Origin of the sequence: Catenulispora rubra, from assembly GCF_015356825.1 — a bacterium.
Lineage (GTDB): Bacteria > Actinomycetota > Actinomycetes > Streptomycetales > Catenulisporaceae > Catenulispora > Catenulispora rubra.
Genome location: NZ_JAACYW010000012.1, coordinates 1 through 83,681 on the forward strand (window position 1 = coordinate 1; position 83,681 = coordinate 83,681).

Here is an 83,681-nt window from a genome sequence, read left to right on the forward strand (position 1 = left end):
ACCCGGCAGGTACCGGTACGCCACCTGCACCCCCGGCAGGCTCGGTATCCGCTGCGGCAGCAGCGCGCGCTGGAGCATCAGCGCCGTGGTCCGCTCCCGGTAGTACAGCCGCCCGTTGTCGATCGACACCGCGGCCCGCGTCGTGATCTCCTCGGCGACCTCGATGTCCTCCGGCTCGAACGGCGGGCTGTCCGGATGCCGGTGGAAGTGCACCACCCCGAGCAGCGCCTCGCGTGCCCACAACGGCACCAGGATCGAGTCGCCGCCGGTGGGCTGCCACAGCAGCGTCCCGTCCACCGCCCGGATCGGCTCCTTCGCCACCGCGCTGATCCCCGCCGACGAGTGCCACGCCGCCCCGCCGAGCATCCGGTCGCTGATGTCCGCGTCGGTCGACCACGCGCTGAAGCCCTCGGCCCGCACCGGATCCGGCACCGCCCCGACCCCCTCGTGCACCAGCACCCGACGCCGCCGGACCGGCGCCAGCCACACCGGCCCGACCGGCCCGATCCGCTCGTCGAAGACCTCTTCCTTGATCTCGATCACGATCGCGTCCGCGAAGTCCGGCACCGCGACGTCGGCCAGCTCCCGGGCCGTCCGCTCGACGTCCAGCGCCGTCCCCATCCGCGACCCGGCCTTGTTCACCAACGCCAGCCGCCGCCGCGCGCCGGCCGCCGCGGCCGAGGCCCGATGCCGGTCGGTGACGTCCAGGATCATCCCGGACAGCCCGATGACCTCGCCGTCCGGACCGTGCAGCCGGTTGTAGCTGACGGACCAGACCCGCTCCTCGTCGGAGGCCGGCGTGAACCCGCCGTACTGCTCGTCGATCACCGGGATCCCGGTCCGCAGCACCTCGTCGGGGATCTCCTCCAGCCGCGGATCCAGCCCCGGCAGCACCTCGCGCACCCGCTTGCCGATGTGCTCGGCGACCGGCAGCCCGTTGATCTCCTCCAACGCCCGGTTCAGCCGGACGTACCGCCCCTGCTCGTCGTAGACCACGATCCCGACCGGGAACTGCTCGAAGAGTGAGTCCAGCACGGCCCGGTCCCGCGTGAACCGGATCAGATCCTCGGCAGAGTTGGCGTACCCGAACACCACCACGTGCCCGTCGTCGTCCCGCAGCCCCATGAGATGCGCGTCGACCGGGACGCTCGCGCCGGTCGGCGTGACCGCGTCCAGCGCACCGCGCGCGTCGTCGCCGGACCGCACCGCCGCGACCATCCGGTCGGCCGCCGCCCGGTCCGCGGGCCGGAACATCGCGTGGAACGGCTTGCCGATCATCTCCGTACGCTGCCATCCCAGCAGCTCCTCGGCGTTGAGCCGGAACTCGCGGATGGTCCCCTCGCCGTCGAGCATGAACGTCGCCGAGCGCACCCGCTCGATCACCCCGGCCATCCGCCCCAGCTGCCGCTGCGCGTCGCCCTCGGAGCCCTGCCCGAACACGGAGGTGGTCATGGCCCACCCCCGGCCACGCCACCCGGGATTGTCCTGCCGCTCCCGGTGGGGCTGCTGCTCCTGCGGCGTGTCGGGCATCGGGAGGGCTTCGATTCTGTTCGGTCGGGAACCCCGTGTTGCGGATCCGGGTCTTCCGTGATCCTTCCCGGAATGCCGCATCCTCAAGCAGTTGATCTGACTTTCACACTATGAGAGCAGTCACAGCCCTCTCTAGGTTTCACCAGGTCATATACCCCAATTGCGCGACGATCGGCACGTCCGGAGCCAGCCAGTCCAGGTCCAGCAGCTCGCCGCGCGAAACCCACGCCAGAAGGTCGTGGTCCTCCAACGGCAGCGGCTCCGGCTGGCCGGGCTCCATGCGGGCCAGGAACACGCGCAACGTGAACCGGTCGTCGATCCGCGCGTCCTCCCCGACCCGGGCCCCGACCGTCACCTCGACGCCCAGTTCCTCGCGGCACTCGCGCACGACCGCGTCGACGTCGCGCTCCCCCGCCTCGACCTTCCCGCCGGGGAATTCCCACTTCCCGGCCAGATGAGCCGGCGCCGACCGGCGGGCGCACAGCACGGCTTCGCCGTCACTCCGGACGATGGCCGCGCCGACGACGATGACAGGTGTCCCAGTGGTCATTCCAGCGAGTCTAGGACACCGGCGGGCACCGGTGATCACGCTCCGTCACCACTTGCCGACGCCCTCTTGGCAGCGGGACGACAATGGGGACATGCGTATTCTCTCGCAAGAGGAGATCTCACCCCTGTTGGCGGACCATCCCGAGTGGACCGGCGGCGCGGAACATCTCACGCGCGTGTTCACGGCCGGCGACTTCGCCGCGGCCATCGCCGTGGTGAACAAGGTGGCGGCCATCGCCGAGGACATGAACCACCACCCGGACATCGACCTGCGGTGGGCGACCCTGCGGTTCCGGGTCTCGACGCACTCCGCCGGCGGCGTCACCGACCTCGACCTGGAACTGGCTCGACGGATCGAAGCCGTGCTCGCTGCGGAGTCCGCCTGAGAGCGGCCCAGCCGGTCCGACCGCCCTGGCCGGACTATCCGAAGCCGGACCACCCGACGCCGAAGTAACCGACGCCGGACCACCCGAAGCCGGGCTACCCGAAGATCGCGTGCGTGGCCCACCAGACCACCGCCGCGCACAGCCCGGCGGCCGGCAGCGTGAACAGCCACGCGCCGAGGATGTTCCGCGCCACGCCCCAGCGGACCGCGCTGCGCCGCTTCGTCGCGCCGACGCCCATGATCGAGCCGGTGATGATCTGCGTGGTGGACACCGGCGCGTTCCACACGAACGCGGTGAAGTACAGCACGCCCGAGGCCACCGTCTCGGCGGCGAAACCGCGCGGCGGGTCCAGCTCGATGATCTTGCGGCCCAGGGTGCGCATGATGCGCCAGCCGCCGGCGTACGTGCCCAGCGAGATCGCGCAGGCGCTGGCCAGCAGCACCCAGTTCGGCACGCCGGACTTGCTGGTCGCGTGCCCGCCGGCGATCAGCGCCATCATGATCACGCCGATGGTCTTCTGCGCGTCCTGGATGCCGTGGCCCAGCGCCATCGCCGCGGCCGAGACGGTCTGCGAGATCCGGAAGCCGCGCGTCACCCGCCCCGGGTGCGCGTGCCGGAACGCCCACAGGATCCCCACCATCAGGAAGAAGGCCAGGACGAACCCGACGACCGGGGACGTCACCATCGGCACGATGACCTTGTTCCAGACGCCCCTCCACTCGACCGTGACGCCGGCCGCGAGGCCCGCCCCGATCATGCCGCCGATCAGCGCGTGCGAGGACGACGAGGGCAACCCGAAGTACCAGGTCGCCACGTTCCACACGATCGCGCCGACGAGCAGCGAGAACACGATCCACAGCCCGGCGTCGCCGCCCGGGGTCTTGATGATGCCCTTGGTGATCGTCGAGGCCACGCCGCCGCCGAGCCGCAGGCCGATGTACGAGCCCAGCAGGTTCATCACCGCGGCCATCGCCAGCGCGGCCCGCGGGGTCAGCGCCCGGGTGGACACCGAGGTGGCGATCGCGTTGGCCGAGTCGTGGAACCCGTTGGTGTAACTGAACCCCAGGGCGACGGCCACCACCGTGACCAGGCCGAGCCAGTGCACCGGTCAGGACTCCTTGACGACGATGGACTCGACCGTGTTCGCGACGTGCTCGAACGCGTCAGCCGCCGCCTCTAAGGAGTCGACGACCTCCTTGAGCTTCATCACCGTCAGCGCGTCGTACTCCCCGGAGAACAGGTGGGCCAGCAGCTTGCGGTAGGACTGGTCGCCGGCGTTCTCCAACCGGTTGACCTCGATCCAGTACTCGGACAGGCCCTTCATCCCGCGCAGCTTGCGCATCGCCTCCGCGGTCAGCTCCGCGGCCCGCACCAGCGTGTCCACCTGCTCGGCCACCCCGGACGGCAGCGTCTGGATGCCGTAGAGGTTGACCAGGTCGACGGCCTCTTCCATCTCGTCCATGACGTCGTCCAGAGTGGAGGCCAGGGCGTAGATGTCCTCCCGGTCGAACGGGGTGATGAACGAGGAGTTCAGGGTGTTGTAGATCTTGTGCGTGGTGTCGTCGCAGGCGTGCTCGGCGGCGCGCATCCGTTCGGCGATCTTGCTGCGCTCGGCGCCGGCCCCGGGTCCGGTCGCCCCGAGCAGTTCGGTGAGGATGCCGGCACCGATGACGAGGTGGTCAGCCTGCTCGGCGAACAGGTCGTAGAAGCTGGTCTCCCTGGGGGTCAGACGCAGTTTCACTGGAAGTCTCCGGGTTTTCGGTTGCCGTTAATCCGGGCAGGGGCTGATTGTTGTGGCTTGTTCGCCGTAAGGATGCTAGGTGCTCAACCTACCGAGCGCACAACCGAGCCTCTGATGTCGCGGCCGTGACCGAGGCCGTGTCCCTGGGCCGGGGCGATCTTCGGGCCCGCAGATGTGATTTTCGCCATCCCCGCCGACGGCGCGGGCGCGGTTCGGCATGTGGATGCCGCGCGGTCGCTGCTCAGGATGCTGGGATGCCACGGGATGCCGGCGGCGGAGCGACCGGGCCCTCGAAGAGATCTTGGACAGCCTCGCGCGGCCGCCGGTCATACGGCACGCGTCGCGATCCGGTTCCGGCATCGAGCGCCGGATTTCGTAACAGCAGCCGGCTCCGGCGCCGGTCCTGCCGCCTCGCGCCTTGCCGCCTCGGGTCCTGCCGCCGCGCGTCTTGCCGCTTAGAGTCCTGCCGCCTCGGGCTAGTTCCGGTCCCGCTTCTGATCCGTCGGCATCAGCCCGAGCGCCCGGTCGATGACCGCCCAGTCCAGCCGCTTGTCGCTGCTCGGATGCTCGGCGACGACCTGCAGCAGGTCGCCGTACAGCCGGATCTCGTCGAGCGCGGGGCCGTCGTAGACCGAGGGCAGAGCGCCGTAACGGCCGTACGCCGAACCAGAATCCTGCTGGTAGAGCGTCATGGCTGATCACCGCCCGTCATCGCGACCCCTTGGTCCCCGACGGTCGAGCCTATTGGGTGCCGAGGCCTGCGGATATGGCCCAACAGGACTATTTGTGTGAGCGAGTGGGGCTAGTCGGATGGGCCGACGGGGTGGTGGCGTGGTGTTCGGGGCTGCTCTCCGCCGAGGAGGGACTGGTCGCGGACGGGGCCGCGGACGTGGTCGCCGGCGTCGTCTTCGGGACGGTCGCAGGCATGGTCGCAGGCGTGGTCGCCGGGGTGGAGACGGTGACCGGCGTGCCGAAGCCGTACAGCTCCGTGGCCGAGGTCACCTGCGCGACCGGCTTGGTCGGGCCGCCCTCCAGGAACGAGAACGTGGCGACGAAGCGGCGCAGGCGCCCCTGCGCGTCGAGGTACGCGTCGAAGGGCACCTTGGTGGTCGTGAAAGCGTGCGCCGCGTTGGTCAGCGCCTGCTTGTCGGCGGCGGCGTCGGCGGCTTCGGCGTCCTTGGCCGAGGCCGGGCCGCTCAGCTTGGACGCGGCCTGCGCCAGGTCCAGCGTGCCCTGGTAGTGCACCACCGGAACACCCCGCACGACTTCCTGGCCGACCTCCTGCACCCCCGGCTGCACGCCGCCGAGCATCGCGAAGATCAGCGAGGGATCGGTCACGCCGCCGGAGATCACGTCGCCGTCGGGGACCTCGGCGGTCGCGGTCCGGCTCCAGGCCGAAGCGGGAGCCGCGGCGGCGGTCGCGGTCGCGGCGGTGGCGCTGCGGCGGACGTACACGGTGGCCGGCGTCAGCACCTCGTCCAGCGCACCGGTCGGCACGGTCAGGCCGACCGATCCGACCTGCTTGCCGAAGTCGAACAGGCCCGCGCCGTGCATGCTCAGCGTCTGCGGCGCGACGGCCGGGGTCTTGCCCTGCGCCGGGACCGCCGGATTGGCGACGGTGACCACGGTGTCGGTCTGTGCCGTCCCGGTCTGCGCGGTGACGCCGGCGGAGCCGGTGACCGCAGCGACCGGGGTCGCGTGCAGATCGACGGCGTTCGCGGAACCGCCGGAGCCGAACATGCTCATCGCGCCGGCGGCGACGACGGCCAGTCCGCTGACCGAGGAGACCCCGATGGCGATGCGGCGACGGTTCACGGCTACCCCTGGTGGGTTCGGAAGGCGGCGGGTCTGTCCGCTGCCCAACGAGCCACACAGAAGGTGGTTACGTGATGACGCGCCGATACCACCGGATCGGACGATCGTGTGCTAGACGCGGACCTGGGCTGAACGCAGGTCTGGCTAAACGCGGGCCGCGTACTCCCGCAGCGCCTCGCCGGTCACTTCGTCGGCCGGGAAGAACGTCTCCAGCTGCATGTCCGCGAGCGTCAGGTCGGCCGCCGAGCCGAACACGGCCGTGCAGCTGAAGAAGGTCAGCACCTTCCCGTCCCGACGGAAGCGGAACGGCAGCACCACCCCGGCGTACAGATCCGGCTCCGGCTCGGGTTCCGGATGCGGATACGCCACGCACTCCTTCAACAGCGCGGTCAGCTCCGGATCCCCCGACGCCGCCGCGCGCCGGCTCAGCGCACGCAGCAACCGGTCCCGCGCCTCGCCGTGGTTGACCAAGTGCGGTGCCAACCCCTCGGGGTGCAGCGTGAGCCGCACGGTGTTGCCGCCGTCCGCCAACAGATGCGGGGCGACCAGATCGGTGAAGATGCCGACCGTCTTGTTCGTCTCGATGATGTTGGAGCGCTGGTCGTGCATCAGCGCCGGATACGGCAGATGCCCGGTGAGCACGACGTCGATCGCCCGGCGCACCGCGGCCATCTCCGGACTGGCCAGCGGCCGGGCCTTGAACTCCGGGGCGTACCCGGCGGCGACCAGCAGCTTGTTCCGCTCCCGCAGCGGCACCTCCAGCTCGTCGGCCAGCCGCAGCACCATGTCCCGGCTGGGCTTGGCACGACCGGTCTCCATGAAGCTCAGGTGCCGCGTCGAGACCCCGCTGGCCGAGGACAGGTCGAGCTGGCTGACGTTGCGGGTCCGGCGCCAGGCCCGCAGCATGGCGCCGAAGTCGGCGGGAGCGGCCGGCGGCTGCTTCTTGAGCTGGGCCGCGGTCGGGTCGGTCGGGACGGCGGTCCGGGGCGCGGAGATCGTCGCGGTGCTCATGAACTCACGATACGGAGCCCGGCGCGACTGTTCGACCGGAAAGAACGGCGCCCGGGCCCGAAGCCCGAACGCCGCGTGAAAGAGAGCCCTTATATAAGGACACGACGGTTCCTACATCGCCGCCATCGACACCCCGATGAAGTGCAGCGAGAACGCCGCGATCGTCAGCGTGTGGAACACCTCGTGGAAGCCGAACCAGCGCGGCGAGAAGTCCGGCCGCTTCGTGCCGTAGACCAGTGCGCCTATCGAGTACAGGACCCCGCCGACGACCATCATGACCGTGATGGCCACGCCGCCGGAGTGCAGGAACTGCGGCATGAAGAACACCGCGGCCCAGCCCAGCGCCACGTAGCACGGCGTGTAGATCCAGCGCGGCGCCCCGAGCCAGAAGACTCGGAAGGCGATGCCGGCCAGGGCGCCGCCCCAGACCGTGAACAGCAGTGCGCGCTCGGCGCTCCCGTGCAGCAGCAGCACGGTGAACGGCGTGTAGGTCCCGGCGATGATCAGGAAGATGTTCGCGTGGTCCAGGCGGCGCAGGATCGCCTCGCCGCGCGGGCCCCAGTTGCGGCGGTGGTACAGCGCCGAGGTGCCGAAGAGCATGACGGCGGAGAAGGCGAAGACGGCGGAGGCCGCCCGCGCCCGGCCGTTCTCGGCGAGCGCGATCAGCACGATCCCGCCGGCCAGGGCCAGCGGTGCCGCGCACAGATGCAGCCAGCCGCGCAGTTTCGGCTTCACAGGAGTGCCGGCGTTCGATACGGCGTTCACAAGCGGCGGCGTCATGTCACCGACGGTAACCTACGGGACTGTAACTTCGATAGGCCCGGGCGCCGTACGCCGGTCGTACGCCGCGAGAACGCCTCGCAAACCGCCCGGAACCGGACACGACGGCGAACCGAGTGTGACGAACCAGCCATTGCCGACTATCCACCATGTGGACGGCTCTGGGTACACTCCGAAATACCCTCATACATCGACCGGGGCCGCCGACCAGTGCGGATGGGAAACGACCCCGGTGTCTTAGGAGCGCGCCATGACTGACGTGTCCACAAAAACCGTGCCCGCGAACAGCCCTGCGGCCATACCCGGGCTGGACCACGCGCCGACGGGCCACGCGGCCCTGAAGGCCTGGGTCGCCGAGATCGCGGAACTCACCCGGCCCGACGCCGTCGTGTGGTGTGACGGCTCGCAGGACGAATGGGACCGGCTGACCACCCTCCTGGTCGAGCAGGGCACCTTCACCCGGCTGAACGAGGCCAAGCGCCCGAACAGCTTCCACGCCAAGTCCGACCCGAGCGACGTCGCACGCGTCGAGGGCCGCACCTTCATCTGCTCCGAGGACGAAGCGGACGCCGGCCCCACCAACAACTGGATGGCCCCGGCCGAGATGAAGGGCATCCTGGGCGGCCTGTTCGCCGGCGCGATGCGCGGCCGCACGATGTACGTCGTGCCGTTCTCGATGGGCCCGATCGGCTCGCCGCTGTCGGCGATCGGCGTGGAGCTGACCGACTCCCCGTACGTCGTGGTGTCCATGCGCGTGATGACCCGGATGGGTCAGAAGGTGCTGGAGGAGCTCGGCACGGACGGCGAGTTCGTCAGGGCCGCGCACACCGTCGGCGCCCCGCTGGACGCCGACCAGGCCGACGTGCCGTGGCCGTGCAACCCCACGAAGTACATCACCCACTTCCCCGAGACCCGCGAGATCTGGTCGTACGGGTCGGGCTACGGCGGCAACGCCCTGCTCGGCAAGAAGTGCTACGCGCTGCGCATCGCCTCCGTCATGGCCCGCGACGAGGGCTGGCTGGCCGAGCACATGCTGATCCTGAAGCTGACGCCGCCGAACGGCCGGGCCAAGTACGTCGCCGCCGCGTTCCCGAGCGCCTGCGGCAAGACCAACCTGGCGATGCTCACCCCGACCATCCCGGGGTGGAAGGTCGAGACCGTCGGCGACGACATCGCGTGGATGCGCTTCGGCGAGGACGGCCGGCTGTACGCCATCAACCCGGAGGCCGGCTTCTTCGGCGTCGCCCCGGGCACCGGCCGCGAGACCAACGCCAACGCCATCGACACCCTCTACGCGAACTCGGTGTTCACCAACGTCGCGCTGACCGACGACGGCGACGTGTGGTGGGAGGGCATGACCGAGGACAAGCCGGCGCACCTGACCGACTGGAAGGGCCGCGACTGGACCCCGGACAGCGACGAGCCGGCCGCGCACCCGAACGCCCGGTTCTGCGTGCCGGCCGCGCAGTGCCCGACCATCGCCGACAACTGGGAGGACCCGGCGGGCGTCCCGATCTCGGCGATCCTGTTCGGCGGCCGCCGCGCCACCGCGGTCCCGCTGGTCACCGAGTCGTTCTCCTGGCAGCACGGCGTCTTCCTGGGCGCCAACGTGGCCAGCGAGAAGACCGCCGCCGCCGAGGGCACCGCCGGCGAGCTGCGCCACGACCCGTTCGCGATGCTGCCGTTCTGCGGCTACAACATGGGCGACTACTTCGGCCACTGGCTGCGGATCGGGCAGAAGGCCGAGGCCGACAAGCTGCCGAAGATCTACTACGTCAACTGGTTCCGCAAGGGCGAGGGCGGCAAGTTCCTGTGGCCCGGCTTCGGCGAGAACTCGCGCGTGCTGAAGTGGGTCGTGGACCGGCTGGACGGTACCGCCGCGGGCGTCGAGACCCCGATCGGCGTGCTGCCGACCAAGGACGCGCTGGACCTCAACGGCCTGGAGCTTTCCGAGGCCGACCTGGACGTGCTGCTGAGCGTCGACAAGGACGTCTGGAAGGCGGAGGCGGCCCAGATCCCGGCGCACTTCAACCGCTTCGGCGACCACCTGCCGGCCGAGCTGACCGCCGAGTACGAGGCGCTCGTGTCCCGGTTGGAGAGCCTGGAGAGCTGAGACACCGCTCACACCTGTATTGGCAGGCCCGTTCCCGCTCCTGGGAACGGGCCTGCCGGTCTTCACGAAACCCGCACCCGAAGGTTTGCTGAAGGCCGTGACGAGACGCGCCGGGACTCCGATAACCTCGACGGGTCCACTTCTGACGCCCCGACCCCGATCCGGTCAAGACCGGCGATCCGGTCAAGAAAGCCCGAGAAAGGCGCCGTGCTGTGAGCCTGCGAGACGTCGCCTACAGCGTGTACGAACGGCGCTTGGCGGCCCGGCTGCACTCGGACGTCCAGCGCGGCAAGAAGAAGGTGCCGCGGCACATCGGCGTCATCATGGACGGCAACCGGCGCTGGGCCAAGCAGATGGGCGAGCAGATCGCCACCGGCCACCAGCGCGGGGCGGACAAGATCCACGAGGTCCTGGACTGGGCCGAGGAGGCCGGCGTCGAGACGGTCACGCTGTGGCTGTTCTCCACCGACAACTTCAACCGGCCCCCCGAAGAGCTCACCGACCTGCTGCGGATCATCGAGGGTTCGGTGCGCTCGCTGGCCGACACCGGCCGCTGGCGGGTGCATCCGCTCGGCGCGCTGGATCTGCTGCCGGCCGATTTCGCCCGGCATTTGAAGGAGATCGAGGAGCAGACCCGGGACAATCCCGGGATCCAGGTGAACGTCGCCATCGGCTACGGCGGCCGCCAGGAGATCGCCGACGCGGTCCGCTCGCTGCTCACCGACGCCGCGGCGCGCGGGACGTCCATCGAAGACCTGGTGCAGATGCTCGACGTGGAGCACATCACGGACCACCTGTACACGCAGGGCCAGCAGGATCCGGACCTGATCATAAGGACGTCCGGGGAACAGCGGCTGAGCGGTTTCATGCTGTGGCAGAGCGCACATAGCGAGTTCTACTTCTGCGAGGCGTACTGGCCCGCTTTCCGGAAGGTCGACTTCCTGCGGGCCCTGCGCGACTACGCGAACCGGCATCGGCGCTACGGCTCATAAGCCAGCCGCACAAGCCGCGCGAGGCGCGCGGGCGCCGCGCGGTTCCCCGCTCTGCCACCGCCCTGCCACCATTCTGCTCCGGCTCTTCTCCCGCATTGTTGCGGCAATGTTGCCGCACAGAGCGGATGCACTCGCACCCGCACCCGGCCTGCGCGAATGCCGGATTCACGTGCGTGCATTCTGTTACGTAGCGTTATCACTACAGGTCAGAACCGTGACAACAGGAAGCACTGCGTTTAGCCCCATCAGGTGACGGGAACTTTCCAGACGTGCCGGTGGAGCAAGGTCGACTCACACAGATGGCTGTGACGGGTCTGCTCCCCGGCATTTGTCGCTTCTGGGGAGACAGACAACTGTGGCAGCTACCCCTCGCCGCCGCGCCTCCAGCAAGGCCCGGCGCCGCACCTACGTCCTCGACACCAGCGTCCTGCTCGCCGATCCCTCGGCGCTGACCAGGTTCGCCGAACACGAGGTCGTCGTCCCGATCGTGGTCGTGACCGAGCTGGAGGCCAAACGGCATCACCCCGAGCTCGGCTACTTCGCCCGCAACGCGTTGCGGATGTTGGACGAGATGCGGGTCGTCCACGGGCGCCTCGACGCCCCGATCCCCGTCGGCGAGACCGGCGGAACCCTCCGTGTGGAGCTCAACCACACCGACCCCGAAGGACTGCCGCCGGGCTTCCGGCTCGGCGACAACGACTCGCGCATCCTGGCGGTGGCCTGCAACCTCAAGGCCGAGGGCCTGGACGTCACGCTGGTCAGCAAGGACCTGCCGATGCGGGTCAAGGCCAGCGCCGTGGGGCTGCCCGCGGAGGAGTACCGCGCGGAGATCGCCCTGGAGGCGGCGTCCGGCTGGACCGGCATGGCCGAACTCGAGGTCACCGCCGAGTCCGTGAACGAGCTGTTCTCCTCAGGGCTCGTCGACGTCCCGGAAGCCGCGGGACTGCCCTGCCACACCGGACTGGTGTTGCTCTCCGAGCGTGGCAAGGCCCTGGGACGCGTGACGCCGGACAAGAAGGTGCGCCTGGTGCGCGGCGACCGCGACGTCTTCGGACTGCACGGCCGCTCGGCCGAACAGCGCGTGGCGCTGGATCTGCTGCTGGATCCGGACGTCGGCATCGTCTCCCTCGGCGGGCGCGCCGGCACCGGCAAGTCCGCGCTGGCGCTGTGCGCCGGCCTGGAGTCGGTGATGGAGCGGCGGCTGCATCGCAAGGTCGTGGTGTTCCGGCCCTTATACGCCGTGGGCGGCCAGGAGCTGGGATACCTGCCGGGCACCGAGAACGAGAAGATGTCGCCGTGGGGCCAGGCGGTGTTCGACACGCTGTCCGCGCTGACCTCACAGGCCGTCATCGACGAGGTGGTGGACCGGGGAATGCTCGAAGTGCTCCCGCTCACCCACATCCGCGGCCGGTCGCTGCACGATTCTTTTGTGATCGTGGACGAGGCGCAATCGCTTGAACGCAATGTGCTACTGACCGTTCTGTCGCGTATCGGCACCGGTTCCCGGGTCGTTCTCACCCACGATGTGGCGCAGCGTGACAATCTGCGTGTGGGGCGTTACGACGGCATCGTCTCCGTGGTGGAAAAGCTGAAGGGACACCCCCTCTTTGCTCACGTGACTCTCAGCAGAAGCGAAAGGTCCCCCATCGCCGCTCTGGTGACAGAGTTGCTGGAGGAACTGGCGGTTTGAGTGCGTACCCCCCTCGTGCTGGGGATATCACGGAGCGTGCAACGTGACGCAGGACACGCTCGATTGAGTTGAAAAGGGACCAAAGGCCCTGCATCGTCGAATGCGTAAGACCCCGCGTCTGGCAATCGCATTCGACGATCCAGGGCCGAACGGCCGCCGGCGCCGGAAGCGAGAACCGGGAGTTTTCCCGGCTCGACTTTCGCTCTCGACCGCAATGAGTCGCCATGAGTCATTGCATTGTCGCTGTCTGTGAACAGACGGTGAGTCGAGCCGCAGCGGGGTGAACCCACTTCGGAAGGCTCCCTTTGTTCTCCGTGCGAAATTCTGTGTCCGGCATGCGTATTTCCCGGACGAAGGCTCTCGCCGTCACTGGCGCCCTCGCCGTGACCGGCGCGCTCGTGGCGACCGGTGTCGTGGCCCACGCCTCGTCCAACAACCACGGCACGGTCGCCACAGCCGACGCCGCTGTCGTCTCCACTGCGAAGGCCGACCAGGCCAAGAGCGCCGCGGACATCGCCGCGCAGCGTGCGGCCGCCGCCGACGCCGCCAACCGCAGCGCGCAGCGCGCCGCCCTGCCGGCCGCCGCCCCCGCCGACACTGCCGCCGCTCAGGCCGCCGCCCAGAAGGCGGCCACCGACAAGGCCGCCGCCGCTGCCGCCGCTGCCGCCGCCAAGGCTGCCGCTGACAAGGCCGCGGCCGACGCCGCCGCCAAGGCTGCCGCCGAGAAGGCTGCTGCTGACAAGGCCGCTGCCGCTCAGGCCGCCGCCGCTGCCCAGGCGCAGGCCGCGGCCGCCGCGAAGGCCAAGGCCGCCGCTGCCGCCGCCACCCCGACCTACGCCAACAACCTGGACGGCTGGATCAAGCAGGCCGTCTCCATCCTGGACTCGACCGGCACCCCGACCTCCTACAACGCCGTCTACCAGGCCGCGATGCACGAGTCCGCGGGCAACCCGAGCGCGGTCAACGGCTGGGACTCCAACGCCGCCAAGGGCACCCCGTCCATCGGCCTGCTGCAGGTGATCCAGCCCACGTTCAACGCGTACATGCTTTCCGGCCACGGCAACATCTACAACCCGGTCGACAACATCATCGCCGGCGCACGCTACGCCGCGGCGACCTACGGTTCGCTGGACAACGTCGTCGCGCAGCGTTGCGGCGGCTCCTGCTGGGTCGGCTACTAAGCCGCTGAAACCAGCAAGAATCCGGCATTGACCGGCCGCTGTTCCAAGCAGTGACCGAACCATAACTCAATGTACTGTGATTTTTCCGACCCTCTCCCGACTTGAGTTCGATCTCAGTTCCGGGAGAGGGTCGATTTTTGGAAGACCCCGCGCTCGGGCTCGCGGGACCAAGGTCCTTCACGGACGTTGATCCACCAGGGGGTGGATGTGGCGGCACTGGGCTAATTCGGGGGACACCCCCGAACCCCCGCACCGCCTATCCGTTCGCCCATGCGCCGCTCCATGAGGGAGCCGGCCGTCTCTCCCACACGCCACGGATGACTCCGTGCTGTGCGGAGACGGCTGTCGAAAAGGGGTGAGGCACTGCGGAAGGCAACTCTTGTCCAGCCATACCGGCCCTGAGCACGAGCACGACCCCGAGCACAACCCCACCTCGCAGGACCCGAAGTCCGGGATCGCGGGCGCCGCGTCCACAGCGGCGAGCAAGACCGTCTCGTTCATGACCGCCAAGCTCCCGACCAAGACCTCGCGAATAGTCGCGGCAGCCGCCGCCGGCACCCTGGTCCTGGGCGGCGCGGGCACCGCGTACGCGGTCCACTCGAACGACGTCTCCACCCACAACAGGCAGGTCGCGGCGGCACAGTTCGCGGCGGAGCAGAAGGCTGCGTCCGACCAGGCCGCCGCCGACGCGGCAGCCAAGGCGGCCGCCGACAAGGCGGCGGCGGAGAAGGCCGCTGCCGACCAGGCCGCCGCAGCCGCGGCGCAGAAGGCGGCAGCCGACAAGGCCGCAGCCGACGCCGCCGCGAAGGCCGCGGCCCAGAAGGCGGCCGCGGACAAGGCTGCAGCCGACCAGCGTGCGGCCGCGGCGGCCGCCGCGAACCGCGACGAACAGCGCCAGCAGCTGCCGACGAGCACGTCGAGCACACCGTCCGCGCCGACCACCACGCCGACGCAGACGCCGACTCCCAAGCCGACGCCGACGACCCCGAAACCGACGGCGCCGACCGGCTCGTACGGCGACGCGTACGCCATCGCCCAGTCGATGGTGCCCTCGGGCCAGTTCGCGTGCTTCTCGAACATCATCGAGCGCGAGTCCGGCTGGAACGTGCACGCGAGCAACCCCTCGTCCGGCGCGTACGGACTGGGCCAGGCCCTGCCGGGCAGCAAGATGGCCTCGGCCGGCTCGGACTGGGCGGACAACCCGACCACCCAGATCAAGTGGGTGCTGTCGTACATGGACTCGCGGTACGGCTCGCCGTGCGGCGCGTGGTCCTTCTGGCAGTCGCACAGCTGGTACTAGGCCGACCAGCACTCTTTTGATCCGGCGCTGACACGGCACTGATCCGGCACGCCCAAAACACCGGTGCCCCGTCCATGTCGCAGGACAATTGCGACTGGACGGGGCTCCGGTGTTCTTTAATGCACCTATGCCGTCCACCCCCGTCGCCATCATCCGCCCGATCCGGCTCCGCGACCCGAACGAGGAGGGTCGCACTTCCACCACCCTGGAGCTGTTCTTCGACCTGGTCTTCGTGGTCACGATCAGCGCCATCGCGCAGCAGTGGCACCACGCCGTGACCACCGGGCACCTGCAGCACGGCGCCATCTCGCTCGCCGAGATGGTGTTCGGCGTCTGGTGGGCGTGGATGGGCTTCACCTGGTTCGCGAACTTCTTCGACCCCGACGACGTCCCGTACCGCCTGATGGTGCTGGTCCAGCTGCTGGCCTCGCTGGGGCTGGCGACCGGCATCCCGTACGTCTTCCAGAGCGACGACTTCCGTATCCTCGTGGGCTGCTACGTCGTGATCCGCCTGGTGATGTCGGCCCAGTGGTTCCGCGCCGGCCACGCCAACCCCCCGCTGCGCCAGTTCTGCAACCGCTGGGCCTACGGCATCCTCCTGGTCCAGATCGGCTGGGTGGCGTTCGGCTTCGGCCTGCACCACCTGACCCCCGCGCAGACGATCCCGTTCTTCGTCCTCGGGGGGACCGTCGAGCTTCTGATCCCCTGGTGGGCCCAGCGGGCCGAGGAGCCGGCGGTCCCGCACTCCGAGCACGTCGAGGAGCGCTACGGGCTGTTCACGATCATCATCCTCGGCGAGATGGTCCTGGTCGCCTCAGAGGCCTTCAACACGGCGCTGACGGACCACAAGCACCTGGCGACCCTGATGATCGGCGCGATCAGCGCCGGGATCCTGGCCTTCTGCCTCTGGTGGCTCTACTTCGGCTTCCTCGGCGAGTACAACCTGACCCGCATGCGCACAGCGTTCATCTGGGGCTACGGCCACTTCTTCATCTACGGCACCCTGACCGCCATCGGCGGCGCGATGGCCGCCCTCCTGGAGCAGGTCGCGCGCAACGACGGCAAACTGGGCCGCACCGCCATGGCCCTGATGCTGGCGGTCCCAGTGGCAGCCTTCCTGTCCACCATCGCCTTCCTCCGCACGGTGAGCGAATGGGCCAACTGCACCCGCTGGCTCCTGGCCGCCGCGGCGATCCTGGCCATCGGCACCGGCGCGGGCGCCGCATGGGGCGCGATGTGGACGTTGCTGTCCGTATGCGTCGCGACCGCCGCCTTCCTGGCTTCGGAGATCGTCACGAAGTGGAAAGCGGCGGTCAGACGCCGGCAAAACCAGGGTGCTGCTTAAGCCAGCGAGTCTTCCGCCTCCAGCATCACGGAGACACCGGTGACGACAGCAGCAATCTTAACGGCTTCCTGGACCGTCCCGCGGGAGGCACCGGCCTTCACAAGAACTTGCTCATGCGATTCCAGACACTGCTGGGACCCGCTGACGGCGGATTCTAGGAGTCGTTGCAACACGTTGTGGTCGTGTGGTTCGGCAGTAGCTTGGCGAGGGCCTCGTCTGGGGTGTCCCAGTTGAGTGTCTTGCGGGGGCGCCTGTTGAGTTTGGCGGCGATGGCGGCGACGTGCTCGGCGGTGAACTCGGACGGCAACATCTACAGCGCCGACGGGAACTACGGCGCGAACCCGGGCTCGTCCGGCTGGTCGAACGTCAGCCGGTCCGGCGGCGCGGGCACCATGACCGGCACGATGACCAACATCGCGGCGGCCAGCATCAACTAACTGATTCACTTCATCGCAACCGCTCGGCCGGGCGGAGAGGTTCAGCTGCCGCCCGGCTCGGGTCCACAAAAGAAGAACACCCGCGTCCTGCGCCTCCCCACACGGAGCCGCAGGACGCGGCGTTTCGCACGTTGTCCAGTCGCACGCCTAGCCCATCAAGCTCCAAGCCGTGTCCACCAAAGCCGCGGCCTGCTGCGGCGAGTGCATCAGGTCACCGCCGCCGCCGAAGCGCAGGCGGACGGTCAGGTGGGCGGAGGTGCGCTCGCAAGTGATGGCACTGCTGTCGCCCGGCTGTTCCTGCTGTCCGGCGGGGACGGGGATGTACGCGACGAGGCAGCTGACGTGGCCGAACGTGTCGACCTCCTGGTTCGGCTTGGCCATGCCGATCGACGCTGCGTCCACGTAGGGCAGGAACGGCGTGGGGCTCTGCGCCCGGACCGCCTCCAGCACGACGAAGTTCTCGAGACCCGCGTCAGAGTACTGCTGCACCACGGTCGCCGCGCCGCCGTACGCGGCCGAGAGGTTCTCGGCGCTGATCGGGTCCGAGGCCTGGATGCGCTTGGCGGTCGCCGGGTCGGTCTTGGGGTTCTGCACCGTGGGGACATACACGCCGATGGATGCCGGTGCCTTCAGAGAGCCGCTCTCCGCGCCGAAGGCCTTTCCGGAACCGGACATCGCCCACGGGATGCCTACCCCCAAGGCGCCGACCACCACACCGATGACGCCGCCGACGGCCAGGGAGCGAGACGAGAGCCCAGGCTTGGAGGACGGCCCAGACGGCCCAGACGGCTCCGGCGGATCCACCGGATTCGGGACAGTCGGGTCGGCCATGAAAGTCCTCCGTCGAGTCGTCTAACAGTGCACCGCTACGCGCACCTGAATCCATCAAACCCCTGAATCGCGATCCAACGCCGCGAACTCCGCCGACCAATCCGGCGATACATCGCCCGCATCATAGATCTCGAACGTCTTCCCCACCGCATCCGCTGACGCAAGCGCCGAGACGGCCGCCGCTGCCACCGAAGCCCGGCTGATCCGCCCGTCCCCCGCGTCCCCCTGCTCCAACCGCACCCCGCCGGCAGGCCCCGACGTCAGCCACGCCGGCCGCACGATCGTGTACGCCGCCCCGCTGGCCCGCAGCGCCTCCTCACCGCGCCCCCGAGCGATGATGATCCCTGACATATCCGGATGCTCGGCAGCCCGCGTGATGTAGATCTGCGACACCAGCACCACCCGCGCCCCACTCCGGGCGGCGGCCTCGCCGACCGCCGCCACACCGCGGTGCATCACCGCCTCCGCGCCCCGCTCGTCCGTCGGCGGCTCCACCGAGATCACCACTCCGTCGTACCCGTCGAGCAGCCCCGCGTCGAAGCCGGTCGCCAGGTCCACCACAGCGGTGTCGGCGCCGGCGACGTCGCGCGGACGCCGCCCCGCGACCGTCACCCGCGCACCGCGCTCCAGCAGCAGCGACGTCACGAGCGAACCGGTCCGGCCCGAACCGCCGAGCACCAAGTACCTGCCATCAACCACAGAATCACGAACTGTCATGCGGCCATTCTCCGATCAACGGCCCGACTACGGCTGTTCGGCCACCTCCGGATACGCCGCCGAGTCGCCGTCCGTCAACGACGACGGCTTCCCCTTCAGGATCTCGTCGAAGAACCCTGCGACGTAGTCACGAGTGATCTGAATGCTGCGGAAGCCATCCAGGGTCTGCCCCGGAACCGGCATCCCCGCCTCCTCGGCCAGCGCCGCGATGTCGGTGAACGACGCGTGCGCCTCCCCCGACACCGCGAACCACCGCTTGTACCCGGTCAGATCGGCCCAGGTGGCGCCCCAGGTGGGGTCGAGGTACGGCGCGTCCCCCTCGACATGGTCGCTCTGCTTGCCGAACACCATGAACGCCCGGTCGCCGAGCGCGCCGGCCGGCACCGCGGGCAGGAAGGTGCCGTCCAGGTTCACGCCGGCCTTGATCCGCGGATCGGCCTCCATCGCCGCAGCGGCAGCGGCCCCACCGGCCGAGTGCCCGGCCATGCCGATGCTGTGCTTGTCTATCAGGTGGCTGAGATCCCAGACGTGATCCCGGGTCAGCTGGTCGACGACGAACTTCACGTCCACGCCACGGCTGGCGACCAACTGCTCGTCGCTGGCCGGATCGGCCCCGTTCTGGTTGCACCACAAGCACGGCGCGATGCTGCCGTCCGCCAACTGCTCGCCGCTGTCCTCGTACGGATGCCCGACCAGCGCCACGACGTAGCCGCGGCTGGCCAGGTCAGTCGCCACCGAGGTCAGAGTCGCACGCGGATTCTCCAACCCGGGCGACAGCACGATCAGCGGGAACTTGCCGTGCGCAGCCGAGGCGCCGGCGAAAGCGTGGGTCTGCAACGCCTCAACAGCATCGGCAGTGATGCCGAAGCCCGGCGGCACCCGCAGAGCCACGAAGTTCTGCGCCTCGCCGGCGCTCATATAAGGCGCGGGCCGGCCGGTGCCCTGGCGAGCAGGGTAGAACATTGAGACAGTCAGCTGGCGATAGCCGGCCGAGGGGTTCCACGGGTCGAGGCGGCTGGTGTCGGTCAGGTGCAGAACGTCCTCACCGACCGCGTAGCGACCGGTCGGCGCGGGCAACGCGAATTGCGCGATGGATGCGGCAGACGCGTCAGATGCGACGGAGACAGACGCGGAAACCGAGGACGATCGCGGAGCCGAAGCCGAAGCCGAAGCGGCACCGGACCCGACGAAAGTGATAGCGGAGACAGACAGGGCAACGATCGCGGAGGCCGCCAGACGGCGCCGGTTGATTTCCATGGCTCGACGTTATGAGCCGCGCCCCTCATCGTGGATCAGTCCACGGATGGTACTTCGCCGCAGCTCATCCCGCAGATCCAGGGGGCCTCATCCCGCAGGATGAAGCCCCTGTCGTGAGCGACGCCGACCCGCACGTCAGCCGACGACGGCCAGCGCGTCGATCTCCACCAGCATCGACGCCTTCGGCAGCTCGACGAAGATGGTCGTCCGGCTCGGCTTCACACCGTCCGCACCGAGGTTCGCCTCGATGAACTCCGCGTACGCCTCGTTCATCAGCGCGAAGTGGTCGCGCGTCGTGAGGTAGACGCGGAACATCACGATGTCGTCGACCGTGCCGCCGCCGGCCTCGACGATCGCCTTCACGTTCTCCAGCGTCCGCGTGGTCTGCGCCTTCACGTCCCCGGGCGCCACGTACTCACCGGTCGCCGGGTCCTCCCCGCCCTGCCCGGACACCTGCAGGATGGGGCCCTTTCGCACGCCCTGGGAGAACACCGGCATCGGGGCCGGGGCACCGTCGGTACGGATCTCGGTCTTGGAGGAGGTCATCAGAGGGCTCACTTTCTTTGGGTGATTTCAAGGAGGCACGAACAAATCGGATCGGAACTCACGGCGCACCGGCGTCAGCCGATATGGCGCGCGTGGTATCCAGCAGCTGCGGCAACAGTTCCAGCACCTGCTCGTACGGAAGCACGACGTCCGGCACCGAGATCGACACCGCGGCCACGGCCCGCCCGGACGCGTCCCGCACCGGCGCCCCGACGCAGTTGATGAACGTCTCGTGCTCGGCGTGATCCTGCGCCCAGCCCTGCGCGGCCACCGTGTCGAGCTCGGCGAGCAGCTGCGGCGCGGAGGTGATGGTGTTCGGCGTGTGCGGTACGAACTCGATCCCGGCCACCACCCGCCGCCGCTCCGCCACCGGCAGATCCGCGAGCAGCACCTTCGCCACCGCCGTGTTGTGCAGCCCGGCCCGCAGCCCGACGCGCGAGTACATGCGCACCTTGTGCCGCGAGTCGTACTTGTCGATGTAGACGACCTCGCCGCCCTCGTACGCGGCCAGGTGCACGGTCTGCCCGGTCGCGGCGTTCAGCGCGGCCAGATGCGGAGCCGCGATCCGGCGGACGCCGCGCTGCTCCATGGCCAGGTTGGCCAGCGCGAACAGGCCGGCCCCGAGGTGGTAGCGGTAGTCGGCGTCGCGGTAGACGAACCGGTCCTCCTCCAGCGACTGGAGCAGCCGCAGCACGGTGGTCTTGTGCACGCCGACCACCTCGGCCAGCTGGTCGAGCGAGCGCTCGCCGTCGCCGAGCTCGGCGAGCAGGCGCAGGGCGCGGGTGACGGTCTGGCTCATGGCACCCTCACTTTCTCGCGGACGACGCCGACTGCGCGACCCGGCGCGACCGGGACTGCGGTGAACGGCTGATGGCGGATCACGGACGCACGGTCTCCGGTCCGCCGACCGCGATGCCGTCGACGACGATGCCGCCGGCCGAAACCCGCGTCGCACGCCACTCCTCGGCCGAAGCGTCCAGCAGCGCGGCGATCGTCGCCGCCGACCACTGACCGTCGTGCTCAGAAAGGTCGCCCCTGTCAGCACGATCGCCACGATCAGCACGGTCAGCACGGTCAGCACCAGCGAGCCGGCTCAGGTCGCCCAACTCCCCCACATCCCCGTGCGCCACCAACGCCGAAGCAGCGGCCAGATGCCCGAGCCGCAAGCGCCGCCGCTGATCGAAGCCGTGCAGCGTGCCGGCCAGGTAACCGGCGGCGAAAGCATCCCCGGCACCGGTCGGCTCGACCACGTCCACCGTCAGCGCCGGCTCGGACACCGCGCCGTCGACTGTAAGCGCGGTGACCACCCGCTCGGCATCCTTCACCACGATCGTCGACGGCCCCGGGAACAGAGCCCTGAGTTCCGCCGGAACGCCAGTCCCGAAAGCGATCTCGGCCTCGTCGGCGCCAAGCAAGGCTATGTCAGCCGCGTTCACGAACTCCCGCAGCACCTCCGCGTCGCGGTCCCGCCACAGCACCGGCCGCCAGTTGAGATCGAAGCTGATCAGCCGCTGGCCACGCGGCGCGTCCAACAACGCGCGCACCATCGCCAGGCACGTCTCCGACAACGCCGGCGTGATGCCGGTGAGGTGCACCAGCCTTGCGCCGTCGACCAAACCCGCGACCGCAGGCTCGCTCAACATCGCCGGCGACATCGCCGAGGCGGCGGAACCCGCGCGGTAGTAATGCAGCCTGCTGCGACCCGCGCCGAGGTCCCCGCCGCGGTCGGAACCGCCGGTCTCCTTCAGGTACAGCCCCGTCGGACGCAGGGGATCGACCACCACTCCCGACGTGTCCACCCCGCGCCGCGCCACTTCGCCCACCAGACGGCGTCCGAACCCGTCGTCCCCGACGCGGCTCACCCAGGCGCTCGGCACGCCCAGCGCACGCAGCGCGCACGCCACGTTCGACTCCGCCCCGCCGGCCGACACCGCGAACGACTGGACCCCGTCCAGCGGCCCGGGCACGTCCGGCAGCAGCACCGCCATCGACTCGCCGACACACACCGCCCACGGCGTCACCATGCGGCCTCCCCAGCCATCCGTCGGTCCCGTCCTCGCGTCTTCGTGGGCCCGCCACGAGTACCGCAGCGTTGACCGTTCTTCACCTCGAATGCTAGAACCGAAGCACAGCATATGCAACGAGCGTTGCAGATAGCGCAACGTACCAGGCAGCGGAGGTGTCACATGGTCCACCAGACGTTCGGCAGCCGCACCGCGTCCACCGGCATCGACCGGGCGGCGGTCGCCGCGCTCGCCGAGGAGCACCTGGACTGGCGCTTCAAAGCGCTGCCGCCCCAGGCCTGGGGCCGGACCGCGCACGCCTGGCTCGCCTCGGCCCCGCACCTGTCCGACCTCGGCACTCCGCTCCTCACTCTCGACGCCGACGCGCTGGACCACAACCTGCTCACCATGGCCGCCTGGTGCCGCGAAGCCGGCGTCACCCTCGCGCCGCACGGCAAGACCACGATGGCCCCGGAGCTGTGGCAGGCCCAGTTGGACGCCGGCGCGGTCGCCATCACGCTCGCCAACCTCCCGCAGCTGCACGTCGCCCGGGCTTTCGGCGTCCAGCGCGTCATGCTGGCCAACGCCCTGCTCGACCCGGCCGGCCTGGCGTGGATCGCGGCAGAGTTGGCCGCCGATCCGGACTTCGCGTTCGTCTCGTGGGTCGACTCCGTGGAGTCCGTGACCCAGATGGACGCCGCCCTGCGCGCCGCAGGCGTCGGCCGCGGCGCCGATCCCGAGACGGACCGGCCGGTCGAAGTCCTCGTCGAGCTCGGCGGCACCGGCGGCCGGACCGGAGCACGCACCCTCGCAGAGGCCGAAGACATCGCGAACGCGGTCCGGGCGGCACCGACGCTGAGGCTCGCGGGCATCGCAGGGTACGAAGGCAGCCTGGCTCATGACGCCTCATCCGAGAGCCTCAAGGTAGTCCGCAGCTACCTCCGCAACCTCGCCGAGCTGCACCTTCGCATCTCCGCGGCCTACGAGACGGAGCATCCCGTCATCACCGCGGGTGGCAGCGCCTACTTCGACGACGTCGCCGAGATCCTGAAGCCGGCGGCGATTGAATCAGGGGCCGAAGTCGTCCTGCGCTCAGGCGCGTACGTCATCCACGACGACGGGCACTACCGGACCATCTCGCCGTTCTCTCGCGATGCGGCGAAGACCCCCTTCCGAGCAGCGATGCACGGCTGGGCCCGCGTCGTCTCCCACCCCGAGCCGCAGCTCTCCCTGCTGGACGCGGGCAAACGCGACTTCCCCTTCGACGAGGGCCTGCCGGAACCACCCGTCGGCACCGTCACCGCCCTGAACGACCAGCACACATTCCTGCGCGACGCCGGCGACACGGCCCCGGTCGGCGCCGTCGTCCGCTTCGGTCTCTCGCATCCGTGCACGGCGTTCGACAAGTGGACGCTCATCCCCGTCCTCGACGACGCCGACAGCGCCGACCCGCTGATCGTCGATCTGGTGAGGACGTTCTTCTGATGGCCGACCTGGTCCTCCGTGGCGCCACTGTCATCGACGGCACCGGATCCGACCGCTACCGCGCCGATGTCACCGTCACGAACGGTGTGATCGCCGCCGTGGACGGCGCGCCGGGGCAGCCGACCGCCGCGCGCATCATCGACGCCGACGGCCTCGTCCTGGCCCCCGGCTTCATCGACATGCACGCGCACTCCGACCTGCGCACCCTCGTCGAACGCGACCACCCCTCACGCGTCACCCAGGGCGTCACCTGCGAAGTCCTCGGCCAGGACGGCCTGTCCTACGCCCCGGTCGACGACACCACGCTGCCGGCCCTGCGCCGCCAGATCGCCGGCTGGAACGGCGACCCCGACGGCTTCGACTGGAGCTGGCGCACCGTCGGCGAATACCTCGACCGACTGGATCAGGGTATTGCGGTCAACGCCTGCTACCTGGTCCCCCACGGCTCGGTCCGCATGCTCGCGATGGGCTGGGACAACCGCGAGCCGAATCGCGCCGAGCTGAACCGCATGCGCGAAGTGGTCGCGCAGGGCATGCGCGAAGGCGCCGTCGGCATGTCCAGCGGACTGTCCTACACGCCGGGCATGTACGCGGCCACCGACGAGCTGGTCGAACTCTGCGAAGTCGTCGCCTCGTACGGCGGCTACCACTCCCCGCACCAGCGGTCCTACGGCGCCGGCGCCCTCGACGGCTACGCCGAGATGATCGATATCTCGCGTCGCTCCGGCTGCCCGCTGCACCTCGCGCACGCCACCATGAACTTCGGCGTCAACGCCGGCCGGGCCGCCGAGCTCCTGGAGCTGGTCGACGCCGGCCTGTCAGAGGGCTGCGACATCAGCCTCGACACCTACCCCTACCTGCCGGGCTCCACGACCCTGGCCGCGCTGCTGCCGAGCTGGTCGGCCGAGGGCGGCCCGGACGCGACGCTGGCCCGGCTCGCGGATCCGGCGTCCCTGGAGCGGATCCGGCGCGACGTCGAGGAGAACGGCAGCGACGGCAACCACGGCATGGTCGTCGACTGGCAGACCATCCAGATCTCCGGCGTCCAGGATCCGAGCCTGTCCGACGCGGTCGGCCGGACCATCGCCGAGATCGCCGCCGCACGCGCCGTGACCGGCAGCGAAGCGTTCTTCGACCTGCTGCGCGGCGACCGCCTGGGGACCACGATCCTGCACCACGTCGGCAACGAGGAGAACGTCCGCGCCATCATGCGGCACCGCGCGCACACCGTCGGCAGCGACGGCCTGCTCGTCGGCGCACGTCCGCATCCTCGCGCCTGGGGCACGTTCCCGCGCTATCTCGGCCACTACAGCCGGGATCTCAAGGTCCTGACGCTGGAGGAGACGGTCGCCCGGATGACCGGCCGACCGGCCCGGCGGCTGCGCCTGGACCGGCGCGGCCTGGTCCGGGTCGGCCACCACGCCGATCTGGTGCTGTTCGACCCGCGGACCGTCACCGACGCCGCGACCTTCGAACAGCCCCGCCAGGTCGCCGAGGGCATCGTCGAAGTGCTGGTCAACGGCGTTTCGGTACTGACAGACGGCACGCCCACCGGGGCCCTCCCGGGCCGGGCGCTGCGACGGACAGAGCAGGGGGTATCAGCCTTATGACTTTCGATCTGCATCTATTTCCAGATCTTCCGCATCCCGACTTCCGCGCGGCACTGGCCGCCGAACCGGTGATAGCCGTGGTGCGTGCACCTTCGATCCCTGATTCGGCGGCGCTGTGCGCGGCGCTGGCCGCCGGCGGCATCACCTGCACCGAGCTCACGTTCAGCACCCCCGACGTGGTGCCGCACCTGCGGGCCGCCGTCGCCGCCGGGCACCGTATCGGCGCCGGGACCGTGATGAACGCGCAGCAGGCTAGGGACGCGATCGACGCCGGGGTCTCGTTCCTCGTCACGCCCGGGCTGCGGCCCGAGGTCGCCGAGGCAGCGCACGAGGCGGGCGTCCCGGTAGTGCTGGGAGCGCTGACGCCGACCGAAGTCGCGCAGGCGATGGACCTCGGCACCGCGGCCGTGAAGATCTTCCCCGCCAAGGCTTTCGGTCCCGGCTACTTCAAGGACCTCAACGGCCCCTACCCGGGACTGCCGCTGGTCGCCTCCGGCGGCGTCAACGCCGGCAACGCCGCGGACTTCCTGGCGCAGGGAGCACTCGCGGTGTGTGCGGGCACTGATGTGGTGCCGCCGGACGTCGTGGCGGCCGGAGACTGGCCCGAGATCACGCGGCGTGCCCGAGCCTTCATGGCGGCGCTCAAGCCGTCAGTCTGAGACTCACCAGCAAGCGCACGGGCTGGACGGGACGGCTCCGGTCGTCCCACTGGTCCCGCCGGTCCCGCTGATCCCGCTGATCCCGCTGATCCCGCTGATCCCGCTGGTCACAGTAGCCACAGTGGTGGCCGGGGACCGGAGCTGACTCTTCATCTGTCCCCGCCGCAGGTGAAGCGGCAGCTCCGGCCCACCAGCAAATCATGCTGAGAATTGAGTGAAACGCCAAGAGTTGTTGCCGATCGGTTATCAACTTTTGCGCGGCGATGACCGATTCGTGATGCTACCGCCACGTACCGCACAGTTGATCATTCGCTCCCGCAGTCCCGGCCGCCCTGCTTCAATAGCGCCATGACGCCCCGCGAGACTCCCGTGCCGCCCGCAGTTGCCGCCCTGCCGCACGACCCGCGCGGCTACCCCATCCCCGCGATCACTCCGCGTGACGCCGAGGGCAACCCGACCTTCGCGATCACCGGCGCGGCCCGCACGCTGATCTGCGCGATCGAGCGCCGCTGCTCGATCTGCGGGACGCCGATGGCCGCCGGGCCGGTCTACCGCGTCATCGCGGCGGCCGAGACCGAGGCGCTGACCGCGGCGCACGAGGCCGGCCGGACCGCGGCCAACAAGGCGCCGTCCCCGGAGCCGCCGGGGCACCGCGCCTGCATGCTCTTCGCCGCCTTCACCTGCCCCTTCCTGGCACGGCCCAACGCGCGCCGGGGCCAGGACGCGGACGTGATGGGCTCGGCGCTGACGCGCGGCACGGCGCGGGGCAGTTCGGCCGAGTCGGGGACCGAGATCGGCGGCGCGGTCGCGGGTTTCGCAGACTACGAATTCCGGTACACGCCGGGCGCCAATCAGGTGGCGTTCGTCTTCAGCAGTCTGACCGAGCTCCGAACGCATCAGCTGGGCGCGGACCAGATTCCCGAGCTCATCAGTGCACTGACTGACGCCGAACCCGCGGTGGGCACGTGCCCGCCGTATCTGCTCGACGACGAGGAGGCCGCGGCGGCGTATGCCAGCGCTCTGCTGGAGGAGGCGATGGCGCGGAGCCGGAGATCCGGCGTTACCGAAGCGTGATTTCCGGCGGCAAACCCCGGGGGCGATGGGACGTCTAAAGGGCGACATCGTTTCGGGGAAAGGACCTCGTCGTGAGCCGCTCTTCTTCGCGCCGCCTGCTCGTGAGTGCCGTTGCCGCGACTTCGGTCGCGCTGCTGGCTTCGGCCTGCGGCACCTCGACGCAACACCCGAAGGTCGCGCCGGTCGCCGCGGGGGCGACCCGCACGGCCTCGACGCCGTCGGTTTCGCAGCCTTCGACGTCCGCCGCGCCGTCGGCTTCGTCCTCGCAGAGTTCGGCCGGCTCGGCGCCCGGGTCGGCGCCCGGGTCGGCACCCGGGTCGGCACCGTCCGGGGCGGGTCCGCAGTACGCCGTGGGCACGCCGCTCATCTCCGACGGCTCCGCGACGGTGAACATCGGCGGGGCGCAGGTGCGGTTCCCGACGACGGTGTCCGAGGCGTCCTGGTCGCCGGACGGCAGCCGGATCGCGTTCGTCGACGGCTCGGGGAACGTGGCCACCGCGCGGCCGGACGGCAGCGACGTGGTCGTGCTGGTGCAGCCGGGTCAGGGCTCGAAGTTGTCCGCGCCGTCGTGGCAGGGCGGGACCGTGCTGTACACGGAGCTGAGCGCGGCGGGCACGCACGCCGTGCGGCAGGCGTCGGTCGCGGGGCAGCACGACCACAACAGCCACGAGCTGTACCTGCTGGGCCCCGGCAGCCCGCACGACGTGGTGGACACCTTGAACCCGGTCAGCGTCGAGAACCAGACGCTGTCCGGGACCTCGTCGGAGCTGGTCTTCCAGTCGCACGACGCCAACGGCCCGGACCTGTGGATCCACTGGCTGGACAGCAACGCGCGCGGCGGCGCCGACCCCGCCACGCCTATGGGCCCGGGCAGCTGGCCAGCGTTGAGCCCGAGCGAGGAGCTGGCGTTCGTGGGGAGCAACGGCGGGATCGAGGTCATCCCTGCGCACACGCCGTTCAAGGACGCCGCGACCACGCGGGAGGCGACGAAGGTCGCGGACGCCAGCGGCGCCACGCACCTGGCGTGGACGCCGGACGGCGCGTCGGTCGCCTACTCGACGCCGAGCGGCATCATGGAAGTGGCGGTCGACAAGCCCGGTGCGGCCCCGACTCAGTTGTCTGCGAAGCCGGGCGTCGTGTCCTTCCTGCCGAAGTCCGCGGACCGGCTCATCACGCTGGCCGGGAACGCGCCGAACGACCTGATCGGCGCGTCGATCGTGGTCTCGCGGCACCGCTGGGAGACGCAGACCGGCACCACACCGGCCCCGGCCGGCGGCGGCCCGCACGGCCCGTTCGCCATGTCGGTGACGATCGTCGCGGCCGACGACCCGACGACCGCGCAGAAGGAGCTCGGGTGGGCCGGGCTGTACGGCCCGACGCTGCTCACCACCGGCGACAGCCTCGACCCGCGCCTGGTCGCCGAGGTCAAGCGGGTGCTGGGCAGCCCGAACACGCGCGACCCCTTCGACGGCATGGACACCGTCAACCTGGTCGGCGCACCCGGCGCGATCCCGGCCGGCACCGACGCGGCCTTCACCAAGCTCGGTTACAAGGTGGCCCACGTCGCCGGGGCCCCGAAGACGAACCCCGCCGACGCCGCGGCAGCCGCGCACCCGACGATCGCCGTCGTCGACCCCTCCGACACCGCGGCGCTGGCCGAGGCACAGGCCGAGGGCGCGCACGTGCTGCGGCTGAGCGGCGGCAAGCTCTCGTCCGCCGACACGGCCTACCTGACCGGCCTGGACGCGAACTACGCGGTCGCCACCCCGCAGATCGTGGCCTTCGGCAACCAGGCCTTCGCCGCCGCGACGGCGCTGACGTACCACCGCCTCCCGGTCCCGACCGAGGCCCTGGGCACCACCCACGCGGACTGGCTCGCAGCCACCGCCATGGGCACCGCGACCAACACCCTGACCGTGGTCACCGCCACCAACCCGACCGACCTCCTGCTCGCCAACCTCAGCACCCCGCAACAGGGCTACTTCGAGTACACCTCGTCGACCGTGACAATCGACCCCGCCCAAGGCATCTCACCGCCCCTCAAGGCCCTCCTGGAGGCACGCTCCGCGGACATCGCCGAACTGGACGTCGTGGACACCACAGGCAAGCTCGCCACCGGAGTCCTGGACCAGCTCGGAACCCTGATCAGCGGCCCCCTCGGCTTCCAGACGCAGGCGAACCAGACCGCTGACGCGCTGGCGCAGAGCCAGCCGGTGCTGCGCGGGTGGTCGCGGTAGCGCTGGGGGCTGGGAAATGACGGAACTGACGGAATCGACGAAGCCCCGGCACACAAGACCGCGTGCCGGGGCCCTTGCTCCTAGTGCTGACCATCTGGTCGCGCGCCACTGCCAACGCCGGATCACGCTCCAGCATGGTCAGTGATCCGCATTCGGCCACGTGGTGAGGGTCGGTTCGCTCTGGAACCTGACCGGCTCGTCCTGCCCTCTCCACCAAACGAGGTAGAACGTTCCCCGCTCCGAGAGCTGCCAGCGATCAAGCACCTTCCAAGAGGTCCCGCGAAGGCATTCGGTACCGGGCTCGATCTGGCTCAGCAGTTTAGGAACGCTGCCCGGGAAGCCGGTCACGCCTCCACCATCCTCGGGTCGGCAAGCTCGATGTACTTGGCCGGCGCGCTCCACTCGAACCCCTGAGCATCCCGGATATAGCCCTGAGTAGAGCCGGCGGAGTACGCCTTGAGAACGCCTTTCCTGCCGGTACGGGAGTCCATGACCAAGGTGTTCGTGAGGATCACCGTGGACCCTCTCTCAGAGGCTTGCCGCTCGTCCATGTATAAGACGGTAGAGAGAGCGTGAGCTGCGGCTCAATGAACTTGCTCGAACTTGCTGTACCTCATCCGAGTGAGGTGATGGCAGAGGCGATCAGCGACCGGCAGTCGGCTCCGTACACGGCAAGAGAAGCCAGCTCAACGAAGGTACGCTCGTAAAGCTCTATCTCCCGGGGCTGCGTCACCGTGATCTCGGCAGTAAGGATCTCGACGATCACCCGCTCCGAGTCGAAGATCCAGAAGCCCTCAGTCGAGTACATCTCTCGACGAGCGTTCGTGGGGATCACCCCGAGGCTCAGTCGCGGGGAAGTCGAGACCTTCAAGAGATGGCCGTATTGGGCAGCCATCACATCATCGTCCGCGACCCTTGACCGCAATCCCGACTCTTCGAGAAGGAACGCAAAGGTGTGGCTGTCCCTGTAGAGCACGCCCTGGCGGCTCATCCGAGCCGCTACAGCTTCCTCGGTATCGTCGGGGATTCCCAGGTAGGAGATGCCCTTGCGGATCATGGCTCTCGCGTATTCGGCGGTCTGAAGCAGACCGGGAACGACGGACGCCTCGTAGACGCGGAAGTGCTTCGTCCGCTCGTACAGCGGAACTGCCGACTCCTGCGCAGCACGAAGCCCGTTCTTCGCCCGCTGGCGCCACTCGACGTACATCTCCTCGACGTTGTGCGCCGTGGCGATCAGATCAGGGATCTGTCCGGGCACGCCACAGATCGTGGCCCAGGTTCGCAGGTCCTCGTCGGTCGGGAAGTACACAGCGTTCTGGAGCTTGCTGACCTTGGTCTCACCCCAACCGGCACGGGAGGCGAGTTCCCGTGCCGAAAGGTTCGCGTCGGTTCTGATGGTCTTCAGCCGCCGGCCGAGTGCTCGCCTGGCCTCGTTGGCGCTGGAAGAAGGAGATACGGACATCAAGGTCTACGCAGCGGGTGTGTAGCCCTCGTGGGGGACGGCGCGGGACCACACCGCCTCGAAAGCGTCCGCACACAGCTTGACCGACGACGGATCGGGATCGATCTCCGTCCCGATCCAATCGCCGTCCCCAGAGAAGTGGTTCACCAGGAGCGTCTTCCCGTCGAACAACCAGAAGTCATTCCCGGGGAGGGCGAGGTTCGTCGTCAGGCGTCGTGGGAGCCACCGGACCTCTTCACCGGCAGCGATGTTGTGTCCGGCCGTCACAGCGTGCTCAAACCGGAGGTAGTCGCTCAGCGGTTCGGAGACGATACGCGCTCGTCGGACGCTCACGCCCCGGTCCACGGTCTCTCGCACGAGAGCCCGCCAATCCTGGCTCTCGGCATCGTCCACGACACGTCCGTCTTCAAGCCACGCGAGGAATGACGGATCATCCAGCATGTAGCCGTCACGCATCTCCAGATGGACGGCCGACTCACGCGTGGCTGCGAACAGCTCAGCGAACGTCGTCTCCGACGCCACCCTTCACCTCCGGGAAGAACTGCATCATCCGTGCCGGGAACTCGATCACGGTCTCGTGCTCGGGGATGGACATCTGAGCCAGCCTCGCGGCGTCCGACACCTTCCAGCCCTGAAGGACATAGTTCCCGGTCTCGTCGTCGTAGTAGACCGTCGGAGAGCCGCCGTTTTTGCTGTCAGGGTCCTTGCCGAGCATATGCAGTGCCATGGTGCCCTCCGTTGCGGTGGCTGACGGCTGATAGGTCTCAGCTTGCCGTGACGGCTGATCCAGAGGCCAGGAACTTGCTTGAACTTGCTCCAGCTACAACAAAGCCCCGGCGCACGAACCGTGTGCCGGGGCTTCACCAAAGCTCGTCAGAGCCACACCTCACGCCACAGGCGGCTTACTCCCAATCCGCATCACCGGACCAGTCGTGTCCTGAAAAAAGTCATTCCCCTTGTCATCCACCACGATGAAAGCCGGGAAGTCCTCCACCTCGATCCGCCACACGGCCTCCATCCCGAGCTCGGCGTACTCCAGCACCTCGACCTTCTTGATGCAGTCCTGCGCCAGGCGGGCCGCCGGGCCGCCGATCGAGCCGAGGTAGAAGCCGCCGTGCTCGGCGCAGGCGTCGGTGACCTGCTTCGAGCGGTTGCCCTTGGCCAGCATCACCATCGAGCCGCCGGCGGCCTGGAACTGCGCGACGTAGGAGTCCATGCGGCCTGCTGTCGTCGGGCCGAAGGAGCCGGAGGCGTAGCCCTCGGGGGTCTTCGCCGGGCCCGCGTAGTAGACCGGGTGGTCCTTCATGTACTGCGGCATCGGTTCGCCGGCGTCGAGGCGCTCCTTGATCTTCGCGTGCGCGATGTCGCGCGCCACGACCAGGGTGCCGGTCAGGGCCAGGCGGGTCTTCACCGGGTACTTCGACAGTTCCGAGCGGATCTCGGCCATCGGGCGCGACAGGTCCACGCGCACGACGTCGTCGTCCAGGTGCTCGTCGGTGGTCTCCGGGAGGAAGTGGCCGGGTTCGAACTCCAGCTGCTCCAGGAAGACGCCGTCGCGGGTGATCTTGCCCAGCGCCTGGCGGTCCGCCGAGCAGGACACGGCCATCGCCACCGGGAGGGAGGCGCCGTGGCGGGGCAGGCGGATCACGCGGACGTCGTGGCAGAAGTACTTGCCGCCGAACTGCGCGCCGATGCCGATGCGGCGGGTCAGTTCCAGGACCTCGGCCTCCAGTTCCAGGTCGCGGAAGCCGTGGGCGGTGATCGAGCCCTGCTTCGGCAGGGTGTCCAGGTAGCGCGCCGAGGCGTACTTGGCGGTCTTCAGCGCGAACTCCGCCGAGGTGCCGCCGATCACGATCGCCAGGTGGTACGGCGGGCACGCCGCGGTGCCCAGCGAGCGGATCTTCTCCTCCAGGAACTTCAGCATCGCCTTGGGGTTCAGGATCGCCTTCGTCTCCTGATACAGGTACGACTTGTTCGCCGACCCGCCGCCCTTGGCCATGAACAGGAACTTGTACGCGTCCCCGTCCGTGGCGTACAGCTCCACCTGCGCCGGCAGGTTCGAGCCGGTGTTCTTCTCGTCCCACATCGTCAGCGGCGCCATCTGCGAGTAGCGCAGGTTCAGCCGGGTGTAGGCGTCGTACACGCCGCGCGCGATGTGCGCCTCGTCGCCGCCGGCGGTCAGCACCTGCTGGCCGCGCTTGCCCATCACGATCGCCGTGCCGGTGTCCTGGCACATCGGCAGGATGCCGCCGGCCGAGATGTTGACGTTCTTCAGCAGGTCCAGCGCCACGAACCGGTCGTTCGGCGAGGCCTCCGGGTCGTCCAGGATGTTGCGCAGCTGCTGCAGGTGCCCGGGACGCAGGTAGTGCGCGATGTCGTGCATCGCGGTCTCGGTGAGCAGCCGCAGCGCCTCCGGCTCGACCTGCAGGAAGGTGCGCCCGCCGGCCTCGACGGTGCTGACGCCCCCGGTCGTGAGCAGGCGGTACGGGGTCTCGTCCGGCCCCGTCGGCAGGAGGTCGGCGTACTCGAAGTCAGGCATGCCGCCAGCGTACTCGCGAGCCGCGGAGCCCCTGGAAGCCCTGCTTGTGCGGTGTGCCACACCGGGTCGTGCGAACTTGAAACACAAACATCATACGTCTTACCATCGTACGCATGACGATATCGCTCGAGCGGCCCGACACCCGCGAACCGGACCTCCTGGAGCCGGGCCTCCTGGAAAGCCTGGAAAGCCTCGAGCGCCTCACCGAACCCACCGCACCGGCCGAGCCGGAAGAGCGCCGCCAGCAGCAGCTCGCCGGCAGTGCCCTGATCCTGGGCGGCATCATCCTGGTCGCGGCCAACCTGCGGCTCGGCGTCTCCTCCACCGGCCCCCTGCTCGACCAGCTCCGCGACCGCCTGCACCTCGGCGCCGGCGTGGTCACCCTGCTGCCCACGCTCTGGGTCGTGATCTTCGCCTTCGCCGGCCCGGCCGGTTCCTGGCTGGCCCGCCGCCACGGCGCCGGCTCGGTCCTGGCCGCGAGCCTGGCCGTGCTGGTCGCCGGCTCCGCGGTGCGCGGCATCCCGGACGTCCCGGGCCTGCTCGCCGGCTCGGTCCTGGCCGGCATCGGCATCGCGCTGGGCAACGTCCTGCTGCCGGTCGTGGTGCGCACCTACTTCCCGCACCGCATCGGCGCCGTCACCGGCATCTACTCCACGATGATCGCCCTGGGCTCCACGGTCGCCGCGGGCATCGCGGTCCCGCTGTCCAACACCCTCGGCGGCCCCTCCGCCGGCCTGGGGTTCTGGACCGTCCCGGCCCTGGCCGGCCTCGCGCTGTGGCTGGTCAGCCATCCGCACCGCCGCCGCCACGACCGCGGTGTCGCCGCCGCCGCGGCCACCTCCGGCGTCGCGCAGCGGCCGCACATCCCGCTGAAGTCGCTGGCCAAGAACAAGCTCGCCTGGGCCATGACCTTCGCCTTCGGCCTGCAGAGCATGTCCGGCTACGTGGTCATGGGCTGGATCCCGACCGTCCTGCACGACCACGGCATGTCCGCCGCGGCGGCCGGCACCGTGCTGAGCGTGACGTTCGCGGTCAACGCGCCGCTGTCCTTCATCGTGCCGCTGACGGCCGCGCGCCTGCGCAGCCAGCGCCTGCTGGCCATGAGCCTCGGCGTGGTCTTCGGGCTCGGCTTCGTCACCCTGATCGTCGCCCCGGCCTCGCTGGCCTACCTGGCCGCGGTCCTGATCGGCGTCGGCATGGCCGCCTTCCCGCTGGTCCTGACGATGATCGGGCTGCGCGGCGGTACCCCGGAGGGCACCGCGGCGCTGTCCGCGTTCTCCCAGTCCGCCGGCTACCTGATCGCCGCGACGGGCCCGATCATGTTCGGCGTCCTCGGCCACGCCCTGCACAGCTGGACCGTCCCGCTGGGCATCATGGTCGCCGTGGTCCTGGCCCAGGGAGTGGTCGCGTCCTACGTGGGTTCACCCAAGCGCGGCACGTTGACAGCGCCCGACGGGGACTCCGGCTCGGCCACCGCGGCCGCGAGCTGAAAGACTGCCGTCTGTGGCGAACGGACTCACCGGCATCCAGCGCGGCTCACTGGTCGACGAAGTCATCGACAAGCTCCGCGAACAGATCAGCAGCGGCGCGTGGGCGGTGGACGCCCGCATCCCCACCGAGCCGGAGCTCGTCGAGGCTCTGAACGTGGGCCGCGGCACGGTCCGCGAGGCGGTGCGGGCGCTGGCCCACGCCGGCCTGCTGGAGGTGCGGCGCGGCGACGGGACGTACGTCCGGGCCCGCAGCGAGCTCTCCGGCGCGCTGCGGCGCGAGATCCAGGCCACGACGCACGACCACGTCCAGGAGGTCCGCCGCGCGATCGAGGTCGAGGCGGCGCGCCTGGCCGCCCGCCGCGCCACCCCGGCCGACCTCGAAGCGTGCGACCGCGCGCTGGCCGCCCGGGACGTCGCGGCGCGCAAGGTCGAGAAGGCCGATCACAGCGACACGTCCTGGGTCGACGAGTGGGTCGAGGCCGACGCGAACTTCCACACCGCGATGGTCGCCGCCGCCGGCAACCCGCTCCTGCTCGACCTCTACCTGGAGATCGGCAGCGCACTGCGCACCGTGTTGACGGAGCGCGCGCTGCGCACAGACTTCGACCGCTTCCTCGTCGCCGGGCACAGCACCCTGCTGGACGCGGTGCGCGCCGGGGACCCCGAGGCCGCCGTGCGCGAGGCCTCGCTGAACGTGGAGACCAGCGCGGAGGAGTAAGTCCCTTCCAGGATCGCCGCGCGTATAGTGCACAAGGTGAGCGTGCCCGCAGCCTTTCCGGCCAACGACCCCCACAACACCATGCGCGCTTCCGATGCCGACCGGGACCACGTCGCGGAAGCCCTGAGGGAGGCCTACGCGGAGGGCCGCCTCGACGTCGAAGAGCACAACGAGCGCATCGATCTCGCCTACAAGGCCAAGACCCTCGGCGAGCTGTCGCCGTTGCTGTCGGACCTGCCGCAGCGGCACGCCGCGACCCTCGCCGGTCCCACCTCACCGATTCCGCCGATGCCCGCGGATTACGCGCCGGGTTCGAAAATCACGGCCGTCTTCGCCGAGCAGAAGCGCGGCGGGCGCTGGGTCGTGCCGTCGACGACCACCGCGGCGGCCGTCTTCGGCTCGGTCACCATCGACCTGCGCGAGGCCGTGCTGACCCAGCGCGAGGTGGTCATCATCGCCAACGCGGTGTTCGGCTCGATCGAGATCAAGGTGCCGCACGGCGTCGTCGTGCGCGACGAGGGCACCGCGGTGTTCGGCTCGCGCAGCGGCTCGGACCGGAACGCCGCCGGGGACGTGCCGATCACGCCGGACTCGCCGGTCGTGGTGCTGCGCGGGATGGCGCTGTTCGGCGAGGTGTCGGTGCGGTATCCCAAGCCGAAGAAGCTCGGCAAGTTCCTCGGGCGCTGAGTATTGGCGCTAGTTCCAGCCTCTGGTTCCAGCCTCTGGTCTCTAGCTCCAGTTCCGGTTCCAGCTCTGGCTGCTAGCCCTGCGGCGCGTTGAGCGGCGTCGCCACGCACGCCGTCCCGTAAGCGCAGATCTCCGTACCGAGCTCGCCGGGCGACGTCTCGAACCGCATCGCCAGCACCGCGTTCCCGCCCCGGCGCGCGGCCTCCTCGGTCAGCCGGGCCATCGCCTCCATCCGGCTGTCGACGAGCATCTTCGTCTGGCCCTTCAGCTCGCCGCCCTTCAGCGACTTCATCGCCGACCCGAACGAGCTGCCGATGTTGCGCGCGCGGACCGTCAGCCCGAAGCACTCGCCCAACACGCGTTCGATGCGGAACCCCGGCAGGTCGTTCATCGTGCTCACCATCACGGTGTTCGCAGGATCCTGGCCGCCGCTGTAGTCAGTGCTCATACCGACAGCTTGAGCAAGGCGGGCCCGCTCGGCGCGCTACGCGAGCGAATGGGTTAGCGCGAACTCCGCCATCCCGTCGGCGAACTCCACGCGCGGCCGCCAGCCGAGCTCGTCGCGGATCCGCGCGCTGGAGGCGGTGATGTGCCGCACGTCCCCGAGCCGGTAGCCGCCGGTCACCACCGGCGGCGGGCCGTCCATCGCGCGCGCCAGTTCGGCGGCCATCTCGCCGACGGTGCGCGGGGTTCCGCTGCCGACGTTGTAGGCGCGCAGTTCGCCGGGGCCGCATCCGGTAGCTCTGGCGGCACCGTCCGTGTCGGCAGCGTCGGCGGCACCAGCGGCACGAGCGGCACCGGCGGCCCACTCCAGCGCGGCGACGTTCGCGGTCGCGATGTCGCGCACGTGCACGAAGTCGCGCCGCTGACCGCCGTCCTCGAACACCGCCGGCGCCTCGCCGCGCATCAGCGCCGACCTGAACAGCGCCGCGACCCCCGCGTAGGGCGTGTCGCGCGGCAGCCGCGGGCCGTAGACGTTGTGGTAGCGCAGGGCCACGGCGCGGACGCCGTCGGACAGGCGCGCCCACGAGGCAGCCAGATGCTCGGTCATCAGCTTCGAGGCGGCGTAGATGTTGCGCGGATCGAGCGGCGCGTCCTCAGCGACCAGTCCCGGGGCCAACGGCTCCGCGCAGATCGGGCACGGGGGTTCGAAGAACCCTGAGATCAGATCCTCTTCGCGCCGCGGACCGGGACGGACGCAGCCGTGCTCGGCGCACTCGTACCGGCCCTCGCCGTAGACGACCATCGACGACGCGAACGCCAACGCCTGCACCCCCGCCTCGGCCATCTCGGCCAGCAGCACCGACGTGCCGAAGTCGTTGTGCGACACGTAGTCCGGCGCGTCGCCGACCGTGCGGTCCAGGCCGACCTTCGCCGCCTGGTGGCAGACGGCGTCCACACCCCGCAGGGCTCTGCGAACGTCCTCGGCGTCCCGGACATCGGCACCGTTCACCAGGTCCAATCCCACGACCTCGTGCCCGGCGGCTTCCAGCGCCTCGACGACATGCGACCCGATGAACCCGGCGGAACCGGTGACGAGAACCCTCATACCGCCGACGCTAGACGCCGACAGCGGCGCCGCACCCCATGCGACGCCGCCGTTCAGCGAACCGTAATGAGCTGTCCCGGAGGACCGGCTACGGAGAAGCGGGGCCTAGGCGTCCGCCTGCCCGCTCTCATCAGGCTCGCCGCTCTCGCTCGTGCTCTCACTCTCGCGGTCCGGTCCGGCCTCCCGGACCTCCTCCACCTTGCGCATCGCGTCCCGCAGGTCGCCGACCCAGTCGCCGGCGTGCTTCTCCACGAGCCGCACGCACCAGGCCAGCGCCTCGCTCCGGCTCCGGGCGACGCCGCCGTCCACCAGCGTGTCCAGCAGCGCGCGCTCGGGCTGCTTCAGCCGGGTCATCACCGGCACGGACAGGTGCGTGAACAAACGCCCCTGGTCACCGCACCGCACGCCCCAGGAGACCTTGCGCCCGAACTTGTGCTCCGCGTCCCGGGCCACGGCCATGCGCGCCTCGCGCGTGCGCTCCCGGAACTCCTTGATCCGGCCCTCGACGGTGGCGGCCTTCTCCGCCTCCGAGGCGCCCTCGGTGTAGGCCGGCTCCGGTATCCGCCCGACGACCGTGATCTCCTCGCGGTCGACCGTGACCTCCGGCGCGCCCTCGAACAGGTCCTCCGGCAGCCGTCCTGTGAACCATCCTCGTGTCTTCTCGATCAGCTCTTCACGTGTAGCCATGTATCTACGATTACACGATTACAACGTCTAGGACAGCCTGGCGAGCGCACGAATAAAGGCGGGGCGTTCGCCTTGAGCGAACGCCCCGCCTTGCCCCCTGGTCCCCCCAGGGAGGTCCGCGAGACCTGTAACCATCAACGCGCGCTCACCACGCGCGGTTCACCGCAATCTCCAGTCCTTTCAAGAGCCGACGCGGGTACCGGCGCACGTCCACACAACGTGGTGCCGTTGACCCTCACGACGACTCAGCCCAGTGACCGTCCCTGTGCCCGTCTCTCTTGTGAAGTCTCTTGTGAAGTTTTGCAGCGTGCCGGAACTGCAGCGTGCCGAACCGGGCCACACCCCGGGACCACACGGCGGAAGTGTTCTTGCGGTACATACCTGAACGCGTTCGGCGGCTCCAGCTGCCTGACTGGCGCCTGGCTTCAGCGTAGGCGCGAGGCGCCAGAAGCCTGATCCGTCAGGCGACGTAGAAATGCGCACCGAAATGACTAGGACGGCGCCCGCGGCCGCCGGAACGAAGACGTAGGCTCGGCGGCGGATCCACAGATCGCGGACGGCCACAGCGCCGCGCCTGTAACACCGGCACCGGACCCCGCGTCGGTACGGGTGGAATGTTCGACGAAGGAAGCGCGGTGGCCATGGCGAAGCACGATGAAGAGTTCTTGGAGTTCGCTTCAGCGCGGACCCAGCACCTGTTCCGTACCGCGTACCTGATGTGCGGGGACTGGCATCAGGCCGAGGACCTCGTTCAGGAGACGCTCGGCAAGGTCTACGCGGTCTGGGGCCGCAAGCGGCGTATCGAGAACCCCGACGCCTATGCGCAGACCGTGCTGACCCGGACGTTCATTTCGGCGCGGCGGAAGCGCAGCTCGCGGGAGCTGCCCTCCTCCAGCCTGCCCGAGGCCGAGTTCCACGAGGCGGACGCGTCCCTGCGCATGACCTTGCTGGAGGGCCTGGCGGCCCTGCCGGCCAAGGACCGCGCCGTGCTGGTTCTGCGGTTCTGGGAGGACCGCAGTGTCGAGGAGGTGGCGCACATCATGGGCGCCAGCTCGGGCGCGGTGCGCACACGCACGAACCGGGCCCTGACCCGGCTGCGCGGCACGCTCGGGGATCTGCTTCCGGAACTCGCCCTCACCTGAACACCACACTGTGGATCCGAGAAAGAAGGAAGCTGACATGCCCGACAACCTCAACGGTGTCATGCGGAGCGCGACGGAGAACCTGAACCCGAACATCGGCAAGCTCACCGCCGGCGGCATCGAGCGCGGCGTGCGCAAGCGCCGCAACCGGCGCGTCGCGCAGATCGCCGGCGCCGCGGCCAGCGTGACCGCGGTCTTCGGCGTGGTGGCGGCCGTCGGCGCCCCCGGCCACGGGAGCCCGGCGACCGTCTCGGCCGGCTCCGGCGCGACGCCGACGGCCCCGAAGTCCTCGGCGGTCGGCGGCCTCACCGGCCCGGCCGCGACGCCGACGCCGACCACCACCAGCACGACGAAGACGCCCGCCGTCCCGCCGGTGAGCGGCGACGACATGGCCGGCTGGCTGGAGCAGGTGCTGGCGCCGTACCACTTCACCGGCGAGAAGGTGCTGTACTCGGAGGGCTCGGACGGGCCGGCCGGGCCGTACGCCACGCTGCGCATCGGCTACGACGGGCAGGCCGGCAGCGTCTCGCTGAACGTCATCCGCTCCAGCTACCAGGACCAGAGCGGTGGCTCGCTGCCGCCGTACTTCACGGAGCGGACCCTGCCCGACGGCAGCCACCTGCAGGTGTTCGACGGTCCGGAATGGCCGGCCGGCAACGGCGACCCGTCCGCGAAGCGGATCGACGTCGAGTGGTACCGCACGGACGGCATCGCGATCGAGATCCAGGTGCTCAACGCGGTGCAGGAGAAGGGCACCACCACTGCCGGCAAGCTCGGGCTGACCACGGACCAGGCGACGGCGGTCGTGCAGTCGGCGGTGTGGGACAAGGCGATCGCGGCGGTCTGGGCCAAGCCGCGGCCGAGCGCTCCGAAGGTTCCGAGCAGCGAGATGTCGAAGCTGCTGCAGCAGAAGAACGCGGGCGGCAGCACCCCGGTGTCCAGCCCCGCGTCCAGCCCCGTGTCCAGCCCTGCCAGCTAGCCCAGCTGTGCTGTCAGCTCACTGAGATCGGTTGTAGGGGTCTGGCATACGAAGCCCCGGCAGACGTACGCGGCCGGTTCACCGGCGATGGTGGGCCGGTCGTGGAGCAGCTCGGGGACAGTGGCGGAGTCCGCTTCCGTCGGCGGGGTCACGGCGATGACGAGGCCGGGAGCGGTGCTGCGGAGGGCGGCTTGGTGGAGGGCCCGGAAGGCGTCCTCATCTCCTCCCTCTGCTGCCTCTCCGCTCCACTCGCCGACGATCGCCACCTCGCGCGGCCCGTCCGCCAGCGCCTCGGCCGCCGCCAGTCCCCAGCCCGCGAACCTCGGCGCCTTCTCGGCCAGCGCACCGGTGAAGCGCAGCGCCTGCTCGGCGGCCTCGCGGTGGCGTCCCGAGCCGGTGAGCGCGGCGTAGGTGAGCAGGGCTCCGGCGGCCGCGGAGGTACCGCCGGGGGTGGCGTTGTCGGTCGGGTCGGCCGGGCGGAAGATCAGGGTCTCGGCGTCGTCGGCGGTGTCGTAGAAGAGGCCTGATTCGTCGCGGAAGTTGTCGAGGACGACGTCCAGCAACCGGCCCGCGAAGGCGAACCAGCGCGGCTCGCCGGTGACGGCGTACAGGGCGAGAAGCCCTTCGGCGACGTCGGCGTAGTCCTCCAGAACGCCCGGATTCTGCGCGCCGGCAACGCCGTCGCGCGAGGTGCGCGTCAAGCGCTTCGCCTTGTCGTCCCAGTGCACGCGCTCGAGCATCTCAGCGGTCTGACCCGCCGCCGTCACGAGCTCGGGGCGCCCGGTCAGCGCCCCGGCCTCGGCCAGCGCCGCCACCGCCAGACCGTTCCACGCCGCCACGGCCTTGTCGTCGCGTCCCGGGGCGGTGCGCTCGGCGCGGCGGGCTTCGAACAGACGGCTGCGTACGTTTCCGAAGCGCTCGGCGTCATCAGGGTCCTGCAACAGCTGGAGGACGGACAGGCCGTGCTCGAAGGTGCCCTCGGCCGTGACGTTGAAGACCGTCGCGGCCCAGGCGGCGTCTTCCTCGCCCAGGACGGCTTCGAGCTGGTCGGCGTCCCAGGCGTAGAACTTGCCCTCGACACCGTCGGTGTCGGCGTCCAGCGACGAGGCGAGGCCGCCGGCGCCGTCGAGCCACAGCTCGCGCAGCATCCAGTCGGCGGTCTCGTTGACGACGCGCAGCGCGAGGGCGTCGCCGGTCGCGCGCCACAGGTGCAGGTAGGCGCGGAGAAGCAGGGCATTGTCGTAGAGCATCTTCTCGAAGTGCGGCACCACCCACGCGTCGTCGACGGAGTAGCGCGCGAAACCGCCGCCGAGCTGGTCGTACATGCCGCCGCGCGCCATCGCCTCGCACGTCTGCCGGACCATCACGAGCGCATCGGCGTCCCCGGTCCGGGCATGGTGACGGAGCAACTGCTCCAGCGTCATGGACGGCGGAAACTTCGGCGCACCACCGAACCCACCGCGCTCGCCGTCGAACTCCCGCCGCAACGCCCCGACAGCAACCCCCAACGCCGCCGGATCCGGCACCCCCTCCGCACCGGCGACAACCCGGGCGTGATGCGCCAGCTCAGCTACCAGGCCATCCCCGGCCCGCAGCACATCGTCCCGGATGTCACCCCACGCGCGATCGACGGCGACCAGCAACTGCTGAAACGCCGGCAGGCCATGCCGAGCAACCGGCGGGTAGTAGGTCCCGGCCTGGAAAGGCTTGCCGTCAGGCGTCGCGAAGACCGTCATCGGCCACCCGCCACCACCGGTCATGGCCTGCGTAGCCGCCATGTAGACGGCATCGACGTCCGGGCGCTCCTCACGATCGACCTTCACGCACACGTACTTCTCGTTCATGAGAGCGGCGGTCGCCTCATCCTCGAAGCTCTCATGCGCCATGACATGACACCAATGGCACGCGGCGTACCCGATCGAGATGAGCAGCGGCACGTCCCGGCGCCGCGCCTCAGCGAAGGCCTCCTCGCCCCACTGGTACCAGTCGACGGGGTTGTCGGCGTGCTGGAGGAGGTAGGGGGAGGTCGCGTCCGCGAGCCGGTTCATGGGGCCAGCCTCCCATACCCCACCTCGACCCGGGCCGTGCTCCCATGTTGTACGGCACCATGGCTGCACATCGGGTCGTGGGCCATGACGTGCGGGAAAACCCACACCAAGTTTGACGCAATGATTACGTCAATCTATCATTGAGACATGCTCTACCCGACACCCAAGCTCGGCGCCGACGACCAGCGCGTACTCGGCGAAATCGATCGCGCCCGGGAGAGTTTGAAACACCAGGTGAACGTCTCGCCGTCGAAGTGGACCGCAAGATTGCGGAAGTTCCTCACAGCCGATGCCGTCGCGGCATCGAACTCGATCGAGGGCTTCAAGGTTTCGACTGTCGATGTCGAAGACCTGCTTGATGGCGAACGCGACGTCGAAGTCTCCGATGTGAACCGTCAAGAGATACTTGCCTACCAGCAAATGATGACGTACATCCAGACGCTGCACGATTCGGCTGACTTCAGCTACAGCACAGGCTTCCTCAACGGGCTGCACTGGATGCTGCAAGGCCACCGGCACAACAAGCGGAAGCCAGCCGGGCAGTGGCGCCGCGGAGCCGTCTATGTCACCGATGCCCGCGACCCCAGCATCGCCGCGTACACCGCCCCGGAGGCGGCCACTGTCCCCAACCTCATGCATGAGCTCATCGACTGGCTGAACCACGACGACCTGAACCACCCCCTTGTCCGCGCGGCGATGGCACACCTGGATCTGGTGTCCATCCACCCGTGGGCCGACGGCAACGGGCGTATGTCGCGGTCGTTGCAGACGCTCATGATCGCGCGCGAAGGAGTTCTCGCTCCCGAGTTCTCTTCCATCGAGGCGTGGCTGGGACGGCCTGGCAACACTTGGGAGTACTACCGTGAGCTCGCCCGCCGCGGTGCTGAGTACCTTCCGGATCAGGACGTTTCCGGTTGGGTCCGCTTCAATCTCACGGCTTACCACCAACAAGCTCAGACGGTGCAAGGACGGCTCGACCGCTCAGGGCGGGTGTGGACAGAGTTGTCAGGCTTCGCGGCAAGCTCGGGCCGCGACGATCGGATCCTGTCCGCCCTTCATGACGTCGCGATGGCCGGCCGAGTCCGTCGATCCCGCTATGAGCACGCCGAAAATCTCAGCATGCAGCAGGCCCAGCGTGATCTGCGGGATCTCGTCACAGCTGAAGTACTCGAACCCGTCGGCCGCACACGGGCCCGCTATTACACGGCGGGTCCGCGATTCCCCGAACAAGCCCTCCACATCGCACGAACACCCATGACCCTGTCCGACCCGTATTCCCGGTGACCGCCGGCCAGGAGATCCCGGGTGATGTCCCATCGATCTCCTGTCCAAGACACCAACCGGCCTGCATGCTTGGTCCAGGAGGTCGACCATGCGTCACAACACCGCCGTTCGACGGCTGCGCACCATCGCCGAGGATTGCGACAAGCTCGGCTCGCTGGTCGACGGCGAGGACGGGATTGTCGCTTTGTACACTTTCGGCCCCCTGCTCGATCGTCCCGGTGAGGATCTCGATGCCGTGAACGTGGCCCTCGTGGTGGGGCTACCCGCCGACGAACTTCCGTGGGGCGTCGAGCCACCGGGCTGCACCGCGCTCGCTCACCTGCTCAGGCTGGACAAGACGCCGGTCTTGAAGCGGTGGCGCCCGGCGGAGTGGCCGGTGACGAACCATGAGATCCGCAGGCCGATGCCCGTCTGGTCGCGCGAGGACGGGGTCCAGACGGCTGCGCTCGATGCCCTGGCCGAGCGGCGCGCTGAGCCGTTCCGGCTCGCGGGTGCCGATGACGACATGCTGGCCGAGCAGATCTCCCGCGAACTCGAGACGTCGACCGCGCACCTTCGCGCAGTCCGGGATCGCTATTGGGATGACGTCGACTGGCGACGTTCGCAACGTCACGACGGCCGCTACCCCGAGGACCACCTCTGGCAGGCCGTCGACGGTTATCTCGACCTGCTCGACGCTTCGACATCGGTTCACTCCCAGATGTGACTGCTCCGACCGACATGGCGCGGTAGCGTCATCGGTGTGGACACGCTGAGCAAGCGAGAGCTCGACGCCTTGGTCGAAGAAGCGATCGCCGATGCTTACGACGAGTACGAGCAGACGAGCAGCTTCGCCGTCATGATCGGTGAGAATGTCGACTTCCCCTTCAAGACCGTCCTCCTCGGCACCGAAGTGACGGTCACCGGTGTTGACGAGGTTCCCGGACCTGGTATCGCCGCAGTTTGCCGTCAAGGCAAAGAGCGGCAGCGCGTCGGAATCCTGGACCTGCCTATGCCGTCCCCACCGCCGGCCGGGTCGGAGTGGATCGCGGCATACCGCCACCGGCTCACGGGGGCGTAGACGTGAGCGAGTATCAGTACTACGAATTCCTGGCACTGGACCGGCCGCTCACCGACGATGAGTACGAGTACGTGCGCGCGTTGTCGACGCGGGCGGAGATCACTCGGACTCGGTTCGTCAATGAGTACCAGTGGGGCGACTTCCGAGGAAGCCCATCTGCCCTGATGGACCTTTGCTACGACGCGCACTTGTACTTCGCAAACTGGGGTACGCGGACCCTGATGCTACGTCTGCCGCTGTCCTGGCTCGACCTGGATGCCGCAGCCGAATACGTCAACGACGAAACCTTCAGCGCTCGCCGCAGCGGGAAGAACATCGTGCTGGAGTTCCAAAGCCAGGACGAGAGCGGCGACGACTGGGGGGACGAAGTCCCCGGCTCACTCGGCTTGTTCGTCAACATACGGAACGAGCTGTCCGCAGGCGATCTACGTCCGCTCTACCTGGCCTGGCTGGCCGGCACCTCCTACCTCTTGGACGAGTACGAGGGCGACCAGTCAGACGGCAGCCAGGAAGAGGACTATGGCGACGAGCCACCTGTCCCCGCAGGCCTCGCGAAGCTGACGGCGCCCCAGCGTGCATTGGCAGACTTCCTGCGCGTCGATCCAAACCTGCTGAAAGCCGCAGCAGCGGCCTCGGCACCGATAGCCGATCAGCCCGCCGTCGATCAGGACGCGGCCGTCGGCTCCTGGATCTGCGGGCTCACCGACAAGCAGAAGGACGACACAATTCGTCGCTTGCTGTCCGACGACCACACTCGTGCCCGCAAGGAAGTCCTGCGGAGCCTTCAGCCCCGCGCCCCCAAGCCCTCGACCGTTCGACGCAGGCTGTCGTCACTCTTGGAAGCGGCAGCTTCCCAGGCCGACATCCGCGAAGCAGAACAACAGCGGGAACTGGAGCGACAGCGGGAACTGCGCGACCTGGAAGCTCAGCGCCACCGTGAAAGCCGGCTGGCCCTGCTCTCGGACCGCGGCGAGCGGCCGTGGGCCGACGTCGCGGACCTGATCGCCGCGAAGAAGCCGAACTCATACGACACCGCTGTCCGACTGCTCACCGATCTCGCAGAGATCAGCCGCCGCCGCGGACGAACCGCGCAGTTCGCCGAACGGCTCGCCGAACTGCGCGCCGCCCATCAGCGCAAACCGAGTCTCATCGCACGGCTGGACGCCGCCAATCTGCCGTGATTTCGCGATGGACTACGGTCTGGCCTGCCCGAACACCGCAGTTGGCGACCAATGTCCTTAACGCATCAGCTGGCACCAATGGCACGCGGCATACCCGATCGAGATGAGCAGCGGCACGTCCCGGCGCCGCGCCTCAGCGAAGGCCTCCTCGCCCCACTGGTACCAGTCGACGGGGTTGTCGGCGTGCTGGAGGAGGTACGGGGAGGTGGCGGCAGCCAGTCGGTTCACTGTTCCAGCCTCCTATGCGTGGGCTGGACGCAACGCGATTCGGGCGCGTCCCCTCGGGCGGCTGTCGGGGATATCGGAGGTCCGACAATTCTGGGAAACAATGTGGGCGATTCTGGGATTTTGAAGTCGCGGAAGTGCTAGCTTGGAGCCCGCGGATCCCGACCGGAGGAGCATCGTGATCGAACAGCGGCTGATCGCCCGCCACCTTCAGCCCGCCCTTGCGGAGTTGCTTGCCGACGAACCGGTAGTGGTTCTGACCGGGGCGCGCACCGTCGGCAAGAGCACTCTCCTGATGGCCTGCGCTGAAGCCGAAGGGGTGCAGGTCCTGGATCTCGATGATCTGCCGACCAGGCGCGCTGTGGCGGCGGACGTCGAACTGTTCGTGGGGGCCGACCGCCCGGCGCCCGTCTGCATCGACGAGTTCCAGCACGTACCGCAGCTCCTCGACGCCATCAAGGCCGAGCTGAACAAGGACCTGCGGGCCGGGCGGTTCATCCTGACCGGATCCACCCGGTACGGTTCCCTCCCGGCCGCCGGCCAGTCGTTGACCGGTCGAGCCCACGTCGTCACCATGTGGCCGCTGTCCCAAGGCGAGATCAACGGTGTCAGGGAGACCGCCCTCGACGCCCTGATCAGCGATCCGGCATCTCTCGTGGTCAGTGATCCCGCCGCGACCACGCGCAGTGACTACGAGCGCATCGTCCTGGCCGGCGGGTTCCCGCTGGCATTGGCGCGCGATTCTGGACGTTCTCGTGACCGTTGGTTCCGCGACTTCGTGACGCTGGTCGTCGAGCGCGATGTTCTAGAGATCCGCAAGGTCCGGCAACGTCAGGTGCTTCCGCAGGTCTTGCGCCGACTCGCCGATCAGACCGGTCAAGTGGTCAACGTGGCGAACATGGCCGATGCCGTCGGATTGGATGCCACGACCGTCAAGGACTACCTCGGGCTCCTGGAAGCTGTCTTTCTCATCCACCGCCTCGAGCCGTTCACCCGCTCGACCGCGAACCGCGCGATCCGCAGCGCGAAAGCTCATATCGTCGACACCGGGCTCGCCGCCCACCTCATCGGGCTCACCTCGCAGAAGCTGTCGGGGCGGATGCCCGCGGCACTGACGCAGTTCGGTCACCTCGTCGAGACGTTCGCCGTGAACGAACTGATGAAGCAGGCAGGCTGGGCGGACCAGGAGGTCGCGTTCTCCCACTTCCGTACGCGCGACCATCAAGAAGTCGACCTCGTCATCGAGACTGCTTCGGGCTCCGTCGCCGCAATCGAGGTCAAGGCGTCCGGCACCGTGACCGGGAACGACTTCGCCGGACTACGGCTGCTACGGGACAAGCTCGGCAGCGAGTTCATCGGCGGAGCGGTCGTGAACCTTGGTCAGCGGTCATATACGTACGAAGACCGTCTGCACGTTCTTCCGCTCGAACGCCTGTGGGCACCAGACATCGCCGTCTCGTTCCCTGGCAGACATCCGCGAGGCGGCGCGGCAGCGGGAACAGGAGCGACTGCGGGCACTGCGCGAGCAGGAGGCGCAGCGCCAACGTGAAAGTCGGCTCGCCGTGCTCACGGACCGGGGCGAACGTCCGTGGGCCGACGTCGCGGACCTCATCGCTGCGAAGAAGCCGGACTCATACGACACCGCTGTCCAACTGCTCATCGATCTCGCGGAGATCAGTCGCCGCCGCGGTCGATCCGCGCAGTTCGCCGAGAGGCTCGCGGAGCTGCGCTCGACTCATCAGCGCAAACCGAGTCTCATCGCACGGCTGGACGCCGCCAACCTGCCGTGACCTCGCGGCGAATTGTGGTCTGACCTGACCGAACGATGCAGTAGGCGACTAGTGTGCTTAGGGCATCAGGTGGCACCAATGGCACGCGGCATACCCGATGGAGATGAGCAGCGGGACGTATACGCGGGCTGGACGCAACGCGATTCGGGCGCGTCCCCTCGGGCGACTGTCGGGGAGATCTGAGGTCCGACAATTCTGGGATATTCAGCCCGCCCACAACCCGTGTTTGTCCGAACCGGGGTAGATGACAGCCCTCAAAGCTGCCTGGCGTCCCCACCGGCGGCCGGCCAACGATCACGACGATCGTTCAGAGGCACGGGGTCCGAACGAACGCCGTGGATCCGCACGAACGATTCGGCTCGATCGGTGAGCCCTTCAGGCACCTGGCGGATGTTGCGATCTATCAGCCCACTCCAATCTTGTCGCGCCCAGCCGGCGTGATCAGTAGTCGTCGGTCTTCACGAAAGCGAAAAGTCAGTGAACCACGGCTGCCGAAAACTCGCGCGAAGTGCTGCGTCGCCCCTCAGCCCGGCTGTCCGTGAGACCCCGCCTCAAGGCTCGCGCGCAGCCTGGCCAGGATCTCCGCGAGCCGCGTCAGGTCGTCGTCGGAGAGGGAGGCTGTCAGCGCCGCGAGTTCGTTCTCGACGACGGGGCGGGCTGCGGCCAGTGTCTTCTCGCCCTCGGGGGTGAGGCGGAGGACGGATGAGCGGCGGTCTTGGGGGTGGGGTTCGCGGGTGCACCAGCCGGCGGCTACCAGGCGGTCCACTGCCTTGCTGACGGCGCCTACGGTGATCGCCACCTCGTTGACGATGTCGAGGACGCGGCAGGCGGGGATGCGGTGGATGATCTCCAGGAACTCGAATTGGCCGAGGCCGGTGCCCTGCTCGGTGCGGAGGCGGGCGGTGGCGGCGTTGTAGAGGCGGGTCTCGACGCGGACTAGGTCGGTGAAGATGGGTGTGACGCGGCTCACGGTGGCTCCGATAGATTCCTTGGAATCATCTTCCTTGGAATGTGGTTAACTGGATGTAGATGGATTCCCGAGAATCCATCTTGGCAGACCGAGTGCGGCGGCCGCAGCGGCCGTCCGCCATCGTCCAAGGAGGCCCGATCATGTCCCGACAGCAGCGTGAAGCCATCGACGCCCTGCTCCGCTCCGCCCCGCGCCCCGAGACGCCGCCGAGCGTCGAGGAGCAGCGCAGCGGCTTCGCGGCGGCCATCGCCCGGCAGGCGCCGGAGGACGTCGCCACCCGCCGCACGGTGCTCGGCGGGCGCCCGGCGCTGGAGCTGACGCCGAAGGGCGCCGCCGACCACGGGCACCTGCTCTACCTGCACGGCGGCGGCTACGTCATCGGCTCGCCGGACACGCACGCCGGCCTGGTCGGCGAGCTGGCGCGCCGGGCCGGGCTCCGCGCCACGTCCCTCGACTACCGTCTGGCGCCGGAGAACCCCTTCCCCGCGGCCGTCGAGGACGGGCTCGCGGCCTACCGCGAGCTGCTGGCGACCGGTGTTGACGCGCGCGGGCTCGTCGTGGCCGGTGACTCCGCCGGCAGCGGCCTGGCCATCGCCACGCTCCTCGCGGCCCGCGACGCCGGGCTGCCGTTGCCCGCCGCCACAGCCGCGTTCTCGCCGTGGGTCGACCTGACGCTGAGCGGCGCCAGCATGCGCAGCAAGCACGGCGCCGACCCCATCTTCATCGAGGCCGACATCCGCGCCTACGCAGACCTCTACATCGGCGCGGGAGACCGCACGCAGCCCCTGGCCAGCCCGCTGTTCGCGGACCTGACCGGCCTCCCGCCGCTGCTCATCCAGGTCGGAACGAACGAGCTCCTGCTCGACGACGCGGTCCGCCTGGCCGGTCGCGCGGGCACCGCCAACGTGGAGGTCACGCTGGAGATCGGCAGCGACCTGCCGCACGTCTACCAGCTCCACTACGGCCGGCTCGACGAAGCAGACGCCGCCCTCGACAGCGCCGCCCGGTTCTTCACGACGCGGATCAGCGCCGCGTTCGCGGACGCCGACGCCGACACGGACGCCGACGCCGACGCCGACGCGAACGGCTTCGAACCGGCGGCTCGGTGACGTGACGACGACGACACGCGCCGTCGAGCAGAAGCAGCAGACTAGCTTTCTGGACACTCGTCCATCTATTCTGGACACCAGTCTAGAAAGGTGGACCCGTGCAGACGACAGCGAACATCCTCACCGGCCTGGTCGCAGCCCTCCACGCCTACATCCTGATCCTGGAGATGTTCCTGTGGCAGAAGAAGCCGGGCCGTGAACTCTCCGGCTTCGACCCCGACATGGCCCGCGCCACCGCCCCGCTGGCCGCAAATCAGGGCCTGTACAACGGATTCCTGGCCGCGGGCCTGGTGTGGGGCCTCATCGCAGGCGCCCCGACCGCCTTCTCCGTGAAGGTGTTCTTCCTGAGCTGCGTAGTGATCGCGGGCCTCTACGGAGCGGCCACGGCGAACCGCCGCATCCTCGTGGCCCAGGCACTGCCCGGAGCCCTGGCGCTGGCGGCAGTACTGTTGGCTCGGTGAGCGGTGTCCAAGATCCCCGCGCCGCACGGACCCGGGAGCGACTGCGTGCGGCGCTCTTCGAAGCCTGCGCCGAGCAGCCGCTGAGCGACGTCAGCGTCGCCGACGTCGTCCACCGCGCACACGTCGGCCGAGCCACGTTCTACCTGCACTACCAGGGGCTGGAAGACCTCGCCGTCGACGCGTGCGCGGACATCGTCCGAGAAGCGGTCGACGCACTGCACGCCTGGCGCGGAATCCCGGATCCTGAATCCCCGCCACCGGCCCTGGAGGAGTTCTTCACCGGACTGGACCAGCACCACACGGTCTACACCGCGCTCCTCACCCCGGGAGGCGGCGGCCCGCTCGGCATGGTCCTGCACCGGGATCTCAGGGAACGAAGTCGCGCGGAACGCGAACTGGCGGGAGCACCCGAAGCGGAACTGGTCGCGGCAGCGGTGGCCGGCACGTTCACGGGAGTGCTGGCCGACTGGCTGCACGGACTCGTACCCGGCACGGCGACCGAGGTGGCGGCTCGAGTCTGGCGTCTGCTCATCGCGCTGCACCGCACGCGGCTCAGCTGAAGCCGGGCGACGGCTCAGCTGTAACTTGAGCAACGGGGACGCCATCGGGCAGCGAAGCAGGCACACTTCAGCCCGCATGGCCAACAACGCAGAACCCACAACCCCGGTCAGCCGCCGCCGATCAACGCCAGCCGCAACAGCGTCCGCGACCGCCCGCTGTGCCGCCGCGAGCACCTTGGCGACTTCCGCAAGCCGATCGGCATGCGTCTCGCACCGACCACCGCCGGTCGGCACCTTGCACGGCCTCGCCGGGCACGCCGATGCCGGCTGTCCCAAGCGATCGCGGCACCCGCGCTGAGCAGCAGCACACTGATCATCGCCAGCTCCGGCAGTGCTGAGGACACGCCGACACGAGTAATGCGCGCTACGCCGATCATGGGATTGACCTCAGTGGATGCTCGACGTTTGGGGTAATTCCGTCTAGCCTCCCGGCACCAGAACCGCCCGTCCGCCGACGCGTCCATCAGCCACCGCAGCCATCGCCTCCGCCGCCGCCTCCAACGAGAACGTCTCCGTGCTCAGCGTGACGCGTCCGGCGGCGGCCAGGGCCATCAGCTCGCCGAGTTCCGCGTGCGTGCCGATCTGGTTGCCGAGGATGGTCAACTCCCTGTTGATCATGTCCAGGTGCTCGATGCGCGCGCCGCCGCCGTAGCCGACGATCGAGTAGACGGCGCCCTTGGCCAGCATGCGCAGTGCCTGCTGCGGGACGTCGCCCTCGCCGACCAGATCGAGCACCGCCTGGGCACCGCGGCCGGCGGTCAGGTCGAGGACCGCGTCGGCGGCGGCTTCGGCGGGGAGCGCGATGACGTCGTCGGCTCCCAGCTCGCGGGCAGTCTGAGCGCGCGCCTCGTCCGGCTCCACGACGACCACGCGGGCCGGCGTCAGGATCTTCAGCAGCTGCACCGCGATCTGCCCCACACCGCCGGAGCCGAGACAGACCACGGTCGCGCCGACACCCGCGAACGGCGTCAGCCGCTGCACCGCGTGCATCGCCGTCAGCCCCGCGTCGGCGAACGGCGCCAGGCGGGCCGGCGACGCCTCCGGCGCCAGCTTCACCAACGCCCGCGCCGAGGTGCGCATCAGCTCCGCGTAGCCGCCGGGCCAGCCGTCGACGCCGGGGAAGCGCCACGTCGCGCAGTGCATGTCGGCGCCGCGGCGGCAGGCGTCGCAGAACCCGCAGGTGACCGCCGGGTGCACGATCACCGGATCGCCGACCGCCAGGTGCGACACCCCGCCGCCGACGGCCTCGACCCAGCCCGCGTTCTCGTGCCCCAGCGTCAGCGGCAACCGCTGCGAGAACGCCGCTTCCAGGCCGCCCTCGACGATGTGCAGGTCGGTCCGGCAGATCCCCGCGCCCGCGATGCGGACCACCACGTCCTGCGGTCCCTCGACCACCGGCTCCGGCACGTCCACGACCTCGACCGGCCGCCCGAATCCGACCACTTGTGCCGCGCGCATCCCCTCATCCTTCCCGCACCAGGTGCACCATCGTGCTGACCGGGTCCCCGCCGCCGAGCGCCATCGGCAGTCCCCGGCTCAGCAACACCGCGCCGTGGTGCACGATGCCGCTCCCCACGTCGCGATACCGCCCGCCGGCGTCGACGCCGCGTAGCACCACCGGCCGCTCCATCTGCGCGAACCGCCGCTCCCGCCGATAGACGAACACCACCGCCTCCGAACGGTCTGCGGCCACGTATTCGGCCCCGCTCAGGTCTCCGGAAGCGTTGCCGTGCGTGTACCGCACGCCGTGCTGCACGACGGGACGGATCCGCTTGTAGGCGGCCACCATCTCGCGCGCCGTCACCAGTTCCTCCTCGCTCCACTCCGCGAGGTCGCCGCCGATCCCCAGCACGCCGGACATCGCCACGTGGAACCGGAACTCCAGCGGCATCCGCCGGCCGGTGTGCGGGTTCGGCGAGTCGGTCACCCACGCCGACATCACCCGCGCCGGGTACACCTGCGCGAAGCCCTCCTGGATCGCCAGCCGGTCCAGCGCGTCGGTGTTGTCCGACGTCCAGACCTGGTCGACGCGCGCCAGCATCCCGGCGTCGAGACGTCCTCCGCCGCCGCTGCACGACTCGATCCGGAGTGACGGATGACCGGCGCGCAGCTTGTCCAGCAAGGCGTACAGGTTCTCGACGTACCTGCGCCAGACGAGATCGCCGCCGCCGTTACCGGCCTCCGGCCACCCCACCTCCGTGAACGGCCGGTTCATGTCCCACTTCAGGAACCCGATGTCGTTCTCGGCGACCAGCCGGTCCAGCCATTCGTGGACCCACTCGGCCACGTCCGGCCGGGCCAGGTTCAGCACCAGCTGGTTCCGGTGCTCACTGCGTTGCCGAAAGGGCTGGTGCAGCACCCAGTCGGGATGCTCGCGATACAGATCAGAGTCCGGATTCACCATCTCCGGCTCGACCCACAGCCCGAAGTCCATCCCCAGCTCACGGACGCCCTTGACCAGCGGCGCGAGGCCGTCGGGGAAGCGGTCCGGGTTGGGCCACCAGTCCCCCAGGCCGGTCCGGTCGGAGGTGCGGGAGCCGAACCAGCCGTCGTCCATGACGAACAGCTCGACGCCGATCCCCGCCGCCTGCCGGGCGAGCGCCAGTTGTCCTTCTAGGGAGACGTCGAATCCCGTCGCCTCCCACGAGTTGTAGACGACCGGCCGCAGTTCCTCCGCGTGCGGCAGCACATGGTCCAGCACGTACGCGTGCCAGGCCTGCGAGGCCGCGTCGAAGCCGCCATCGGTCCAGATGCCCGCGCTGACCGGAGTCGTCAGCACCTCGCCAGGCGCCAGCGGCCACACCGCGCCGTCGGGCCCGAAGCCCGCCGCGACGACGGTCCGGTCGGCGGACGTGCGCTCGACCGTGATCTGCCAGCTCCCGCTCCACGCCAGCGCGCATCCGAAGACCTGGCCGTGCGTCGCGCCGGCGGTGCCGTCGTCGACCATGACCCACGGGTTCGCATGGTGGCCGGTGATGCCGCGACGGCTGGTCAGCAGCGTTTCGCCGAACGGTGGCGACGACCGATGCAGCCGGGTTTCGGCGGCCCACCGCCCGCGCACCTGGCTCAGCCGGTAGTCGGCCAGCGGCGGCAGCGTCCACGACGCGGAGTCCGCTCGCAGGATACTGATGATCTCCTCACCAGCCGATCCCGTGTGCCGCAGGACCAACCGCCGTTCGATCACCGGGCTACCGCTGCGAACCCGGTACCGGCTTTCCACAGCCAGTGGATAGTGGCGGTCGGCGAAGCTCAGGACGAGCTCGGCCGTGTCCTCGGTATCAGAGTTCTCAATGAGTGCTGAGACGAACTCCAACTCCAGTTCCCGTGTCCCGTCCGCAAAACGCACTGCCAGCTGCGCGTGACCGAACTGGAACGCCGCGCCGACCGCCAGTTCCAGCGGTCCCTCGACGTCCTCCTCGAAAGGCCAGGCGCCGCCGTGCCCGACGGCCCCGAACCCGGGCGCCGCAGCGCCGGCAGTCACCGGCACCGAGACCCCGACCAGCGCCGCGGCCTGCTCCAACCCCAGCTCGCGTCCCCAATGCGCCGACAGCAGCCGGTCGCGGGCGTCCAACCGCAGCACCGCGCACGACCGGCCGGCGGTCACCACCCAGGCCCTAGCCCCTGAAATCGACCTAGCTCCTGAAATCGACACAGCCCCGGGAATCGACCGAATGAGCGTCATGAATCCCTTTCAGCCCTTGACCGCGCCGCCGGTCAGGCCCTTGACGAAGTGCTTCTGCAACAGGAAGTAGAAGACGACCACCGGCAGGGCCGCCAGGAACATCAGGCCGAACAGCTGGCCGTAGTTGGACTGGTGCTCGCCGAGGGCCCGGTACACGCCGACGGTGACCGTGGTCCCGCCGACCGGCCCGAGGATGATCAGCGGATCCAGGAAGTCGTTCCAGATCCACACCCCGAGGAAGATCAGCACGCTCGCCGTCGCCGGCCGCAGCAGCGGGAAGACGACCGTCCAGAACGTGCGCCAGCGTCCGGCGCCGTCCAGCGCGGCGGCCTCCTCCAGCTCGATCGGGATCGAGCGGATGAAGCCGGCGAACACGAACACGCCGAACGGGATGTAGTACCCGACGTTGAACGCGACCATCCCGGTCAGTGTCGACATCAGGTGGGTCAGCCGCAGGATCCGCACCACCGGGACCAGGATCACCTGCGGCGGGACCATCAGACCGGCCAGCAGCACCAGCAGTGTCACGCGGGCGAACCGGCTGCGGGTGCGGGCCAGGTAGTGGCCGAGCGTCGCCGACAGCAGGGCCAGCACGACGATCGAGACCGTCGTGATCTCGGCGCTGTTGATCAGGCCGTCCCAGTAGAGGTTGTCCGGCCGGTCCAGCGCCGCCTTCAGGTTGTCCAGGGTCGGCGGCCACGGCACCGACGCCGGGGAGCCGGTGATGTGGCCGCCGGGCTTGAACACGTTCACCACGACCAGGTACAGCGGGACCGCGAAGACCGCCGTGACGACCAGCGCGACCAGCGGCCGCACCCACGGCGCGCGGGACTCGTCGCGGCGGGCGGCCCCGGCGGCTCGGGCCTGGACTACCCGGGCCAGATGGCCAAAGAGCTCCCCTCCGCCGTACTGGGCTCCTACGACCTGATCGGCTTCGACGAACGCGGCGTCGGCAACAGCACACCGGTGAGCTGCGACCTCCCCACCGCCGACCGCGCCGCCGAGCTCAACTACCCCTTCCCGGCCCCCGACGGCTCGATCACCGCCAACCTCGCCTTCGCCCACACCGTCGCCGACGACTGCGCGGCGGCCGGCGGCCCCTACCTGGCGGACATCAGCACCGCCGACTCCGCACGCGACCTGGACCGCATCCGCGCCGCCCTGGGCGAGCACAAGATCTCCTACCTCGGCAACTCCTACGGCACGTACCTCGGCCAGGTCTACGCGAGTCTGTTCCCCACGCACGCCGACCACGTGGTCCTGGACAGCACGGTGGCCCCCGGCGGCGTCCGCGAGGGCATCAGCCTGTTCAGCCAGGGCGCGGCCCAGACCTTCCCGGCACTGGCCGCCTACCTGGCCGCCCGCGACGCCACCCTGCACCTCGGCGCCACCCCCGCCGCCGTCCGCGCCACCTATTTCCGCCTGACGGCCGACCTCGACAAGTCCCCGCTGACGCTCCCCGACGGCCTGGTCTTCGACGGCAACAGCCTGCGCGCCCTGACGTACTCCTCGCTGACCAACCCGAGCTACTACCCGCTGGCGGCTCACGCCTGGCAGCTGGCCGCGACCCGGGCCACCGCCGTCCCGGGCGGCCAGTCCAGCCAACCCAGTCAGTCCAGCCCCGGCCTGCCTTTGGTGATCCCGGACAACTTCATCGCCGCCCAAGACGCCGTGATCTGCGGCGACTCAGCTTGGCCCAGCGACCCGTCCTACTACGCGTCCCGCACGGCCGCCGACCGCCAGCGCTACCCGCTCACCAACGGCATGTCGGGCAACGTCTGGCCCTGCGCGTTCTGGCACTACCGCCCGACCGAGCCGCCGGTCCGCCCCAACCCGGACGGCCCGCGCGACGTGCTGATGCTGCAGAACCTCCACGACCCCGACACCGCGTACGCGGGCGCCCGCCAGACCCTGCTCGCCTTCGGGCACCGGGCCGCCATGGTCACCCTCGACGCGTCCGGGCACGGCGTGGACTTCACGGATCCGCGCGTCACCGGACCGCTCACCGCGTTCCTGCTCACGGACCGCCTGCCCGACTGACGCATCGCGATCAGCTCACGCATCCCCGCCGCCTGTCGGCCGCGCGCGCCTCCCGTTGCGCGCGACCGACAGGTCTTCCACTTCCAAGCAAGGCCGAGCCCAAGCACGGCCGATCCCCAGCAAGGCCGACCCGCCGCCCCACCGATCCAGCGCAGCCTCAGCCCGCCATCATGGCCTGGAACTCGGCCAGGCTCAGTGTCCCGTCGTTGTCGGTGTCACCGGTGCTGATCCGCTCGGCGGCGTCCTCGACGGTGACGTCCTCGCCGAGCTCGGCGAGCGCGTCCTTGAGTTCCTCAGCCGTGATCAGGCCGTCGCCGTCCAGATCGAACAACTGGAACACCTTCTCCACGTCCTCCGGTGCTTTCCCATGCTGTCCCACAGGCCTGCCTCCCATGATCGTTCCCAGGTCGATGTCCGGACACGATATCGCGTGACCTCAACTACAACGCATCACGCAGCGCCCGGGCACGCGGATCTGCGAACTCCCCCAGCAACGTCACCGCCTCTTCACGCGCACTTTGCGCCTTATCCACCTGCCCCGTCTGTTCCAGCGCGCCGGCAAGATGGCGCAGGACCACGGCCTGCTCGAAACCATTGAGCAGATGCGGCGAGCCGGCCGTGATCGCCGTCCGATGAAAGTCGACGGCCTCCTCGGAACGCCCCAGGGCCAGCAGCGCCTGGCCCACAGCGTCGATGGCGATCACTTCGCGCAAACGGTCCCCGAGGTCCCGTGCCAGAGCCGCCGATCGTGAGTTCTCTTCCAGAGCCTGCTCAAAGCGACCCGCCGCGAGTTCCTGATCGGCATGTTCACGCAGGATGGCGTACGTCAGCGTCTGAAAGACGATCCCGGACTCCATGATCTCGCTCGCGGCAGCCAGATGTGCCCCGGCCTGGACGAGATCGCCCGCCTCGCGGCTGGTCCGCGCCAACGCGAGATACGGATCGATGAGCGTGTACGCGTCAGCATCCGCCGCGCGGTAGTGCTCCAAGGCCTTCTCGGCATGCTCGACGGCGAGCTGAGGCAGTCCCATCCCGTCATAGACGGTCGCGAGGTTGTCGTGGGCCACGCCGTACCAAGCGAGGTCGCCGTGTTGCTCGGCCAGGGCGAGTGTCTTCTCGAACATGGCGATGGCCGAATCCAGATGACGGCGGCGCAAGTGGCACAAGCCCAGGGCGTTCGCCGTGCGCAGGACCCCGCTCCAGTCCCCGACCGACGAATACAGCGCAAGCGCCTCGTCGTAGCTCGCTTCGGCCCGCTCCAGATCCCGCGCAGCCCGGTACGCGGCGCCGAGGCTGTGCAGGAGCGCGGCCTGCCCGGTCACGTCACCGTCGGCGCGGGCCGCCTCCAGACCCTGACGCGCCGTCTGCGACCAGTCGTTCAGCACGCCGTACGCGTCGTGCAGAGGAAACAGGATGGCCGGCAACTGCCAAGCGAGCGTCAAGAACCCCGCGTCGGCAGCGCTTTGTACGGCCGTGGCCAGGTTGGCCCGCTCAGAGGCATACCAACTCATGGCCTCCGCCGGGGACTCGAACGTAGGTATCTGGAGATACGGATCCGGCGGCTCCAAGACGACTGACGGAACCAGGGACTGGGTCGCGGCGACAGCGGCATACGCGGTGTGCAGGTACCACTCGATCGCACGCTTCAACGCCGCGGCCCGGTCCTCCGGGCTTTCGTCGCTGGCGACCTGACTCAAGGCATAGGCGCGCAACAAATCATGGAACTGATAGCGGTCGGGGCCGGTCTGCTCCAGCAGGTGTGCACCGACCAGCAAGTCGACGAGCCCCCTGGCCCGACGCTCGTCATCGCCGACCAGCGCCACGGCCACTCCGGACCCGAACTCCGGACCGGGATGCAGGCCCAGACGCCGAAACGCCTTGGCCGCCGGCGCCGGCAGCGCGCGGTACGACCAGGCGAACACCGATCGCACCGCGTCGGCGTCGACGTTGTCCTCCACCGACAGCGCGCTCCACAACGACGACTCGCTGCGCAGATCCGCGATCAGAGCGCGCAACGGCATCATGGGCCTGACAGCGGCACGTTCGGCCACGATGCGCAGCGCCAGCGGAAGCCGCGCGCACAGGTCGACCAGCTCGGCCACCTGCTCGGGCGGGTCGGGCTCGCGGTAGGTGGTCGTGGCGGCGACGAAGAGGGCGACCGCCTCGTCCCGGTCCAGGAGGCCGAGGGTGATGCGGTGCGCGCCTTCGCGTGCGGTCAGGCCGGAGAGCCTGCCCCGCGTGGTGACCAGGACCAGGCACTCCGCGCCGCCGGGCAGCAGCGGACGGACCTGGCCGGCCGTGACGGCGTTGTCCAGGACGATCAGGATCCTGCGGTCGGCCAGCAGCGTGCGGTAGAGCTCGGCGCGCTCCTCCAGGTCGGCTGGAATCGACGCGGGCGGAACGCCCAGCGCGTGCAGGAAGCGTTCGAGCGCTGCGGACGGAGCCAGCGGCGCTCCCGGGTCGTAGCCGCGCAGGTTCACGAACAGCTGCCCGTCGGGGAACTTCTCGCGGACGTCGTGCGCGAAGCCGACCGCCAGCGACGTCTTGCCGACCCCGGCGGTGCCGGCGATGAGGAGCATGCCCTTCGCCCCGGACCCGCCCAGCGCCCAGCCCCGCAGGAGTCCGAACTCCCGCTCGCGGCCTACGAACACTGACACCGCGGCGGGCAGTTGGCGCGGACGCGGCACGACGCCGCCGGCCTCGGCCGGGTGGATGTGGATGCCGCCGGTGATGTCGCGCGCCTGCACCACGTCCCGGGCCGTGCCCGAAAGCCAGGAGGACACCCCGTCGGCACCCGGATCGCTCGGTCCTCCGTGCGCCACGGATCCCCCCTCCTGCGCCCGCCGAGCTGCGACGGGCCCCCTCTTGCAGGATAATCAGAGTTCTACGATCCGCCAGTGGGGATTTCGGCCGCGTGCGACCCCGCCGGGGAAATCCCCGAGGCGGGGCCGCGTCGCCTACCGCAAGCCGGAGGCCTGCCTAGCAGGGCATCTCGAACTCGTGGTTGAACACCCCGAGCTCGAAGGCCTCCCACTCGGCCCGGTCGAACACCAGCTCCGGCCCGCCGGACACCCGGCTGTTCCGGACCCGCGCCTCCGCCGCGCCGTCCTGCCCGACGACGAACTGCACCTCGACGCAGTTGGCCGTGCTGTTACTGAAACTGGACTTGATCCAGCCCTGACACTGTGGACCCATGGCCCGCTTCCTCCCGTGAGAACCCCGCGCCCCCGGAGCCGATCCCCGGCCCGGCGCTGCTGCCGCAGACCTCCGTCTTTGGTGGCCCCGAACGTGGCCTGCACAGGAGGATTTCCACGCGAGGTTGCAGATCTGCTTGCCGAAGTCCTTGACGACTGACTTGCAGAACTCAGCAGTTCGCCGAGAGCGGCGCAAGCAGGGTGGCAGGGCCGGGATTATTGCCCATATGTGAGATGAAAACGTCCGGAATGACCATAGCTGCGGTGCTGGAGTGCCGCGCCAGAGTGGTGACCGCACGCACGGCCGTGTTCGGTGCACCCGTCGCGATGGCCGCGAGGGAGGCGGCCGCGAGGACGGTCCGTCGGAAGGATGCAAATTGCACTGTTGCTCCGATCTTCTTTGATCGCTTTGACCATGAACAAGATCTTGATCAGAACCTGAACAAGTCGGCGAAAGAAACCTTTCCCGACTCAGACAGGGCACAAGGTGCGGTCTTGGCACCGATCCACCCATGTCAGCGCCGATGCAGTGCGACGATCGGTCGATACATGGCCCTCAGTGTTCCGACACAGTGCACCGTACAGGGTGCAAAGCGGCACAGCACCGACAATCACCGAATTCGCGTCGGCCGCATCGCCACCTCCGACGCGCCTCGGCGCGCCACCGGCGGACGGCACCGAACGCGCTCCGACCCGTCTCACCGATCGAGTGAGAAACCGTTGTCCGACTTTGGGTGATCCTGTAGCTTTCTTCCGTGACAGAGCACTGAGATATGCGGGGTGTTCTCGATGGGGCTGCGGGTCAACACGGCGGCGCAACGCCGTTCACACGCGATCCAGTCACAACTCATGGCCGCCAGGCAGGCGGCGGGGCTGTCGCGCGACGCACTGGGCACCGTCCTGAGCGTTTCGAGCCGGACCCTGCAGGACTGGGAGAAGTGCTACGACTCGCCCAGCCTGGCCCATCTGTTGAAATGGGCCCGCGAGCTGGGATTCCGCATAGGGCTGGTGGACCGGCTGGCCGGCGCGGAGCCCGCCGCCCCGGCGCCGGATGACGACGCGCCCTGGGAATTGCGGGAAATGCGCCGAATAGCGCCGCCGCTGAAGTCACGCCGGATGGCGCGCAAGATCTCGCAGACGGACCTGGGGCTGATCGTCGGGGTCAGCCGGTCGTCGTTGCAGCGCTGGGAGGACGGCGAGCAGCTGCCGCGGATGATCGCGCTGATCGTGTGGGCCGATCGCCTGGACCTCGTGGTCGAGCTGCATCCGCTGGCCGACGGGGCCTGAGGCGGCACGCCGGCGCCTGCACGGGTTGACCGCCCGCGCCGACGGCCGTCCGAGGCATATCGCCGGCATACCGAAAACCGGATACATGCCGGCAACGCCACGTCTCCTTGACTGAATGCGTGGCTACCTCCGAACAAGCGCGAAAAGCGTTACGCTGTAACCGATCCACGATCGCCGCCTCCTTCGGAGTGCTCGGCGCGGTACTGATCGGGGTATCCGGTTGTGGCTCGCCGACAGCCGACGGCACGCAGGGCAGGCCGCGTTCCTCGCCGCCTTCCTTCTTCTCCGGCGCCCCAAGCGGTTCCGCGTCCGCGTCCGGTCGCCAAAGCGCGCCCGATCACGCCGACGCCCAAGCGCTCCCGAGCACGGTCTGGCCCGCGCACGGCCAGGCCGCGTTCATCGAGTCCGGCCAGTCGCAGATCCAGGTCGGCCCGAACCAGCGCGCCGCGCCGATCGCCAGCGTCACCAAGGTGATGACGGCCTACCTCGTCCTCCGTGACCACCCCCTGCAGGCCGGCCAGGACGGTCCGACGCTCACGCTCTCCGCGTCCGACGTCGCAGACACCGCGCACCGGCGCGCGCTGGGGCAGTCGATCGTGTCGATAGCCGCCGGCGAACAGCTGACCGAACGGCAAGCGCTACAAGCGCTGTTGCTCCCGTCGGCGAACAACATCGCCGCGGTGCTGGCCAAATGGGACGCCGGCTCAACAGACCAGTTCGTCTCCCAGATGAACGCCGCCGCGCAGTCGCTCGGCATGAACGACACCCGCTACACCGACCCCAGCGGCTTCGAGCAGAGCACGGTCTCGACCGCGGCCGACCAGGTACGCGTCGTCCAGCAGGCGATGACCCTGCCGGTGTTCGCGAGCATCGTCTCCATGCCGAGCACGACACTGCCGGTCGCCGGGACCGTGGCCAACACCGACACGCTGCTCGGCCACGACGGGTTCGTCGGCGTGAAGACCGGATCGGACAACGCCGCCGGCGGCTGCTTCGCGTTCCGGGCCGTCCGCACGATCGGCGGCAAGCAGACGACGATCACCGGAGTCGTGCTGGGCCAGCCCGGCGCCGACCAGGTCGCGGCCGGGCTCATGGGGGCGAAGGCCATGGTCGACCGCATCGCCGGTCAGTAGCAGTCGAGTGAGTGGTGGCCCGTAGCGCTCAGACGTGTGCACTGTCCAGCAGCAGCTGCTCAGTGGCCTGCCACAACCGCCGCTCCCGCTCCCGATCCTGAGCAATCGGCTTCACTTCGGTCACCTTGTCCCGCACCACGAACGCACCGTCACGCAGCTGCTCCCACTTCGCATCCAGCGCCACCGAAGCCAAAGCCACCCCAGAACGCTTAGGCGTAGCAACCCCGGGCAGACGCCCGAGCCCACGTCCCATCGCCTGCGCCGCCGCCGGCATCCCCCGGCTCAGGTCGGTGCCGGGCATCCAGCCGGGCTCGAACACGACCACGTTGACAGCTGGCGCCACCTGACGCTGGAGTTCGTGGGCGTAGTAAAGGATCGCGAGTTTGGTGTTGGAGTAGGCGACACCGCCGGCCTTGAAACTCGGCTTCGTCTCGGCAGTCGCGGGACGCGCGATCTCCACCGGATCGCGCCAGTCCGCCGCGGGCACTCCCATCAGGCGCCGATAGATGTTGGCGTGATACGTGTTCGAACCGAGCATCACGACGCGCGCCGGCGCGCTGAGAACATCGCGCAGGTCGGCGATGAGCTGCGCATGCGCGAGATACCCGACCGCGAAGGTGAGCTCGTAGCCGTCGGCGGAGGTCTGCCGGGTGTCGGCCGACATGGCGCCGGCGTTGGCGATCAGCGCACGCAGCGGCCGAACGGCTCCGCTCGCCAGCAACTGGCGCGCAGCAGCGGCTGCTTTCCGCACCTCAGCGAGCCGCGATAGGTCGCAGCCGATGGTGTGTACGGTCGCACCGCGATTGCGCGCCGCTTGTGCGACGTCCTCAAGGGCCTTTCCAGGCCGGCCCACCAGGAGCAGGTCCGGGCGGTCGCCGTCGGGGCGGGAGGCCAGGGACAGGGCTGTGGCGCGGCCCAGGCCCCGGGTCGGGCCGGTGATGAGGACGGTTCCGGGTTCCGTGGCGGTCATGTCGTTACCTCTTGCTGCTTCGGGTTGGCGCTTCGGGGATCTTGCTGCTTCGGGGGCTTGCTTCGTTCCGAGTCTCGGCCCGCGCCGCCAGGTCAACCAGCCGTCCGCTTTTCCTAGGACTGCCAGGACCAGGACAATCACGCCGCGCACGCCCAGACTGGAGGCATGGAGTCCTCGGAGTTCGGCCGGATGGTGCGCCGCTCGCGGGACCGGGTCGCGCCCGAGGCCGTCGGCATGCCGGCCGGGCGCCGCCGCCGGGCCGCCGGGCTGCGGCGCGAGGAGTTGGCCGCGCTCGCCGGGATCTCGGCCGACTACCTCACCCGGCTGGAGCAGGGACGGGCCACCGCGCCATCCGTCCACGTGGTCGAGGCGCTGGCGCAGGCGCTGCGGCTGCCCGACGCCGAGCGCGAGGTGCTGTACCGGCTGGCCGGGCACGCGATGCCGGGCCCCGACCTCGTCCCCTCGCGGCTCACGCCGAGCGTGCAGCGGCTGCTGGACCGGCTGTCGCACACGCCGGTGGTCGTCTACGACGCCACCTGGACACTCCTGACCGCCAATGCGCCCTACGACGCGCTCATGGGAGAGACCTCCCGGTTGCACGGCCTGGAGCGCAATGCGATCTGGCGCAACCTGCACGGCCTGAACCGCACCGTGCACACCGCCCGGGAACAGGCCGACCACGAAGCGCGCCTGGTCGCCGACCTGCGCCTGACCGCCTCCCGCTACCCGGCCGACCAGAGCCTGCGCCGACTCGTCCGCGACCTCGCCGAGGACAGTCCCCGCTTCGCCGGCCTGTGGGAGGCCGGCGACACGCCTCCGCCGCCGGCCGACCTGTCGAAGCAGAAGGTCGTCGAGCACCCCTCGGTCGGCCGCATCGCGCTGGACTGCGACACGCTCATCGTCGCCGGGGACGACCTGCGGATCATGGCGTACACCGCCGAGCCCGGCACCCCGGACGCCGAGCGGCTGGCGCTGGCGATCGTCGTGGGAACGCAGAGCCTTATGGAACAGAGCCTTGCGGAATAGGTGTGCGTGACGCAAAGCCTTGTGGAAATGGGGCACCCAACACAGAGCATTGACTGCCGGGCCCGTCTGTTCGACGATGAGTCCCGTCCCAACGGGGGTTCGGGCTGGGCTGGAGAGAATCGATGGTGCGGGTGGTGGGAGACCGGATTCTGGTGCCGTTCTCGGGTGACGGTTCGGGCGAGTCCGACGTGACCTGGGGCCAGCGCAACGTCCTGCGGATGATGCAGCTCGCCGGGGAGGCCGTGATGATCGGCGGCACGATGCCGCTGGCCGAGGGGACGACGGTGGAGAACATCGTCAACCTTCTGGGGTTCATCGTGGAGCGCAACCACTCGCTGCGGACCCGGTTCCGGTTCCGGGACGACGGCGAGCCGGTGCAGGTGCTGTATTCCTCCGGCGAGGTCGCGCTGGACATCGTCGACGTCGGGCCGGACGAGGACCCGGCCGAGGTGGCCGAGGCCGTGCGGATCGGGTACGAGAAGGCGCCGTTCGACATCACCGCGGACTGGCCGGTGTGCATGGCCGTCATCCGGCAGGAGGGCGTCCCGGTGTGGTTCACCGCGATGTACCCGCACGTCGCCATCGACGGCCTCGGCTTCGAAGCGCTCGTCGCCGACCTGGAGAACCTGAACCAGGACACCGGCGAGCGACTGGCGCCGCGCGAGGGGATGCAGCCGTTCGAGCTGGCCAAGCAGCAGCAGACCCCCGCCGCCCTGCGACAGAGCGCCGCCTCGATGGAGTACTGGGAGAAGTTGGTGCGCTCGGCGCCCGGCCACCGCTTCGACTCCAAGTACGAGCCCCGCAGTCCGCAGTGGTGGGATCTCGTCTTCGACTCCCAGGCCATGTACCTCGCCACGACCTCGATCGCCGCGCGCACCGGCGCCAACACCGGTTCGGTCCTGCTCGCCGCGTACGCGGTGGCCTTGGCGAAGGTGTCCGGGAAGAGCCCCAGCGCGATCCGGACATTCGTCAGCAACCGTTTCCGGCCGGGGCTGCGGGAATCGGTGACGCCGCTGGTGGCCTCGTGCCTGTGCGTGGTCGACGTGGCCGACACCGACTTCGACACCGTCGCGCTGCGGGCCTGGCGCTCGCAGCTGAGGGCCGGCAAGTTCAGCTACTTCGACCCGCGCGACCTGTTCGCGATGTTCGACCGCCTCCAGGCCGAGACCGGCGAGGCGGTGGACCTGCTGTGTTACTTCAACGACCTGCGGCGCGCGACCGCCGCGGCCCGGCCCGGCCCGCTCCCGACGCCGGAGGAGATCCAAGCCGCGCTGCCGCTGACCACGCTGACCTGGGGGCCGCACACGGATGTGCCGGACGCGCAGACGTTCATGGAGGTCAATCCCGTTCCGGACACGGTCAACATCATGCTGCGGGTCGACACCGAGGTGGTGACGCCCGCGCAGGAGGAGGAGATCGTGCGGGAGATGGAGCGGATTCTGGTGGCGGCGGCGTTTGATCCCGGTTATTCGACCGGGGTTACTGCGCACGCGGTGGTTTCTTCCTGAAAGGTTTCTGGCGGCCGGCCTGACCACAGGCAGCCGCACGCTCGCTACGGTCGGCAGCCCGCTGTGGCTGCCGACCTTTTTGCTGTCTTCGCCCTCGCCGACCTTGACCTACTCGGCGCTCTGGCCGTCCGGGTCGATGCCGCGCCTGATCCGTCGGCCGATGTCGCGCAGTTGCCGCAGCTGCGCCTTCGTGAGCTGGTCCAGGACCAGTCGGCGGACTTCCTCGACGTGCCCGGGTGCGGCCTGGACCACCTTCTCCCAGCCGTCGTCGGTGAGGGTCGCCAGCGTGTAGCGGCCGTCCGCGGGGTCGGGCGTGCGTCGTACCCAGCCGCGCTGTTCCATCCGTACGACCACCTGGGACAGCCGCGGAAGCGAGCCCTCGGCCTGGGCTGCCAGGGTGCTCATGCGCAGGGTGCGCTCCGGTGCCTCCGAGAGCAGTGCCAGCACCTGGTACTCGAAGTGCGTGATCCCGGCGTCGCGGCGCAGCTGCGCGTCGAGCGCGGCCGGGAGTCGGTTCATGGTTCCGGCCAGGGCGAGCCACGCCTGTTGCTCGTCGGCGTCCAGCCAGCGGGGTTCCGGCACGTCATCCACGCGCCGTAGCTTAACACGTGAAGTGATCAGTCTTCGAAATGACTTGCGCCGTGAAGTGATCCGAGGTTACGGTCACTTCAAGCTTTAAGTCATCAGGACGAGAGGGGATCACCGATGTCGCACGTCGACCAGCAGAACCCTGACAGGCGGACACTGCTCCGCATCGGCGCGGTCGCCGGGAGCGCGGCCGGTCTCGGCGCCGCCGGCGTCTTCGGCGCCCGAGCCGCGAACGCTACGGCGGCGATGCAGGCGGGTAGCGCGGCGCGGAGGCCGTCGCAGGCGTCGGATGCGAACGATGCGACGCATTCGCAGCATCCGTCGTACCCGCCGCACACCGTCGACACCTCGCACTGCACGCCGGAGGTCGCCGACATCTTCCGCCGCGTCTTCGCTGCGAAGAGCAACCACGACACCGCGGCGTTCATGGCGCACTTCTCGACCTCGAACCCCAGCTACAGCGACGGCACCCTGGGCCTCGTGCTGTCCGGGTGGCAGGCGATCAACACCGAGTTCACGTCGCTGCTCGCCGGCGCCCCGGCGGGAGCGCTGTCCTATCCGCTGACGATCGTCGGCGACGCTCGTAGCGCGAGCGTCGAGTTCGTCGACACTCCTGCGTTCTTCGGCGCGGAGGTTCGTGCGCTGTCGTCGGTCACGTTCGACGGGAACCGTAAGATCACCCGCTGGGTCGACTACTGGGACCGTCGCAGTTCGCTGTTTCCGTTCTCTGACGGCAGCGCCTATCCCACCGACTTCCACGACTCCGCACAGAACGCGGACCACGCCATAGTCCAGGCGGCACAACGGCTCCAGGCCGCATTCCTAGCACGGGACGCTGCTGCGGCTGTTGCGCTGATGTCCGCTGACGTCGTCTATGAGGACCTCGCTGCGCATACCCGCGTCCGTGGCCAGCTTCAGTTGCAGCGTTACTACACGCGTGCGCTCATGCAGCTCCCGTATGGCCCCGGCGCCGCGCTTGTGCACGTCGAAGGCAGTCGGCAGGGCGGCGGCTACGAGTGGACGGCGTCTCCGGCGCTCGCGAAGCAGCATCGCGGTCACACCGCCATCGCGCTGGATGGCGCGGGCAAGATCAGCCGTCTGACGACGGTCTACGACTCCAGCCTGCTGAGCTACCCCGCCTACCAGGCCCTGGTCGGGCTCGCGGCCGAAGCGCCGCAGTCCTGACGACCTCAACCATCACCGACAGACCGATGAATACGAAAAGGACAACGCAGATGGAAGCCATCGTTCTCAAAGCCGCCGGATCACCGGACCAGGCGCTGGTCCACGGTGACGAGCCGATCCCCGAGCCGGGCCCGGGCGAAGTGCTCGTCGAGGTGCACGCCGCCGCAGTCAACCCGCTCGACGTCGCCAACGCCGGGGGCTGGCTCGGCACGCCGCTGCCGATGATCCCCGGCGTCGACTTCGCCGGGGTGGTCGTCTCCGGCGGCGACCGCGAGGGTCAGGAGGTCTGGGGCAGCGGCCCGGCCCTGGGTATGAAGCGAGCGGGCACGCACGCACGCTTCGTCGCCCTGCCCGAGACCTGGCTGTCCCGCAAGCCCGCGAACCTGACGATGGCCGAAGCCGCCGCGATCGGCCGCTCCCACCTCACGGCCTTCGAGACGGTCATCAACCTCATGGAGGTGAAGGCTGGCGAGACGCTGCTCATCACCGGCGGCTCCGGCATGGTCGGCCGAGCCGCGACCGCGATCGCCCGCTGGCGCGGCGCCGAGCCGATCATCGCCGCCCGGCACCGCCCCGACGGCGTGGAGCACTTCATCGACACCGGCGCGGCCGACGGCAGTGTCGACTTGGCCGAGGCCGTGCTCGACCTGACCGGCGGACGCGGCGCGGACCTGGTCCTGGACACCGTCGGCGGGCCGCTGTTCGAGCCCGCGCTACGCAGCCTGGGCTTCGGCGGACGCATGGTCGGCATCTTCAGCGCCCGCGATCCGCGGATCTCGTTCTCGCCGGCGGAGATCTACAACCGGCAGCTGCGCGTCACGGGCCTGGCCAGCGTGTTCCTGGACGGAGCCCACGTCGCGGGCGTCTTCGACCAGTTCAGGCCGCTGTTCGAGCACGGCATCCTGGCGGCGCCGCCGGTGCGGACTTGGGCGTTGGAGCAGGCCGCCGAGGCTTATCAGGCGGTGATGAGCGGGTCGAGTGGGATCAAGCAGGTGTTGCTGCCCAGCGGCGACTAGCCACCGGAATTACCCGAACCAGGTCCCAGTTCACCGTCGTGAGCTGGGGCTTCGTGTGCGCCGGTGCCTTTTTCGGTATGCCGACGATATGCGGTGCCTCGTACCATCGGGTGCATGCGTGTGTTGGTGGTGGAGGATGAGCCCTTTATGGCCGAGGCCATTCGTGATGGGCTGCGGTTGGATGCGATTGCGGCGGACATCGCCGGGGATGGGCACACCGCGCTGGAGTTGCTGAGTGTCAACAGCTATGACATCGCTGTCTTGGATCGGGACATTCCTGGGCCCTCGGGTGATGAGATCGCTAAGCGCATCGTGGCCTCCGGCAGCGGGATGCCGATCCTCATGCTCACGGCTGCCGACCGGCTCGATGACAAGGCCTCCGGGTTCGAGTTGGGGGCCGATGACTACCTCACCAAGCCGTTCGCGCTGCGGGAGCTCGTGTTGCGGCTGCGGGCGTTGGATCGTCGGCGTGCGCACAGTCGGCCTCCGATACGGGAGATCGCCGGGTTGCGGCTGGATCCGTTTCGGCGCGAGGTCTACCGCGATGACCGGTACGTCGCTCTGACGCGCAAGCAGTTCGCCGTCTTGGAGGTGCTCATCGCTGCCGAGGGTGGTGTGGTCAGTGCCGAGCAGCTGCTGGAGCGTGCCTGGGATGAGAACGCCGATCCCTTCACCAACGCCGTGCGGATCACCGTCTCGGCGCTGCGCAAGCGGCTCGGGGAGCCGTGGATCATCGCCACGGTTCCGGGCGTCGGCTATCGCATCGACGCCGAGACCGGAGCGGAGGCCGGAGCAGTAGCCAGCGCCGAGACCGAGGGAGCACACCGTGGCTAGGCCGGCGGGCATGAGCGCACGCCTCAAGCTCACCTTCAGCTACGCCGGCATCGTCATGCTCGCCGGATCCCTGCTGATCGCCGTGGCCTGGGTCTTCGCGCTGCGGTGGCTCCCGGACCACGACCCGCCGAAGCCGTCGCCGGGCCAGATGGCGGCCGCGCCCGCGCCCGGAACCGGCGGCAATCCCGTCATCCTCATCCTGGGCCCCAGCCGCTCGGACCTGATGCGCGGCTTCGCGCCCGCCGCGGCCGTGGCGCTCGCGTTCCTGCTCCTGCTCGGCCTGGTCGGGGGCTGGTTCCTGGCCGGCCGGATGCTCGCGCCGCTGACCCGCATCACCGACGCCACGCGCCTGGCTGCGACGGGGTCGCTGGCGCACCGGATCGAGATGGAGGGGCGCACTGACGAGTTCCGCGAGCTGGCCGACACCTTCGACACCATGCTCGCGCGGCTGGAAGCGCACGTCGCCGAGCAGCAGCGCTTCGCCTCCAACGCCTCCCACGAGCTGCGCACGCCGCTGGCCATCACGCAGTCGCTCCTGGATGCGGCCCGCAACGACGCCGGCCGCGACACCGACCGGCTCATCGACCGGCTCCACGTCGTCAACACCCGGGCCATCGACCTCACCGAGGCGCTGCTGCTGCTCAGCCGCGCCAACCAGCGCTCCTTCGCGCGCGAGGAGGCCGACCTGTCGCTGATGGCCGAGGAGGCCACCGAAACGCTCCTGCCCCTGGCGGAGAAGCACGACCTGCTCATCGAGACCTCGTGCGCCCCGGCGCCGGCCATCGGCTCGCCGGCGCTGCTGCTCCAGCTGGCGACGAACCTGGTCCACAACGCGATCGTCCACAACCTGGCCGGCGAGGGAAGCCAAGGCATCATCTGGGTCAGCACCGGCATCCGTGGCGACGACGTCGAGCTCACCGTGGAGAACACCGGCGACCAGCTCGCCCCGGAGCTGGTCGCCACGCTCACTGAGCCGTTCCAGCGCGGCTCCGAACGCGTCCACACCGACCACGCGGGCGTCGGCCTCGGGCTGGCCATCGTCGACAGCATCACCCGGGCCCACGACGGCACCCTCACCCTGACCCCCCGCCCCGGCGGCGGCCTGCGCGTCACGGTCCGGCTGCCGCTCCCGGCCCCGTACCGCACGCCTACCGCCGACGCCTCCGACATCCGATACGTGCCGACCGCACTGCGGCTCGCACGTATCGGGCCCAGTCACTCCAGCTCACCTATGTGATCGGGAACTATGTGATCGGGAAGTCGAAGTACGTGTCGGGGTACGGCTCCTCCTCCAGCGTGTAGTGCCACCATTCGTAGTCGTAGGCACGGAACCCGCTGACCGCCATGACGGAGCGCAGGGCTTCGCGGTTCGCCGCCTCCGCCTGCGCTATCCCGCCGGCGCCGTGATGCGAGACCGGGTCCATCAGGTCGTGGCCGCCACCCATCGCGGCAAGCTCGCCGGTGGCCAGGTCGTACAGCGTCAGGTCGACCGTGCTGCCGCGGCTGTGACCCGACTTGGCGGCGACGTACCCCTGCTCGAACATCCCGGCGCGGTCGATGTTCGGGTAGTGCCGCGACTTCGTCCGACCGTCCTCAGGCTGCTGCGACCAGCGCAGGAAGCAGTCCACGGCGCGCTGCGGACGGTACCCGTCCCAGAGCACCAGCCCGAATCCGAGCGAGCCGGCCTCCTTCTGCGCCTGTTCCAGCGCCAGACACAGCGCCGTCGTCCCGACGACACGGTTGACCAGGTAACCGTCCACCGGCTTGCCGGTGAAGTTGTCCCAGGTGGCGTACTTGGCGTCCCAGCGGACACCGGGCACGAGCTGGTCCACGAAGACGAAGTCGTCGGTCACCGGAGCTCCCCGGTCAAGGCCAGCTCCACCAGCCGGTCGATCACCTCGGTCATCGACAAGCCCGCGGCCGCCATCATCCGCGGGTAGCGGCTGTAGGAGGTCAGGCCGGGCAGGGTGTTGACCTCGTTGAGGACGACGGTCCCGTCCACCTTCAGGAACAGGTCCACGCGGGACAGCCCCCGGCATCCCAGCGCGCGGTACACGGCCTTCGCAGTCTCCTGAACCAGTGCGCGCGACTCGGCCGGAATATCGGCGGGGACGATGACCGAGGCGTTCTCCGAGCCGGTCTCCGGCGAGCTCTCCTGGTGGATCTTGAAGAAGCCGTGCGTCAGTGCGACGCGGTCCACCTCACCGGTGATCAGGTCCGCGCCGGTCCCCAACACGGCGCAGCCGATCTCGCTGCCGACGACCGCCTGCTCGATGAGCACCTTCGAGTCGTAGAGCCGGGCCTCCTCCACCGCGCCGGCCAGCTCATCGCGGCTGGACACCTTGCTGACGCCGAAGGACGACCCCGACCGCGCCGGCTTGACGAAGACGGGATAGGTCAGCTCGCCGGGGTCGATGGCCTGGTCCGGCATGAGCGTCCGGAACTTCGGCGTCGCGATGCCGGCGCCCTGGGCGACGAGGTAAGTAAGTGTCTTGTCGATGCACAGGACGGAGGCCTGAACATCGCAGCCCACGTACGGAATGCCTGCCAACTCCAGCAGGCCCTGGATCGCGCCGTCCTCGCCGAGCTTGCCGTGCAGCACCGGCAGGACCAGGTCCAGGCCGATCGTCTCGTACTTGCCCTCGTCGAGGACCAGCAACCCGCGCACACGCCGGTCCGTCGAGAGCACGACCGGACGGCTGTCGCCGTTCTCCCAGTCCCCCTCCGGGCTGTCACAGAGCCGCCATGCGCCGCTCTGCGTGATCCCGATATAGACGGGCTCGTACTTCGTGGTGTCGAGAGCCCCCGCGACTTCCCGCACGGACTTGACGGAGACGGGGTGCTCCTCGGAACAGCCCCCGAACATGATGCCGATCTTCAGCTTATCCATGGTGATTCCTACTCTCGAACTTCAGACAGTTGATGATGGAGTTCTCGACGGTGTCGCTCAGTGCGTGATCGGTGTAATACGCGGTGTGCGGACTGACGAGCACATTCGGCAGCTCTTGCAACCGCAGTAGCGCTTTGCTGTCGATGGGACGCTCTCGGCAGTCCGCATAGAAGATCCCTTCTTCTCCTTCAAGGACGTCGAGCGCCGCACCTCCCAGTCGACCGCTTTCCAGCGCATGGAGAAGGGCCGCGGTGTCGAGGAGAGAACCGCGGCCGGTGTTGACGACGACCGCGCCGGGCCTGAGTCGCTCTATACGTTCGCGATTCAGGAGGTGATGGGTATCTGCGGTCAGGGGTGTGTGGAGCGTGACTATGTCGCTGTTCTGTAGAAGCTCGTCGAGCGGTACATAGTCGGCATCGCTTTTGCTTTCAGGGCCACGGTCATGGGCCAAAACACGGCAGCCGAAACCTCGCAGGCGATCCATGACCGCCGCGCCGATGCGGCCCGTTCCGACCACACCGACAGTCAGATCACGCAGCTCACGGCCGCGCACCTCATGGAGTCGGTAGTCGTGGACGTCGGTACGGCGCACGATGGATTTCGCGTGGCGTACAGCCATCAGCATCAACATCAGGGTGTAGTCGGCGACACTGTCGGGCGAATAGCTGACGTTCTCCACGGCGATGCCGATGCTGTTCGCGTATTCGACGTCGAGGTGGTTGTAGCCGATACTCCTGGTGGAGATGTACGCCACGCCAGCGCGGCTGAGCGCGAGAAGCGTGTCGTTGGTGATGCGCGTCTTATGACCGACGCTGATACACCGGTTTCCCGCGACAAGTTCGGTATTTACTTCGGATACCGCGGCGTCGGTGATGGTGGCGACGATGTCGAAGCGCGGCGCCAACTCCCGGAACAAGACAGCCTCGTCCTGGCCGCATCCATAGATGGTGATTCCCGTCGTGGGGCGCGTCGAGGATGAGGTCATGGCGTCCAGTCAAGACAATGCGGCGTTGCCGGTATGTATGGGGTTTTCGATACACCGGCGATATACGGCGCCGCATTCACTGGACCGCATGACTTCTTACGGGCCAGCCGCATGATTCCGCTCAGCCTCGACGAGATCGCTGCCGTCGTCGCAGGACACGTCGGCGGCGGCACCGTGACCGGCAGCGTGACGGTGACCGCGCCGGCCGTGCTCGATAGCCGGCAGGCCGAGCCCGGCGGCCTGTTCGTCGCGTTCGCCGGCGAGCACGCCGACGGCCACGACTACGTCGGCCAGGCCGCGGCGGCCGGAGCGGTGGCCGTGCTCGGGGCGCGGGCCACGGCGCTGCCGACGGTCGTCGTCCCGGACGTGCGCGCCGCGTTGCAGGCGCTCGCCGCGCACGTCGTGGCGCGGCTGCGGCCCGGGCTGACCGTGGTGGCGGTGACCGGCTCGCAGGGCAAGACCGGCACCAAGGACCTGATCACGGCGGTGCTGGCGAGCACCGCGGCGACGGTCGCCACGCTCGGTTCGCTGAACAACGAGCTCGGCGTGCCGCTGACCATGCTGCGCGCCGACGCCGACACCCGCTTCCTGGTGCTGGAGATGGGAGCCCGGCACGTCGGCGACATCGCGGCGCTGACCGGCCTGGTCGCGCCGGACGTCGCGGTCGTGCTGAACGTCGGGCTGGCGCACCTCGGCGAGTTCGGCTCGCGCGGCGCCATCACGCAGGCCAAGGGCGAGCTGGTGCGGGGCCTGGCGCCCGGCGGCACGGCCGTGCTCAACGCCGACGACCCGCGCGTGTCCGCGATGCGCGCGTACACCGACGGCCCGGTCCTGACCTTCGGCCGCGACGAGCGGGCCGACGTGCAGGTGCTGTACCTGGTGCTGGACCAGCTCGGGCGGCCGTCGTTCACGGTGCGGAACGGCGACGCCGCAGCAGTCGTCACGCTGCCGCTGGTGGGTGCGCACCAGGCGCTCAACGCGGCGGCCGCAGCGGCGGCGGCACTGGTGGCCGGTGTGCCGCTGGACGTGACGGCGAAGGCACTGGCGACCGCCTCGCTGTCGAAGTGGCGCATGGAACTGCGCGAGCTGGCAGGCGGCGCGCGCCTGCTCAACGACTCCTACAACGCCAACCCCGACTCGACCCGCGCCGCCCTGGACGCCCTCGCGGCGATCGAGGGCAGCCGCCGCATCGCCGTGCTCGGCGAGATGCTGGAGCTTGGCGACATCAGCCCCGCCGAGCACCGCGCGATCGGCAGGTACGCGTCCTCGCGCTCCGATGTGGTGGTCGCGGTCGGCACGGCGGCGCGCGCCATCGCCGACGGCGCCGGCGAGCGTGCGGTCCCGGTGCCCGACAACGCGGCGGCCGTCGCCTGGCTGCGCGAGCACGTCGGCGACGGGGACGTGGTACTCGTCAAAGCTTCGCGAGGCAGTCGCCTGGACGAGGTGGCGGCGGCGCTGATGTAGCGGGGTCTGGCGCAGTGGGCTTCGCACGTGCGGCACGGGGCGTGCGTGCGGGGCGTGCAGCGCGCGGTGCACCTGCCAGTCTCAACCAGCGCGAACCGTCAGGCGCGCTGCTTCATGTACAGCTGGAACGCCCGATACAGCGCCGGCCGCAGCGGCAGGTCCCACTCCCCCACGTGCCGCACAGCCCGGCCGCCGGTGCCGACCTTGAACTGGATCAGCCCGGCGTGCGGGTCGTCCGCGTCCAGCGTCGGGGTGATGCCGCGCAGGTCGTAGACGTCGCAGCCGGCGGCCAGCGCGTCGCGCGTCATCGTCCACTGACACGCGTTGGAGCCGCGCACCTCACGCTTGGCGGTCGAGGAGGCGCCGTAGGCGTAGCAGGCGTGCGTGCCGACGCGCACCAGCATCGTCGCGGCCACCAGGTCGTCCTCGTGGTGCGCGAAGTAGAGCCTGATCCGCTCCGGGTCCTCGGCGCGCATCGCCGCGATCATCGTCTCGAAGTAGCGCAGCGGCCGGGGCGTGAAGTGGTCGCGCTCGGCGGTGTGGACGTAGAGCGCGTGGAAGGCCTGGACGTCGTCGCCGACCGTGACCTTGACGCCCTCCTTCGCCGCCTTCCTGATGTTCCGCCGCCACAGCTGGTTCATGCCGCCGAGCACGTCATCATCGGTCCGGCCGCTCAGCGGGACCTCGAACTTGAACTGCGGATGCCCGGTGCCAAAGCCGTCCTCAGGGTTCTGAGGCAGCCAGCCGGCGTCCCTGAGCACGTTCGCCAACCGGACGCCGACCAGGTCGGGCTGGCCGGGCAGCTCGGTGAGCCGCCTGACCTCCGGATCGGCGAAGCCTTCCTTGACCTGCGCGGCGCTCCAGGTGTCGGTGCGCACCGGCGGGCCGAGCCGGACCGCGAACGCGCCGTGCGCCTTCAGATGAGCGGCCAGTGGGTCAAGCCAGCGCTCGACGTCGCCGGTCCAATCGATGACCGGCCCCTCGGGCAGATAGGCCAGCGTGCGGCTCCGCAGCCGCGGCACCGGACGATGCAGCACGAGTCCCGCCCCGACCAGCTGCTCACCGTCGAACCAGCCCAGCGACTCGCTCCGCCACTCGGTCTTCACCTGGGCCCAGGCCGGCGTCTGCAGAAAGCTGACCCACCGCTGCGCCCGCACGAACGCCAGATGTTCGGCAGCACTGATCGGCCCGACGGTCAAAGTCATTGGTCCAGTCAATGCGGCGCCGCGTATCCGGCATGTATGGGCTTTTCGATATGCCTGCGATACGCGCGCCGCAGCACGACCGGACCCTAGCGATCCAGCCAGGCGTTCAGGCTGGTCACGGCATCGCCGACGAGCGGCGCTCCGTGCGCGAACCCCACCGCCGTCACATCGCGAGGCATGAACGCATAGGAAGCATCACGCACCACCGGATCGGCGGCGAGCGCATCCTGACCGCTACTGAGCCCGCCGCGGTTGAAGACCGCGTCGCCGACCAGCAAAGCCCGGCTAGGCTCGTGAAGCAACACGATGTGCCCGGGGCTGTGGCCCGGCGTGTGAATCACCCGCAGCGATCCGATCCGCGCACCGTCCACGACGGTCCGCGTCGCCGCGACCGGCTCCCAGTGCAGCAACGGCAGCCGGTCGACGGCCCGTCCGAACGCTCCCGACCGGCCCGAGCGCGGCACGCGTCCGGCTGCCAGCCACGGCGCCTCCAGCTCGTGGATCAGCACCTCGGCATCGGTCCGAGCCGCCACCTCGGCGAGGCCCCGGACGTGGTCCGGGTGCGCGTGCGTGATGACGATCCGCTTGACGTCCGCCAGCGTGCGGCCGGTCGACTCGATCGCCTGCCGGATAGCCGTCGGCGCGCTCTTCCAGCCCACGTCGACGAGCGTCAGCCCGTCCTCGTCGGCGACGAGGAAGCAGTTCTCGTTGTCGCCGCGCGTCGGAATGCGCAGGATCCCGGGAGCCAGCTCGCTCATGCGCCGCTCCCCTGTCCGGCCGCCGCCACCGACGGCGAGCTGAGCAGTTCGGCAAGCTCGGCCGGCAGGTAGCCCTGTTGCGCGAGTCGCGGGAGGACTCCACCGTTCGCGATGATCTCCAGGACGAGAGATGGCAGCACCGGGACCGTCCCCGACGTGTGCGTGCTCTGATTCGCCCACGTGCCAGTGGCGAGATCGATCGCGGCGATGTCGCCGTCGCGGAACACCGACGTCGCGTCGGGCACCGTCATGGCCGGAAGGCCCGCGTTGACGGCGTTGCGGAAGAACAGCGAGTTGAACTCCTCGGCGATCAGCGCGGCCACGCCGAGTTGCCGGAACAACGCCGCGACCGGCCGGGAGGACCCGAGGCCGAAGTTGCGGCCCGCCACCACGATGTCGCCGTGCCGCACCTCGCTGGTCCAGCCGGGACGGACCGCGTAGAAGACCTGCTTCGCGGCCTCGGGGAGGTCGAGCTTCATCGCGTCCGGCGGGTACATGTCGTCGGTGGTCAGGCCGTGGCCGAAGACCCAGACCCGGCCGCTGACTTCGAGGTCCTGCTCGCTCATCGCGCGGCCTCCGCTCGGGCGTCGGTGATGTGGCCGGCGATCGCCGAAGCCGCGACCGTGGCCGGGGAGGCCATGTAGATCTCGGCTTCCGGCGACCCCATCCGGCCGGTGAAATTGCGCGTCGAGGACGTCAGGCACACCTCGCCGGGCCCGACGACCCCCATGTGGTAGCCGAAGCACGCGCCGCACGTAGCGTTCGTGACCACGCCGCCGGCGTCGGCGATGTCTTGGAGGTAGCCCAGCCGCATCGCGTCGCGGTAGACCTGCTGGCTGGCCGGCGTGACGATCAGCCGCACCCCTCGCGCCACCTGCTTGCCGCGCAGCACCTCGGCGGCGATCCGCAGGTCGTCGAGCTGGCCGTTGGCACACGAGCCGATGAACGCCTGGTCGATCCTGCGCGGCTCGATGTCGGTGACCGGCAAGCCGTTGCACGACACGGTCCCGGGGCGCGCGACGTACGGCACCAGGCCGGACAGGTCGATCTCGCGCACGTCGGCGTAGGCCGCGTCCGGGTCGGCCTCGGCGGCTTCGAACCCTGCGATACCGAGCGCTTCGAAGTGCGCCGCGAGCACGTCGTCGAAGGCGAAAGTCGAGAAGTCAGCGGAGATTTCGGCTCCCTGTGTAGCTATGGTGCGCCGATCGTGCAGCGGGATTGACGCCAGGCCGGGGCCGCCATATTCGAGGTTGAGGTTCGTGGCGTCGCCGTATTCGTTGGCGATGTGCAGGAAGACGTCCTTGCCGCTGACCCCCGGCGGCAACTCCCCCACGAACTCGTAGCGGATCGTCGGCGAGACCTGGAACCACGTGCGTCCGGTGCACAGGATCGAGTAGACCTCCGCCGGGCCCAGCCCGCGCGCCGCGGTGTTGTACGCCCCGCCGGCGCAGGTGTGGCTGTCGGTGCAGGCCAGCACCTCGCCGGGGCGGGCCAGGCCGTTCTCGGCGATGACCTGGTGGCAGATGCCGTGCCGGCCGACGTCGTAGAACCGTTCGATGCCGAAGTCGGCGGCGAATTTGCGGGCGTTCGGCCCGCCGGCCGCGTCCTTGATCGTCGGTGCCGGCACGGCGTGGTCCATGACGATCGCGACCTTGTCCGGGTCGGCGATCCGCAGCGGCGGCAGCCACATCGTGGCGAACTGGAGGTCGATCAGGACCGTCATGTCGACGTCCACGGTCACGGTGTCGCCGACGGCCACCGAGGCCAGGCCGGCTTTGCGAGCGAGGATGCGCTCGATCATCGTCATGCCCACAGTCGTCATGCCCATGTCAGGCATATCAGGCTCCTTGTTCAGTCGGCGCGGCCCGGTACTTCTCACCGAGCTCGAACCACTCGGCCATGCCGACGAGGTTGAAGAACTCCTCGGGCCTGGTCGGCACGAACTCGTCGGGCTTGATCCCGCGCAGCTGGCACAGCGCGGTCAGCGCACCGAGCGCGCTATGTGCCAGGACGGCGGAGGGGTGGATCGCGACGGCGAAGCCGAGCTGCTGAAGGCGCTCGGCCGACTGCTCCGGCGTGAGGCCGCCGATGACGAGGTTGAGCAGCAACGGCGCGCGCACCTCGGCGGCGATCCGCTCGATCTCCTCAGTGCTCTGCGGTGCCTCGACGAACAGGATGTCCGCACCTTCGGCGGCGTAGCGGTTGGCGCGCGCGATCGCCTCGTCGATCCCCAGCGGTCCGCGGACGTCGGTGCGGGCGATGACCAGCATCGCGTCGTCGCTGCGCGCCTCCAGGGCGGCGCCGAGCGTGCGAGCGAAGTCGTCGGCGCCGACCAGCTCCTTGTCGGGCAGGTGGCCGCACTTCTTCGGGAACGCCTGGTCCTCCAGCTGGATCGCGGCGACCCCGGCGTCCTCGTACTCGCGCACGGTCCGGATCACGTTGATCGGCGCGCCGTAGCCGGTGTCGGCGTCGGCCAGCAGCGGCACGTCCCCGAGCGCCCGCACCGCCATCCGGGCGCGTTCGACCATCTCGGTCTGGGTGACCAGGCCGATGTCGGGCAGCCCGAATCCGGAGGCTGCGACGCCGGCGCCAGTGAGGTAGGCCGCGACGTGGCCGGTACGCCGGGCCAATTGGGCGCTGATGCCGTCGTAGACGCCCGGGGCGACGATGAGCTGCCGGGCAGCGAGCAGTTCGCGCAGGCGGGCGCGTGCGGGTGTGGTCATGAGTCCTCCGGGGTGAGCGCTGCTGGGGGCTGCGGGGCAAGCGTCATCAGTCCAGCGCCCTTCCGACCGGCGGGGCCAGCAACGCCACGAGCGGCGCGATCGAGGGCGCCTCGGCGAGGCCTTGGACGGCCTCGACGATCGCGCCGGCCCGCTCGGGTGCCATGACCCGGTCGGTCAGCCTGCGGAACTTCGCGACCACCTCGTCGTTCGTGATCGGGTCGGCGGGGCTGCCGTGCGGGGAGATCACGCGCTCGGTGTCGGTGGATCCGTCGGCGAACGTCAGCGTGACGTGGGTCTGGAACCGCTCGGTCAGAGGCAGCTCGTCGATCGACCGGTCGAGCGTGACGTGCGTGCGCTCCAGCAGCCGCCAGACGTCGTCGGCGTCGAGCCGGGCCGCGGTGAACTGCTCGGGCAGCGCGGTGCCGTCGAGGAGGGTGACGGCGGTGGCGTAGCCGATGTTCATCTGGCCGCCGATCGCCTCCAGCGGGCGCTGCGGCGGCCACCAGCCGTGGTGGTAGATCACGTCGCCGACGCGGATGTCGATGCGCTCGATGCGCTCGGTGCGTTCCACGGCACCTCCGGCAAGCCTGCCCCGCAGCGCCTGCGCGGCCTGGACAGCGCCGTGCAGACCGCCCATGACGGCCCAGGACTTCACCATCGCCAGCGTGGTCTCCCAGCTCTCTCCCAGACCCCTGACGATCGCCTCGGGATCCGTCGGGTGGCCTTCGCCGTAGACCGCGACGTAGCCGCCGTATTCGCGTTCGTAGACCTGGTCGATGCCGGTGTAGCCGGCGGCCGCCAGGGCCGCGGAGTAGAAGCCGTTGCGGGCTGCGAAGCCGTGCTGCATCCGCTTGCCCATCGCCTCATACTGCGCCGACATCAAGCCCGCCGACTGCGTCGCGGCGAACCCGAGGGCGTCCTCGGTCTGCGCCGGGTCCAGGCCGCGCAGTTTCGCGCACGCCGCGGCGGCCGAGGAGGCGCCGAAGACCGGCCCGGAGTGCCAGCCGCGCGAGAGCATCGCGGTGCCTCCGATCGAGTAGCCGATCCGCGGACCCACTTCGAACCCGACCAGCGCGGCCAGCAGCAGCTCGCGGCCGCTGACGTCGCGGCCGGTGTGGCCGGCCGTCGCGAGCAGCGAGGGCAGCAGCAGAGAGGCGCTGTGCAGCGGCGCGAGCGGATGGAAGTCGTCCAGCTCGAAGCCCTGGATGTAGGTGCTGTTGAGCAGCGCGGCGCCGACCGGCGTGCTGGTGCGGCCGGTGCCGATGACGACCGCGTCGCCGCCGCCCTCGATGCCGAGCACCGCCTCGGTCGCCAGGCGCGACCAGGGCAGCTGCGCGCCGACCAGGGCGCAGCCGAGGCCGTCGAGGAGCAGGTGCGCAGCCCGGGTGCGGACCTCGGCGGGGACGTCGTCCCAGGTGACGTCGTGGATCCAGGTGACGAGGCGGCCGGTGACGCCTTCGGGGTTGGACGGTGCGCTCATGCCGTCATTGCCGCACGCTCGCCGCGACCGCCACTACTTAACTTGCACAATATGCAAGTATTGGCCGGGTGAGCACGGCGCTACGCGGGCTTCAGCTGCTGGAGGCGCTGGCCGGAATGCGCCAGCCGGCGTCGCTGCGCGCGGTCGCCGAGCGCGTCGGGCTGTCGGAGTCGCAGACCTTCCGCGTCCTGCGGGAGTTGGAGCGCGGCGGCTACCTCGATCACCTGGGACGCAGCGGCTACCGCCTGGCCGGGCGATCGGTCGCGCTGGCCACGCTGATCGGCCCGCGTCCGGCGATGCTGCGCGCGATCCAGCCGGTCATCACACGGCTGGCGCATCTCACCGGCGAGGCGGTCGTGCTGCACCTGCGCTCGGGGGCGACGCGCGTGTTGGTGCTCGGTGTGCCGGCGCCTTCGGGGCCGATCCTGGACCCGGCGGGGCTGCTCGGCGAGCGGTCGCCGTTGGCGGTCGGGGCCAGCGGACGGATCATCCTGGCGTATCTGCCCGAGGCGGAGTCGGCGGCGATGGACCTCGGCGGGCTGGATCGCAGGCAGCTGGCGGCGATTCGCGATCGTGGGTACGAGGCGTCGTTCGGTGAGAACCATCCCGGCGTCAACGGTGTGTCGGCGCCGTTGTTGGCCTATCGGGAGGACGCGGGCTCCGCGGATCCGGCGGGCTCTGTCGGAGTGGCTCTTGGTTCCATCACGATCGCCGGGCCCGCCGAACGGCTTTCAGAGGCCGACTTCCCCCGCCTGGTGCCGATGGTGCTGGCTGCGTGCCGCGACCTCGGGCCCCGGCTGGCGTCGATCCTCGGGCCGGACCCCGGCGAGACGGTCCGGGCGCTGGACTTGTAAGGGGCTATAGGGTCTTTCGCATGACACAGCGAAGCACTGACGGCAGCGCCGGCGACGCCGACTACGGCACGATCGGCACCGGCTATTCCGCTTACCGGCAGCCGGAACCGCGTATCGGTGCCCTGATAGAGCAGGCTCTGGCCGGGGCACGGACGGTGCTGAACGTCGGGGCCGGGGCGGGCTCGTACGAGTCGGCGGCGTTCGACGTGACCGCGGTCGAGCCCTCGGCGTCGATGCGTGCGCAGCGGCCCGCGCATCTGCCGGTCGCGATCGACGCCGTCGCGGAGAACCTGCCGTTCCCCGACGACGCCTTCGACGGCGCCATGACCACGTTCAGCGTGCACCAGTGGAGCGACCTGAAGGCGGGGCTGCGCGAGCTGCGCCGGGTCGCCCGCGGGCCGGTCGTGGTCCTGACGTGCGATCCGGATCTGGTGCGCGACTTCTGGCTGTACGAGTACGCGCCGCTGGTCCTGGACACCGAGGCGCGGCGCTACCCGGCCATCGGCGACATCACCGCGGCGCTGGGCGGACGCAGCGAGGTGACGCCGGTGCCGATCCCGGTGGACTGCACCGACGGGTTCAACGAGGCGTACTACGGCCGGCCGGAGCGCCTGCTGGACCCGGCGGCGCGGCAGTCGTGCTCGGCGTGGAGCTTCGTCGACGCGGCGACCGGCGAGCAGTACACCGAGCACCTGCGGCGGGACCTGGAATCAGGGGCCTGGGACGCGCGGTTCGGGGAGCTTCGGACGCAGCCGTTCTTGAACGGGTCGTTGGTTCTGGTGCGGGCGGACGTTCAGTAGGTTCTGGTTCTGGTTCTGGTTCTGGTTCGGGTTCGTCCCGCTCAGCGAACGGTGCGTTCGTAGTGGGCTCGCGCGTCCGCGGTCTTGAGCGTGCCGTAGACGCGCAGCACTTCGGCGAGCGCCGGGTAGTCGGCGTCCAGCGCCTTCGCCGCGCCGTCCAGTTCAGCCGCCGAGGCCACGGCGCGGAGCACGCCCTGCACGGCCGCGACGGGATCGCCGCCCGCGCTCTCGCCGCCCACCGGCGTCGACCCCGACCCCGCGTGGTTGATGGCCACGGTGCTGCTGTTGGTGGGCGCCTCGTGCACCAGGCGGGCCAGTTCTTCGGCGCGCGCCGCCGGCGGCAGGACGACGAACGCCGGATCGCCGGCCATCTGCTCGACGACGGCCAGCCGGGCCAGGACCGCCGGGTTGCTGATCTTGGCCCGGACGCCGCTCATCAGCTGGGAGATCATCGGCGCGGACAGGCCGAGGACGTCCGCCAGCTGGGCCTGGGACAGGGTCAGACGGTCCAGGAGCCGGCGGAAGCGGTCGCCGAGCGGTTCGCCGTACCACTCGGTCTGTAATGCGCGGTTGCGCATGACTACATCGTCGCTCACGGCGTCTCCTCCCGTTCGGCCGCGGTCCCTCTTGACGGCTGGCCCGCACTCGCGATAATTTGCAGGTGCAATCGCTGCTAATCACTTGCAACGCCAGCTGTGCCCCGAGTTTCGCAGGTTACTGCACTCCCTCGATTCTCGCATGCACATCCTGGATTGCAAACGCATCAGCGCTGGGACTGGGGAGAGGCCAGGCGCGGACGCGGGACAGTCGTGCCGCCCGGGGGGCGGTG

82 protein-coding genes and 1 pseudogene are annotated in these 83,681 nt (G+C 69.5%); 39 read left to right on the forward strand and 44 right to left on the reverse strand.

The genetic code is table 11. The annotated features are described in order from the left end of the window. Together GWK61_RS05725 and GWK61_RS05730 are read right to left on the reverse strand one after the other, a co-directional pair. Positions 1-1,452: PAS domain-containing protein (locus GWK61_RS05725; protein WP_194905717.1), on the reverse strand; the 1,452-nt coding region annotated here is incomplete at its 3' end. 217 nt (positions 1,453-1,669) lie between these two features. Further along, positions 1,670-2,080, reverse strand: a complete 411-nt coding sequence (locus GWK61_RS05730; protein ID WP_194905718.1) for a (deoxy)nucleoside triphosphate pyrophosphohydrolase — start codon at positions 2,078-2,080, stop codon at positions 1,670-1,672. Positions 2,081-2,171: 91 nt separating this feature from the next. On the opposite strand from GWK61_RS05730, the gene GWK61_RS05735 reads away from it, so the two are divergent. Further along, positions 2,172-2,465 carry a 4a-hydroxytetrahydrobiopterin dehydratase gene (locus GWK61_RS05735; RefSeq protein WP_194905720.1) on the forward strand — a complete coding sequence of 98 codons (294 nt, stop codon included), beginning with the start codon at positions 2,172-2,174 and terminating at the stop codon, positions 2,463-2,465. A 94-nt stretch (positions 2,466-2,559) separates the two neighbouring features. On the opposite strand, the gene GWK61_RS05740 is transcribed toward GWK61_RS05735, so the two are convergent. From GWK61_RS05740 to trhA, 6 genes are all read right to left on the reverse strand, one after another. Beyond that, positions 2,560-3,570 carry an inorganic phosphate transporter gene (locus tag GWK61_RS05740; protein WP_194905723.1) on the reverse strand — a complete coding sequence of 337 codons (1,011 nt, stop codon included), beginning with the start codon at positions 3,568-3,570 and terminating at the stop codon, positions 2,560-2,562. A gap of 3 nt (positions 3,571-3,573) precedes the next feature. Continuing rightward, on the reverse strand, positions 3,574-4,206 hold the full coding sequence (locus GWK61_RS05745) for a DUF47 domain-containing protein (RefSeq protein WP_194905725.1): 633 nt from the start codon (positions 4,204-4,206) through the stop codon (positions 3,574-3,576). Positions 4,207-4,682: 476 nt separating this feature from the next. Then, positions 4,683-4,898 (reverse strand): hypothetical protein, encoded by a 216-nt coding sequence (locus GWK61_RS05750; RefSeq protein ID WP_194905727.1) that lies wholly within the window; start codon positions 4,896-4,898, stop codon positions 4,683-4,685. 88 nt (positions 4,899-4,986) lie between these two features. Continuing rightward, entirely contained in the window at positions 4,987-6,021 is a 1,035-nt protein-coding gene (locus GWK61_RS05755; protein WP_194905729.1) for a hypothetical protein, read from the reverse strand. 144 nt (positions 6,022-6,165) lie between these two features. After that, the gene (locus tag GWK61_RS05760; protein WP_194905880.1) at positions 6,166-6,927 is read right to left on the reverse strand and encodes a helix-turn-helix domain-containing protein; all 762 of its coding nucleotides are present in this window, start codon (positions 6,925-6,927) and stop codon (positions 6,166-6,168) included. A 216-nt stretch (positions 6,928-7,143) separates the two neighbouring features. Next, entirely contained in the window at positions 7,144-7,812 is a 669-nt protein-coding gene (gene trhA, locus GWK61_RS05765; RefSeq protein ID WP_194905741.1) for a PAQR family membrane homeostasis protein TrhA, read from the reverse strand. Between the two features lie 250 nt (positions 7,813-8,062). Between trhA and GWK61_RS05770 the strand changes: the two genes are divergently transcribed. The 7 genes from GWK61_RS05770 to GWK61_RS05800 all read left to right on the forward strand — a co-directional run bounded on the left by GWK61_RS05770 (position 8,063) and on the right by GWK61_RS05800 (position 16,870). Then, positions 8,063-9,925: a phosphoenolpyruvate carboxykinase (GTP) gene (locus GWK61_RS05770; protein WP_228561809.1), complete on the forward strand. Its 1,863-nt coding sequence runs from the start codon at positions 8,063-8,065 to the stop codon at positions 9,923-9,925. A 212-nt stretch (positions 9,926-10,137) separates the two neighbouring features. Continuing rightward, positions 10,138-10,917: an isoprenyl transferase gene (locus GWK61_RS05775; protein WP_194905743.1), complete on the forward strand. Its 780-nt coding sequence runs from the start codon at positions 10,138-10,140 to the stop codon at positions 10,915-10,917. 355 nt (positions 10,918-11,272) lie between these two features. Further along, a complete protein-coding gene (gene phoH2 / locus GWK61_RS05780; RefSeq protein ID WP_194905745.1) occupies positions 11,273-12,607 on the forward strand; it encodes an RNA 5'-3' helicase PhoH2 in 1,335 nt (444 codons plus the stop codon). A gap of 335 nt (positions 12,608-12,942) precedes the next feature. Continuing rightward, the gene (locus GWK61_RS58385; RefSeq protein ID WP_194905753.1) at positions 12,943-13,788 is read left to right on the forward strand and encodes a lytic transglycosylase domain-containing protein; all 846 of its coding nucleotides are present in this window, start codon (positions 12,943-12,945) and stop codon (positions 13,786-13,788) included. A 379-nt stretch (positions 13,789-14,167) separates the two neighbouring features. After that, complete coding sequence (locus GWK61_RS05790; protein ID WP_228561811.1) at positions 14,168-15,088, forward strand: aggregation-promoting factor C-terminal-like domain-containing protein; 921 nt, start codon at positions 14,168-14,170, stop codon at positions 15,086-15,088. Positions 15,089-15,215: 127 nt separating this feature from the next. Beyond that, positions 15,216-16,433 (forward strand): low temperature requirement protein A, encoded by a 1,218-nt coding sequence (locus GWK61_RS05795; RefSeq protein WP_194905755.1) that lies wholly within the window; start codon positions 15,216-15,218, stop codon positions 16,431-16,433. Positions 16,434-16,663: 230 nt separating this feature from the next. Further along, positions 16,664-16,870 carry a hypothetical protein gene (locus GWK61_RS05800; protein WP_194905757.1) on the forward strand — a complete coding sequence of 69 codons (207 nt, stop codon included), beginning with the start codon at positions 16,664-16,666 and terminating at the stop codon, positions 16,868-16,870. Positions 16,871-17,017: 147 nt separating this feature from the next. Here the strand turns inward: GWK61_RS05800 and GWK61_RS05805 are convergent, their stop codons facing one another. From GWK61_RS05805 to GWK61_RS05830, 6 genes are all read right to left on the reverse strand, one after another. Further along, positions 17,018-17,701 carry a hypothetical protein gene (locus GWK61_RS05805; protein ID WP_194905759.1) on the reverse strand — a complete coding sequence of 228 codons (684 nt, stop codon included), beginning with the start codon at positions 17,699-17,701 and terminating at the stop codon, positions 17,018-17,020. 54 nt (positions 17,702-17,755) lie between these two features. Next, positions 17,756-18,418 carry an SDR family oxidoreductase gene (locus tag GWK61_RS05810; RefSeq protein WP_194905761.1) on the reverse strand — a complete coding sequence of 221 codons (663 nt, stop codon included), beginning with the start codon at positions 18,416-18,418 and terminating at the stop codon, positions 17,756-17,758. Positions 18,419-18,445: 27 nt separating this feature from the next. Beyond that, positions 18,446-19,495 (reverse strand): alpha/beta hydrolase, encoded by a 1,050-nt coding sequence (locus GWK61_RS05815; protein ID WP_228561812.1) that lies wholly within the window; start codon positions 19,493-19,495, stop codon positions 18,446-18,448. Positions 19,496-19,810: 315 nt separating this feature from the next. Continuing rightward, entirely contained in the window at positions 19,811-20,221 is a 411-nt protein-coding gene (locus GWK61_RS05820; protein ID WP_194905764.1) for a RidA family protein, read from the reverse strand. A 58-nt stretch (positions 20,222-20,279) separates the two neighbouring features. Further along, a complete protein-coding gene (locus GWK61_RS05825; protein ID WP_194905766.1) occupies positions 20,280-21,020 on the reverse strand; it encodes an IclR family transcriptional regulator in 741 nt (246 codons plus the stop codon). 79 nt (positions 21,021-21,099) lie between these two features. Further along, complete coding sequence (locus GWK61_RS05830; RefSeq protein WP_194905768.1) at positions 21,100-22,245, reverse strand: sugar kinase; 1,146 nt, start codon at positions 22,243-22,245, stop codon at positions 21,100-21,102. Positions 22,246-22,407: 162 nt separating this feature from the next. Here GWK61_RS05830 and GWK61_RS05835 point away from each other — a divergent pair, with 162 nt between their 5' ends. From GWK61_RS05835 to GWK61_RS05855, 5 genes are all read left to right on the forward strand, one after another. Beyond that, entirely contained in the window at positions 22,408-23,709 is a 1,302-nt protein-coding gene (locus tag GWK61_RS05835; protein WP_194905770.1) for an alanine racemase, read from the forward strand. After that, a complete protein-coding gene (locus tag GWK61_RS05840) occupies positions 23,709-25,319 on the forward strand; it encodes an N-acyl-D-amino-acid deacylase family protein (RefSeq protein ID WP_194905772.1) in 1,611 nt (536 codons plus the stop codon). Before GWK61_RS05835 ends, GWK61_RS05840 begins: the two co-directional genes overlap by 1 nt. Further along, positions 25,316-25,978, forward strand: coding sequence for a bifunctional 4-hydroxy-2-oxoglutarate aldolase/2-dehydro-3-deoxy-phosphogluconate aldolase (locus tag GWK61_RS05845; protein ID WP_194905775.1), 663 nt, complete (start codon positions 25,316-25,318; stop codon positions 25,976-25,978). The genes GWK61_RS05840 and GWK61_RS05845 overlap by 4 nt, the downstream gene beginning before the upstream one ends. A 348-nt stretch (positions 25,979-26,326) precedes the next feature. Next, on the forward strand, positions 26,327-27,052 hold the full coding sequence (locus GWK61_RS05850) for a hypothetical protein (RefSeq protein ID WP_194905777.1): 726 nt from the start codon (positions 26,327-26,329) through the stop codon (positions 27,050-27,052). 71 nt (positions 27,053-27,123) lie between these two features. After that, positions 27,124-29,289, forward strand: a complete 2,166-nt coding sequence (locus GWK61_RS05855; RefSeq protein WP_194905778.1) for a TolB-like translocation protein — start codon at positions 27,124-27,126, stop codon at positions 29,287-29,289. Positions 29,290-29,633: 344 nt separating this feature from the next. Here the strand turns inward: GWK61_RS05855 and GWK61_RS05860 are convergent, their stop codons facing one another. From GWK61_RS05860 to GWK61_RS05880, 5 genes are all read right to left on the reverse strand, one after another. Next, on the reverse strand, positions 29,634-29,840 hold the full coding sequence (locus tag GWK61_RS05860; RefSeq protein WP_194905780.1) for a hypothetical protein: 207 nt from the start codon (positions 29,838-29,840) through the stop codon (positions 29,634-29,636). 62 nt (positions 29,841-29,902) lie between these two features. Next, complete coding sequence (locus GWK61_RS05865; protein WP_194905782.1) at positions 29,903-30,751, reverse strand: helix-turn-helix domain-containing protein; 849 nt, start codon at positions 30,749-30,751, stop codon at positions 29,903-29,905. A 6-nt stretch (positions 30,752-30,757) separates the two neighbouring features. Next, positions 30,758-31,273 carry a DUF6879 family protein gene (locus GWK61_RS05870; RefSeq protein ID WP_194905785.1) on the reverse strand — a complete coding sequence of 172 codons (516 nt, stop codon included), beginning with the start codon at positions 31,271-31,273 and terminating at the stop codon, positions 30,758-30,760. After that, positions 31,248-31,478 (reverse strand): hypothetical protein, encoded by a 231-nt coding sequence (locus tag GWK61_RS05875; RefSeq protein WP_194905786.1) that lies wholly within the window; start codon positions 31,476-31,478, stop codon positions 31,248-31,250. Before GWK61_RS05875 ends, GWK61_RS05870 begins: the two co-directional genes overlap by 26 nt. Before the next feature lie 159 nt (positions 31,479-31,637). Further along, positions 31,638-33,290, reverse strand: a complete 1,653-nt coding sequence (locus tag GWK61_RS05880) for a fumarate hydratase (protein ID WP_194905788.1) — start codon at positions 33,288-33,290, stop codon at positions 31,638-31,640. 113 nt (positions 33,291-33,403) lie between these two features. Between GWK61_RS05880 and GWK61_RS05885 the strand changes: the two genes are divergently transcribed. Genes GWK61_RS05885 through GWK61_RS05895 form a run of 3 tightly spaced genes read left to right on the forward strand, consistent with a single transcriptional unit; the run spans position 33,404 to position 36,185 of the window. Next, positions 33,404-34,780, forward strand: coding sequence for a CynX/NimT family MFS transporter (locus GWK61_RS05885; protein ID WP_194905790.1), 1,377 nt, complete (start codon positions 33,404-33,406; stop codon positions 34,778-34,780). A gap of 13 nt (positions 34,781-34,793) precedes the next feature. Further along, positions 34,794-35,498 carry a FadR/GntR family transcriptional regulator gene (locus GWK61_RS05890; RefSeq protein ID WP_194905792.1) on the forward strand — a complete coding sequence of 235 codons (705 nt, stop codon included), beginning with the start codon at positions 34,794-34,796 and terminating at the stop codon, positions 35,496-35,498. 36 nt (positions 35,499-35,534) lie between these two features. Continuing rightward, complete coding sequence (locus tag GWK61_RS05895) at positions 35,535-36,185, forward strand: DUF1707 SHOCT-like domain-containing protein (protein ID WP_323747421.1); 651 nt, start codon at positions 35,535-35,537, stop codon at positions 36,183-36,185. A 73-nt stretch (positions 36,186-36,258) separates the two neighbouring features. On the opposite strand, the gene GWK61_RS05900 is transcribed toward GWK61_RS05895, so the two are convergent. The 3 genes from GWK61_RS05900 to abmR form a co-directional block, all read right to left on the reverse strand. After that, on the reverse strand, positions 36,259-36,633 hold the full coding sequence (locus tag GWK61_RS05900; protein ID WP_194905794.1) for a YbjQ family protein: 375 nt from the start codon (positions 36,631-36,633) through the stop codon (positions 36,259-36,261). Between the two features lie 36 nt (positions 36,634-36,669). Continuing rightward, positions 36,670-37,734 carry an NAD-dependent epimerase/dehydratase family protein gene (locus GWK61_RS05905; RefSeq protein ID WP_194905796.1) on the reverse strand — a complete coding sequence of 355 codons (1,065 nt, stop codon included), beginning with the start codon at positions 37,732-37,734 and terminating at the stop codon, positions 36,670-36,672. A gap of 105 nt (positions 37,735-37,839) precedes the next feature. Continuing rightward, positions 37,840-38,421 carry an ATP-binding transcription factor AbmR gene (gene abmR / locus GWK61_RS05910; protein WP_194905798.1) on the reverse strand — a complete coding sequence of 194 codons (582 nt, stop codon included), beginning with the start codon at positions 38,419-38,421 and terminating at the stop codon, positions 37,840-37,842. Between the two features lie 641 nt (positions 38,422-39,062). Between abmR and GWK61_RS05915 the strand changes: the two genes are divergently transcribed. Together GWK61_RS05915 and GWK61_RS05920 are read left to right on the forward strand one after the other, a co-directional pair. Beyond that, entirely contained in the window at positions 39,063-39,563 is a 501-nt protein-coding gene (locus GWK61_RS05915; protein WP_228561813.1) for a SigE family RNA polymerase sigma factor, read from the forward strand. 37 nt (positions 39,564-39,600) lie between these two features. Continuing rightward, the gene (locus tag GWK61_RS05920; RefSeq protein WP_194905802.1) at positions 39,601-40,542 is read left to right on the forward strand and encodes a hypothetical protein; all 942 of its coding nucleotides are present in this window, start codon (positions 39,601-39,603) and stop codon (positions 40,540-40,542) included. Here the strand turns inward: GWK61_RS05920 and GWK61_RS05925 are convergent. Further along, positions 40,539-42,590 (reverse strand): thioredoxin domain-containing protein, encoded by a 2,052-nt coding sequence (locus GWK61_RS05925; protein ID WP_194905803.1) that lies wholly within the window; start codon positions 42,588-42,590, stop codon positions 40,539-40,541. The genes GWK61_RS05920 and GWK61_RS05925 overlap by 4 nt on opposite strands. 147 nt (positions 42,591-42,737) lie before the next feature. Here GWK61_RS05925 and GWK61_RS05930 point away from each other — a divergent pair, with 147 nt between their 5' ends. The 4 genes from GWK61_RS05930 to GWK61_RS05945 all read left to right on the forward strand — a co-directional run bounded on the left by GWK61_RS05930 (position 42,738) and on the right by GWK61_RS05945 (position 46,115). Beyond that, a complete protein-coding gene (locus GWK61_RS05930) occupies positions 42,738-43,874 on the forward strand; it encodes a Fic family protein (RefSeq protein ID WP_194905805.1) in 1,137 nt (378 codons plus the stop codon). An 88-nt stretch (positions 43,875-43,962) separates the two neighbouring features. Next, positions 43,963-44,580, forward strand: coding sequence for a DUF7711 family protein (locus GWK61_RS05935; protein ID WP_194905807.1), 618 nt, complete (start codon positions 43,963-43,965; stop codon positions 44,578-44,580). A 36-nt stretch (positions 44,581-44,616) separates the two neighbouring features. Continuing rightward, positions 44,617-44,934, forward strand: coding sequence for a hypothetical protein (locus GWK61_RS05940; protein ID WP_194905809.1), 318 nt, complete (start codon positions 44,617-44,619; stop codon positions 44,932-44,934). 2 nt (positions 44,935-44,936) lie between these two features. Next, positions 44,937-46,115 carry a hypothetical protein gene (locus GWK61_RS05945; protein ID WP_194905810.1) on the forward strand — a complete coding sequence of 393 codons (1,179 nt, stop codon included), beginning with the start codon at positions 44,937-44,939 and terminating at the stop codon, positions 46,113-46,115. A gap of 63 nt (positions 46,116-46,178) precedes the next feature. On the opposite strand, the pseudogene GWK61_RS05950 reads toward GWK61_RS05945, so the two are convergent. Then, positions 46,179-46,343: pseudogene (locus tag GWK61_RS05950) on the reverse strand (DUF255 domain-containing protein); the annotation flags it as partial. Positions 46,344-46,518: 175 nt separating this feature from the next. Between GWK61_RS05950 and GWK61_RS05955 the strand changes: the two are divergent. Together GWK61_RS05955 and GWK61_RS05960 are read left to right on the forward strand one after the other, a co-directional pair. Continuing rightward, positions 46,519-47,889 carry an ATP-binding protein gene (locus GWK61_RS05955; RefSeq protein WP_323747422.1) on the forward strand — a complete coding sequence of 457 codons (1,371 nt, stop codon included), beginning with the start codon at positions 46,519-46,521 and terminating at the stop codon, positions 47,887-47,889. A gap of 13 nt (positions 47,890-47,902) precedes the next feature. After that, positions 47,903-48,130: a hypothetical protein gene (locus tag GWK61_RS05960; RefSeq protein WP_194905814.1), complete on the forward strand. Its 228-nt coding sequence runs from the start codon at positions 47,903-47,905 to the stop codon at positions 48,128-48,130. 57 nt (positions 48,131-48,187) lie between these two features. Here GWK61_RS05960 and GWK61_RS60600 read toward each other — a convergent pair whose 3' ends face one another. Together GWK61_RS60600 and GWK61_RS05970 are read right to left on the reverse strand one after the other, a co-directional pair. Beyond that, entirely contained in the window at positions 48,188-48,268 is an 81-nt protein-coding gene (locus tag GWK61_RS60600; RefSeq protein WP_369125554.1) for a DUF255 domain-containing protein, read from the reverse strand. A gap of 385 nt (positions 48,269-48,653) precedes the next feature. After that, positions 48,654-49,100, reverse strand: a complete 447-nt coding sequence (locus GWK61_RS05970) for a MarR family winged helix-turn-helix transcriptional regulator (RefSeq protein ID WP_194905816.1) — start codon at positions 49,098-49,100, stop codon at positions 48,654-48,656. A 140-nt stretch (positions 49,101-49,240) separates the two neighbouring features. Between GWK61_RS05970 and GWK61_RS05975 the strand changes: the two genes are divergently transcribed. The 3 genes from GWK61_RS05975 (at position 49,241) to GWK61_RS05985 (ending at position 51,230) form a co-directional block, all read left to right on the forward strand. Beyond that, positions 49,241-50,209 (forward strand): alpha/beta hydrolase, encoded by a 969-nt coding sequence (locus GWK61_RS05975; protein WP_194905818.1) that lies wholly within the window; start codon positions 49,241-49,243, stop codon positions 50,207-50,209. A 98-nt stretch (positions 50,210-50,307) separates the two neighbouring features. After that, positions 50,308-50,670 (forward strand): DUF1304 domain-containing protein, encoded by a 363-nt coding sequence (locus GWK61_RS05980; protein WP_194905819.1) that lies wholly within the window; start codon positions 50,308-50,310, stop codon positions 50,668-50,670. After that, positions 50,667-51,230 carry a TetR/AcrR family transcriptional regulator gene (locus GWK61_RS05985; RefSeq protein WP_194905821.1) on the forward strand — a complete coding sequence of 188 codons (564 nt, stop codon included), beginning with the start codon at positions 50,667-50,669 and terminating at the stop codon, positions 51,228-51,230. Before GWK61_RS05980 ends, GWK61_RS05985 begins: the two co-directional genes overlap by 4 nt. Before the next feature lie 420 nt (positions 51,231-51,650). Here GWK61_RS05985 and GWK61_RS05990 read toward each other — a convergent pair whose 3' ends face one another. From GWK61_RS05990 to GWK61_RS06000, 3 genes are all read right to left on the reverse strand, one after another. After that, positions 51,651-52,688: an alcohol dehydrogenase catalytic domain-containing protein gene (locus GWK61_RS05990; RefSeq protein WP_194905823.1), complete on the reverse strand. Its 1,038-nt coding sequence runs from the start codon at positions 52,686-52,688 to the stop codon at positions 51,651-51,653. Between the two features lie 4 nt (positions 52,689-52,692). Then, complete coding sequence (locus tag GWK61_RS05995; protein ID WP_323747423.1) at positions 52,693-54,834, reverse strand: alpha-galactosidase; 2,142 nt, start codon at positions 54,832-54,834, stop codon at positions 52,693-52,695. Between the two features lie 87 nt (positions 54,835-54,921). Continuing rightward, entirely contained in the window at positions 54,922-55,728 is an 807-nt protein-coding gene (locus GWK61_RS06000) for a carbohydrate ABC transporter permease (RefSeq protein ID WP_323747424.1), read from the reverse strand. A 66-nt stretch (positions 55,729-55,794) separates the two neighbouring features. Here GWK61_RS06000 and GWK61_RS59315 point away from each other — a divergent pair, with 66 nt between their 5' ends. Next, positions 55,795-56,952, forward strand: a complete 1,158-nt coding sequence (locus GWK61_RS59315; protein ID WP_438939753.1) for an alpha/beta fold hydrolase — start codon at positions 55,795-55,797, stop codon at positions 56,950-56,952. A 157-nt stretch (positions 56,953-57,109) separates the two neighbouring features. Here the strand turns inward: GWK61_RS59315 and GWK61_RS06010 are convergent, their stop codons facing one another. The 3 genes from GWK61_RS06010 to GWK61_RS06020 form a co-directional block, all read right to left on the reverse strand. Beyond that, entirely contained in the window at positions 57,110-57,331 is a 222-nt protein-coding gene (locus tag GWK61_RS06010; RefSeq protein WP_323747425.1) for an EF-hand domain-containing protein, read from the reverse strand. A gap of 61 nt (positions 57,332-57,392) precedes the next feature. Next, positions 57,393-59,774: an ATP-binding protein gene (locus GWK61_RS06015; RefSeq protein ID WP_194905832.1), complete on the reverse strand. Its 2,382-nt coding sequence runs from the start codon at positions 59,772-59,774 to the stop codon at positions 57,393-57,395. A 157-nt stretch (positions 59,775-59,931) separates the two neighbouring features. Continuing rightward, positions 59,932-60,147: a DUF397 domain-containing protein gene (locus tag GWK61_RS06020; protein WP_194905834.1), complete on the reverse strand. Its 216-nt coding sequence runs from the start codon at positions 60,145-60,147 to the stop codon at positions 59,932-59,934. Between the two features lie 788 nt (positions 60,148-60,935). Here GWK61_RS06020 and GWK61_RS06025 point away from each other — a divergent pair. Together GWK61_RS06025 and GWK61_RS06030 are read left to right on the forward strand one after the other, a co-directional pair. Next, positions 60,936-61,433: a helix-turn-helix transcriptional regulator gene (locus GWK61_RS06025; protein WP_194905836.1), complete on the forward strand. Its 498-nt coding sequence runs from the start codon at positions 60,936-60,938 to the stop codon at positions 61,431-61,433. Between the two features lie 188 nt (positions 61,434-61,621). Continuing rightward, positions 61,622-62,566, forward strand: coding sequence for a D-alanyl-D-alanine carboxypeptidase family protein (locus tag GWK61_RS06030; protein WP_194905838.1), 945 nt, complete (start codon positions 61,622-61,624; stop codon positions 62,564-62,566). Between the two features lie 28 nt (positions 62,567-62,594). Here GWK61_RS06030 and GWK61_RS06035 read toward each other — a convergent pair whose 3' ends face one another. Further along, complete coding sequence (locus GWK61_RS06035; protein WP_194905840.1) at positions 62,595-63,536, reverse strand: SDR family NAD(P)-dependent oxidoreductase; 942 nt, start codon at positions 63,534-63,536, stop codon at positions 62,595-62,597. A gap of 165 nt (positions 63,537-63,701) precedes the next feature. On the opposite strand from GWK61_RS06035, the gene GWK61_RS06040 reads away from it, so the two are divergent. Together GWK61_RS06040 and GWK61_RS06045 are read left to right on the forward strand one after the other, a co-directional pair. Then, positions 63,702-64,562, forward strand: a complete 861-nt coding sequence (locus GWK61_RS06040; RefSeq protein WP_194905842.1) for a helix-turn-helix transcriptional regulator — start codon at positions 63,702-63,704, stop codon at positions 64,560-64,562. 122 nt (positions 64,563-64,684) lie between these two features. Further along, positions 64,685-66,070 (forward strand): condensation domain-containing protein, encoded by a 1,386-nt coding sequence (locus GWK61_RS06045; protein WP_228561815.1) that lies wholly within the window; start codon positions 64,685-64,687, stop codon positions 66,068-66,070. Positions 66,071-66,178: 108 nt separating this feature from the next. On the opposite strand, the gene GWK61_RS06050 is transcribed toward GWK61_RS06045, so the two are convergent. Further along, complete coding sequence (locus GWK61_RS06050; protein ID WP_323747426.1) at positions 66,179-66,661, reverse strand: MarR family winged helix-turn-helix transcriptional regulator; 483 nt, start codon at positions 66,659-66,661, stop codon at positions 66,179-66,181. 114 nt (positions 66,662-66,775) lie between these two features. Here GWK61_RS06050 and GWK61_RS06055 point away from each other — a divergent pair, with 114 nt between their 5' ends. The 4 genes from GWK61_RS06055 to GWK61_RS06070 all read left to right on the forward strand — a co-directional run bounded on the left by GWK61_RS06055 (position 66,776) and on the right by GWK61_RS06070 (position 70,930). Next, entirely contained in the window at positions 66,776-67,843 is a 1,068-nt protein-coding gene (locus GWK61_RS06055; RefSeq protein WP_194905843.1) for a hypothetical protein, read from the forward strand. A 50-nt stretch (positions 67,844-67,893) separates the two neighbouring features. Beyond that, on the forward strand, positions 67,894-68,859 hold the full coding sequence (locus GWK61_RS06060) for a quinone oxidoreductase family protein (protein WP_194905845.1): 966 nt from the start codon (positions 67,894-67,896) through the stop codon (positions 68,857-68,859). Positions 68,860-68,973: 114 nt separating this feature from the next. Beyond that, positions 68,974-69,693 (forward strand): response regulator transcription factor, encoded by a 720-nt coding sequence (locus GWK61_RS06065; protein WP_194905847.1) that lies wholly within the window; start codon positions 68,974-68,976, stop codon positions 69,691-69,693. A gap of 10 nt (positions 69,694-69,703) precedes the next feature. Further along, on the forward strand, positions 69,704-70,930 hold the full coding sequence (locus GWK61_RS06070; protein ID WP_228561816.1) for a sensor histidine kinase: 1,227 nt from the start codon (positions 69,704-69,706) through the stop codon (positions 70,928-70,930). A gap of 7 nt (positions 70,931-70,937) precedes the next feature. Here GWK61_RS06070 and vanX read toward each other — a convergent pair whose 3' ends face one another. From vanX to vanH, 3 genes are read right to left on the reverse strand one after another with little or no spacing between them, the layout of a single operon-like run. After that, a complete protein-coding gene (gene vanX / locus GWK61_RS06075; protein WP_194905851.1) occupies positions 70,938-71,546 on the reverse strand; it encodes a D-Ala-D-Ala dipeptidase VanX in 609 nt (202 codons plus the stop codon). Next, positions 71,543-72,583 (reverse strand): D-alanine--(R)-lactate ligase, encoded by a 1,041-nt coding sequence (gene vanA / locus GWK61_RS06080; protein WP_194905853.1) that lies wholly within the window; start codon positions 72,581-72,583, stop codon positions 71,543-71,545. The genes vanX and vanA overlap by 4 nt, the downstream gene beginning before the upstream one ends. Continuing rightward, positions 72,576-73,568 (reverse strand): D-lactate dehydrogenase VanH, encoded by a 993-nt coding sequence (gene vanH / locus GWK61_RS06085; protein WP_194905857.1) that lies wholly within the window; start codon positions 73,566-73,568, stop codon positions 72,576-72,578. Before vanH ends, vanA begins: the two co-directional genes overlap by 8 nt. A 111-nt stretch (positions 73,569-73,679) precedes the next feature. Between vanH and GWK61_RS06090 the strand changes: the two genes are divergently transcribed. Continuing rightward, positions 73,680-75,032 (forward strand): UDP-N-acetylmuramoyl-tripeptide--D-alanyl-D-alanine ligase, encoded by a 1,353-nt coding sequence (locus tag GWK61_RS06090; protein ID WP_194905859.1) that lies wholly within the window; start codon positions 73,680-73,682, stop codon positions 75,030-75,032. 98 nt (positions 75,033-75,130) lie between these two features. Here GWK61_RS06090 and GWK61_RS06095 read toward each other — a convergent pair whose 3' ends face one another. The 6 genes from GWK61_RS06095 to GWK61_RS06120 all read right to left on the reverse strand — a co-directional run bounded on the left by GWK61_RS06095 (position 75,131) and on the right by GWK61_RS06120 (position 81,198). Further along, complete coding sequence (locus tag GWK61_RS06095) at positions 75,131-76,237, reverse strand: lipid II:glycine glycyltransferase FemX (protein WP_194905868.1); 1,107 nt, start codon at positions 76,235-76,237, stop codon at positions 75,131-75,133. A gap of 86 nt (positions 76,238-76,323) precedes the next feature. After that, on the reverse strand, positions 76,324-76,995 hold the full coding sequence (locus tag GWK61_RS06100; protein ID WP_194905870.1) for an MBL fold metallo-hydrolase: 672 nt from the start codon (positions 76,993-76,995) through the stop codon (positions 76,324-76,326). Next, the gene (locus GWK61_RS06105) at positions 76,992-77,561 is read right to left on the reverse strand and encodes a LeuD/DmdB family oxidoreductase small subunit (protein ID WP_194905872.1); all 570 of its coding nucleotides are present in this window, start codon (positions 77,559-77,561) and stop codon (positions 76,992-76,994) included. The genes GWK61_RS06100 and GWK61_RS06105 overlap by 4 nt, the downstream gene beginning before the upstream one ends. Next, positions 77,558-78,808 (reverse strand): 3-isopropylmalate dehydratase large subunit, encoded by a 1,251-nt coding sequence (locus tag GWK61_RS06110; RefSeq protein WP_194905896.1) that lies wholly within the window; start codon positions 78,806-78,808, stop codon positions 77,558-77,560. The genes GWK61_RS06105 and GWK61_RS06110 overlap by 4 nt, the downstream gene beginning before the upstream one ends. A gap of 25 nt (positions 78,809-78,833) precedes the next feature. After that, entirely contained in the window at positions 78,834-79,718 is an 885-nt protein-coding gene (locus tag GWK61_RS06115; RefSeq protein WP_194905874.1) for an isocitrate lyase/PEP mutase family protein, read from the reverse strand. A 46-nt stretch (positions 79,719-79,764) separates the two neighbouring features. Next, positions 79,765-81,198 (reverse strand): MmgE/PrpD family protein, encoded by a 1,434-nt coding sequence (locus GWK61_RS06120; protein WP_194905876.1) that lies wholly within the window; start codon positions 81,196-81,198, stop codon positions 79,765-79,767. 68 nt (positions 81,199-81,266) lie between these two features. Here GWK61_RS06120 and GWK61_RS06125 point away from each other — a divergent pair, with 68 nt between their 5' ends. After that, positions 81,267-82,052 (forward strand): IclR family transcriptional regulator, encoded by a 786-nt coding sequence (locus GWK61_RS06125; RefSeq protein WP_323747427.1) that lies wholly within the window; start codon positions 81,267-81,269, stop codon positions 82,050-82,052. A gap of 20 nt (positions 82,053-82,072) precedes the next feature. Then, the gene (locus GWK61_RS06130) at positions 82,073-82,852 is read left to right on the forward strand and encodes a class I SAM-dependent methyltransferase (protein ID WP_194905878.1); all 780 of its coding nucleotides are present in this window, start codon (positions 82,073-82,075) and stop codon (positions 82,850-82,852) included. A gap of 41 nt (positions 82,853-82,893) precedes the next feature. Here GWK61_RS06130 and GWK61_RS06135 read toward each other — a convergent pair whose 3' ends face one another. Beyond that, the gene (locus GWK61_RS06135; protein ID WP_323747428.1) at positions 82,894-83,448 is read right to left on the reverse strand and encodes a helix-turn-helix domain-containing protein; all 555 of its coding nucleotides are present in this window, start codon (positions 83,446-83,448) and stop codon (positions 82,894-82,896) included. Between the last annotated feature and the right edge of the window lie 233 nt (positions 83,449-83,681).

Bases quoted from the DNA above. Each gene is read 5' to 3' on its own strand.
- GWK61_RS05730 (WP_194905718.1), bottom strand. From the start codon at position 2,080: ATGACCACTGGGACACCTGTCATCGTCGTCGGCGCGGCCATCGTCCGG.
- GWK61_RS05735 (WP_194905720.1), top strand. From the start codon at position 2,172: ATGCGTATTCTCTCGCAAGAGGAGATCTCACCCCTGTTGGCGGACCAT.
- GWK61_RS05750 (WP_194905727.1), bottom strand. From the start codon at position 4,898: ATGACGCTCTACCAGCAGGATTCTGGTTCGGCGTACGGCCGTTACGGC.
- GWK61_RS05760 (WP_194905880.1), bottom strand. From the start codon at position 6,927: ATGCTGCGGGCCTGGCGCCGGACCCGCAACGTCAGCCAGCTCGACCTG.
- trhA (WP_194905741.1), bottom strand. From the start codon at position 7,812: ATGACGCCGCCGCTTGTGAACGCCGTATCGAACGCCGGCACTCCTGTG.
- GWK61_RS05770 (WP_228561809.1), top strand. From the start codon at position 8,063: ATGACTGACGTGTCCACAAAAACCGTGCCCGCGAACAGCCCTGCGGCC.
- GWK61_RS58385 (WP_194905753.1), top strand. From the start codon at position 12,943: ATGCGTATTTCCCGGACGAAGGCTCTCGCCGTCACTGGCGCCCTCGCC.
- GWK61_RS05795 (WP_194905755.1), top strand. From the start codon at position 15,216: ATGCCGTCCACCCCCGTCGCCATCATCCGCCCGATCCGGCTCCGCGAC.
- GWK61_RS05805 (WP_194905759.1), bottom strand. From the start codon at position 17,701: ATGGCCGACCCGACTGTCCCGAATCCGGTGGATCCGCCGGAGCCGTCT.
- GWK61_RS05810 (WP_194905761.1), bottom strand. From the start codon at position 18,418: ATGACAGTTCGTGATTCTGTGGTTGATGGCAGGTACTTGGTGCTCGGC.
- GWK61_RS05820 (WP_194905764.1), bottom strand. From the start codon at position 20,221: ATGACCTCCTCCAAGACCGAGATCCGTACCGACGGTGCCCCGGCCCCG.
- GWK61_RS05825 (WP_194905766.1), bottom strand. From the start codon at position 21,020: ATGAGCCAGACCGTCACCCGCGCCCTGCGCCTGCTCGCCGAGCTCGGC.
- GWK61_RS05830 (WP_194905768.1), bottom strand. From the start codon at position 22,245: ATGGTGACGCCGTGGGCGGTGTGTGTCGGCGAGTCGATGGCGGTGCTG.
- GWK61_RS05835 (WP_194905770.1), top strand. From the start codon at position 22,408: ATGGTCCACCAGACGTTCGGCAGCCGCACCGCGTCCACCGGCATCGAC.
- GWK61_RS05840 (WP_194905772.1), top strand. From the start codon at position 23,709: ATGGCCGACCTGGTCCTCCGTGGCGCCACTGTCATCGACGGCACCGGA.
- GWK61_RS05845 (WP_194905775.1), top strand. From the start codon at position 25,316: ATGACTTTCGATCTGCATCTATTTCCAGATCTTCCGCATCCCGACTTC.
- GWK61_RS05850 (WP_194905777.1), top strand. From the start codon at position 26,327: ATGACGCCCCGCGAGACTCCCGTGCCGCCCGCAGTTGCCGCCCTGCCG.
- GWK61_RS05860 (WP_194905780.1), bottom strand. From the start codon at position 29,840: ATGGACGAGCGGCAAGCCTCTGAGAGAGGGTCCACGGTGATCCTCACG.
- GWK61_RS05865 (WP_194905782.1), bottom strand. From the start codon at position 30,751: ATGTCCGTATCTCCTTCTTCCAGCGCCAACGAGGCCAGGCGAGCACTC.
- GWK61_RS05875 (WP_194905786.1), bottom strand. From the start codon at position 31,478: ATGGCACTGCATATGCTCGGCAAGGACCCTGACAGCAAAAACGGCGGC.
- GWK61_RS05880 (WP_194905788.1), bottom strand. From the start codon at position 33,290: ATGCCTGACTTCGAGTACGCCGACCTCCTGCCGACGGGGCCGGACGAG.
- GWK61_RS05885 (WP_194905790.1), top strand. From the start codon at position 33,404: ATGACGATATCGCTCGAGCGGCCCGACACCCGCGAACCGGACCTCCTG.
- GWK61_RS05900 (WP_194905794.1), bottom strand. From the start codon at position 36,633: ATGAGCACTGACTACAGCGGCGGCCAGGATCCTGCGAACACCGTGATG.
- GWK61_RS05905 (WP_194905796.1), bottom strand. From the start codon at position 37,734: ATGAGGGTTCTCGTCACCGGTTCCGCCGGGTTCATCGGGTCGCATGTC.
- abmR (WP_194905798.1), bottom strand. From the start codon at position 38,421: ATGGCTACACGTGAAGAGCTGATCGAGAAGACACGAGGATGGTTCACA.
- GWK61_RS05915 (WP_228561813.1), top strand. From the start codon at position 39,063: ATGGCGAAGCACGATGAAGAGTTCTTGGAGTTCGCTTCAGCGCGGACC.
- GWK61_RS05920 (WP_194905802.1), top strand. From the start codon at position 39,601: ATGCCCGACAACCTCAACGGTGTCATGCGGAGCGCGACGGAGAACCTG.
- GWK61_RS05925 (WP_194905803.1), bottom strand. From the start codon at position 42,590: ATGAACCGGCTCGCGGACGCGACCTCCCCCTACCTCCTCCAGCACGCC.
- GWK61_RS05930 (WP_194905805.1), top strand. From the start codon at position 42,738: ATGCTCTACCCGACACCCAAGCTCGGCGCCGACGACCAGCGCGTACTC.
- GWK61_RS05935 (WP_194905807.1), top strand. From the start codon at position 43,963: ATGCGTCACAACACCGCCGTTCGACGGCTGCGCACCATCGCCGAGGAT.
- GWK61_RS05975 (WP_194905818.1), top strand. From the start codon at position 49,241: ATGTCCCGACAGCAGCGTGAAGCCATCGACGCCCTGCTCCGCTCCGCC.
- GWK61_RS05990 (WP_194905823.1), bottom strand. From the start codon at position 52,688: ATGCGCGCGGCACAAGTGGTCGGATTCGGGCGGCCGGTCGAGGTCGTG.
- GWK61_RS59315 (WP_438939753.1), top strand. From the start codon at position 55,795: ATGGCCAAAGAGCTCCCCTCCGCCGTACTGGGCTCCTACGACCTGATC.
- GWK61_RS06020 (WP_194905834.1), bottom strand. From the start codon at position 60,147: ATGGGTCCACAGTGTCAGGGCTGGATCAAGTCCAGTTTCAGTAACAGC.
- GWK61_RS06025 (WP_194905836.1), top strand. From the start codon at position 60,936: ATGGGGCTGCGGGTCAACACGGCGGCGCAACGCCGTTCACACGCGATC.
- GWK61_RS06035 (WP_194905840.1), bottom strand. From the start codon at position 63,536: ATGACCGCCACGGAACCCGGAACCGTCCTCATCACCGGCCCGACCCGG.
- GWK61_RS06040 (WP_194905842.1), top strand. From the start codon at position 63,702: ATGGAGTCCTCGGAGTTCGGCCGGATGGTGCGCCGCTCGCGGGACCGG.
- GWK61_RS06045 (WP_228561815.1), top strand. From the start codon at position 64,685: ATGGTGCGGGTGGTGGGAGACCGGATTCTGGTGCCGTTCTCGGGTGAC.
- GWK61_RS06055 (WP_194905843.1), top strand. From the start codon at position 66,776: ATGTCGCACGTCGACCAGCAGAACCCTGACAGGCGGACACTGCTCCGC.
- GWK61_RS06060 (WP_194905845.1), top strand. From the start codon at position 67,894: ATGGAAGCCATCGTTCTCAAAGCCGCCGGATCACCGGACCAGGCGCTG.
- GWK61_RS06065 (WP_194905847.1), top strand. From the start codon at position 68,974: ATGCGTGTGTTGGTGGTGGAGGATGAGCCCTTTATGGCCGAGGCCATT.
- GWK61_RS06070 (WP_228561816.1), top strand. From the start codon at position 69,704: ATGAGCGCACGCCTCAAGCTCACCTTCAGCTACGCCGGCATCGTCATG.
- vanA (WP_194905853.1), bottom strand. From the start codon at position 72,583: ATGGATAAGCTGAAGATCGGCATCATGTTCGGGGGCTGTTCCGAGGAG.
- vanH (WP_194905857.1), bottom strand. From the start codon at position 73,568: ATGACCTCATCCTCGACGCGCCCCACGACGGGAATCACCATCTATGGA.
- GWK61_RS06090 (WP_194905859.1), top strand. From the start codon at position 73,680: ATGATTCCGCTCAGCCTCGACGAGATCGCTGCCGTCGTCGCAGGACAC.
- GWK61_RS06095 (WP_194905868.1), bottom strand. From the start codon at position 76,237: ATGACTTTGACCGTCGGGCCGATCAGTGCTGCCGAACATCTGGCGTTC.
- GWK61_RS06100 (WP_194905870.1), bottom strand. From the start codon at position 76,995: ATGAGCGAGCTGGCTCCCGGGATCCTGCGCATTCCGACGCGCGGCGAC.
- GWK61_RS06105 (WP_194905872.1), bottom strand. From the start codon at position 77,561: ATGAGCGAGCAGGACCTCGAAGTCAGCGGCCGGGTCTGGGTCTTCGGC.
- GWK61_RS06115 (WP_194905874.1), bottom strand. From the start codon at position 79,718: ATGACCACACCCGCACGCGCCCGCCTGCGCGAACTGCTCGCTGCCCGG.
- GWK61_RS06120 (WP_194905876.1), bottom strand. From the start codon at position 81,198: ATGAGCGCACCGTCCAACCCCGAAGGCGTCACCGGCCGCCTCGTCACC.
- GWK61_RS06130 (WP_194905878.1), top strand. From the start codon at position 82,073: ATGACACAGCGAAGCACTGACGGCAGCGCCGGCGACGCCGACTACGGC.